General features: G+C 46.4%; 93 protein-coding genes, 4 tRNA genes and 3 pseudogenes (2 of these 100 cut by a window edge). 53 read left to right on the forward strand and 47 right to left on the reverse strand.

Annotated features, from left to right (window positions below):
- Window positions 1-1,563 carry the 5' portion of a bifunctional phosphoribosylaminoimidazolecarboxamide formyltransferase/IMP cyclohydrolase gene (gene purH / locus KT99_RS01015; RefSeq protein ID WP_005496071.1) on the reverse strand. 60 nt of this gene lie to the left of the window's left edge, so only the first 1,563 of its 1,623 coding nucleotides appear in the window; the start codon lies at window positions 1,561-1,563; its stop codon lies beyond the left edge, outside the window.
- Between the two features lie 311 nt (window positions 1,564-1,874).
- Between purH and zntR the strand changes: the two genes are divergently transcribed.
- Together zntR and KT99_RS01025 are read left to right on the forward strand one after the other, a co-directional pair.
- Window positions 1,875-2,354, forward strand: coding sequence for a Zn(2+)-responsive transcriptional regulator (gene zntR / locus KT99_RS01020; RefSeq protein WP_005496072.1), 480 nt, complete (start codon window positions 1,875-1,877; stop codon window positions 2,352-2,354).
- A 2-nt stretch (window positions 2,355-2,356) separates the two neighbouring features.
- Complete coding sequence (locus KT99_RS01025) at window positions 2,357-3,712, forward strand: SO_0444 family Cu/Zn efflux transporter (protein ID WP_005496075.1); 1,356 nt, start codon at window positions 2,357-2,359, stop codon at window positions 3,710-3,712.
- 80 nt (window positions 3,713-3,792) lie between these two features.
- On the opposite strand, the gene KT99_RS01030 is transcribed toward KT99_RS01025, so the two are convergent.
- From KT99_RS01030 to KT99_RS01040, 3 genes are all read right to left on the reverse strand, one after another.
- Entirely contained in the window at window positions 3,793-4,836 is a 1,044-nt protein-coding gene (locus KT99_RS01030) for a DUF4382 domain-containing protein (RefSeq protein ID WP_005496077.1), read from the reverse strand.
- A gap of 242 nt (window positions 4,837-5,078) precedes the next feature.
- The gene (locus tag KT99_RS01035) at window positions 5,079-5,804 is read right to left on the reverse strand and encodes a YebC/PmpR family DNA-binding transcriptional regulator (protein WP_005496078.1); all 726 of its coding nucleotides are present in this window, start codon (window positions 5,802-5,804) and stop codon (window positions 5,079-5,081) included.
- Between the two features lie 235 nt (window positions 5,805-6,039).
- Complete coding sequence (locus KT99_RS01040) at window positions 6,040-6,984, reverse strand: LysR family transcriptional regulator (protein ID WP_005496080.1); 945 nt, start codon at window positions 6,982-6,984, stop codon at window positions 6,040-6,042.
- A 97-nt stretch (window positions 6,985-7,081) separates the two neighbouring features.
- Between KT99_RS01040 and KT99_RS01045 the strand changes: the two genes are divergently transcribed.
- The 4 genes from KT99_RS01045 to KT99_RS01060 all read left to right on the forward strand — a co-directional run bounded on the left by KT99_RS01045 (window position 7,082) and on the right by KT99_RS01060 (window position 11,297).
- Entirely contained in the window at window positions 7,082-8,140 is a 1,059-nt protein-coding gene (locus KT99_RS01045; RefSeq protein WP_005496081.1) for an HlyD family secretion protein, read from the forward strand.
- Window positions 8,141-8,142: 2 nt separating this feature from the next.
- The gene (locus tag KT99_RS01050) at window positions 8,143-9,735 is read left to right on the forward strand and encodes a DHA2 family efflux MFS transporter permease subunit (protein WP_040571452.1); all 1,593 of its coding nucleotides are present in this window, start codon (window positions 8,143-8,145) and stop codon (window positions 9,733-9,735) included.
- Between the two features lie 63 nt (window positions 9,736-9,798).
- Window positions 9,799-10,257 (forward strand): GNAT family N-acetyltransferase, encoded by a 459-nt coding sequence (locus KT99_RS01055; RefSeq protein WP_040571453.1) that lies wholly within the window; start codon window positions 9,799-9,801, stop codon window positions 10,255-10,257.
- Window positions 10,258-10,388: 131 nt separating this feature from the next.
- Window positions 10,389-11,297 (forward strand): radical SAM protein, encoded by a 909-nt coding sequence (locus KT99_RS01060; RefSeq protein ID WP_005496093.1) that lies wholly within the window; start codon window positions 10,389-10,391, stop codon window positions 11,295-11,297.
- 9 nt (window positions 11,298-11,306) lie between these two features.
- Here KT99_RS01060 and KT99_RS22435 read toward each other — a convergent pair whose 3' ends face one another.
- Window positions 11,307-11,576: a hypothetical protein gene (locus tag KT99_RS22435; protein WP_005496095.1), complete on the reverse strand. Its 270-nt coding sequence runs from the start codon at window positions 11,574-11,576 to the stop codon at window positions 11,307-11,309.
- The gene (locus KT99_RS22145; RefSeq protein ID WP_050774294.1) at window positions 11,573-11,767 is read right to left on the reverse strand and encodes a hypothetical protein; all 195 of its coding nucleotides are present in this window, start codon (window positions 11,765-11,767) and stop codon (window positions 11,573-11,575) included. The genes KT99_RS22435 and KT99_RS22145 overlap by 4 nt, the downstream gene beginning before the upstream one ends.
- A gap of 684 nt (window positions 11,768-12,451) precedes the next feature.
- Here KT99_RS22145 and KT99_RS23355 point away from each other — a divergent pair.
- The 13 genes from KT99_RS23355 to cysE all read left to right on the forward strand — a co-directional run bounded on the left by KT99_RS23355 (window position 12,452) and on the right by cysE (window position 23,790).
- Window positions 12,452-12,688: a hypothetical protein gene (locus tag KT99_RS23355; protein ID WP_005496101.1), complete on the forward strand. Its 237-nt coding sequence runs from the start codon at window positions 12,452-12,454 to the stop codon at window positions 12,686-12,688.
- A 5-nt stretch (window positions 12,689-12,693) separates the two neighbouring features.
- Window positions 12,694-12,966, forward strand: a complete 273-nt coding sequence (locus KT99_RS23360; protein WP_332370238.1) for a hypothetical protein — start codon at window positions 12,694-12,696, stop codon at window positions 12,964-12,966.
- A gap of 228 nt (window positions 12,967-13,194) precedes the next feature.
- Window positions 13,195-13,956, forward strand: coding sequence for a uridine phosphorylase (gene udp, locus KT99_RS01080; protein WP_005496105.1), 762 nt, complete (start codon window positions 13,195-13,197; stop codon window positions 13,954-13,956).
- A 523-nt stretch (window positions 13,957-14,479) separates the two neighbouring features.
- Window positions 14,480-14,950, forward strand: coding sequence for an NfeD family protein (locus KT99_RS01085; protein WP_005496106.1), 471 nt, complete (start codon window positions 14,480-14,482; stop codon window positions 14,948-14,950).
- 48 nt (window positions 14,951-14,998) lie between these two features.
- Complete coding sequence (locus tag KT99_RS01090; protein ID WP_040571454.1) at window positions 14,999-15,946, forward strand: SPFH domain-containing protein; 948 nt, start codon at window positions 14,999-15,001, stop codon at window positions 15,944-15,946.
- On the forward strand, window positions 15,943-16,884 hold the full coding sequence (locus KT99_RS01095) for an SPFH domain-containing protein (RefSeq protein WP_005496117.1): 942 nt from the start codon (window positions 15,943-15,945) through the stop codon (window positions 16,882-16,884). Before KT99_RS01090 ends, KT99_RS01095 begins: the two co-directional genes overlap by 4 nt.
- A gap of 341 nt (window positions 16,885-17,225) precedes the next feature.
- Window positions 17,226-17,579 (forward strand): RidA family protein, encoded by a 354-nt coding sequence (locus tag KT99_RS01100; protein ID WP_005496119.1) that lies wholly within the window; start codon window positions 17,226-17,228, stop codon window positions 17,577-17,579.
- A 100-nt stretch (window positions 17,580-17,679) separates the two neighbouring features.
- A complete protein-coding gene (gene uvrD / locus KT99_RS01105; protein WP_005496121.1) occupies window positions 17,680-19,845 on the forward strand; it encodes a DNA helicase II in 2,166 nt (721 codons plus the stop codon).
- A 112-nt stretch (window positions 19,846-19,957) separates the two neighbouring features.
- Window positions 19,958-20,821 (forward strand): 4-hydroxybenzoate octaprenyltransferase, encoded by an 864-nt coding sequence (gene ubiA / locus KT99_RS01110; protein WP_040571466.1) that lies wholly within the window; start codon window positions 19,958-19,960, stop codon window positions 20,819-20,821.
- A 290-nt stretch (window positions 20,822-21,111) separates the two neighbouring features.
- Window positions 21,112-21,381: a hypothetical protein gene (locus tag KT99_RS19930; protein WP_050774295.1), complete on the forward strand. Its 270-nt coding sequence runs from the start codon at window positions 21,112-21,114 to the stop codon at window positions 21,379-21,381.
- 15 nt (window positions 21,382-21,396) lie between these two features.
- The gene (locus KT99_RS19935) at window positions 21,397-21,669 is read left to right on the forward strand and encodes a hypothetical protein (RefSeq protein WP_005496126.1); all 273 of its coding nucleotides are present in this window, start codon (window positions 21,397-21,399) and stop codon (window positions 21,667-21,669) included.
- A gap of 79 nt (window positions 21,670-21,748) precedes the next feature.
- Complete coding sequence (locus KT99_RS01120; protein ID WP_005496128.1) at window positions 21,749-22,855, forward strand: hypothetical protein; 1,107 nt, start codon at window positions 21,749-21,751, stop codon at window positions 22,853-22,855.
- Between the two features lie 164 nt (window positions 22,856-23,019).
- On the forward strand, window positions 23,020-23,790 hold the full coding sequence (gene cysE / locus KT99_RS23165; protein ID WP_005496129.1) for a serine O-acetyltransferase: 771 nt from the start codon (window positions 23,020-23,022) through the stop codon (window positions 23,788-23,790).
- Window positions 23,791-23,934: 144 nt separating this feature from the next.
- Here cysE and ilvY read toward each other — a convergent pair whose 3' ends face one another.
- On the reverse strand, window positions 23,935-24,807 hold the full coding sequence (gene ilvY, locus KT99_RS01130) for an HTH-type transcriptional activator IlvY (RefSeq protein ID WP_005496131.1): 873 nt from the start codon (window positions 24,805-24,807) through the stop codon (window positions 23,935-23,937).
- 188 nt (window positions 24,808-24,995) lie between these two features.
- Here ilvY and ilvC point away from each other — a divergent pair, with 188 nt between their 5' ends.
- The 6 genes from ilvC to ilvA all read left to right on the forward strand — a co-directional run bounded on the left by ilvC (window position 24,996) and on the right by ilvA (window position 33,746).
- Entirely contained in the window at window positions 24,996-26,477 is a 1,482-nt protein-coding gene (gene ilvC / locus KT99_RS01135) for a ketol-acid reductoisomerase (protein ID WP_005496133.1), read from the forward strand.
- 773 nt (window positions 26,478-27,250) lie between these two features.
- Entirely contained in the window at window positions 27,251-28,906 is a 1,656-nt protein-coding gene (gene ilvG / locus KT99_RS01140; RefSeq protein WP_005496134.1) for an acetolactate synthase 2 catalytic subunit, read from the forward strand.
- A 39-nt stretch (window positions 28,907-28,945) separates the two neighbouring features.
- Window positions 28,946-29,173 (forward strand): acetolactate synthase 2 small subunit, encoded by a 228-nt coding sequence (gene ilvM / locus KT99_RS01145; RefSeq protein WP_005496135.1) that lies wholly within the window; start codon window positions 28,946-28,948, stop codon window positions 29,171-29,173.
- 81 nt (window positions 29,174-29,254) lie between these two features.
- Window positions 29,255-30,178 (forward strand): branched-chain amino acid transaminase, encoded by a 924-nt coding sequence (locus KT99_RS01150; RefSeq protein ID WP_005496136.1) that lies wholly within the window; start codon window positions 29,255-29,257, stop codon window positions 30,176-30,178.
- Window positions 30,179-30,343: 165 nt separating this feature from the next.
- Window positions 30,344-32,194: a dihydroxy-acid dehydratase gene (ilvD, locus tag KT99_RS01155; protein WP_005496137.1), complete on the forward strand. Its 1,851-nt coding sequence runs from the start codon at window positions 30,344-30,346 to the stop codon at window positions 32,192-32,194.
- Window position 32,195: 1 nt separating this feature from the next.
- The gene (gene ilvA / locus KT99_RS01160) at window positions 32,196-33,746 is read left to right on the forward strand and encodes a threonine ammonia-lyase, biosynthetic (RefSeq protein ID WP_005496139.1); all 1,551 of its coding nucleotides are present in this window, start codon (window positions 32,196-32,198) and stop codon (window positions 33,744-33,746) included.
- A gap of 42 nt (window positions 33,747-33,788) precedes the next feature.
- Here the strand turns inward: ilvA and KT99_RS01165 are convergent, their stop codons facing one another.
- The 3 genes and pseudogenes from KT99_RS01165 to KT99_RS22455 all read right to left on the reverse strand — a co-directional run.
- Window positions 33,789-34,745 carry a hypothetical protein gene (locus KT99_RS01165; protein ID WP_005496140.1) on the reverse strand — a complete coding sequence of 319 codons (957 nt, stop codon included), beginning with the start codon at window positions 34,743-34,745 and terminating at the stop codon, window positions 33,789-33,791.
- A gap of 169 nt (window positions 34,746-34,914) precedes the next feature.
- Window positions 34,915-35,226 carry a hypothetical protein gene (locus tag KT99_RS01170; RefSeq protein ID WP_005496142.1) on the reverse strand — a complete coding sequence of 104 codons (312 nt, stop codon included), beginning with the start codon at window positions 35,224-35,226 and terminating at the stop codon, window positions 34,915-34,917.
- A 225-nt stretch (window positions 35,227-35,451) separates the two neighbouring features.
- A pseudogene (locus KT99_RS22455) lies at window positions 35,452-35,703 on the reverse strand (phosphatase PAP2 family protein); the annotation flags it as partial.
- An 81-nt stretch (window positions 35,704-35,784) separates the two neighbouring features.
- Between KT99_RS22455 and KT99_RS01175 the strand changes: the two are divergent.
- A complete protein-coding gene (locus KT99_RS01175; RefSeq protein WP_005496144.1) occupies window positions 35,785-36,621 on the forward strand; it encodes a DUF417 family protein in 837 nt (278 codons plus the stop codon).
- Window positions 36,622-36,697: 76 nt separating this feature from the next.
- Here the strand turns inward: KT99_RS01175 and ubiK are convergent, their stop codons facing one another.
- The 3 genes from ubiK to KT99_RS22465 all read right to left on the reverse strand — a co-directional run bounded on the left by ubiK (window position 36,698) and on the right by KT99_RS22465 (window position 37,532).
- On the reverse strand, window positions 36,698-36,958 hold the full coding sequence (ubiK, locus tag KT99_RS01180) for a ubiquinone biosynthesis accessory factor UbiK (protein WP_005496146.1): 261 nt from the start codon (window positions 36,956-36,958) through the stop codon (window positions 36,698-36,700).
- Window positions 36,959-37,105: 147 nt separating this feature from the next.
- Entirely contained in the window at window positions 37,106-37,318 is a 213-nt protein-coding gene (locus tag KT99_RS22460; RefSeq protein WP_005496147.1) for a hypothetical protein, read from the reverse strand.
- Window positions 37,299-37,532, reverse strand: a complete 234-nt coding sequence (locus tag KT99_RS22465; protein ID WP_005496149.1) for a hypothetical protein — start codon at window positions 37,530-37,532, stop codon at window positions 37,299-37,301. The genes KT99_RS22460 and KT99_RS22465 overlap by 20 nt, the downstream gene beginning before the upstream one ends.
- Window positions 37,533-37,681: 149 nt before the next feature.
- Here KT99_RS22465 and rep point away from each other — a divergent pair, with 149 nt between their 5' ends.
- Window positions 37,682-39,694 (forward strand): DNA helicase Rep, encoded by a 2,013-nt coding sequence (rep, locus tag KT99_RS01190; protein WP_005496152.1) that lies wholly within the window; start codon window positions 37,682-37,684, stop codon window positions 39,692-39,694.
- 70 nt (window positions 39,695-39,764) lie between these two features.
- On the opposite strand, the gene KT99_RS01195 is transcribed toward rep, so the two are convergent.
- Window positions 39,765-42,404, reverse strand: coding sequence for a sensor domain-containing phosphodiesterase (locus KT99_RS01195; RefSeq protein WP_005496154.1), 2,640 nt, complete (start codon window positions 42,402-42,404; stop codon window positions 39,765-39,767).
- A gap of 248 nt (window positions 42,405-42,652) precedes the next feature.
- Between KT99_RS01195 and KT99_RS01200 the strand changes: the two genes are divergently transcribed.
- The 4 genes from KT99_RS01200 (at window position 42,653) to KT99_RS01215 (ending at window position 43,410) form a co-directional block, all read left to right on the forward strand.
- Window positions 42,653-42,729: transfer RNA gene (locus KT99_RS01200), tRNA-Arg, on the forward strand.
- A 55-nt stretch (window positions 42,730-42,784) separates the two neighbouring features.
- Window positions 42,785-42,860 (forward strand) — tRNA-His (locus KT99_RS01205).
- Between the two features lie 53 nt (window positions 42,861-42,913).
- A tRNA-Pro gene (locus tag KT99_RS01210) sits at window positions 42,914-42,990 on the forward strand.
- A 343-nt stretch (window positions 42,991-43,333) separates the two neighbouring features.
- Window positions 43,334-43,410: transfer RNA gene (locus KT99_RS01215), tRNA-Pro, on the forward strand.
- Window positions 43,411-43,798: 388 nt separating this feature from the next.
- On the opposite strand, the gene KT99_RS01220 is transcribed toward KT99_RS01215, so the two are convergent.
- The 12 genes from KT99_RS01220 to hemC form a co-directional block, all read right to left on the reverse strand.
- Window positions 43,799-45,724, reverse strand: a complete 1,926-nt coding sequence (locus KT99_RS01220) for a bifunctional diguanylate cyclase/phosphodiesterase (RefSeq protein ID WP_005496156.1) — start codon at window positions 45,722-45,724, stop codon at window positions 43,799-43,801.
- An 8-nt stretch (window positions 45,725-45,732) separates the two neighbouring features.
- Window positions 45,733-46,440 (reverse strand): transglutaminase-like cysteine peptidase, encoded by a 708-nt coding sequence (locus tag KT99_RS01225; RefSeq protein WP_005496157.1) that lies wholly within the window; start codon window positions 46,438-46,440, stop codon window positions 45,733-45,735.
- An 18-nt stretch (window positions 46,441-46,458) separates the two neighbouring features.
- Window positions 46,459-47,058 carry an OmpA family protein gene (locus KT99_RS01230; RefSeq protein WP_005496159.1) on the reverse strand — a complete coding sequence of 200 codons (600 nt, stop codon included), beginning with the start codon at window positions 47,056-47,058 and terminating at the stop codon, window positions 46,459-46,461.
- Entirely contained in the window at window positions 47,058-48,467 is a 1,410-nt protein-coding gene (locus tag KT99_RS01235; RefSeq protein WP_005496161.1) for a TolC family outer membrane protein, read from the reverse strand. Before KT99_RS01235 ends, KT99_RS01230 begins: the two co-directional genes overlap by 1 nt.
- A 30-nt stretch (window positions 48,468-48,497) precedes the next feature.
- Complete coding sequence (locus KT99_RS01240) at window positions 48,498-49,880, reverse strand: HlyD family type I secretion periplasmic adaptor subunit (RefSeq protein WP_005496163.1); 1,383 nt, start codon at window positions 49,878-49,880, stop codon at window positions 48,498-48,500.
- Window positions 49,877-52,051 (reverse strand): type I secretion system permease/ATPase, encoded by a 2,175-nt coding sequence (locus tag KT99_RS01245; protein WP_005496165.1) that lies wholly within the window; start codon window positions 52,049-52,051, stop codon window positions 49,877-49,879. The genes KT99_RS01240 and KT99_RS01245 overlap by 4 nt, the downstream gene beginning before the upstream one ends.
- Before the next feature lie 107 nt (window positions 52,052-52,158).
- Window positions 52,159-57,651, reverse strand: coding sequence for a retention module-containing protein (locus KT99_RS01250; RefSeq protein WP_005496167.1), 5,493 nt, complete (start codon window positions 57,649-57,651; stop codon window positions 52,159-52,161).
- A 243-nt stretch (window positions 57,652-57,894) separates the two neighbouring features.
- A complete protein-coding gene (locus KT99_RS23170; RefSeq protein ID WP_005496168.1) occupies window positions 57,895-63,168 on the reverse strand; it encodes a retention module-containing protein in 5,274 nt (1,757 codons plus the stop codon).
- A 278-nt stretch (window positions 63,169-63,446) separates the two neighbouring features.
- On the reverse strand, window positions 63,447-64,616 hold the full coding sequence (locus tag KT99_RS01260; RefSeq protein ID WP_005496170.1) for a heme biosynthesis HemY N-terminal domain-containing protein: 1,170 nt from the start codon (window positions 64,614-64,616) through the stop codon (window positions 63,447-63,449).
- Complete coding sequence (locus tag KT99_RS01265; RefSeq protein ID WP_005496172.1) at window positions 64,613-65,785, reverse strand: uroporphyrinogen-III C-methyltransferase; 1,173 nt, start codon at window positions 65,783-65,785, stop codon at window positions 64,613-64,615. The genes KT99_RS01260 and KT99_RS01265 overlap by 4 nt, the downstream gene beginning before the upstream one ends.
- A gap of 65 nt (window positions 65,786-65,850) precedes the next feature.
- Complete coding sequence (locus KT99_RS01270) at window positions 65,851-66,579, reverse strand: uroporphyrinogen-III synthase (protein ID WP_005496174.1); 729 nt, start codon at window positions 66,577-66,579, stop codon at window positions 65,851-65,853.
- 44 nt (window positions 66,580-66,623) lie between these two features.
- On the reverse strand, window positions 66,624-67,553 hold the full coding sequence (hemC, locus tag KT99_RS01275) for a hydroxymethylbilane synthase (RefSeq protein ID WP_005496176.1): 930 nt from the start codon (window positions 67,551-67,553) through the stop codon (window positions 66,624-66,626).
- Window positions 67,554-67,755: 202 nt separating this feature from the next.
- Between hemC and KT99_RS01280 the strand changes: the two genes are divergently transcribed.
- Window positions 67,756-70,179 carry a class I adenylate cyclase gene (locus tag KT99_RS01280; protein WP_005496178.1) on the forward strand — a complete coding sequence of 808 codons (2,424 nt, stop codon included), beginning with the start codon at window positions 67,756-67,758 and terminating at the stop codon, window positions 70,177-70,179.
- Window positions 70,180-70,240: 61 nt separating this feature from the next.
- On the opposite strand, the gene cyaY is transcribed toward KT99_RS01280, so the two are convergent.
- Window positions 70,241-70,570, reverse strand: a complete 330-nt coding sequence (gene cyaY / locus KT99_RS01285) for an iron donor protein CyaY (RefSeq protein WP_040571455.1) — start codon at window positions 70,568-70,570, stop codon at window positions 70,241-70,243.
- Between the two features lie 853 nt (window positions 70,571-71,423).
- Between cyaY and lptM the strand changes: the two genes are divergently transcribed.
- From lptM to KT99_RS01310, 6 genes are all read left to right on the forward strand, one after another.
- Window positions 71,424-71,579, forward strand: coding sequence for an LPS translocon maturation chaperone LptM (gene lptM / locus KT99_RS22150; RefSeq protein WP_086017573.1), 156 nt, complete (start codon window positions 71,424-71,426; stop codon window positions 71,577-71,579).
- 4 nt (window positions 71,580-71,583) lie between these two features.
- A complete protein-coding gene (gene lysA, locus KT99_RS01290) occupies window positions 71,584-72,828 on the forward strand; it encodes a diaminopimelate decarboxylase (RefSeq protein WP_005496181.1) in 1,245 nt (414 codons plus the stop codon).
- A gap of 99 nt (window positions 72,829-72,927) precedes the next feature.
- Window positions 72,928-73,770: a diaminopimelate epimerase gene (gene dapF, locus KT99_RS01295; RefSeq protein WP_040571456.1), complete on the forward strand. Its 843-nt coding sequence runs from the start codon at window positions 72,928-72,930 to the stop codon at window positions 73,768-73,770.
- Window positions 73,767-74,405 carry a DUF484 family protein gene (locus tag KT99_RS01300; protein WP_005496183.1) on the forward strand — a complete coding sequence of 213 codons (639 nt, stop codon included), beginning with the start codon at window positions 73,767-73,769 and terminating at the stop codon, window positions 74,403-74,405. The genes dapF and KT99_RS01300 overlap by 4 nt, the downstream gene beginning before the upstream one ends.
- 72 nt (window positions 74,406-74,477) lie before the next feature.
- Window positions 74,478-75,404: a tyrosine recombinase XerC gene (gene xerC, locus KT99_RS01305; protein WP_005496184.1), complete on the forward strand. Its 927-nt coding sequence runs from the start codon at window positions 74,478-74,480 to the stop codon at window positions 75,402-75,404.
- Entirely contained in the window at window positions 75,404-76,126 is a 723-nt protein-coding gene (locus KT99_RS01310; RefSeq protein ID WP_005496185.1) for an HAD-IA family hydrolase, read from the forward strand. Before xerC ends, KT99_RS01310 begins: the two co-directional genes overlap by 1 nt.
- An 84-nt stretch (window positions 76,127-76,210) precedes the next feature.
- On the opposite strand, the gene ric is transcribed toward KT99_RS01310, so the two are convergent.
- The 4 genes from ric to prmA form a co-directional block, all read right to left on the reverse strand.
- Complete coding sequence (gene ric / locus KT99_RS01315; RefSeq protein ID WP_005496186.1) at window positions 76,211-76,927, reverse strand: iron-sulfur cluster repair di-iron protein; 717 nt, start codon at window positions 76,925-76,927, stop codon at window positions 76,211-76,213.
- Window positions 76,928-77,118: 191 nt separating this feature from the next.
- Complete coding sequence (gene fis / locus KT99_RS01320; RefSeq protein ID WP_005496187.1) at window positions 77,119-77,424, reverse strand: DNA-binding transcriptional regulator Fis; 306 nt, start codon at window positions 77,422-77,424, stop codon at window positions 77,119-77,121.
- An 18-nt stretch (window positions 77,425-77,442) separates the two neighbouring features.
- On the reverse strand, window positions 77,443-78,411 hold the full coding sequence (dusB, locus tag KT99_RS01325) for a tRNA dihydrouridine synthase DusB (protein ID WP_005496188.1): 969 nt from the start codon (window positions 78,409-78,411) through the stop codon (window positions 77,443-77,445).
- A gap of 149 nt (window positions 78,412-78,560) precedes the next feature.
- Window positions 78,561-79,442 carry a 50S ribosomal protein L11 methyltransferase gene (gene prmA, locus KT99_RS01330; protein ID WP_005496189.1) on the reverse strand — a complete coding sequence of 294 codons (882 nt, stop codon included), beginning with the start codon at window positions 79,440-79,442 and terminating at the stop codon, window positions 78,561-78,563.
- Window positions 79,443-79,848: 406 nt separating this feature from the next.
- Between prmA and KT99_RS01335 the strand changes: the two genes are divergently transcribed.
- From KT99_RS01335 to KT99_RS23175, 7 genes are all read left to right on the forward strand, one after another.
- Window positions 79,849-80,580, forward strand: coding sequence for a fumarate reductase cytochrome b subunit (locus KT99_RS01335; RefSeq protein WP_005496190.1), 732 nt, complete (start codon window positions 79,849-79,851; stop codon window positions 80,578-80,580).
- Window positions 80,581-80,722: 142 nt separating this feature from the next.
- Window positions 80,723-81,439, forward strand: coding sequence for a fumarate reductase cytochrome b subunit (locus KT99_RS01340; RefSeq protein WP_005496191.1), 717 nt, complete (start codon window positions 80,723-80,725; stop codon window positions 81,437-81,439).
- Window positions 81,440-81,690: 251 nt separating this feature from the next.
- Window positions 81,691-83,703: a fumarate reductase flavoprotein subunit gene (locus KT99_RS01345; RefSeq protein WP_005496192.1), complete on the forward strand. Its 2,013-nt coding sequence runs from the start codon at window positions 81,691-81,693 to the stop codon at window positions 83,701-83,703.
- The gene (locus tag KT99_RS01350; RefSeq protein ID WP_005496193.1) at window positions 83,700-84,443 is read left to right on the forward strand and encodes a fumarate reductase iron-sulfur subunit; all 744 of its coding nucleotides are present in this window, start codon (window positions 83,700-83,702) and stop codon (window positions 84,441-84,443) included. The genes KT99_RS01345 and KT99_RS01350 overlap by 4 nt, the downstream gene beginning before the upstream one ends.
- 853 nt (window positions 84,444-85,296) lie before the next feature.
- Window positions 85,297-86,163, forward strand: a complete 867-nt coding sequence (locus tag KT99_RS01355; protein WP_005496194.1) for a hypothetical protein — start codon at window positions 85,297-85,299, stop codon at window positions 86,161-86,163.
- A gap of 35 nt (window positions 86,164-86,198) precedes the next feature.
- A complete protein-coding gene (locus tag KT99_RS01360) occupies window positions 86,199-89,687 on the forward strand; it encodes a zinc-dependent metalloprotease (protein ID WP_005496195.1) in 3,489 nt (1,162 codons plus the stop codon).
- A gap of 167 nt (window positions 89,688-89,854) precedes the next feature.
- Window positions 89,855-89,977, forward strand: coding sequence for a hypothetical protein (locus KT99_RS23175; protein WP_269461395.1), 123 nt, complete (start codon window positions 89,855-89,857; stop codon window positions 89,975-89,977).
- 107 nt (window positions 89,978-90,084) lie between these two features.
- Here the strand turns inward: KT99_RS23175 and rho are convergent, their stop codons facing one another.
- Together rho and trxA are read right to left on the reverse strand one after the other, a co-directional pair.
- Complete coding sequence (gene rho, locus KT99_RS01365) at window positions 90,085-91,353, reverse strand: transcription termination factor Rho (protein ID WP_005496196.1); 1,269 nt, start codon at window positions 91,351-91,353, stop codon at window positions 90,085-90,087.
- Between the two features lie 306 nt (window positions 91,354-91,659).
- The gene (trxA, locus tag KT99_RS01370; protein WP_005496197.1) at window positions 91,660-91,986 is read right to left on the reverse strand and encodes a thioredoxin TrxA; all 327 of its coding nucleotides are present in this window, start codon (window positions 91,984-91,986) and stop codon (window positions 91,660-91,662) included.
- A gap of 175 nt (window positions 91,987-92,161) precedes the next feature.
- Here trxA and rhlB point away from each other — a divergent pair, with 175 nt between their 5' ends.
- Complete coding sequence (gene rhlB / locus KT99_RS01375) at window positions 92,162-93,478, forward strand: ATP-dependent RNA helicase RhlB (RefSeq protein ID WP_005496198.1); 1,317 nt, start codon at window positions 92,162-92,164, stop codon at window positions 93,476-93,478.
- A 16-nt stretch (window positions 93,479-93,494) separates the two neighbouring features.
- Window positions 93,495-94,406, forward strand: a complete 912-nt coding sequence (locus tag KT99_RS01380; RefSeq protein ID WP_005496199.1) for a Ppx/GppA phosphatase family protein — start codon at window positions 93,495-93,497, stop codon at window positions 94,404-94,406.
- Between the two features lie 210 nt (window positions 94,407-94,616).
- Here KT99_RS01380 and KT99_RS01385 read toward each other — a convergent pair.
- Window positions 94,617-95,501 (reverse strand): annotated as a pseudogene (locus KT99_RS01385) (IS1595 family transposase).
- Between the two features lie 327 nt (window positions 95,502-95,828).
- Here KT99_RS01385 and KT99_RS01390 point away from each other — a divergent pair.
- Together KT99_RS01390 and KT99_RS01395 are read left to right on the forward strand one after the other, a co-directional pair.
- Window positions 95,829-98,831: a TonB-dependent receptor gene (locus tag KT99_RS01390; protein ID WP_040571457.1), complete on the forward strand. Its 3,003-nt coding sequence runs from the start codon at window positions 95,829-95,831 to the stop codon at window positions 98,829-98,831.
- A gap of 474 nt (window positions 98,832-99,305) precedes the next feature.
- Window positions 99,306-101,582, forward strand: a complete 2,277-nt coding sequence (locus KT99_RS01395; RefSeq protein ID WP_005496204.1) for a TonB-dependent receptor plug domain-containing protein — start codon at window positions 99,306-99,308, stop codon at window positions 101,580-101,582.
- Window positions 101,583-102,047: 465 nt separating this feature from the next.
- Here KT99_RS01395 and KT99_RS01400 read toward each other — a convergent pair whose 3' ends face one another.
- From KT99_RS01400 to rraA, 13 genes are all read right to left on the reverse strand, one after another.
- A complete protein-coding gene (locus KT99_RS01400; RefSeq protein WP_005496206.1) occupies window positions 102,048-102,584 on the reverse strand; it encodes a thioredoxin family protein in 537 nt (178 codons plus the stop codon).
- A 295-nt stretch (window positions 102,585-102,879) separates the two neighbouring features.
- Complete coding sequence (gene hemB, locus KT99_RS01405; RefSeq protein WP_040571458.1) at window positions 102,880-103,896, reverse strand: porphobilinogen synthase; 1,017 nt, start codon at window positions 103,894-103,896, stop codon at window positions 102,880-102,882.
- A gap of 83 nt (window positions 103,897-103,979) precedes the next feature.
- On the reverse strand, window positions 103,980-105,845 hold the full coding sequence (locus tag KT99_RS01410; RefSeq protein ID WP_005496210.1) for a sensor domain-containing diguanylate cyclase: 1,866 nt from the start codon (window positions 105,843-105,845) through the stop codon (window positions 103,980-103,982).
- A complete protein-coding gene (locus KT99_RS01415) occupies window positions 105,832-106,671 on the reverse strand; it encodes a TatD family hydrolase (protein ID WP_005496217.1) in 840 nt (279 codons plus the stop codon). Before KT99_RS01415 ends, KT99_RS01410 begins: the two co-directional genes overlap by 14 nt.
- Window positions 106,671-107,228 (reverse strand): hypothetical protein, encoded by a 558-nt coding sequence (locus tag KT99_RS01420; protein WP_005496219.1) that lies wholly within the window; start codon window positions 107,226-107,228, stop codon window positions 106,671-106,673. The genes KT99_RS01415 and KT99_RS01420 overlap by 1 nt, the downstream gene beginning before the upstream one ends.
- Window positions 107,229-107,283: 55 nt before the next feature.
- Window positions 107,284-108,054 (reverse strand): twin-arginine translocase subunit TatC, encoded by a 771-nt coding sequence (tatC, locus tag KT99_RS01425; RefSeq protein WP_005496221.1) that lies wholly within the window; start codon window positions 108,052-108,054, stop codon window positions 107,284-107,286.
- Window positions 108,055-108,057: 3 nt separating this feature from the next.
- Complete coding sequence (gene tatB, locus KT99_RS01430) at window positions 108,058-108,465, reverse strand: Sec-independent protein translocase protein TatB (protein WP_005496222.1); 408 nt, start codon at window positions 108,463-108,465, stop codon at window positions 108,058-108,060.
- Window positions 108,466-108,471: 6 nt separating this feature from the next.
- The gene (gene tatA, locus KT99_RS01435) at window positions 108,472-108,711 is read right to left on the reverse strand and encodes a twin-arginine translocase TatA/TatE family subunit (RefSeq protein ID WP_005496224.1); all 240 of its coding nucleotides are present in this window, start codon (window positions 108,709-108,711) and stop codon (window positions 108,472-108,474) included.
- Window positions 108,712-108,772: 61 nt separating this feature from the next.
- A complete protein-coding gene (gene ubiB, locus KT99_RS01440; protein WP_005496226.1) occupies window positions 108,773-110,422 on the reverse strand; it encodes a ubiquinone biosynthesis regulatory protein kinase UbiB in 1,650 nt (549 codons plus the stop codon).
- A 3-nt stretch (window positions 110,423-110,425) separates the two neighbouring features.
- Window positions 110,426-111,055: a ubiquinone biosynthesis accessory factor UbiJ gene (locus KT99_RS01445; RefSeq protein ID WP_005496228.1), complete on the reverse strand. Its 630-nt coding sequence runs from the start codon at window positions 111,053-111,055 to the stop codon at window positions 110,426-110,428.
- Between the two features lie 76 nt (window positions 111,056-111,131).
- Window positions 111,132-111,887, reverse strand: coding sequence for a bifunctional demethylmenaquinone methyltransferase/2-methoxy-6-polyprenyl-1,4-benzoquinol methylase UbiE (gene ubiE, locus KT99_RS01450; RefSeq protein WP_005496230.1), 756 nt, complete (start codon window positions 111,885-111,887; stop codon window positions 111,132-111,134).
- Between the two features lie 365 nt (window positions 111,888-112,252).
- Window positions 112,253-113,296, reverse strand: a complete 1,044-nt coding sequence (locus KT99_RS01455; RefSeq protein WP_005496231.1) for a formimidoylglutamase — start codon at window positions 113,294-113,296, stop codon at window positions 112,253-112,255.
- 25 nt (window positions 113,297-113,321) lie between these two features.
- Complete coding sequence (rraA, locus tag KT99_RS01460) at window positions 113,322-113,807, reverse strand: ribonuclease E activity regulator RraA (RefSeq protein WP_005496233.1); 486 nt, start codon at window positions 113,805-113,807, stop codon at window positions 113,322-113,324.
- A gap of 333 nt (window positions 113,808-114,140) precedes the next feature.
- Here rraA and KT99_RS01465 point away from each other — a divergent pair, with 333 nt between their 5' ends.
- The 4 genes and pseudogenes from KT99_RS01465 to KT99_RS01475 form a co-directional block, all read left to right on the forward strand.
- The gene (locus KT99_RS01465) at window positions 114,141-114,386 is read left to right on the forward strand and encodes a YgjV family protein (RefSeq protein ID WP_005496235.1); all 246 of its coding nucleotides are present in this window, start codon (window positions 114,141-114,143) and stop codon (window positions 114,384-114,386) included.
- 114 nt (window positions 114,387-114,500) lie between these two features.
- Entirely contained in the window at window positions 114,501-114,725 is a 225-nt protein-coding gene (locus KT99_RS01470; RefSeq protein WP_005496238.1) for a hypothetical protein, read from the forward strand.
- Window positions 114,726-114,760: 35 nt separating this feature from the next.
- Window positions 114,761-114,844 (forward strand): hypothetical protein, encoded by an 84-nt coding sequence (locus KT99_RS22480; protein ID WP_232504225.1) that lies wholly within the window; start codon window positions 114,761-114,763, stop codon window positions 114,842-114,844.
- 24 nt (window positions 114,845-114,868) lie between these two features.
- Window positions 114,869-115,343: pseudogene (locus tag KT99_RS01475) on the forward strand (glycosyltransferase family protein); its annotated part runs 89 nt beyond the window's last position; the annotation flags it as partial.

Genomic DNA, 115,343 nt, shown 5'->3' on the forward strand with positions numbered 1-115,343 from the left:
GGCTATGATCTCTTCATCACGAATCGAACCACCTGGCTGTATGATACAGCTGATCCCCACTGCTGCGGCCGCATCTATACCGTCACGGAATGGGAAGAAGGCATCGGATGCCATCACTGAATCTTGCACTTCCAGTCCTTCATCTGCGGCCTTGATGCCGGCAACTTTTGCGCTGTAGACTCGGCTCATCTGGCCAGCGCCCACACCGATAGTCATGCTGTTCTTGGCATAAACGATGGCGTTAGACTTAACGAACTTAGCGACTTTCCAACAGAACATAAGATCTTTCATCTCGGCTGCTGTGGGTTGACGCTTACTGACAACCTTAAGATCATCGATTGTTACCATGCCCTGGTCGCGATCCTGTAGAAGCAGTCCGCCGTTGACGCGCTTGTAATCGAGACTCTTAGTCTTAGCGCCCCATTCGCCACATTCAAGTAGGCGAAGGTTTGCCTTAGTGGCAATGACATCGCGAGCGGCTTGGCTGACTTTTGGGGCGATGATCACTTCGACAAATTGACGCGCAACGATAGCGCTGGCGGTTTTCTCGTCGAGTTCACCATTGAAGGCGATGATGCCACCGAAGGCCGAAGTAGGATCGGTTTGGTAGGCACGCTTGTAGGCATCCAGCAGGTCACTACCGATAGCCACACCACATGGATTGGCGTGCTTGACGATGACACAGGCTGGCTCACTGAACTCTTTAACACACTCGAGAGCCGAATCCGTATCGGCGATGTTGTTGTAAGACAGCGCCTTGCCTTGCAGCTGAATCGCGCTGGCAACCGAAGCTTCCTCGCCCTGGCCGTTAAGAGAAGGGGTGTCAACATAGAAAGCGGCCGTTTGATGGCTGTTTTCGCCGTAACGTAGATCTTGTTTCTTGATGAGTTGAGTATTGAAAGTGCGTGGGAATTTGGAGCCTTCAGCACATAAAGTGTTCTCTGGGCTGTTAGCTGGATTATGAGCTGGGACCATAGTACCAAAGTAATTTGCGATCATGCCATCGTAAGCTGCAGTGTGCTCGAATGCGGCAATCGCTAAGTCGAAACGAGTCTCAAGGGTCGTGCAGCCTTCATTGTCATTCATCTCTTTGATCACGCGATCGTAATCTCGAGTGTTAACTATGATGGTGGTGTCTTTGTGGTTTTTAGCCGTAGAGCGAACCATGCTCGGGCCGCCGATATCGATATTCTCGATGGCATCAGCCAGAGTACAGCCTTCTTTGGCGACTGTTTCTGCGAAGGGGTACAAGTTAACCGCCACAAGATCGATAGGCTTGATGCCGTTCTGTTCCATGACAAGTTCGTCGATACCGCGGCGCGCCAAGATGCCACCGTGCACTTTAGGGTGCAAGGTTTTGACACGACCATCCATGATCTCCGGATGTCCGGTATGATCCGATACTTCAATGACAGGCACACCGTTGTCAGCCAAAAGGCGGGCTGTGCCACCAGTAGATAGCAGTTCTACGCCCTGAGCATGTAATGCTTTAGCAAACTCAAGGATTCCGGTTTTATCTGAAACGCTTAACAGCGCGCGACGAATGGGTCTGGCATTATTCATTTTGGGTACAGTGTCCAGTAGTTATATTTAAGGATCTTTCGGAAAACTCAGTGACGTCAAGGTATAAAACGCCTCACCACTTTCCAAAAGTCCCTCAATTCTAGCTGCTTTGATGAGCCCCTATTCGTGCACGCACATTTTAGCGTAAAATGGGGTCATAGGCTGTTTTTTTCTGCGCGATTTCACAATACGCATAGGAGAACAAGCACGGGTCATAAATAAGTTGCATAATAACCCTTGACCTTAGATTTAACTCTAAGGTTTATACTTGCCATAAAATTAGAGCAAATTGGGCCAAATGGAGCCGAAACATGTATCGAATTGGAGAGTTGGCGAAACAGTGTGAAGTGAAAACCGATACCTTAAGATTTTATGAAAAACATGGCCTGTTATCGCCATCTTCACGCACAGATTCCGGTTATAGGATCTATACGGAAAATGATGCAGAGCGACTGCGTTTTATTCTGCGGGCCAAGGCGGTGGGTTTTACCTTAGCCGAGATCAGCGAATTGCTCTCAATCGAGTTAGATAAATCGAATTGGGCGTGCGCCGATGTGAAGGGCATGGTGGACAGTAAACTCGCTCATGTCGAGGCTAAGATAGCCGAGCTTAAATTCTTTCAGGTATCGCTGCAGCGATTATCCAATGCCTGTTGTGGTGGCCCCGAGAGCGCCGAGCATTGCTCTATATTGGAAGCACTCGAGACCAATACAGATAATATTAAATGTGAGAATCATGACCATCACCATGATGATTCTCAGTACACAAAAAATTGCCAAAGAAAGGGCTAGGTATGTTGTTTGCGAATTTTATTGACCTCTTTTTAGATTCTGCTCCCTGGTTGCTGCTGGGGTTATTCTTGGCCGGTATGCTGAAGATGTTTGTGCCCATGGAGTGGATGCAGAAACAGCTTGGTGGTCATGGATTTAAGACCACGGTCAAGGCGGCTATTCTAGGTGCTCCCTTGCCCTTGTGTTCATGCGGAGTGATTCCGGCAGCCATCGGCCTGCGCCGCTCAGGCGCTTCAAAGGCCGCCACGACTTCCTTTCTAGTTTCAACCCCGGAAACTGGCATCGATTCTGTGGCGGTATCTTATGTGTTACTCGGCCCTTTCATGGCCATAGCAAGGCCCATAGCGGCTGTCGCAAGTGCGATTGTTGCCGGACTCTTAGTCGGCATGGATGAGGATCCGTTAACAGAAAAAGATGCGGGGAAAACAAATGCGACAAAGGTAAGTCCTGCTGCCTCATCTTGCTGTAGCAGTAAAAAAGAGCAGCTTGAGCCTAAGGCTGAGAGCGCCTGTTGCAGTTCTGCTTCTAAGGCTGGACTTAAGACAGAGTCGAAGGTGGCTCCCGTCGTGACTATGACGCCTATAGCCGCCGGTGAAAGTCTGTTGGCGACGCCTATGACAAGTCCAGCTTCGACAGCTACTGCAGACTCATGTTGTAGCAGTAAATCCCAAGCGCCAAAGAAAGAGTCTTCATGTTGCAGCTCAGCCAAGAGTGAGTCGGCTGCCAGTGATGATGACAGCTGCTGTGAGTCGACCAAGGACATAGCTGCCGAGCTTAGAGGGACACCTGTGATTAGCCGCATCGGTAAGGGCTTACATTTCGCAGCCACTGACCTAGTGCGAGATATCACCATCTGGTTGCTGATTGGCCTGTTTTTCGCCGCACTCGTGCAGACGTATGTGCCGGCGGATTTCATGGCGCAGTGGGGCGACGGTATCTTAGCCATGCTGGTGATGGTGGTTATCTCTGTGCCTATGTATATCTGTGCTACCGCATCTACGCCGATCGCCGCGGGACTGTTACTGGCGGGAGTATCACCCGGCGCCGTACTGGTTTTCATGTTAGCTGGACCGGCGACGAACATCGCCACACTCGGCGTGGTGGCCAAGGAGTTGGGTAAACGTGCGTTATTGGGTTACTTAGGGGGTGTGCTCGGGGTGGCTCTGGTTTCTGGCATCATAGTGAACTACCTGGTAGACACCTTCGGCTTCGTGGTCATGCCTCAAGTTGGCGAAGATCATCATCTGTTGCCCGACGTTATCGTCTATAGTTCAGGGATCTTACTCACCATTCTTATGGCGAAAGTCTTACTGGATAAACTGCCTAAGAATTGGTGGCGCAGAGATTGTTGCTCATAAAGCGGTACAGTCACTAGGCTGACATCAAGACAGCTACTAAGGCACTCGGATGAGTGCCTTGTATTTATTTGTGCCAGCGCTTAACTTGCAGGAACAAAAACCTCAGGAAAATGACGTTCTGTGGTCGTTCCTTCTGTGACTTCTAGTCCTTGTTCATCGACATGGATAAAGAAGGCATCAGTGACATCTTCTGGCGTGTTAGCCATCTCTGGGTCATCATTTTGCGCAACGCAGGTATAGCCTAAGCTGTAATCTCCGGCGACGACGAAACCAAATTCATATTCATGGCCTATTACTGCCTCTGATTCATCGGTTATCTCATTGACTCTAGCTGAAGAGATAGGCGCCACTTCAGTGAGTAGGTAAGGTACTTCATCCCCTCTAAAATCTGCCATATCGGCTAATGCGGTTGCCGTCGGGTAGAGATAAACTGCCGGGCTGAACTCATCGGGTAAACCAAGCTCAACGGCGGCAGATTCACAGCTCGCCATGGTTTCAGGGCTAATCTGACCCGTTATAGCCCCGACATCTGAGATGTTAACCAGCTGCACTGAAGTTGGTTTGAGTGTCCAGTAATCATGAGCGCCATGAGGGGCTTGCAGACCTTTGGCTAAGTTAAACTCGGCGACAAAGGTGTTAGTGCCTGCGGCAATGGTGAATGACTTATTAAAAAATAGTCGGCCAGTGTCTTCATCTTCTGCCCCAACGCCACCACAGTTACCATTGCTATTGGTCGTTAGGCCTTCAATTCCATTGGCTGTTTCTACATAAGAGCTTCCAGCGGCTCCCTCTTCATTTTTTTGCATGTAAATACACATCTGGTATTCACCCAAGGGTACTGATTCACCGCTTACCAGTGTAGCCACCTCAGCTCCTTGAACCGTCAGCAGATCCACATGTTTGAGCTCACCATTTTCTGAGACATCAAATGAGATAGAGCCTGCACTATTTTTTAACACGACTTGCTTAAAGGCAATATTGACGACTTCAGCATCGGCTGGATTGTCCGATACGCCCAGGTTAAATGTTCCTGTGGTGGGATCGGGTGTGCTGTTATCGCTGCCACCACAACCTGCTAGCAGGCCCGTCAGTGCTATAGCGAGTATTGTCTTGGTATGTTTCATATGTCACCTAATATTCTATGTTTGAATCGAAGAGCGCTGTTGTAATCTTGTTATTTAGCCCTCTAAGTATGATATTCCGTTAAATCATAGTTCTCCGAGGGAGATTAGGATAGGGATAGAGAGTGAAAAGTCTATTAAGAATGATGCTTAGGCGCGGAAGATGTAAAAGGTTTAATCTGGGATAAGAGGCTGGTTAATATGCCAAGGCGCCATAAGGGAAATAGCACCTTGGTTTGGCGGTTTTACTCAGGTAACTCAGCGTTGTGATAGACGTGCTGTACGTCGTCACAATCTTCCAGGGCCGCTAAGAACTTTTCAAATTGCTCAATCACTTCAGGATCTGTGATGTCAGTCAAAGTTTGCGGCACGAAGGTGATCTCTTCCACTTCGAAGTTAATATCTGGTGTCTCTTCGGTCAAAGCAGTCTTCACCTTAAAAAACTCTGTGTGCGGTGCAAAGACACTGACGATACCGTCTTCAACTTCAATATCGGTGACATCGACATCGGCCATCATCAGGGTTTCAAGTACGGCTTCTTCATCTTCACCCTTGAAGGCAAATACGGCTTGATGGTCAAACATGTGGCCAACCGTACCTGGTCCACCTAGTTTGGCATCGTTTTTAACGAAGGCTTGACGCACTTCGGTGAAGGTACGCTTACCATTGTCGGTTAAGCAGTCAACTATGACCATGGCGCCACCTGGGCTGAAACCTTCGTAACGGGCAGTGACATAATCTTCACCGCCGCCGCCTCTGGCCTTCTCGAGAGCGCGCTCGATCACATGAGCCGGAACCTGATCTTTCTTAGCCTTGGCGATCATTTGACGAAGTGGCAGGTTGCCGTCGGGGTCGAAGCCACCATTCTTAGCGCAAACGTAAATCTCTTTACCGTATTTTGAGTAAATTCTGGTTTTTTGGCCAGCAGTTTTAGCCATAGACTCTTTGCGGTTTTGGTATGCTCTTCCCATCTTGATCTATCTCATTATGCTTAAAAAATTGTCTGCAATGTTAGCAGCTTTAAAGCCTTTTTTGCAGGGGAGGAGTTTTTAATTTGAGACGCAGGCTCAGATTTAGAAAAATTAGTCGATCTAGTGATAAATAAAGTGCTTTACTCTCACTCTACATAAAACAATCTGAACCTAAATTAGAGCGTGTCAATCAAAGTGAATATGAACATTTATTGTTTTTAACTTCATCTGGTGTTCATCGAGTCAATGACTTTGGCATTGAGATGAAGTCCGGAGTTTCGAGCAGGATATTATTCGGGTTTTGACTCAGACTCTCATAGATGAACTCGATAAACACCCGATATTTTTTGGGTAGGTAGGCTCGTTGTGGAAAGCTCATGATGACCTTGGTTTGCGTCATGGGAAAGTCCTCCAGCAGAGGGATAAGTTGCTTATTATCTAAGGCCTGTTGGGCGATGATATTGGGCACGGTTGCTATGCCTAATCCCTCTATTGCTGCTTCTCTGGCTAGGGTGGCATTATTCACCGTCAATTGTGCTTCTGGGTCTAAGGTTACCCATTTATCTCCGTCAAACAGGGTCCAGCTGGCATCTATATGCGCGGACTTTAATTTAATGGCCTTATGTTGGTTGAGATCTTGCGGAGTCTGTGGGGTACCGTAACGAGTCAGATATTCCGGGCTCGCCATCAGAGTTTTAGTCGTGTTGAGTAGATCATAACTCTGCAGCCTGGTATCTGTTGTCGAGGTTATCTGAAACAGAATATCAACATCTTCCGCAATCATATCGACCTTGCGGTTGCTGAGTTCGGCCTCTATAGAAATGTCCGGGTAACGGCCAAGGAAGCGGGCAAAAACTTTCCCCAAAAATAGCTGCCCCAGCTCTATGGGACAGACAATTCTGAGCTTGCCCTTAATCACCTCTTGGCTGGCGCTGAGTTGAACTTCCGCTTGCTTGAGATCCGCCAGAATACGGTGAACCCGGTTGTAATAGGCCGAGCCTGCCTCGGTCAATTTGAGTTTTCTGGTGGTTCGAAATAAGAGCTGCACCCCGGCATCGGCCTCTAATTCGGCAATCTTACGGCTTACCGTCGCCTTGGTCAGGCCCAGGGCCTTAGCCGCCGCGGTAAAGCTTCCCTGTTCGACGACTTGATCAAACATCTGTACGCGATTGAGATCCATGATTGTTACACCTGTGAAACAGTGGGTAAGATTTTAACTATCTAATAAACATATGGAGACAGTAGTAGACTATGAAATACTAATCAAGGAGTCATATATGTCCAAGAGTAAATTATTCATGCTAGCGCCACTCTTCATCGCAGCCATTGCGGGTGGTGGCTATTACTGGTGGACTCAGGTGCGCTTCTTCGAATCCACAGATAACGCCTACGTGGAAGCTGATATCTCTAATATCAGCGTCAAGGTGCCCGGTTATGTGGTGATGACCGATATTACCGATAATCAACATGTGGAAGCTGGCCAGCTACTGGCTCAGCTCGAAGACAATCAATATGAGGCTAAGGTCACCCAGAAACAGGCGGAGTTGGATAGCACTAAAGCCGAACAGCAGACCTTAGTGGCTAAAGTTAGCCTGCAACAGGCACTGATTACTCAGGCTCAGGCCGGGGTGATCGCTGCCGAGTCGGATCGTCTGCGCGCACAGCAGCAACTGACTCGTTCGCAGAAGTTGAAGGTAAAGAATTATAGTTCTCAAGACGATGTCGATGAGAGGCAGGCCGGATTCGAATCTGCAGAGGCGCACTTGGATGAAGCCAAGGCTGCGTTGATCGCTAAACGCAGAGAGCTTGAGGTGTTTTACGCTCAACACGTACAGGCCGATGCCAATGTAGTGCAAGCCAGAGCCGGACTCGATCTCGCTAAGATACAGTTGGCAGATACCCAAGTGCGGGCGCCATTTTCGGGTGTGATAGGTAAGCGCGGGGCCATGAAGGGCCAGTATGTGCAGCCTGGTCAGGCCCTCTACAGCTTGGTGCCGGATGGGGCTGTTTGGATCACGGCTAATTTTAAAGAGACCCAGATCCAAAATATGCAGCCCGGTCAAACGGTGAAAATTAGTCTCGATGCGTTTCCCGACAAAACCTTTACAGGTGTTATCGATAGTCTGTCACCCGCATCCGGTGCCAAATTTAGTCTGTTGCCGGCGGAAAATGCCACGGGTAACTTCACTAAAATAGTGCAGCGCATTCCGGTGCGGATCCGTCTCGACCTCAGCGAAGTGGAGGCGAGGCTGGTTCCTGGTTTGAGCGCCGTGGTTAAAGTCGATACCCGCAGTGTTTCCCTCGCACACGCCCTCGCTGCTAATTCTGGCCACTAGTCATGAGCGCAACTGTAGAGTCAGTATCAGAGCCGTCATCCACTGTGACGGTCTCGCCTCAGGGCTATGAGAGAGGCAGTCGCCGAGCTTGGATTGCCGTGTTCGGTGGTCTTATCGGCGCCTTTATGGCGATTCTGGATATTCAGATAACCAACGCCTCCATGAAGGAGATACAGGGCAGTCTTGGTGCGACTTTAGAGGAGGGATCTTGGATCGCGACCGCCTATCTGGTGGCCGAGATGATCGCCATTCCTCTGTCTGGCTGGTTGAGCCAAGGCCTGTCGGTACGACGCTATCTGTTGTGGACCACAACCGCCTTTATCGGGGCATCGATACTCTGTTCCATGTCCTGGAACCTTGAATCTATGATCGCCTTTCGGGCCATGCAGGGCTTCTTCGGTGGTGCCTTGATCCCCTTAGCCTTCAGATTGATTTTAGAGTTTCTTCCCGACGATAAACGCGCCGTGGGCATGGCCTTGTTTGGCGTAACTGCCACCTTTGCTCCGTCTATCGGCCCGACACTGGGGGGCTGGTTGACCGAGCAGTTCAGCTGGCACTACCTCTTTTATATCAATGTTCCTCCTGGGCTTCTGGTGATGGCCATGCTCGCCTATGGTCTGGAGAAGAAGCCGGTTGTATGGGACAAGCTGAAAAATATGGATCTGTCTGGCATCATCACCATGGCACTGGGCATGGGTTGCTTGGAAGTGGTGCTCGAGGAGGGTAATCGTAAGCAGTGGTTCAGCTCGGATCTGATCCGCAACCTGAGTCTGGTTGCCGCCATCAATATCGCCTTGTTTATCTATATACAGCTAAAGAAGAAAGAACCTCTGGTCAATCTCAGGCTACTGAGGCACAGAGATTTTGCCCTCTCGACCTTAGCTTATTTTCTGTTGGGTATGGCGCTATTCGGTGCCATCTACCTAATCCCGCTCTATCTGTCACAGATCCATGACTATAGTCCGCTGGAGATAGGTGAAGTGATCATGTGGATGGGCTTTCCTCAACTGCTGGTATTGCCGTTTATTCCTAAGCTGATGGAGCGCTTCGATGGTCGCTACATGGCGGCATTTGGCTTCGCCATGTTTTCTCTGAGTTTCTATATGAACAGTCATATGACGGTGGATTATGCCGGTCATCAGATGATTGCCTCTCAAGTGGTGCGCGCCCTGGGTCAGCCATTTATTCTGGTGCCTATCGGTATCATAGCCACCATGCATATTAAGCCCCACGAAAATGCCTCGGCATCGACGGTACTCAATGTGATGCGAAATCTGGGAGGGGCCTGTGGTATTGCCCTAGTGGCGACCATGACAGATAATCTGTCTCGGGAGCATCTGGCCCATATTAAGGAGACATTACCGGCGGTGAGCTCTCTGGCTAATGACTATTTCACTCAAACCACCAATGTGCTTATACAGGCGGGATCTGATCCTGTGACGGCATCGGCTCAGGCCCATGCCATGTTGAGTCAGACCATGACGCAACAAGCCTATATTCAGGCCTATAATGATGTGTTCTACATGTTGGCGGCTCTGCTGTTGATTGCCGTGGTGTCAGTACTCTTGATCAGAAAACCGGGTAATAAGGCTTAGGTTGCATATTTGGATTCAACAGGCCTGTGATAGACTGATTTTTTACCTTGGCGGAGAATGGAAATGCAGTGGAGTGAATTGGCGTTTAATGCACTCTCAGTCGATGAGTTATATGAGCTGCTAAAGCTCAGAGTCGATATCTTCGTGGTGGAGCAAAACTGCCCCTATCCGGAGCTGGATGATAAAGATCGACACAGTGGAACACGGCATTTGCTGGGACGAAATCCTCTGGGTGAGATAGTGGCCTATGCGCGAGTATTAGCCCCGAGTGTGAGCTATCCTGAGGTGAGTATAGGCCGTGTCGTCGTTGCTGAGCAAGCTAGGGGCGCTGGTGTCGCCCATCAACTGATGCAAGAATCCATAAAGCTAGCTAAGCAATATTGGCCCAATGAGAATATCCAATTAGGCGGACAAGAATATCTGCAGAGTTTCTATCAGAAGCTAGGCTTCGAACCTGTGTCTGAGGTGTATCTGGAGGATGGGATCCCACATCTGGATATGCTCTATAAAACCGGTAAATAAAAAGAGCACTCCAGGGATAAGTGGAGCGCTCCTTTTTGGGTATGACCACAATAAATTGAACTGCATCATCGTATACTCATTTATAAGTAGTTAAAGGTCTTTCTTGAGAGCTAGTTCACAGATTATTAGGTATGAATTTATTAGAAGAGGTTAACTTGCTGAATTATATCGAGCCTGTGTTTCGTCCCCCATCTGAGTGGAAGTCACTTATCTTGCAGGTGACCAATGGTTGTAGCTGGAATAAGTGCAGCTTCTGCGACATGTACACGGCACCAGAGAAACGCTTTCGCGCCCAGAAACTGGATAAAGTGGCCGATGATATTAAGGCGGTGGCTCGTCGGGGAGTGAGTGTAAGCCGGGTTTTTCTGGCTGACGGCGATGCTATGAGTCTGCCTTTTTCCAGGTTAGAAGAGATCTGTTTGTTGATCAGGGAGCACTTGCCTCAGGTCAGCAGAATAAGCAGTTACTGCTTGCCGAGGAACTTGAAAAATAAGAGCCCAGAACAGTTGCTTAGATTGAGGGCGCTAGGCTTGTCCTTACTCTATATCGGCTGTGAGAGTGGTGATGATGAGGTGCTTAAGCGTATCGAGAAGGGGGAGACCTATGCGTCTTCCCTGGAGGCGCTGCATAAGATAAAGGCTGCCGGTATCAAGTCTTCTGTGATGATCCTCAATGGACTGGGTGGTGTCGACTTGTCTCACCAACATGCATTAAACTCGGCTCGCTTGATGAATGCGGTCCAGCCGGAATTCCTCTCGACTCTAGTCGTGACCTTGCCCTTGGGCACGCAGAGAATGGATAAAGCCTATGACGGCCTTTTTCAGCTGCCAGATCAGATGGGGTTGTTCAGGGAAATGCATACCCTGTTACAGAATTTGGAGCTGAATAAAACGATATTTCGTTCGGATCATGCATCGAATTATCTGGTGCTCAAAGGTGTACTGGGTAAGGATAAGGCCAGCCTGCTTGCCCGAGTCGAAGGTGCAATACACAGACCTCAGCAGACCATACTCAGACAGGAATGGCAGCGGGGTCTCTAGCAGCCTAAATTAGACTCGTGTATGCATTTCTGGGATTATGAATAATGGCTTTTCGGAAAGAAAAGCGCTATGTTTTCCCGCCAGTAGTCCGTTTCTGACTACCAGCATAGAGCTAGTGGAATAACTGGTTTTACGAGTCAGATTATTGGCCTGCACTAACTGATTAATCTGTGTCTCTGCGGCGCTCTTGGAAATGCTCTGCTCTTCGATCAATACTGTCAGACTCAGCAGTAGATTAAGATCGCCGCGTTGAATTATTTTTAGATCAGAGTGGTTCATTTAATGGCATCTTTATCGGTTAACTGTTCAATAATAATCGATGAATTAAGCTTTCTAAACCATTTCTGCAATTTACTATGGCGATGTTGCATGTTCCAGCACACTTTAAGTTCCAACTCGATAGGCTCCCCGAGCCAGATAAAGTTTTCTGTATTACGCCCTCTTAGCACGCTAGTTGCGAAATGGGGCACTAAGGTCGCCGTGTTGGGGGGCAGTCAAGGCTTGTATCATAGTACTCAAAGAGCACTATGATAGTTGATGGTCTTCAGCGCATTGATAACATGAGTCTGGTTATGTTCCTGATACAGGTATCTCAGCAGTTGAAATGGACTCTCATCGCTGACACTGTCATCTCGATGTCACTCTTCGCTATACCGAGCGGCACTCTTATCTAGTGTCACCACCTGCCAAGGCTATTGAGCAATAATCTGGCTCTTTATCGGTTTAGGCACATTGTCATAGAAGCCGACAATAAGATCTATGTGCCCTCGTCTGAGCATTTTAAATCCTTGGGTCTCCTGAGTGACATATTCAAGTTCGATGCCTGCGGTGTTAAGTGCCTTATATTATGGCTAAGTTGGTTTGGTACTTATGCTGATAATAGGTTTGTGTCGGCACCCAGTAGCGTATGCCTATTTCGATACCGATACTGTTGAAGCCATTGATGCCCACCAGGGCGCCGCTATCCTGATATACATTCGGACTAGCGGCTAAGATCTCTTGAGCCAGTGCCGTGCTGGGGTTCCAGTTGGTATCTGGTATAACTTGAGATTCAACGTGAAGGAGATCATGAATTGGTGCGACGCTTACGGTGATATCAGCAGGGGTTGGGTACTCTGTTGCCTTATATGACTTAATTCAGAAGCTAATAAATCATGAGAGCGCTTATTTTTGCCATCTGTACCCTGTTTGTCAGCTTTGCTCAGGCATCTTTTTATGCCGAGGGCGAGCTTATCTCCTCGTTCCAACTGCAAGATCAGTTTGAAAATGAAGTGGCAGTATCTGCTGCGACTAAGGTCCTGTTGTTTAGCCGCAGCATGAAAGGTGGCGATATCATCAAGGAGGCCTCGAACGACTCAAGGTCGAAAATCAACAAAGCTTTGAGAGCTTAGTGTATGTGGCGGATATCAGTGGTATGCCTTCATTGATTGCCAGATTCGTGGCTATTCCTCAGATGAAAGATCGGCCTTTTTCCATGGGGCTAGATAGGGAGGGAGATGTGACTAAGATGCTACCCGGTGAGGAAGATAAGGCGACATTGATTCGATTAGATAAACTTAAAATAATCGATGTGGTGATTATTGAGTCGAGTGAAGCCTTGCTCAATGAGTTGAAATTAGCTCTGTTTTTTAGCGATGAATATGATCTGCGTCAACTAGACTTAAATTAGTTAATTTGAACGAGTTGGCTTCGCAAGTGTGCCTATATTACTGAGTTTTATGGGCATCTAGGCTATTTAGACACGATAGACCAAGCAATCGTTTTTGTAACTGGATTACATCAAAGTATTTACTTGTTGCCAGAAAAAGTGTGATCGAGTTAACCTTATCTGCTTCGATACTAGGTTAAAGTCGAAATTAGTAGAAATTTATAATCAAAATTGAAAGGGGTTTTCACCATGTCTGATGTATTTCATTTAGGCTTGACCAAAAAAATGTTAGATGGAGCAAGCTTGGCGATAGTGCCAGGGGATCCTGAACGCGTAAAGCGCATTGCCGAATTGATGGAAGGGGCGACATTTCTAGCCAGCCATCGTGAATATACTAGTTACCTAGCATATATAGACGGTAAAGCAGTGGTTATCTGCTCAACGGGTATCGGTGGTCCATCGACATCTATTGCCGTTGAGGAGCTCGCTCAGTTGGGTGTGACGACTTTCTTACGCGTCGGCACTACGGGCGCAATTCAACCTCAAGTTAATGTTGGTGATGTGATAGTGACACAGGCATCGGTACGTTTGGATGGTGCAAGCTTGCACTTCGCTCCTATGGAGTACCCTGCCGTTGCTGACTTTGAATGTACTACCGCTATGGTAGCTGCGTGTCGCGAAGCTGGTCTTGAACCACATATCGGCATTACCGCATCCTCAGATACCTTCTATCCAGGTCAAGAGCGTTACGATACGGTTTCCGGTCGTGTGACACGTCAGTTCAAAGGCTCGATGCAAGAGTGGCAAGACTTGGGCGTGTTGAACTATGAGATGGAATCATCGACCCTATTCACCATGTGTGCTTCTCAAGGCTGGCGTGCCGCCTGTGTTGCGGGTGTTATCGTCAATCGTACTCAGCAGGAGATCCCTGATGAAGCTATGATGAAGAAAACTGAGGTCAGTGCCATCTCGATCGTTGTTGCGGCGGCGAAGAAATTACTGGCTGAATAAAATCAGTGAGAGCTTCCCTGCAATTAGCTCTAATTAGAGCTATATAGCGAGTAATACAGATATAAAGAAGGCGCCTCAGGCGCCTTCTTTATTAGTGATTAGAAATGGTATTTTTCGATCACAGAATAGTGGGGTTACTCTATGCCGTTAACACCACTAAATAAAGCCATTTCGTGTCCATCTCAAATCCTTTCTATATGTCTCTATGGCGTATTTTTTATCTATAATTTTAAGTATTTAAATTTACAGAAAATTTAATTTACTCATTTCTGCTAATCAGTTTTTATTCGAAGCATCTAAGGTAAAGTATCGTTAGTACTTGGTTGGACTGAAGCTGTCTCGTGCAGCCAGAGCTTAAGGGGATGAATAAAAACAATAATCAATAGTTAGGCTAATTCTTTTTAATCAAGCTATTGTGGCAACTGCAACCCAGTTTATGTTCATGTTCGACATATTATGTCGCGAAAGCTGTTAACTGCTGATATAGTGGTTTTTTATGGAAACCATGATTTCAGGGGGAAATATGGAGTTGTCTAATCCCATCATCATCTGGGCCTATCTGGGTGTTTTTTTGATGCTGGCAGAGATAATGATCCCGGGTGGCATTGTCATCTTACTCGGCGGTGCATGTTTAGTGGTTGCTGGAGCACTGGCTGTCGGGTTCGTCGATGGGATCGTGCAGGCGTTGACCCTGTGGTTTATTGCATCTATCGTCCTATTACTGAGCTTTAGACAAGTGACTCAGAAATTGGTCGGTGGAGATGTTCATGTGGCCAATACTGATGAGGAGTTGGAGCTCTATAACCAAATCGCTCTAGTTAAACAGGCAATAGGACCAGCGCAGAAGCAGGGGCGTATCGAGTTTCAAGGAACTGAATGGTCAGCGCTAGGTGATGGCAGTGAAATCGCAGCCGGAACTCGAGTGCGTATCATCTGCAGAGAGAATATAGGCTTTGTTGTCGAGCCTTATGAAGGGACAGAATACACCAAATAAGCCGTTATCAGTTAAAAGCCGATTAATTAATAAGTAAGGATGAAATCTATGTTTGTGTTTACCCTATTTGTACTGTTTATCTTTTTTCTGCTCTATAAGTTAATGTTAATTGTCCCGATGCGCGAAGTGAATGTTATCGAGCGTTTAGGAAAGTTTCGTGCCGTACTACAACCTGGTTTTCATTTCCTGATCCCCTTCTTCGACAGGGTCGCATATAAGCATGAGATCCGTGAGCAGGTCTTAGATGTGCCACCCCAGAACTGTATCTCGAAAGACAACACTCAGCTTGAGGTCGATGGTTTAGTCTATCTCAAGGTGATGGATGGCAAGCTTGCCAGTTACGGCATCGAAAACTACCGCCTTGCTGCGGTTAATCTAGCCCAGACAACCATGCGTTCTGAGATAGGTAAATTGAACTTGAGTCAGACGTTTTCAGAGCGAGATAGCCTTAACGAGTCCATCGTTCGTGAGATAGATAAGGCCTCCGCCACATGGGGGATCAAGGTACTTAGGTATGAGATAAAGAACATCACTCCCTCGAGACACGTTATTCACACTTTAGAGAAGCAGATGGAGGCAGAGCGAAGAAAGCGCGCCGAGATCACCTTAGCCAATGCCGAAAAAGCGGCGATGATCAACCTATCTGAAGGTGAGAGGCAGGAAGCTATCAATGTCTCCGAGGGTCAGAAGCAGAAGCGTATCAACGAGGCTAAGGGTACGGCGAGGGAGATCAGCATCGTCGCCAAGGCGAAAGCGGAAGGTATGGAGATGTTGTCGACGGCATTGGCCGTGAATGGCGGTAATGATGCAATGAATATGCAGTTAAAAGAACAGTTTATCGGGCAGCTGGGTAAGATTTTACAGGAGGCTGATATCTCAGTTGTGCCAGCCGAAATGGCTAAGTTGGAAGGTTTTTTTGAGGGGATGGAGCAGGTGACACATGCAATAAGCTCCTCTTCGGCAAAGACTAATACAGTGAAAGGAGCTTGCTCATGATTACAGGAATAAATACAGATTTTATCGTGTTGGGTATTTGGGGGCTTATCTTCGCCATCTTCGTCATCAAATTATTTCAATCTATTCGCCTAGTGCCAACGAAATCGGCCTTTATCGTCGAGCGTTTAGGCAAATATCATTCTACCTTGGACGCAGGCTTCCATGCCTTGATCCCCTTCGTCGATAAGGTGACTTATATCCATGAGCTAAAAGAGGAAACCATAGATGTACCACCACAGGAGTGTTTCTCAAGCGATGAGGTGAATGTTGAGGTCGATGGGGTGATCTATATCTCGGTGATAGATCCGGTTAAAGCCAGTTACGGAATCACAGATTATCGTTATGCGGCCATTCAATTAGCCCAGACGACGACGCGTTCTGTCATAGGTACTTTAGCCTTAGATCGTACCTTCGAAGAGCGTGATGTGATTAGCGCCAAGGTGGTCGAAGTATTAGACCAGGCGGGGGCTACATGGGGTATTAGAGTCCATCGTTATGAAATCAAAAATATCACTCCACCCGATACGGTAAAAAAAGCCATGGAGATGCAGGTGAATGCCGAGCGTGAACGCCGTGCCTTACTCGCCAAGAGCGAGGGTGATAAGCAGAGTAAGATCAATCGCTCAGAGGGTATCAAGGCTGAGATGATTAACCTTTCTGAAGGTGAGATGCAACGTCGCATCAATGAAGCAGAGGGTAAAGCTGAGGAGATATTAACTATTTCTCGCGCAACCGCCGAATCTATCGAACGTATAGCAGAAGTCATCTCCGCCCCAGGGGGGCAAAATGTGGTACGTATGCAACTCGGGGCTCAATACCTTAAGCAACTCGATGGCTTGAGTCATAGCGCTAGTAAAATAGTGCTACCTGGCAATATGATGGACTTCGATTATTGGATGGGCAGCATTGGCCTTAAGGAAGATAATCCCAAGGCCTAGTTAGCTGTTATAGCTGATGCTATTAATGGTTTGAACTCATATTAAAAAGACGTGCTCGACTCGAGTATGTCTTTTTTTTACTCATTGTTCCGTCCTGAGTGCATAATCACCATTGATGCTCATTGATGCTCATTGATGCTCATTGATGCTCATTGATGCTCATCGAGAGTTAGCGCGGCGCCTTCTATGGTGTGATGACGTAATGCATGCCCAAGATGGTCGATTAATTACTGATGAACCTTGCCGCTTCTCTGTCTCATTTTTAGCTATCAATGCTCGATACTTGAGGTTCTTATCGGTAAGATAGCCCTCTTTTTAACTCCCCTTATTAAGGCATTTCAATGACAATTGAACGTTTAGAAACGGCTACCCGCATGAGTCGTATCGTTAAGCATAATGGCACTATTTATCTCTGTGGTCAGGTATGTAAAGACGCCAATCAAGGCATCACTGAGCAGGCATCCAGCATGCTGGAAAAAGTTGATGCTCTGCTTGAACAGGCGGGAAGTGATAGAGAGCATATTCTTTCTGCGACAATTTATATCAAGGATATGCAGTACTTCGCCGAGATGAATGCGGTATGGGATGCCTGGGTTCCCGAGGGGCATGCACCGGCTCGTGCTTGTGTCGAGGCTAAGATGGCCCGCGATGTTTTATTAGTCGAGATATCAGTGGTGGCGGCAGAAAAGGTCTAAACAAGGTTTTAGACCCTAGAACCTTGATCCTAGGGCCTCGTTGCTAGGATCTCATCCCCTGCTCCTGTTATACTGCTTCCTCGATTTTTTGGAGGCAAGAATGGACGTATCTTCTTTACTAGACGGCCTGAATGATGAACAGCGATCAGTCGTAGGGGCACCCCAATCCAGCATGTTGGTATTGGCGGGGGCTGGCAGTGGCAAGACTCGGGTATTGACCCACAGAATTGCCTGGCTGATGCAGGTCGAACAGCAGAGTCCATATTCAATTTTAGCGGTAACCTTCACCAATAAAGCGGCGGCAGAGATGCGCGAGCGAGTGGAGAAGGTCAGTGGTAGCAATATGGGCCGCATGTGGATAGGGACCTTCCACGGTTTAGCTCATCGTCTGCTAAGAACCCATTATAAAGACGCTAACTTGCCACAGACGTTTCAGATCATCGACTCAGATGACCAGTTACGCCTAATCAAACGTATTCTTAAGAGCCTACATTTAGATGAGAAGCAATATCCACCTCGCCAAGCCCAGGGCTACATCAACGGCAAGAAAGATCAGGGATTAAGGCCAAAGCATATCGATGCGGCTGGTTTCCCAATAGAGCAGAATCTATTGCAGATCTATCAAGTTTATCAAGAGTCCTGCGATAGATCCGGTCTGGTCGACTTTGCCGAAATTCTATTACGTGCCCATGAGTTATGGCTCAACAAGCCCCATGTACTTAAACATTATCAAGACAGGTTTAAGAATATTTTGGTGGACGAGTTTCAGGATACCAACGCGATTCAGTATGCCTGGATCCGTGTGCTGGCGGGCGAAGGTGCCAATGTGATGATTGTCGGCGATGACGATCAGTCCATCTATGGTTGGCGCGGTGCTCAAGTCGAGAATTTACACAAGTTCCTGGTGGATTTCCCCAAGGCTACCACCATACGTCTGGAGCAAAACTATCGTTCCACCGGTCATATCCTTAAAGCCTCTAACGCATTGATCGCCAATAACCCAGATCGCTTGGGCAAGAAATTGTGGACCCAAGATAAAGACGGCGAGCCCATCTCAATATACTGTGCATTTAATGAGATGGATGAAGCGCGATTTATCGTGGGACGCATCAGTGATTGGCACGATATGGGCGGAGGCCTAAGTGGTTGCGCCATTCTGTATCGTTCTAACGCTCAGTCTCGAGTATTAGAAGAAGCCTTGCTCCACAAGGGCTTAGCCTATCGTATCTATGGTGGCCTGAGATTTTTCGAGCGCCAAGAGATCAAAGATGCCATGAGTTATCTGCGTCTCATCAATAATAAAGATGATGATGCGGCCTTCGAGCGAGTGGTCAATACTCCTGCTCGCGGGATTGGTGGGCGCACACTAGATATCTTACGTGCTACCGCAAGGCAGCAGCAATTAACCCTGTGGCAAACTTGCTTACGCGCCATCGAAGAGAAGCTGCTCAGTGGCCGTGCGGCTAATGCTGTACGTGGCTTCATGGACCTCATCGTAGAGATGCAGCAAGATACTCAAGAGATGACTCTGCATCGTACCACCGACCATATCATTGCCAAGTCAGGCCTCAAGGCCATGTATGAGGCAGAGAAAGGCGAAAAGGCGCGTTCTCGTGTGGAAAACCTCGATGAACTCGTGACTGCTGCGCGTACCTTTATCATGCCCGAAGAGATAGAAGATATGGGTGAGCTTAGTGCTTTCCTATCTCATGCGGCGCTAGAGGCCGGAGAGGGGCAGGCGGATGCATTTACCGATGCGGTGCAGCTGATGACATTGCATTCGGCTAAAGGCCTGGAGTTTCCAGTGGTGTTTATGTCGGGTGTCGAAGAGGGACTATTCCCCAGCCAGATGGCTATGGATGAGGGGGATAGACTCGATGAAGAGCGTCGTCTCTGTTATGTAGGCATGACCCGGGCCATGGAGAAGCTGTACATCACGCATGCCGAGACGCGTCGAATCTATGGCAGGGAAAATATCTCCAGACCATCACGCTTCATCAAAGAGATCCCAACTGAGCATGTGGTGGAGATCCGCCTTAAAACTCAGGTAAGCGCCCCCCGAAGAAGCACTAGTACCCTTACTCGTAGCATAGTGGTGAATGACTCGGGCTTTAAGGTTGGCCAAGGGGTGATGCACCATAAGTTCGGTGAAGGAAAGGTGACGAATACCGAGGGCAGTGGTTCCCAAGCCAGAGTACAAGTCAATTTCTATGATGTCGGCAGTAAGTGGCTGGTTGTTGCCTATGCTCGACTGGAGACTTGCTGATAAGCGGTATAATCCTTGAATGTGTCGGTCATAATGGCATTTATGATGCTTAACAAGGTTAGATTTAGAACGTTAAATTGAGCGTTTGAGCAGTATTGGGAGAGCCTGAATGATGAGTTTTTTAAAGGGAAAGTTAGACGTTTATATGCGTCTTTCCCGTATGGATCGCCCAATAGGGACCTTATTGCTGTTGTGGCCGTGTCTGATGGCGTTGATATTAGCCGCAGATGGCATGCCCGATCTTAAGGTGCTGGTGATCTTTATTTTAGGTGTGGTGGTGATGCGGGCTTGCGGTTGTATCATTAACGATTACGCCGATAGGGAGCTCGACTCCCACGTAGACAGGACTAAGTCCCGGCCCCTGGCCAGTGGCGAGATATCCAGCAAAGAAGCGCTGCTATTATTTGCGGTAATGGGGCTATTTGCCTTCGGCTTAGTCTTGATGCTCAATCCTCTGGTGGTCCAGCTATCTGTCGTTGGCATCATATTGACTGTCATATACCCCTTTACTAAGCGCTTTACCAACATGCCGCAGATGTTTCTCGGTGTGGTATGGAGTTGGTCAATTCCTATGGCATACGCGGCGCAAACTGGCAGTGTTCCTGCCGAAGCCTGGTGGTTATTCTTCGCCAACTGGTGCTGGACCGTAGCCTACGACACCATGTATGCCATGGTGGACAGAGAAGATGATTTGAAAGTTGGTATCAAGTCCACGGCTATCCTATTTGGTCAATATGATAGGCAGATCATTGGCTTGTTTCAGCTCGCCGCGCTCGCCTGTTTTATTACGGCGGGTTGGGCGGCAGACCGTGGCCTGGTATATGGTTTAGGTGTGATCACTTTTGTTGGTTTTAGCCTCTATCAACAGAAGCTTATTTTCGCCAGGGAGCGGGCTCCCTGTTTCAAGGCGTTTCTCAATAATAACTGGGCAGGTCTAGTCCTGTTTGTTGCCTTAGGTGTCGATTACCTTATCTAAACTTTTCAAGATATTGAGCCTTAGCTTTCTCCTGTTTTTCTGCTCCTTTCTCTATACTTAATCTAGTGTGACTGCAGTCATTTTTACGAATATGGTTGTATCATTCTTACATTCACTGGTATTAGATGGCTTAACTCTATTTTACCGTTGAAAGTAGACGCATATCTCGTTTGCAGTGATTCGTTTGGTATTTTACTACAATGTTAGGTTATTATTTGTTCTCTCTCTCATGGTTAGAGTGAGTTTTATAGAAAAAGTAAATGGAATTAGTTAGTTGTATGGAGGGAATCATGGCCTATTCAGGTACGGCTTTTGCAGCAGGAGAGTGGCTACTCTTCGAGTTTATTTTGGCTATCGGTGTCGCCGCACTTATCCTTTTTTGGTTGATCTTGACTCATTTTAAGCGCCAGGGATTTTTGTCCTGGGGTCTGGTGATTCTGGCGAGTGCCGGGATGGTGAGTCTATGTATACATAGTCGCTTGAATGCCTTACAGCTAGATAGATTGCTGTCTCAAGGGAAGAGCATAGAGATTATCCATGGTGAGTTTCATTATGGATAGTATCACTTTCCCTACATGGCGGAGCATGGCATAGATTATCGTGAGATCAGCCTGGATGGTAGAATCATAAAGCTCTATCAGTCTGGTTACCTGCCAAATACACATTGTTATCGTGATTTTTATAGTGGTAATAACTTCGATGATAATGTGAATCTGCGTCTCTATATTCATTGGTTCGAGCGTGAGTATCAATTTCAGCAACAGACTTACAAACTCAATGCACCTTGCATCATTAAAATTGAACGGCTCAAAGCCACTGCTAATATATCACTTGCCACCGCGAGCTAATGTATATTTTCGTTATAAACATGCCCTTAGAAATAGATATTGTGTAACATAGTGACAACATCTATTCGCTGGGGGATCTATGAGAATTAGCATAAAGTTCAGGCTGATTTTTCTTATCTGTGCCATCATCAGTTATACATTGGGTTTTCAGCTGCTTCCAGAAAACCTTGATGGGGCAAATAGCCATCTCTATGTATTGGTCTTCTCAATGCTGTACTTCTTCATACTGCCGATTATCTATTGGTATTGCATCATCGAGGTGGGTAAGCAGAAGCTGTGGAAGATGCTACTCATTTTTAGCTTGAGTAGCTTGATGGCAAGGTTTAGCTTTCCGGCTGAAATAGCCAGTTATTTCGAGTTTATCGCCTGGCTGCGTTACCCGATAATTGCCATATTATTGGCTATCGAGTTATATCTGATGGTGAGTATCATCAAGGCGTTGTGGCAGGCGCGTAACTTATCTGGTGATCCCAGAGTGCACATCTTGGATACTTTCCAAGAGGAAGACGATAAGAAACGTTCTTTGGCATTAGTCTTGGCGTCGGAGCCTGCGAGCTGGTACTACGCCATTCCTTATTTGTCACGAAATCACGTCAGCGGTATCACCAATTTAAAATTGCGTTCAGCTGCCAGATGGCATTGGTTGATGATGACTCTGGCAACCCTTGCCATGGCTGCCTTAGCTTATGTGATTATCTCTCCCTGGAGTGAGTTACTGGCCATTATCGTGTCGAGCATTACTGGCTATGGTGTGATCATGCTGGCTGCTAATTATAGGATCTCAAGTCATTTCTCTATCTATGGACATCGAGACAAGCTGGTTATCAACAATAGTATCTGGGGCTTTATATCGATAAAAGTTGAGGATATAGCAAGTGTGGCATTGGGCCGCTACCCAAGAAAGGATGACAAGGAAGGGCTGCATTTTGGCTATGGTGATAGCAGCAATATCAAGTTGAGCTTTATCAGGCCTCAGAGTTATTTTGGCGGCATGGGTCAACTCACCGAGCGAGTCGATGTTATCGATATGCATGTATCTGAGCCTCAAGTATTAGCCGATTATATCCAACAATATTCCGACAATATTTTTGCTAAAGATGGGCGGATGAGTCAGATCCAAGAGAGTGAACGCGCTTGTAAACCCGATGATTTCCAGGCTCAGGTTAACTCGGGTGTGGATCAATGACTAAGTGTGTGTTAACTGACTTCAGTTTGTTATGCCATATAGCGATTTACTCTTATAGCTTGATGTTTTCTTCATAGATTAGGTTAGACTTTACGCTGCTGCATTTTTTTATAGATATTTCATTTTTACATCTTCTTTGTTCATTATTTAAGAGTTTACGTCATATGCGTTATGAAGTTTGGGAACAGCTTAGGGTCGAAGCAGAAGACTTGGTTCGTAAGGAGCCCTTGCTTGCCAGTCATGTTTATTCATCGATTCTCAATCACGATTGTCTGGGTTCGGCGCTCAGCTTTATCGTGGCCAATAAACTCTCAGATGGAGTGGTATCGCCTTTTACTTTCCGTGAGCTGTTCGATAAAGCCTTCATCCATTGCGAGCAGATGCTAACCTATGTGGCCACAGACATTAAGGCGGTGAAGGAGCGCGATCCCGCGGTGGTGAGTTACCTGACCGTTATCTTGAACCTCAAGGGGTTCCAGGCTATTCAGGTGCATCGCCTGGCGAATTGTCTTTGGAGTCAGGGCCGCACCGAATTAGCGCAATTTATTCAGAGCCGTAACTCGGAAGTATTCGGTGTCGATATTCATCCGGCCTGTAAGATGGGCACTGGCATCATGTTTGACCACGCTACGGGGATTGTCATAGGTGAGACTGCGGTTATTGAAAATAATGTGTCTCTGCTTCAAGGAGTGACATTAGGTGGTACGGGAAATCAGCAGGGTGATCGTCATCCCAAGATCCGTGCAGGTGTGATGATCGGTGCCGGTGCTAAAGTATTGGGTAATATCGAGGTTGGCGAAGGTGCCAAGATCGGCGCAGGCTCTGTGGTATTGAGCGATGTGGCTTGCCACACTACAGTTGTAGGTGTGCCAGCAAAAGTCGTCGGTAAGCCCGAGTCTATATGCCCGGCAAAGACGATGGAACAAAACATATAACCTATTATTGAGCATCTGACCTTCGTTGGCGATCAGCTTATCGATATCTTCATAAAATTGATTGCGATTGGGCAGGCCGATTAATGGATCATGGTGAGCTTGGTCGTGCCTCTCTCTAATCGTCTGCTTTGTGTGTGATTTTAGTTATATCACTTTGAGAAAGGCCGCGACTATCGGGTCGTCTAATTTATTATTTCTGCAACAGCAACCTAGCTCGAAGGGTGGGATATCTATGGGGGTCGGGATGATCTGAATTCTATCTCGTACTGGACTGTTATTAATCACAATTTCAGGTGTGATACTCACCCCACATCCCAATGCCACCATAGAGGCTATTGCCTCTTGTCCCGAGACCTGAGCATAGATGTTGGGAATGAGGCCCAGCTGCTTAAACCAGTTGTCGATACGTCGTCTCCCCGGCCCATGTTCAGGCACGATAAAGGGCAGACGGTCCCAGGGAATATAAGACTCTGTTAATAATTCCTGAACCTGGCAGCGGTATGTTGGCGCTATGATGACCAGGGGAATGTCATCTATCTTGGCGAAGTGTAAGTTGTCGGGGAAAGGGTCTGGCAGGGCAGCGATGGCGATATCGACGCGGTTATTTTTCACTTCGCTCACTGCATTGGCGGCATCACCGGTCGTCAATGTTATTTCAACAAGGGGATGCTCGCGCCTGAAGCTATCGAGTAGCCCGGGAAGATGGCTATAGGCTGCAGTTACCGAGCAATAGAGGTTCAATCTGCCCCTGAGCAGATCTTGCTTAAGATCAAGCTTAGTCTTGAGCTTGCTCCAGTGATCTAAGGTCTGCTCGGCGAAGTGGCGATATTCGACGCCGGCGCTGGTCAGGGCAACACTGCGGTTATCTCGGAGGAAAAGCTTGGCACCCACCTCATCTTCCAGCCTCTGCATGACTCGACTCAGGGTAGAAGGACTGACATGCATGGCCTGAGCCGTTCGGGAAAAATGCAGACTTTCCGATAGGTGCAGGTAAAGTTTGATTGTTTTTATATCCATTTTTACCTATCAGCATGCAGGGGCGGAGCTAATCAGTGTTGCAAAAAATGCAATGTAGTATTCCGAATATATCATTTTAAGCAATTATAATCATGGGCTATAGTGAACTCAATTACCGCTCCTGCACATAAACAGTTAAGTGCTTCGAGCAACTTCCCTATATTTCAGACCAGAAGGTGGTACATCAGATGGCTAACTATTTTAACTCTCTGAACTTGCGTCAACAATTAGAACAGCTGGCTCAGTGCCGTTTTATGGATAGTAATGAGTTTAGCCAAGGCTGCGATTTCATTAAGGGTTGGAATATCGTCATCCTGGGTTGTGGTGCACAGGGGCTCAACCAAGGTTTGAATATGCGTGACTCAGGCTTGAATATCGCTTATGCACTTCGCGCCGAGGCGATCGAAGAGAAGCGTGCTTCATATCAAAAGGCCACCGGCAATGGTTTCCGCGTCGGCACTATCGAAGAGCTTATTCCCGATGCCGATCTTGTGCTTAACCTGACACCGGATAAGCAGCACACTAACGCCGTGACTAGTGTAATGCCACTAATGAAGCAAGGAGCCACACTTTCCTACTCTCACGGTTTTAATATCGTGGAAGAGGGCATGCAGGTTCGTGAAGATATTACCGTCATCATGGTTGCCCCTAAGTGTCCGGGTACCGAGGTACGTGAAGAGTATAAACGTGGTTTCGGCGTACCGACTCTGATTGCGGTTCACCCTGAGAATGATCCTAAGTCTCAAGGTTTTGATATCGCTAAGGCGTATGCCAGCGCAATTGGTGGCGACCGTGCGGGTGTGCTTCACTCATCATTTATTGCCGAAGTTAAGTCTGATCTTATGGGTGAACAGACCATTCTCTGTGGCATGCTACAAACTGGCGCCATCTTAGGTTACGAGAAGATGGTTAGCGATGGCGTAGAGCCAGGCTATGCGGCTAAACTTATTCAGCAAGGTTGGGAGACCACCACTGAAGCGCTAAAGCATGGTGGCATCACCAACATGATGGATCGCCTGTCTAACCCAGCCAAGATCAAGGCATTCGATATGGCTGAAGAACTTAAAGTCATGCTTGCACCTCTGTTCGAGAAGCACATGGATGACATCATAGCGGGTGAGTTCTCTCGCACCATGATGCTCGATTGGGCCAACGATGATGCAAACTTACTTAAATGGCGCGCCGCAACCGGTGAAACCGCCTTCGAAAATGCCCCCGTTAGCGATGAAGATATCGACGAGCAAACCTATTTCGATAAGGGTATCTTCCTTGTCGCCATGATCAAGGCCGGTGTCGAGCTTGCGTTCGATACTATGACGTCTGCAGGCATAGTCGCAGAGTCGGCTTATTATGAGTCGCTACATGAAACACCACTCATCGCTAACACCATTGCACGTAAGCGTCTCTACGAGATGAACGTGGTTATCTCAGATACCGCCGAGTATGGATGTTACCTGTTTAATCACGCCGCAGTGCCTATGTTGCGTGACTTCGTCAATGCCATGTCTCCTGAGTACTTAGGTCGCGGACTAAGCGATAGCAGTAATGGTGTCGATAACCAACGCCTGATCGAAGTCAATGCCGCCATTCGTGGTACTGGCGTGGAGAAGATTGGTGCCGAGCTACGTGGTCATATGACGGCTATGCAGCAAATCGTCGAAGAGAAGTAAAAGATAATTTCAACATTGAGGCTAGGCTAACCGAAAAATCAAAGGATCATTTTTGGCGTATCGTTTGAATAATGAAACTAAGTGTTTCTTCTCGGTAAAAGGTTTTTGTTGTGTTTTTTATTGGCTTTGTGGTATTGATTAATGGTCTCGCGATCTTAATCGAGAAAACACCGAATTCAAGCAAACTAATTAGGAAACAGTCAAAGCATGTTAAACTTGGCAGCCCTACTCATTATTGAGATTGTTACCGTGGTGATTATTAGATCACAGCGGGGGGCTCCCATGGCGCATCGATAAACCTGATTAGGTAAAGATTGCAACTAACCCCCCGCTCCGCAAGGACCGGGGGGTTTTTCGTTTAAAGCCCGACTAAGAAAGATGCAAAATGGCTTGATACCATTCCGAGTAAGTATCTGATCATTCAGCGGGAGTTCAAAGCACTGTAGGCAAGGCGAATGTTGGAAGCTAATAGTTATTCTATATCGAGAACATTCAACGTAGCATAAAGGGCTTTGAAACCCGCACTGCGTGAGGCTCTCAGTGTTTCCACTTCGTTGTTGCATTGACTTAAAAGGGAATAACCATTTCCTCATCAATGCGCCTTGAATTGAAAAAACTGAGAGTCTCTGAATTGACCAGATACTTATATGGAATGGTATTCCCCTACAAATACTGAACCGCTAAGGTTCGGCACAGAGTGAGAGATGCAGATGGAACAAGGGCAGACACAGCAAGGTAATTCTGAGGCAGGACAAGCGGATAGTGGGCAGATGATGCGCGGCGCCGATGCCGTGATCAAGGTGTTAGTCGACCATGGGGTGACGAATATTTTTGGTTATCCTGGCGGCGCCATCATGCCTATTTATGATGCGCTTTACGGTGCGCCAGTGGAACACCTTCTGAGTCGTCATGAGCAGGGAGCCGCATTTGCAGCCTTAGGTTATGCCCGCGCGACAGGCAAGACTGGAGTGTGTTTCGCGACATCGGGTCCGGGAGCGACCAATTTGGTGACCTCATTAGCCGATGCCTTGCTCGATTCGGTTCCTGTTGTCGCCATCACAGGCCAGGTATCTACCGCCGTGATTGGCACAGATGCCTTCCAGGAGATCGATGTTTTAGGTATGTCGCTGTCGTGCACTAAGCACAGTTTCATGGTGACCGAAATAGAGCAGCTAGTCCCCACCCTGTATAAGGCGTTCGAGATTGCGGCTTCGGGGCGTCCGGGTCCTGTGCTGGTGGATATTCCTAAAGATATCCAAATCGCTATGTTCGAGTACTCTACTCCCATTCAGGAGAAGTACCCTCAGCCTCAAGCTGATCCCAGCAAGCTCGATGATGCATTGATTCTGCTCAAGCAAGCCAATAAACCTATGCTCTATGTAGGAGGCGGCGTAGGTATGGCAAGAGCGGTTCCTCAATTGCGTGCATTTATCCAGGCAACGGGTGTGCCCTCGGTAGCAACCTTAAAAGGCCTGGGTACCATAGAAAAAGACACGTCGGGTTATCTGGGCATGTTAGGCATGCATGGCTCCAAGGCGGCCAATATTGCCGTCCAGGAGTGTGACCTGTTAATCGTGGTCGGCGCTCGTTTCGATGATCGGGTTACCGGTCGTTTAGCGTCCTTTGCCGAGCATGCCAAGGTGATTCATTTAGATATCGATGCGGCGGAGCTCGGTAAGCTACGCCTGCCGGAAGTGGCCATCGCCGGCGATCTACGTCAGGTGTTGCCCGCATTGACGACCGAGTTGGCTATTGCTCCCTGGTGCGAAGAGGTTGAGCAACTGAAAGCCGAGCATAAGTGGAAATACGATCGCCCCGGTGAGCTAATATTCGCCCCCGCCATGTTGAAGCGCTTAGCCGATAAATTGCCGGAAGATAGCGTGGTGACTTGCGATGTTGGCCAGCACCAGATGTGGGTGGCGCAGCATATGTGGTTCCGTAATCCTGAAGATCACCTGTCGAGCTCGGGTCTGGGTACTATGGGCTTCGGTCTTCCTGCCGGCATCGGCGCTAAGGTGTCCCGTCCCGATGCGACCGTAGTGGTCGTCTCCGGCGATGGCTCGTTTATGATGAATGTGCAGGAACTGACTACCATCAAACGCCGTAAGTTGGCGGTTAAAATCTTGCTGATAGACAACCAGAAACTGGGCATGGTGAAGCAGTGGCAGCAGCTCTTCTTCGAGGAGCGTTACAGCGAGACTGATCTTTCCGATAACCCAGACTTTGTCACCTTGGCATCGGCATTCGATATACCCGGCCGCACCATCACCACCACAGATCAAGTAGAAGAAGCGTTAGATCATTTAATTAGCTGCGAAGGCCCATATCTGCTGCATGTGAGAATTGATGATGCTCACAATGTTTGGCCTTTAGTCCCACCGGGGGCCAGTAACAGAGACATGATGGAAGAGATGGATAAACAGACTTAAAGCACAACGCAGGTATGAACCAGTGGATAGGGAGTAGAGATGAGTTATCAATTGAGCTTAACCTTAGTGCAGCAGCCTGAAGTGTTGGAGCGTGTATTGAGAGTGGTGCGCCATCGCGGCTTTAAAGTGACCAAGATGGAGATGCAGTTAGAAGGTGATCAAGGTGTTCGACTCGCTATGCATGTCGAGAGTGAGCGGGCCATCGAGCTGCTGACTAATCAGCTCGATAAGCTTTTCGATGTGATTGATTGCCGGGTACAGGCTTAAGGCTTCTAGATTAGCGATAATAGCAAAGTAAACAGTTAACGCCTGTTGCAGTGAATATTGACAGAGAGTGAGGAAATAGAGATGGCCACGAAGCGAGTAGAGTTTATATGGTTCAATGGTGAGATAATGCCTTGGGCTGATGCCAAGGTGCATGTGATGTCTCATGGTTTACATTATGGCTCTTCTGTCTTCGAAGGGATCCGTGTCTATGATACCCACCTAGGCCCGGCGGGATTCCGCCTTACCGATCATATTCAGCGTCTGTTCGATTCGGCTAAGATCTACCGTATGCCAATTCCCTATACACATGATGAGCTTATGTTGGCCTGTCGTGACAGCGTGCAGAAGAATGGTCTCAAGAGTGCCTACATTCGTCCTTTGGCTTTTTATGGTGATGTAGGCATGGGGATAACCCCACCTAAAGATGCCGTGTGTGATGTCATGGTTGCGGCCTTCCCCTGGGGCGCCTATCTAGGTGAAGACAGTCTGGAAGCTGGTGTTGATGTGGCTGTGAGCTCATGGAATCGTCTCGCACCCAATACCATACCTACCGGCGCTAAGGCCGGTGGTAACTACTTGTCATCGATTCAGATCTCCACCGAAGCCAAGCGTAACGGCTTCGATGAGGGCATAGCCCTAGATGTGAATGGTCTGGTCAGCGAAGGTGCTGGTGCTAACCTGTTCGTGGTCAAGAAAGGAAAAATCTATACACCGCCTTCGACGTCGGCCATCCTTATGGGCCTGACCCGAGATAGCATCATCATCCTGGCTCGAGAGAAAGGTTATGAAGTGGTCGAAGAGGCCATGTCTCGTGAGTTTCTCTATCTCGCCGATGAGATGTTTATGACTGGCACCGCGGCTGAAATAGTGCCTGTGCGTAGCGTCGACAGAATCGATGTCGGCGCCGGTAAGCGTGGCCCCATCACTCAGTCGCTACAGGAAAGCTTCTTCGGCCTGTTCAGCGGTGAGACCGAAGACAAGTGGGGTTGGTTAGAAGTGCTTTAAAAGAAGACCCTAGGTTTTAGAACCTAGGTCCTAGGAAAGACAAAGAATAAAGACACTTAAGATGCATTCATTCTTAGGTTTAAGAATTAACTAGAAAGGTAACAGCAGAGGGCTCCTAGGCACTAGGAACTAGCACCCAGAACCTTCTCAATAAGGACAATCGCAATGCCTAAATTACGTTCAGCTACCAGTACCGAAGGTCGTAACATGGCCGGAGCTCGCGCCCTATGGCGTGCCACCGGCGTCAAAGATAGTGATTTTGGTAAGCCAATTATTGCGATTTCCAACTCATTCACTCAATTTGTTCCCGGTCATGTGCACCTCAAAGATATGGGCTCGTTAGTGGCTGGCGCCATCGAAGCCGCGGGTGGTATCGCCAAAGAGTTTAATACCATCGCGGTAGATGACGGTATCGCCATGGGGCATGGCGGCATGCTCTATAGTCTGCCTTCTCGTGAACTTATTGCCGACAGCGTCGAGTATATGGTCAATGCTCACTGCGCCGATGCCTTGGTGTGTATCTCAAATTGTGACAAGATCACCCCAGGTATGCTGATGGCGGCTCTTCGCCTCAATATTCCGGTGATTTTCGTCTCCGGTGGCCCAATGGAAGCGGGTAAGACTAAGCTTTCGGGTAACATCATCAAGCTGGATCTGGTGGATGCCATGGTGGCGGGTGCGGACGATCGCATATCGGACGAAGACAGCGATAAGATTGAGCGCAGCGCCTGTCCTACCTGTGGTTCATGTTCCGGCATGTTTACCGCTAACTCGATGAATTGTTTGACCGAAGCCTTAGGTCTGTCTCTGCCGGGTAATGGCTCTATGTTGGCCACTCACGCCGACAGACGCGAGCTCTTCTTAGAGGCGGGTCGCCGCATCATGGACCTAGCCACCCGTTACTACAAGCATGACGATGAGTCTGCATTGCCACGTAATATCGCTAACTTTAATGCGTTCGAAAATGCCATGACCCTAGATATCGCCATGGGCGGATCTAGCAACACGGTATTGCACCTGTTAGCCTCGGCTCATGAGGCAAAAGTTGATTTCACCATGGCCGATATCGACAGGCTGTCCCGCCTGGTGCCTCATCTGTGTAAGATGGCGCCTGCGAGTCCCGAGTATCATATGGAAGACTTGCATCGCGCCGGTGGCGTGATGGGAATTCTAGGCGAGCTCGACCGAGCCGGTCTCATTCATAACGATGCCTACCATGTGGCAGGTACAAACTTGAAAGAGGTACTGGCCAAATGGGACATCGCCCAGAGTAAAGATGAGGCGGTACATAAGTTCTTCACGGCGGGACCTGCGGGCATCCCAACCACTCGAGCCTTCAGCCAAGATTGTCGCTGGGATAGTGTCGATGATGATCGTGAAGGCGGTTGTATCCGTAAGCGTGAATTTGCTTTTAGTCAGGAAGGCGGCCTAGCGGTGCTTTCCGGTAACATAGCCATCGATGGTTGTATCGTCAAAACTGCGGGCGTAGATGAAGATAATTATACTTTCGTCGGCTCGGCCCGTGTGTTCGAGAGTCAGGATGATGCCGTTGCCGCTATCTTGGGCGGTAAAGTGGTTGCCGGTGATGTGGTGGTCATTCGCTACGAAGGCCCTAAAGGTGGTCCGGGGATGCAGGAGATGCTTTATCCGACCAGTTACCTTAAGTCTCGGGGGCTGGGTAAGGCTTGTGCGCTTATCACAGATGGTCGTTTCTCTGGTGGTACTTCCGGTCTGTCTATCGGCCATGTTTCGCCAGAAGCGGCGGCTGGTGGCACCATAGCTCTGGTTGAGACCGGTGACAGAATCGAGATCGATATTCCGGCGCGCTCGATCAAACTCGCCATCAGCGACAGTGAATTAGCGGCTCGTCGCACTGCAATGGAAGGGCGTGGTAAGCAAGCCTGGAAACCTGTGGATCGTCAACGCTCCGTTTCTCTGGCACTCAAGGCCTATGCCTTGCTCGCGACCAGTGCCGATAAAGGCGCGGTGAGAGATGTCACCATGTTGGAGGATTAATATGTTGGCATTAGCCTCAAAATCTAAGTTAGATCTGGCCCACTATTATCTGCAGAAGATCTTATTGTCTTCTGTCTATGATGTGGCCAAAGTCACGCCACTCTCTAGTTTGAATAAGCTGTCGGCCCGCCTGGGCTGTCAGGTGTTCCTCAAGCGCGAAGATATGCAACCCGTGCACTCCTTCAAGCTGCGTGGTGCCTATAACAAGATATCCCAACTCACAGCCGATGAGTGTCACCGTGGTGTGGTGTGTGCCTCTGCGGGCAATCATGCTCAGGGTGTGGCCATGTCGGCTGCTGCGCTTGGTATCAGCGCGGTGATCGTGATGCCGGAAACGACTCCGGATATCAAGGTCGATGCGGTCAGGCGTCTCGGCGGTGAGGTGGTACTTCACGGTCAGGGGTTCGATCAGGCTAATACCTACGCTCAGGAACTTGCGGCTGCAGATGGTCGCGTCTACGTGGCGCCATTCGATGATGAGGCTGTGATTGCTGGGCAAGGCACCATAGCCCAGGAGATGCTGCAGCAACAGAGGGACTTAGAAATAGTCTTTGTTCCCGTGGGCGGTGGCGGCCTGATCGCCGGCATTGCCGCGTTTTATAAGGCTGTGATGCCTGAGGTTAAAATTATCGGCGTCGAGCCGGAAGATTCTGCCTGTTTAAAGGCGGCATTAGCGGCCGATGAGCGGGTTATTTTACCTCAGGTCGGCTTGTTTGCCGATGGCGTCGCGGTTAAACAGATTGGCGCCGAGCCATTCAGGCTTGCCCGGGAATATGTCGATGATGTGATCACCGTTAGCTCGGATGAGATCTGCGCCGCGGTGAAAGATATCTTCGAAGATACTCGCGCCATAGCCGAGCCAGCCGGAGCCCTGGCACTGGCGGGCTTGAAGAAGTATATGGGTGATGCGGGTAAAGGCGAGAAGGTGGCCGCCATTCTCAGTGGCGCTAATGTGAACTTTCATAGCCTGAGATATATCTCCGAGCGCTGTGAGCTTGGGGAGAAAAAAGAGGCCGTTTTGGCGGTTAAAGTCCCCGAACGTCCGGGTGTCTTCCTGCGCTTCTGTGAGTTGCTAGACAAGCGTGTGATGACTGAGTTTAATTATCGCTTCAGTAGTCGGGATAAGGCGGTAGTTTTCGCCGGGATCCGTCTAACCGAAGGCCAGAGCGAGCTGGATAAGATCATTGCAAGATTGGAGGATGATGGCTTCGAGGTGCAAGATCTCTCCCATGATGAGACGGCGAAATTACATGTGCGCTATATGGTGGGCGGCCATCCGCCGGAGAAGCTCGATGAGCGCCTGTTCAGCTTCGAGTTTCCCGAGCATCCCGGCGCCCTGTTTAAGTTTCTGACGACCCTGCAGAGTAAGTGGAATATCAGCCTGTTTCATTATCGCAACCATGGCGCCGCCTTCGGTCGCGTCTTGGCTGGCTTCGAGGTTCCCGAGTCCGATAACCTGGCATTTCAGCAGTTCTTAACCGAGCTGGGCTTCGTCTATCATGAAGAGACCCAGAGTCCGGCTTATAAGCTCTTCTTAGGTAACAGAGACTAAGAAAAACTGAGGGCGCATATGCGTCCTTTTTTATGTTATCTTTTAAACGCCGGTTTGAATTTGGCCATCAAGCATTAGTCTTGAGTCCACTTTATCCGTTTGTGTATCGAAGAAGGCGGGTGCATTTAGGCCTTGTAGTTGCTCAACAATGTTCATCTGACTGATAACAGCATCATGCTCGATGCCTTTTCCTAGTACATAATTCAGCTTGGCTAAAGCATACTCCATGGTTGAACCAAGATAAGCATCGTTAGATATATCGCTGTTTTGTTGCAACAGCTCGGCGACAACTTTGTCTTGCCCGTGAAAAGCCGCGACATCAATCAATAACAGCTTTTCTCTGCGATTACTCCCAGAGCCAAGTAGTTGGCTCACATCATCTAATTTTTTTATCGATCTAATTAATACTTTTTGAGGTATCCCTTCTTGTGTTATTAACCACGCGACATCGTCGATGCTTAACTCTGTTGTTGCTATAAGCTGTAATGCAGCTTTATCAGTCAAATTGGCAATGTTTTCTAAGGCTGGTGTGGGTACTCGTGTTGTTATCTTGAAATATTCAGGTAGGTCAGGAAGCGCATTGATTAACTTTTCCATAAGGCTTGCATTTTTAAGATCAAATTTTGAATGTTGTTTTAATTGTTTAGCGCGCCAGCTGGCGGCGAAATTCGAGTTTGAGAAGTGGTCAATTGCCGATGTGATGTCATCAATCGAGTATCCGTCATTGAGGTATTTACTCCAATCTTGGGAGCGACCAAAGTTATTCGATTTAGCATGGTTTTTTTCAATGAGCTGCTTGCACTGCTGATAACTGGTGATGGATAGGTTGGTAGCATGAGTATCCATCTCTTCTGATGCATTAACTGTGTTGGCCACAGTATCAATATCGATCACACTAGGCTGAGCCGGCATTTTTTGAGGGGTAGGCCATAAAAAATAAAATACAATAGCCACAATTATGGTGACCATTGTGATGAGCTGGGTACGTTTTTCTTTCACTTAGTTTCTTCCCTAAAGCTGAGTGAAATTAATTGAGGTATTATCTCTTGTTAGTCATTGATAAGAGAATGATAGCTGACCTGTATCAGCTATCATTATGAGTTTACAGACTTTAATAATCATGTGGAAATATTTTTACAGCTCATAATTACACTTGATATCCTTAGCCCTATAAAGCTAGGCCTATGGTCAATGAGAAGAATGTCTGTCCCAGAGCTCCGACGAGCACGTCGCCATCCCAGATTTGTGAGAAGCCGAATATCTCCGCTATTGGTGCTAGAGCGAAGCTGACAAACCAGCCGGATAATATGGTGTAGAAGGTGCAGATAAGGGTTGCGGTAACGATAGATATGAAGCCAATCAGGAGCGGCTTATCGGGCCCGTTGCTATGTTGCCCATGATGAAGCCTAGTCTTGAGCTGAAATGCTTGCTGTCTGTGGAACTCATGCTTATCTCTCACTTTTTGATGAGGGCGCATCATAGTCTTTTATTTTAGCGGGTCAATAGAGGTTTATATCAATAAGTTTATCATTTTTGATTGTATATTCTGCCAGTAGTTCAATACTTGGTGATTTCATTCGATTTTATTGGTTTTTGTGAAATAATATTACTGCGAATTTGTTTGTGCCGTGAGATACGCAAGAATATTGCGTATGCAACTTTAGATTTGCTTTTCTCTTCTGCGGCACTCGTCTGGTTGAAATCGACCAGATGGAAAGGAAAATCCTATCTCGTGTTGCCAATGTTGATCTAGCCAGACCGCATTAGGGCGGGCCTCGTTGAAGAAAGGCTTAAGGAAATGGTTGAGTCCGAGTGTGGTACACATACTCAGTGAGATAGCGAGAAACAGACTAAAAAATCTTGAACACTCCAGTCTCCGATAGCTAAGGAGTAATACTAATAGCACGGTCGCTACGCCATAGGGAGCCGTTCCGGTCGAAGTGATCCAAAATAGTGTTAGCTAGATAATTTATTCAGTTTAGATGAAATAGCGATTCCGATTTAAGGGTCTATTGCTGCATCTGAATTGGAGATTGAAATGTTTGAGATTAAATCTATACCTGCGTTAGCCGTTGCACGCGTGTTACTGGGGCTCTTCCTACTGACGACAGCAATGAATCGATTTACGGCCTTAGATGTCGGCTATTTTTCTAAACAACTCGCGGCCATAGACTTGCCTGATTTCCCTTGGCTATCGGCTTTGTTAGGCGTCATGCCGCTCATAGTGGTCGCTGCATTAATCTTTCCTAAGCATAAATTAAGTCATGCAGTCCTCTATCTCCATTCGCTAATGGCCTTGATACTTATGCTGATGTTATTCACCCATCCGGTTTGGCTCGATAGTCTGGGTGGTTTCCCGGCTATCGGTGCCGGACAGGGATTGATTAAGTATCTGGCCATCGTCGGCGTCTGTGCTTTTATTGCCTCTCATTACGCCGGTCATCAAAAGTTAAATCACTTCTCACTTAAGGTTATCTGGGCCGGAGTGGTATTGGTGATGTTGTGGATTGGCGGCATGAAGTTTACTCAGTTCGAAGCCGATGGTATCGAGAGGTTGATGGCAACGAGCCCATTCTTCAGCTGGATTTACGATCTTTTTAGTGTACTTCATGGCTCATACTTTATCGGAGTGGTTGAGTTGCTCGCGGTCTTTGGTCTTATTATCGGTGGTAAATATGCCTGGGACAGGACATTGGGCTTAGCGGTCGCGGCATTGACATTTCTGGCGACACAGACCTTACCCGCCTATGAGATGAGCCAAGGTGTTCCTCTATTGACCGGAAGTGGTCAGTTTATCGTGAAGGATCTGGTCTTGCTGGCAGGATGTATATTACTATTCGTCAATAATAAATCTGCAGCTAAACAGTTTAGATAAAAGCCAGGCAATAAAAAGAGCGCGTAAGCGCTCTTGATTTGTGTCATGTCTTATATCGATTGATATAAGGTTAAGCTTATTCGCTGTCACTCTGGTTGAGTCGCTTCTCTAGTGTGTTGACCTGCGCCTGTAGGGCTTCGAGCTTTTCACGGGTCTTGAGTAAAACATGCTGCTGCACTTCAAACTCTTCATGGGATACCACATCCAACTTCATCAATTGGTTTTGCAGGATCTGTTTACTCTTATCTTCAAATTCACCGGCGAATTGCTTTAGACCGCTAGGCAGGCTTTCGGCTAATTGCTTGGCAACTTCTTCAATTTTCTTTGGATTGAACATTATCTATGGTCCGCCGTTGGCTAATGATTTTAATACGAGTTCTTTTAATATTAGCTGGATTGTACCTGAGCATACCCGCTATTGGAAAATAAAAAGACCTGAATTCACTATTCAGGCCTTAGTGTTATAAAACTTAAAACTTAAAACTTAGACTTTCAGTGTATCGAGTGAATGAGTTGAACAGGTAATGGTTTGCCAGCATAAATTACAGACAAGCTCTAGCTCTGCCTTATCGTATTTTAATTGACCACGACGTATGCTGCGTCCGAGAGCAACGGCGGGCTCCAGAGAAATGGCATAGAGAGCCTTGTTTTTCAGGGAGTGAAACAGGCCTTGAGCCTTACCTTCTTCGAAGAACATATGTAGCAGCGCCAAAAGTTGTTTTTTCGAACGTCTGATGGGGATCTGAGTCTATGCCCTGCAGATGAATATACTGCTCGTAGCTGAGATTTGTCTGTGTGCGCTGACGACCAAAATCGACAATATTAAACCAGATGCGCTTGAATCTTTGCTCCAGCGTGCCTACACGGCTGTCTTTTAAGATATGGCTGGCGGCGACACCCGCTTCATTCACATATTCTATGTCAGGGGATTACCTAGCCTAATTCTCAATGTGTAAATAATTAAACTGGCGAAGAAATATAAATTGTCAGATTGAAACGTGAGAGTTTCTGGTATGATCGCCTGCTCAAAACCCCTTTTAATCTTGGTAAAAGTAACCCCATGAAGCTAAACCCCAGACAAGATGAAGCCGTACATTATGTATCCGGCCCCTGCCTAGTACTTGCGGGGGCGGGTAGTGGTAAGACTCGAGTGATCATCAACAAGATTGCTCATCTGGTACAAAACTGTGGTTACAAGGCTAAGACCATCGCGGCGGTGACCTTTACCAATAAGGCTGCACGTGAGATGAAGGAGCGTGTAGCGAAATCCATGGGGCGTAAAGAGGCACGCGGCTTATGGATCTCGACATTTCATACTCTGGGCTTGGAGATTATCAAGAGGGAGCATAAGGTCGTTGGCCTCAAAGCGGGTTTTTCCCTGTTCGATGATCAAGATACCTTGGCCCTGCTCAAAGACCTCACCGAAGATGAGCTCGATGGAGACAAGGATCTACTCAGATCCTTGATGTCGACGATTTCCAATTGGAAAGGCGACCTGGTGATCCCAACACAGGCGGTGAAGATAGCTAAGGATGAACAATCACAACTGTTTGCCGCTCTCTACGTAAGATATGCCCAGCATATGAAGGCCTACAATGCCCTGGATTTTGATGATCTGATTTTAATTCCGACACTCATACTCAGGCACAATGCAGAAGTGAGAACGCGCTGGCAGACCCGTATTCAATATCTGCTGGTGGATGAGTATCAAGATACCAATACCAGCCAATATGAGTTGGTGAAGCTTCTGGTGGGAGACAGAGCCCGTTTCACCGTGGTGGGCGACGATGATCAATCTATCTATTCATGGCGAGGGGCGAAGCCACAGAACCTAGTGTTATTGGGTAAAGACTTTCCCACTCTGCGTTTGATTAAGCTAGAGCAGAACTATCGCTCTAGCCAAAGGATCTTAAAAGCCGCCAATATTCTTATCGCTAATAACCCTCATGTATACGAGAAGACACTGTTTAGTGAGCTTCCCTATGGTGAGCCGCTACGGGTATTGATCGCCGCTAACGAGGAGCAGGAGGCGGAGCGGGTCATTGCCGAGATGATACGTCACAAGTTTATGGGCAAAACCCAATTTGGCGATTATGCGATTCTCTATCGGGGCAATCATCAATCTCGCCTGCTGGAGCGGGCGCTGATGACGAACCGCATCCCCTACAAACTCAGTGGTGGCACCTCATTCTTCGGCAGGGCAGAGATCAAAGATATCATGGCCTATCTCAGGCTAGTGGTTAACCCTGATGATGATAATGCCTTCCTGCGTGTGGTGAATCTGCCTAAACGTGGAATAGGCCCATCAACTCTGGAGCGTTTAGGCACGTTTGCCAATGAACGACAGATTTCTATGTTTGACGCCAGCTTCGATCCTGAGTTGAATCATCATCTGCCCTCAGCGGCCATGGCTTCTCTCTACAAGTTCGGCAAGTTTATTGTCGATACCGGTGAAACTGTGACTCGGGGGGAGCCCATCGAGGCCATCAAGCACCTGATCCGCAATATCAATTATGATGACTATCTCTACGAGACCAGTACCAGTTCCAAGGCGGCGGAGATGAGGATGAAAAACATCTCCGAGTTGTATCGCTGGGTCACTGAGATGCTCGAGGGAGATGAACTTGACGAAGGCATGACCTTACCTGAGGTGGTTACCCGATTAACCTTGCGTGACATGATGGAGCGTAACAGTGAGGATGAGAATGGTGATCAGGTTCAGTTGATGACGCTGCACGCCTCTAAAGGCCTGGAGTTCCCTTACGTGTTTATGGTGGGCACCGAAGAGAGAATATTACCCCACCAAAGCAGCATAGATGAGGGTAATGTCGATGAGGAACGTCGTCTGGCCTATGTTGGCATCACCCGAGCGCAACAACAGCTCTGGTTTGTAGTTTGTCGTGAACGTCGTCAGTTCGGTGAGACTCTTCGCTGTGAGCCGAGTCGTTTTTTGTTGGAACTCCCTCAGGATGATCTCATCTGGGAAAATCGTAAACAAGTGCAGAGCGAGAATCAGAGGCAGGCAACCAGCAAGTCTAATATCGCTAACTTGAGAGATATGTTTAAAAAATAGCCCTTAGATAAACGATATTATGCATTATGGCTGGAAATAAGATCGAGTTATTATGTTTAACGACATAGAGTTAAGCGCAAGCTAAATCCTTAGTGATAGAGTTCAGATGAATGACTTTGCCAAGGGCTTGCCCCTGACCTAGCTCGAAACCTATCTCCAGCAGTGTCTCTTTTTGCTGTATCGCACCAATTCCATCCACAAAAACCACCAATTCTAACGCCTGGGCGGTTAAGTAGTGGGCCTTTAATAGCTTAAGATGTTGCTCACTGTTGAGATGAGTGGTGTAACTAGGGTCAAGCTTTAAGCCTTGCAGTGGTAAGAAGGTTAAGCTGCTCAAGGCGCTATGGGCACTGCCATAACCTGTCAGCCCAAGATTAACCTTTAGCCTTTGCAGAATATCAAATGCATTGATATGGTTATCCGTATCTAAGATAAACCCTTTCTCATCGAAAAATAGCCACAGTTGCTCAGGGGGGAATATAAGTTCCTTAAGTTTATTTTTCAGCTGTCTGACGGTATGTTTATGCTTCAGGTGCTTGGCTGCAATGTTGAGATGTAAGGGAAGGTGGTCTAAGGATTGTTCGCGCAGCAGCTGATGATCTGAGTTGAGTTTTTCCAGTAAATAAATATCCAGTTCGGTGGTTAAGTTGCAATGTTCGGCAATGTTATTGAGCTGGACCTGCTTTACTTTACCTAGCAAAGGATGATTCCAATACAAACGTGGCTCTAAGGCTACCGTAGATAGATTTTTTAAATTTTGAATCGGCAGATAACTCAGGTGTAACTCTCGGTTCGATATCGCGTGTTTTAATTCAATTTCAAGTTCGACATCTTTGATTAGCTGTCGATGCGACTTATCATCGAAGATAACATAGCAACCTTTGCCCTTGGACTTGGCTTGATACATGGCTGCATCGGCGTCACGCAATAGGGACTCGGCCGTGTCTGATTTATGATTACAGCTAAATGCGATTCCTATACTGGCACCTGAGGTGAAACTTTGGTTGGCTAATTCATAGGGGCGTGATAATTCAGTGAAAATACGCTCTGCAACCTCTTTGGCATCATGGGTGCCCTTGATGCTGTCGAGTAAGATCACAAATTCATCTCCACCGATCCGCCCTAAGGTGTCATTATCGCGAATACACAGGCGTAGGCGCCTTGAGGTCTCAACCAGAAAACGATCACCTTGCTGATGACCTAAGGTGTCATTAATGAGCTTGAATCTGTCGAGATCGATAAATAGCAGACCGAAGCGATCTCGTCCATGTCGGCGAATATGTTTTACGGCTTGTGTCAGGCGCTCCATAAACATGCCGCGATTTGGTAGCCCTGTCAGGCTATCGTGACTCGCGTCATAAACAAGTTGTTCTTCCGCTTTACGTCTTTGGGCTACTTCTTTCTCTAAATCTTGATTTAACATAGCCAGAGCCCGGGTCCGAACGACGACTTTCTCTTCTAGTTGTTCGTAGCTGGACTTAAGCGATTCAGCGGAGAGTTTTTTCTCTATCGCGGTGGCTATGTGCTGAGAAACGAAAGTCAGCAGATCGAGATCTTTGTCTTGGTAACTCTGGGACATGCATAGGCTATAGATGGTTAAGGCGCCACGAACCTGCCCATGGATAAATAAGGGGATGCCAATCCACTGGTATACGTCTTGGGTATAGTCGAGTTCAGGCATCTTGGAATAGACAATCCCAGCGTTTATCAAGCCATCAAGATCGGCACGTTGAAGTAACAAAGGCCGACGGTTCTTGATGACGTACTCAGTTAGGCCATCAGATGAGGCCCTAGGTTGTGGGGCCGTAGAATTGTTTTGAGCCACATAAAAAGGAAAGTGTATACGAGTCAGCTTATCGTTGAGCAGGGCTATGTAGCAGTTACTCGCAGGCATTAGATGGCTGATCACTCGATGAATTTCCGAATAGAAGGAGTCGCTATCTAGGTTAGAGGTGGCAAGATCTGCAATCTCGAATAAAGATTTCTGCAGACGCTCGGCGCGACGTCTTTCAAACACTTCACTCTTGAGCTTGTCGTAAGCAAGGCTTAACTCTTTGGTTCTTTGCTCTATTGCCTGTTCCAACTGTTCCAGCTGTTCTCTATGTTCTAAACGCTCTAGCACACCTGAGATTTGATCACTGACAAAGTGAAGCAGTTCTATCTCCATTTCGGAAAAAGTGATATCGGGGGAATAACTCTGTACTACTAATACACCCAGAACCAGATTATTGACTTTAATCGGCACGCCTAACCAAAGGTGGCATGGTGCTCCTCTACTGACAACTTTTTTAGCGGCGAGAAGCTGCTCAAAGGTGGTGTTATCACAAAGAAGTGTGTCACCTGACTTGATCACGTATCCCGTGAGGCCGCTTAATAGGGTCTCGGAAATTTCATCTATAGAATAGATCTTGTTGGGATGCGGGTCTTTTTCGTCGAGGAAAAAAGGAATATTCAATTTGTTAGAGCTTGGGTCTAACAAGGCGACGAAAAAATTATCTGCTGGAAGAAGTAAATTTAGCGAGCGATGAACTTCTGAGAAAAACGCTCTAGGCGAGTCCACATGAGCGGCTAGGTTTGAGATCTCTAACAGTAGATTTTGGGTGAGTTCGGCTCGCTTGTATTTAACAGCCAGACTCTTTAAGCGAGTAATCCTTTTTTGTAAACGTTCAGCTTCACGGTGTGAATGTTGAACCAATTCTTCCCTAAACATGATTTCCGCCAATCGCTATTTATTATATGAGAGCTAGGATTTGGACTAAATTTGCACAATAGGTATTGATAGCACGAAAAAACAACAGTGCCAAGTCATTATTTTGACTGTTTGACAGTTTGAAAATCGTTCTAAATGGATTATTTTACTCAAGTTAGTCAAAATGTGAGCAAACAGACGAGAAAAATGATTTTAACTGTAGACGGCGAGGCAAATAATTTATATTATTTGCGCCGCTAACAAGGCAGGCACCCATAGCTCAGCTGGATAGAGCGCACCCCTCCGGAGGGTGAGGCCGAGGGTTCGAATCCTTCTGGGTGCACCAGATTGAACAGAACGCCAAGTTAGTGAAGAAAGTTGTTAGAAGTTGAAAGTCAGTGGTGATTGTAGCTCAGTTGGTAGAGCCCCGGATTGTGATTCCGGTTGTCGTGGGTTCGAGCCCCATCAGTCACCCCATTTCAATCCCTTATTTAGATTTTAGATAAGGCAGTTTTAAAGATACAAATTCTCGGTGATTAGCGCAGCTCGGTAGCGCATCTGGTTTGGGACCAGAGGGTCAGAGGTTCGAATCCTCTATCACCGACCACATTTAAAAGTATTGAATCTATGGTTCGGTATTTGAAGTTAAAAAGATTTACGGACTCTTAAGTAGAAGTGCGCAGCTCGGTAGCGCATCCCGATTTACTTTCGATAAAAGAGAGTAAAGTGGACCAGAGGGTCAGTGATTCGAATCCTGCTTTTTATAAAAGATAGGGCCGACCACATTCAGTTTCAATAAATAAAGATTTACGGACTCTTAATGAGTAGAAGTGCGCAGCCCGGTAGCGCATCCCGATTTGAAACAAGAGTGGACCAGAGGGTCAGAGGTTCGAATCCTGCTTTTTATAAAAGATAGGGCCGACCACACTAAGTTTCAATAAACAAGTTTACGGTGATTAGCGCAGCCCGGTAGCGCATCTGGTTTGGGACCAGAGGGTCAGAGGTTCGAATCCTCTATCACCGACCACTTTACGAAAAAACCTCGTCATTTGACGAGGTTTTTTTCGTTTAGGCCTAATAGTTAGTCAGAGGGTTCGAATCCTAACTCTTTATAAATACAGGCCGACCACTTTACTAGAAAGCCCTTCGAGAAATCGAAGGGCTTTTTTGTTATTTAAAATTGGCTAGAGGATTAGAATCCTCTCTTTTTATGACTGCATGGCCGACCACATTTAAAAGTATTGAATCTAGGTTCGGTATTTGAAGTTAAAGTTTAACTGTGATTAGCGCAGCCCGATTTCCTCTTTATAAAAGAGAGTAAGAGTGGACCAGAGGTTCGAATCCTACTTTGTATAAAAGAAAAGGCCCCAGAAGTTTTCTGAGGCCTTTTTAATGACTGGTAAGTATATATGGCGCTAGATTTCTTCAACTTCCACTGGGGGATGGATATAGCCCATGTAGGCACTAGTTTTTAGTGGTATGAAGCGTTCTAATTGCTGCTTCTCTTCTATACCTGTGACTATGACCTGAATATCTAACCCTCTAGCGACATTGATCAAGGCTCGACACAGTTCGCTACTATGTTCACTCTCGTCATAATAAGCGAAGGACTGGTCGAGTTTCACATAACTCGGTCTGAGGGTTTGTAAGTAGGCCATGGAACCAAATTGGCGACCGAAGTGATCGATACCGAAGCGGGCACCATTATCACGAATAATAGTGCATAGGGCTTCACAAGAGTCTGGATCGCTATATACGCCAGCTTCCGGAATGTCGAAACAGATCCGCTCAGAAAGGCTAGATGTGCGTAAAAAGCCATTTAACCATTCATGGAATTTGGGATTGCTTAAACTGTGGAAGGTTAAGTTAATGGCAATCGGTTCATAATTTCTTTCGAGTAACTTTTGGGTGGTTAGGGTTTCGATAAGGCATTTATCGAGCAGGGCACCCAGAGACAGCAGTTCTATATAGGGCATAAACTGGCCAGCATGTATGGTTTTATCGCCGATTTCCAACTGACAGTAGAGTTCTCTCTGGCTAATAGAATCACCATCATTGAGATGGACAGCTTGCCATTTAAATTTGAACTGTCGCTTATTAATCGCATTACTCAGATGTTCACGCCATTGTTCACGAGTAAATAGTTGCTTCTCGCTGGTTTCGAACCAGTGAAAAACCTTATCTTCTTTGATTGCTTTTTGCAGGGCGTTATCAGTTTGGGCTAAGATATCTGACACCGACATCTGCCCAATACGCTCGGCAATACCGATGGAGAAGTTTTCATTTGGCTTACAGCCAGCTTTAGACATCTCTTGATTTATGGTGCGAATTAATGTTTGCAGGTATTTACTGGTTTGCTCGTGCTCTGCGCTGGAAATTAAAAATGCAAATTCGTAAGCCGAGATTCTAGCGATAACTGAGGTGGTGATAACGTCTAAATGCTCTTTCATCTTCTGAGAAAGTAACTTTATAGTTTCGTCTCTGACCTGGTATCCGTATTTACTGTGCACTTCTTCTAACCAGTCAAATTTTGCCATCAATAAGGCACCACTCTTAGGCTCACTAAGCCAGCTGCTTAAGTGGCCCATCATATATTGACGGTTAGGTAAGCCAGAGACTTGATCGATCAGGTTTTTCTTTTTCAGCTCACAAACCTCTTCATCCAGAGAGTTAAAGATCTGTTTGAGTTGATCCGACATGCTATTAAAGGCGAGTACCACAGATTTCAGCTCCATGGTTTTGGGGACTTTCATGTCTGGGCCAAATTTACGCTGGGCGATATCTTTGGCATGCTCGGCGATCTCGTGCAAGGGTCTTAGGATCCAGGTGAGACCCACACGTGCACAGACTATGGCGATAAGGAAAAGAATAGAAAACATTATGATAGCGTTAGTTATGGTACCCCATAACTCGTGATAACCAAATCCCGGGTGGGCGGTTATCTCTAATCGGGCAAGTTGGATCCAGCCCGATGTAATCGTGCTCTCCTTCTTGATGGTTTCAAAAAAGTCCAGATCGATAAACCATTGTGGCACACCTTGAATATTGACTGGGTTTTCCCACACTTGCTGTTTTCCATCGACAAGCCAGGTGAGTTTAACTTGTTGGTAGTAACCACCCTCGAAGATAACATTAATCAAGGTTTCGGCGCCGACAATATCACCCGCTTCAAGATCCGGAATTAACATGATCCCTAAAGAGTTACTGGTATTGTTGAGATCTGACTCCATCTGTTTGGTCAGAAAGTTCTGTGTCTCTGTAAACTGTACATAGCCTAGACTTGCCACCACTAATAAAAATAGGCCAAACAGTAGTGAGTATATCTGTCGAAACAGTGTCATCTTTCTAGCTACTCCAATCTTAATTTGGGTTTTCTGAGTCTTTCGACACCCAATCTATACTTGAGATCGTTCCACTTCGCCAGTTTCTTAGATGAACCAGCAAGAACGCCTCGTCCTTTTTCTTTGTTTAGCCATAGCTGTCGACCATTAAAACTGTATACCGGCAGCAAGTCTTTTCTTTGAGTCGCAGGTTTTATTTTTCTATCTAAATTATCGAGTACCAAAGGAATCGAAGAGGGTTTCTCATAGTAAGCAAGCACCATGTGATATTGATTCACTGTGGTCGCTTTTACCATAGTAATCCTCAGTTTATCTTCAGGTATGCCTAGCTGAAGCAAGGTGAAATATTTTGCAATAGAGAAGTCCTCACAATCGCCGCCATTGACACCAATAAACTCCATAGGGGTAGACCAATAATTGCTATCACCCCAGAGCTTGATGTCATCAATAAAACGGAAAAGATTGAAAAAGTTATTCACCTTAGTGAGCTTCTCTCTTTCGCTGAGACCTTGAGCGTTATCGAGTACCTTAAACCAGGCCCTGGCCCTTTTTCCCGCTCGTTCACCATATCTCGACTCGAGAGTCGAGACTATGTGCTCTTTATTCAGTTTTTGCGTGGGGGAGGCATATAGGCACGAAGCCGCTAGAGCCAGTGCCACTATGATGAACCGGCAGACTTTCTTGCATGATAATTTACGACTAAGCCTGCCTTTCATGGTGTTCTGTTAAATTCCTTATTCCTTGCCTTCATCGACGGTATAGATATGCCATTTCATATCTGCCATTGTGTCTTCTCCAGTGACTTCGGCAATAACGCGTCTATTTCGAGTTTGGGCTCTATGGGTGCCACTTTCATCAACTGGACGATCGTAGCTATAACCTATCGCGATTAGCCTATCGGGGGCAATACTGAAACGTTCGGTCAATAGCGAGGTCACAGCATCGGCTCTATTTTGCGACAAGCTTAAGTTGTGCTGGTAAGATCCAGTCTTGCTACAGTGGCCTTCGATGGTGACTTTAGTATTTTTGAACTCGTTCATAAAACTCGCAATGACTTCAACTTGATCGTAATGCAGAGGAGCTATGTAGTAGGAGTCGTTGGCGAATAATATTTTCAGTTCAGAGCGCTGGTGAATGGGCTTTACCTTGCCACAACCATAGTTGTCAATAGTTGCCCCCATAACAGTATCGTTACAGCGTTCGCGGGCGACAATGACACCGTCTTGGTCCATATCGTTAAGATCGTGAATCTGTGTGGTATTGCCATCCATAGTCACTATGCTTGAGCATGCACTTAGCAGGGTGATGGCTAAAAGTGTGATGAAGGTTTTCATTAGTTTACTCCTCCTGCGTAACTACGTTCGCCTTGCCATACATCCGGGCGAGTGACTCGCAGAGACTCAAGTAGTCGACCCGTAGCATTTAAAATACGGTATTCAGATAGAATTTCGTCGTATTCGGCTTCAAGATAATCCTTACGTGCTTCGAATAGCTCGTTCTCGGTGTCGAGCAAATCGAGTAAGGTACGTTGGCCTAAATTGAATTGCTGGCTATACGCGACTTGAGTATCTTTGGCGGCGATCACATGCTCTTGAATATACATTTTCTGTGGCACTAATAACTCGTAAGCATTCCAGGCTAGGTTGACACCTTCGACGACTTGACGATAAGCACGCTCGCGGATCTCCTTGGCTTCACCTATCTTGTAGCTGGCTTCTTTTTCTCTGGCACGATCTTTACCGCCCGAGAAAAGGTTGTACTTTATTCTCACCATGGCGATGAGATCGTTGCTGTGTCCGCCAATGTTTGGTCGAAATTGGTTGAAGCCATCTTCACCATCCACATCATTATTCCAGTTACCATCAAGCTCTAATGATAATTTAGGATAGTAATTAGATCGGGCCGATTCACGTTCATTCTTGGCGGCATTGATGTCACTGGTGGCCGATTTCAATATAGGGTGATTATCTTGGGCCAATTTAACACTGGTAATAAGATCTTCCGGTATCATGTCATCATCGGGAACCGGCACAATCAGATCTTCAGGTTGCTTCTCTACCACTCGCACAAATTGTGCCCTGGCATCATAGAAGTTATTTTTTGCCGAGAGCACATTGGCATTAGCCCTAGCCCGACGCCCGGTGATCTGGGATAGGTCGGCAATTGAGCCTAAACCTGAGTCGGTCCTCTCTTTGATCTGTGCAAAAATCTCTTGATGACTGAGAAGGTTTTTCTCTGCCAGAGTGAGGATTTGCTCACTTTTTATATAGTTTACATAGACCTTAGCAACATTCAGTGCCATATCTTCTGCAGCTGCAAACAGTGCCCACTGCTCGGCGCTGGCTTCGAAGCTGTATCTGTCGACTTCGCTCGAGGTATAGAAACCATCGAACAGCATCTGCTTGATACTAAAACCGGCCTCGCCACGCTCTAGCTCGATAACACCTTCATTATCTACATCACCTTGGCCTGTTTTTCTTCTCGTCGACGGGCTATTGGTCTGTTCCCAGCCATAGCCACCGCTGATGTCTATCGTAGGCATATAACCGGCTATTGCCTGATTAACTTGCTCTTCACGGGCTTTGAAACGGTTGAAGGCGATACGAATTTCTGGGTTTGTATCTAGTGTGTGCGCGACAGCTTGTTCCAGTGTTTGGCTATATGCCGAGGCTGGTAATATCAGCGCACCAACGGCTAACGCCAGAGCGCTGCGTTTTAACTGCCGAATAGTACTGGTTTTCATGTTAACCCCTCTAGGTCGATTTTCTTGGGCTTAGCGTTCTCTGAGCGCCGTATCTTTTGCCCTTAAAATTGGATTAAGTATGTACTCTAGAACGGATCTTTTCCCAGTAATCACATCAACCGAAGTCAACATACCAGGTATAATCGGCATTTTAGTGCCATCGTCCTTAGTCAAACTTGATAAATCAGTCCTAACCCTTACAAGATAGAAACTGTTTCCCTCTTCGTCCTGTGTTGTGTCTGCACTAATATGCTCCACAACGCCATTTAATCCCCCATAACGGGTGAAGTCATAAGCGGTAACTTTGACTATGGCGGGCAAGCCAGGATGTAAAAATGCGATATCTTTCGGTAGTATTTTCGTTTCGATAAGCAACTGATCGTCCGATGGGACAATTTCTATTATATCGATGCCAGGTTGGACTACTCCACCTAATGTATTGATGTGAATTGTTTTTATTGTTCCATTCACTGGTGATTTTATCACTGCTTTATTTACTTTATCTCGTGCACCGACCTGTGCCTCGTTCATTCGAGAAAGCTTGGTCTGCAGTTCGTTGAGTTGGGTTCTGGCGTCAACCGCGAAATTTAATACGGCTTCGCGCCTTTTTAATATTGCTTCATCTTGAGAAGCCTTGAGTTTGGGTCTTAATAATCTAAGAGAAGCGAGCTCACCTCGAATGTCGTTGACGACACGCTCGACTTTTATCAACTCGATCTCAGGCACGATACCCTTATCGGCTAAGGGCTTGGTGAGTTCCAGTTCGCGGGAAACCAACTGATAACTTCTTGAAAGTGTATCTATCTTTGACGCTAACTCTTTAGACTCTTGTTGTTTCTGCTGTATCTGGCGGGCTAAAATTTCCAGTTGATTAATCAGGCTATCCAATCGGCCTGAATATTCATTAGACTGACGTTGAACTAAGGCGGGCTCCTGCTGGATTAACTCTCCGGGAAATTGCAATGGCCTTGGGGTTATCTTGACCTGCTCTCTCCAGTCGACAGACATGCTGGTGATAGTGATGCTGGCTAATTCGGACGATAAACGGACCACGTTGGCTTGTAGGCTATATACCTCTTGAGCTTGCTGATCATAGTCAGAACGAAAACGAGTGTCATCGATGCGCATTAACGCCTGACCTTTAGTGACCATCATGCCTTCTTTGACATACATCTCCTGCATGATGCCGCCATCCAAACTCTGAATCATCTGGATCTGTGAGGAGGGGATGACTTTTCCCATGCCTGTGGTGACCTGATCCAGCTCAGAAAAATAGGCCCAAACCAGAAAGCAAACAATCATGGCCGCGAGTGACCAAATGATCAATCTATGGATAGTCGGCGCGTCGGTCATCATGGCGCCGTATACGTCATCGACCATCTCTAAATCTTGTGTCGTCAGATGCTTAGTCATTTTTCGGCTCCTGAGAGTAAGCCTGTACTCAGTTTATCCAATACCTCGTCCTTGGGACCATCTGCGATGAGATGGCCTCGGTCCAGTACTATGATGCGATCCACCAGTTTAAGCAGATGCATTTTATGGGTGATAATTAGTAAGGTTCTGTCCCGACTGACATTCTGCATCGCACGAATGAATTGCTTCTCGGCTCTGGCATCTAAGCTGGCCGTGGGCTCATCCATTAACAGCACCGGAGGATCATTCAAGGTCGCCCTCGCTAACGCGACAGTCTGTCTCTGACCGCGGGAGAGGGATTGACCGCCTTCGCCAACTTGTTGATCTAGTCCTTCGGTCTCCAGATCGGTAAACAGGTTGATTCCGGACAGCTGTACCGCCCTAATGAGTTGATGTTCGGATACCTGTCTGGTGCCAAACAAGATGTTATCTCTTATGGTGCCATGGAATAGGGTGATATCCTGAGGCAAGTAGCCAAAGTTCCTGCGCAGGTCTGTAGGATGTATTTGAGCTGAATCTAGCCCGTCATACCTAAGACTTCCTTTTGTCGGCTGGTAGAGGCCTACAAGTATCTTAGCAAGGGTGCTCTTGCCTGATCCATTACGGCCTATGATGGCTATGCGCTCACCGGGCTTGATGTTCAGTGACATGGTGTGCAATATAGGCTTTTCAGACCCAGGATAGGAGAAGCTGATATGATCGGCATCTATTTGGCCTTCCAGTCGCTGGCGGCTGACAAGGTGTCCCTTGTTTTCAAACTCATCTTCCTGAGCCATGATCTCATTTAGCTGACGCAGAGCGCTGGCGGTGTGATTGCCTCGGGTCATCAAGCCCGCTAATTGGGCCAGCGGAGAAATAGCGCGGCTCGATAAGATAACCGCAGCTATGATGCCACCCATAGATATCGCATTATCTGCGACTCGATAGACACCCAAGATAACCACACACACCACTGAAATTTGTACGGTAAAATTGGCTAGGTTAGTCACAGAGGTCGATATTTTCTTCGATTTTAACTGCCAGTTTGCCGTATGACCTATCATCTGCTGCCAGCTCTTCTGCACCAGACCTTCGGCGCCACTGGATTTGATCGACTCCAGAGAAGCGAGAGATTCAATCAAATGACCATGTTTGAGGCTGGAGAATTTATTACTCTCTTCTATCGCCGCTTTCAGTTTGGGCTGCACGATTAAGGTATAACCGATAATGATGATGCCGCCTATTAGCGGGATAATCGCCAGATCACCAGCCACAACATAGATGATGAGCATAAAGAAGATAGCGAAGGGGAGATCCACCAGAGTCGTAATCGTCGCAGAGGTTAATATTTCCCGGATGCTATCAAATTCACCCAGTTGTTTCGCCATACCACCGACACTCGGTGCACGCTTCTCTAATGGAATACCGATGGCTTTAGCAAAGAGTCGTGAGGAGACGATGATATCGACCTTCTTACCTGCGACGTCAATAAGATAGGCCCTTAGTTGCCGCATGATAAGGTCAAACACATAGGCAATTCCTGCGCCTATGGCCAAGACCCACAGAGATGAAAATGCCAGGTTCGGTACCACTTTATCGTAGACATTCATGATAAAGAGGGGCGAAACCAGGGCGAATATATTAACCAATACCGAGGCTATTAACGCATCTCGATAGATAGGCGCAGAATCTTTAAGGGTTTGTAACAGCCAATGACTGCTAGTGTCATGCTGGTGAACATCGAAGCCCATATCGCCACGGTATTGCTGTTTAACCAGAAATAAGTAGCCGACGTAGATAGCTTCTAACTCTTCTATGGATAAGACCTGTTCACCACCCGTTTCTGGCAGCTGAATCACGGCTTTGTCGTTATCGAAATCTATCTCCCTGAGCAGACAGGCTTTCTTATCTTTAAGCAGCAAGATACAAGGTAAGAAGATAGGCGATACTTGATCCAGCCCCTTACGGGTTAATTTCGCCGTTAAGCCCGCACGGCCAGCCGCTTGGGGAACCAGATCCGGTGTGAGGACGCTAGAGGATAGGGGAAGCCCTGCCGCCAGCGATTCGCTGGAGCATGGGCTACCGAAATATTCGGTAAGCAGGACTAAACTGTCTAGCAAGGGATCGACAGAGACTCTTTGTGACGCAGAGACTGTCCATTGCTCAGTTTTCTGAGAAGCAGTTACAGACACCTAAACTTATCCTTAAGAATTATGCTAAGAATTTATTGCATTTATATTATGAAATTATTAATCATATTGGCCTATATTGCTATAGACCATTGGTAGATTTAATTTATTCAAGGGACTAGATGAATAACTTGGTCATAATCATGGCTAGGTGTTGAGTCAGAGATTTCAGCAAATATAGCAGATGTTGTACCTGCATCAGAGTCAGAGATAATCAAGGCTCCATCACCATTGCCCAGTAGCCCTTCGATAATGTCATTTTCATTATCACTATTGAATGCTGCTGATAGATCCACACCATCAAGAACAATTTGTTGCTCAAAAATACCATCTCCGTCAGCATCAATTTTTATGGTGGTTGTATGGGTTGCATCATCAACGGTGAACAGTAAGTACTGACCGAGGTTATCGGCATTTTTATCTTGTAGTAGGTCACTGAGATCAAGCTTATCTTCATTGAGGTTAAAGTCGGTGATATGATCGATACCGGTAGAGCCTGCTGACCATACAAAGGTATCGGCCCCAGCATCATCTGTGCTAGTACCGCCAGTGAGAGTGTCATCACCCAGGCCGCCAATAAGAATATCATCACCTAAACCACCGATAAGAATATCATTACCACCTTGGCCGAAGAGGATATCATTTCCCTGACCGCCGTAGAGAGTGTCATTGCCATCATCGGTGCGAGACACATCGAATACTCCAGGGTTAGCCGAGATAAACTCATGGACGTCTTGCACTGAGGTATCGGCGACAGCTTGATGCGTCTCTTGTGCCACATACTTATGTAGCGCGGCGTATCCTTGACCTTCGATATTATCGAACTTGACCAGGTCGCCGAAGATGATGTCATTACCGGCTACGGTATCGACGGTATCATCGCCTTGACTGAGTGCTTGTTCTGAACCAAGAATGATGTTAGCAAGATCTGTTGCATCGATATTTGCATGAGCCCGACCATTTGAGTCATATGGGAGTAGATCTGCTAAATCAATGCCTCTACCTATGCCGATAGCTTCAACTTCAGAAACCGTGTTGAGAACTGCAAATGCTGCAAGAGCTTGCGCTTCAGCATCTGTTCCATTGGCTATCAGGCTAACAATATAGTCTCCATTGGCATCCTCTTTTAAGACGCCACGTAAGCTGCTTTGCCACTCATTGCCATAATTGGACCAGTAGCGTACATTGCCGTACTCGTCAACGATCACTCTACCAGCATATACAAGTTCTTGCCCCGGAACGTAATCTGAAAGTAAGTCTGATAAGTTTTTATAATTCTGATTATCATATGAATAGTAAACCCAAACATCATCCGGTGAGGTGTCGACAACATAGCTGTTGGTCTTGCCATCGGTTATGAAGTAAGTAAGATTCGTGCCATCGTTTGACGCAGCCTCACCATTATTTAGCCATTCTGTGACTAGTTCAAATGCTGCCTCGTAGTTGGTTCTTCCGCCGCTATAGATAGTATCAAGAGCATCTTCTAAGTTAGAAATAGCATTGTCGTCAGCCAAATTAACTGAAACGGTAACCTTAGTTCCTGTATCGAAATCGACGAGTAGGATATTCACTACACCAGCATGAGAACCCGTAGCACTAGCCTTAAGGGTATTAAATATCTCTAGTAACTGATCTTTGGCTGTATCTACATTAGTGCTGCCCATGCTGCCGGATGAATCGAGAATAAAGGCGATATTGTAGTTTTCACCTTCGATAACTTGGATGCCTGTGACATCACTAACGATAACGTCGTGATCGCTGGTGCCGGTAATATTATCATCACCAGAAGTGCCTGTGTCGTAGGAATAATTATCCAGTTCAACACTAAAGCTCCCTGTAGTTGTATCACCATCGCCATCTGTGGCGACGACATTAAAGTCAATCTGGCCATCAGCGGGATCTTGAATCTCTTGATACTGATAAAACTCCCACTGGCCGGTACTTGGGGTAAACTCAACGGTAAAGATAAGCTCACCAGTTGCCGTTTGACCCAGCAAAGTATTACCCGTTTGAGTGATTAAAATGGTATCACCATCGGCTGTAAGCAGGGCATTTTCGTCGGTGCCGGTAAAGGCCAATGAACCTATGTCGTCGGCTCCCCATTGGGTTGCTACAGTTCCCGTGGCATAGCCTATAGCTTGCGCATCAGTTGTTCCAAGGAACTCAATAGAGCTAATAGTAAAGTCACTATTATCTGTACTGTTATTGATGCCATTATCGGTAGCTCTTATCACTAGCGTATCGAAGCCACCCTCAAGCACTTCAAATACTTCAGCATAATCACCATCTGCGGCATTTGAGCTAAATGTTTGTGTTGCGATTAGCTGGCCATCGCGATAAAACTCGACTACGCCAACCTCAAGCTCACCACCAAACATATTTGCAAATATAATATTGACACCATAAGCAACAGTGCCGGCATCTAGGGTAATGATGATCTCTTCAGAAGCACCAGTACCATCGGCGAACTCATGGAAATCAACTTCATTATCGATGGGGTGGTACGGAGAACCGTCACTAATAACACCGATACCACTACCTGATTGGTTAATGCTAGCTCCAATCAAGGTTGAATCAGTCGAGGAAGTGAATCCAAGTGCTGTGATAGTAAAGCCATCAAAATCGAGTGAATCGCTATTACCACTTCCTGTCAGTGAAAACTCACCAATTAAGCTGTCTGGGATATCTATGCTTGTAACAACTTCAGCGACAGAATCTGTGATTTCGGGTGCATCATCTTCTATCGTGACGGTAAAGCTACCTTGAGTGCTACCACCGTTACCGTCGGAAACAGTAATACCAAAGCTGAGTGATAAATCATCTTCACTGCTGGTATCGAGATGATCGACAGGTGCGAGCAAGGTGACATCGTAAGTCCAATCACCAGATGTGCTATTTGCTGGAGCTGTGAGTACCACAGTCATCACAGCTAGGTATGAATTGTCCGTTTGTGAGCCTGTATAGCCAGTTAATGTATTTGTTGTTGCATCCCAAGACCATTGAACTGTCTCGCCTCCCGATGTTAACGCATCAGCAGGGTCTGCAGGAGCTGCTGGGCCAGACAAGGCAACAGTAAGCGCATCTCCATCGACATCTTCAATACTGATAGTGCCACTAGCAGTGACAAAATTAGTGTCATCTGAGTTACCAGTGTCATCTACGAGACCATCTGCTAGCCCTTCCTCTGAGACTCGAGCTCTGGTGGTGGAAGTGATACTTGGGGTGTCATTTTCAGGGGTGACGGTGATGGTGAGCGTCGAGGTGTCATCGGTACCTGAGCCATCGGTGAGGGTGTAGGTGATCACCGGCACGTTGCCGTTGTAGTTGGCGGCGGGAGTAAAGGTGTATACGCCAGTGCTGCTGAGGCTAAAGGTGCCCACGCCGCTGATGTCAATGTCACTGCCGTCGGCAGTATGCACCGTGTTGTCACCGGCGATGGTGAAGGTGGTCACCGTTAATGGGCCATCAACACTGCTGCCATCAATGACATTGCCAGTGATCTGGGCGCTATCTTCGGCAATGGTGCGACTCTCATTGTCATCGCTGAAGTCATCATTAACTGGGGTGACTGTCAGCGTCAGGGTCGAGGTGTCATCGGTACCTGAGCCATCGGTGAGGGTGTAGGTGATCACCGGCACGTTGCCGTTGTAGTTGGCGGCGGGAGTAAAGGTGTATACGCCAGTGCTGCTGAGGCTAAAGGTGCCCACGCCGCTGATGTCAATGTCACTGCCGTCGGCAGTATGCACCGTGTTGTCACCGGCGATGGTGAAGGTGGTCACCGTTAATGGGCCATCAACACTGCTGCCATCAATGACATTGCCAGTGATCTGGGCGCTATCTTCGGCAATGGTGCGACTCTCATTGTCATCGCTGAAGTCATCATTAACTGGGGTGACTGTCAGCGTCAGGGTCGAGGTGTCATCGGTACCTGAGCCATCGGTGAGGGTGTAGGTGATCACCGGCACGTTGCCGTTGTAGTTGGCGGCGGGAGTAAAGGTGTATACGCCAGTGCTGCTGAGGCTAAAGGTGCCCACGCCGCTGATGTCAATGTCACTGCCGTCGGCAGTATGCACCGTGTTGTCACCGGCGATGGTGAAGGTGGTCACCGTTAATGGGCCATCAACACTGCTGCCATCAATGACATTGCCAGTGATCTGGGCGCTATCTTCGGCAATGGTGCGACTCTCATTGTCATCGCTGAAGTCATCATTAACTGGGGTGACTGTCAGCGTCAGCGTCGAGGTGTCATCGGTACCTGAGCCATCGGTGAGGGTGTAGGTGATCACCGGCACGTTGCCGTTGTAGTTGGCGGCGGGAGTAAAGGTGTATACGCCAGTGCTGCTGAGGCTAAAGGTGCCCACGCCGCTGATGTCAATGTCACTGCCGTCGGCAGTATGCACCGTGTTGTCACCGGCGATGGTGAAGGTGGTCACCGTTAATGGGCCATCAACACTGCTGCCATCAATGACATTGCCAGTGATCTGGGCGCTATCTTCGGCAATGGTGCGACTCTCATTGTCATCGCTGAAGTCATTATTGATTGGGTCAACGGTGATGGTCAGAGTCGCAGTAGAGCCGGTATTCGTGGTGTAGGTGATGACAGGTACTGTGCCGTTCCAGTTGTCATTTGGCGTGAAGGTATAAGAGCCATCCGCATTGATGACCAGTTCGCCGCCTTCAAGTTCGACGGTCGTGCCTGCTGTGTAGGTTTCACCGTTCACTTTGAAGCTAATAACGGAGAGGTCGCTGTCGATGTCTGAATCGTTATCTAATACATTGCCTGTGGCTACGGTGTCTTCTGCAACGGTATTACTGTCGTTAGCTAGGATGCTTGGATCGTCTACAGGTGTTACTTCGATGGTTACAGTGGCTGTCCCGCCAGTATTAGTGGTGTAGGTAATATCTGGAACCGTGCCGTTCCAATTGTCGTTTGGTGTAAATGTAAAGGTGCCGTCTTCGTTGATGACTAACGTACCACCTTCAAGTTCTGCTTCTGTTCCTGCGGTGAAAGTGTCGCCATCAACGGAAAATGTATCGATTGTGAGTTCAGTATCACTATCAAAGTCATTGTCTAACAGATTGCCTGTGGCGACACCATCTTCTTCGATGGTGTAACTATCATTGCTAATGATGCTAGGCGAGTCATTGCTTCTGATGCCTTCGTTATTGAATACTGAGAAGTTCGATTGGGGGGCGGCGGCAGTATTGAAGCCAGAATCTGCTTGGGTTTCATCTCCGTTACGTCCCAGAGAGACGAAGTCTCCTCCTTCATTACCATTGGTGCCAGCACCTGCCGCAGTTTCTGGCCCTTCAGTTGGATCTTCACCAGCTAAAATTTGGTCTTGAATAGCTTGTATTTCATTAATAGCAGATAAGTCTATATCTGATAAAGAGGTTACTTCACTTGCTGAAGCTTGATTGGAGTAGCTAGTGCCATCTTCATACACGATCTCTAACTCTGCACTTTCTTCTATAAATAATGCAGCGCCAACAGGAAGTTGTTCACCTTGTGCAAGGAGTCGTTTATCACCGTTTATTTCTACAGTGATATCCCCATTTGCAATCAAAACCTGTCCATGTTGTGTGGTGATTAAAGATTTCATACTTAGCTCCAAGCAAATAACGTTAACAGTGCAGCTCTGGTAAACCCTTTACCTAATGTCAGCAGCGTATTGATACAATCTGAGCGGAAAGGTTAACGCATGTAAATACCGGCGTCAATTTGTTGGCGTATTTATATCTGGAAGTTGGTAAGTCGATAGTTTTATTGCCTAGGCCTGGCCTACAGTAAAGATAAAACCGCTAAATGTAGCGGTTTTGTGAATCGATTTTATTTTGATTTGGGTTTATGGGATCGTGTCAATAATTAGTGCACTGTCTGTGAGGAGATTGTTAATTACTTGAATGTCTGTGAAGTTATTAGCATTGGTTAAGTCGACCCCGTTGATCACTATGGTAAGAGTAATGCCTCCAGCACCTAGGCCATCAGAATCGACATAAATCTCGGTGTTTCCGTTCACGAAATTAAAGTCTAAATAATCAGCTAAACTAACGGCGTTGCTATCTTCACCCACTAATATATCTGCTAGGTTTAAAACATCGATCGTAGGGTCGAAGTTATAAACAGTATCTGTGCTACCATCATCTGAACCTATTTCCCAAATGAAAGTGTCTTCATCTGTATCTACACCACCATCAAGAGAATCAGATCCCTGGCCCCCAATAAGGATGTCGCTACCCATTCCACCATCTAATGAATCGTCTCCCAGGCCTGAAGCTAAGTAATCTGCACTGGCTCCGCCCACGAGGGCATCGACTCCAGTCGTTCCAGTTACAAAGTTATATGCACCAGGATCAATATCAGGATCTAGAATTATTGTGAAGTGACCATCATTATCGACAGTGAAAGGTATAGCATCACCATCTCCGTCAGTTGCGTTATAAGCAAACTCAATATGCAGCGGGAACTCCGCTAAACTTGTTGTAGAAGAGAGGGCTAAAACTTGAAAATCCTCTCCACTAATATAGGTTATTTCAATTGATAAGATGGTTAATGAATTTGGAGCTAGTTCTTCTATGGTTAATGTGGGGCTAATACTGGTATTAACCAGTTTGGTGGAGCCATCTGAGTACCTGACAAGGTAGGTAATCGTGCTTGAGCCTGAATGGTTTCCATTATTGTTAGTACCTAAACTGATCGCTGCTAAGGTAGTGCCTTGGGTTATTCCATCGCCATAGGTAAATTTGATGGCTTCACCTGCATGGATAGAAGTTTGTGGACCAACACCTATGCCATGACTGTTTGAATTGATGTTTGATTCTGTTGTGACGTTATTTACCGTAATTGTTCCGGAAATAACAGTAATTGGCATGTTTGCTTGCCCTTCATTGGTATAAATGGTGCCATCAAAATCAACGTAATATGAGCCACTGTTATTTGCAGGGGCACTAGCTAAATCGTAATCAATGAGAACTTCTGAGTCTAGTTCATCAAGCAGAGTAAATAGGTAGTCAATACTACCGTCGGCGGAAGTTACTGCCGATAAAGTAAATATCTCAGTCCCATCAGCTGTCGCTATTAACGTATTGCCATTCATTGAGTAACTTAAATCAAATCCATTGTGTTTGAGACCCGCGGTAAGTACGCTAAAATCAACAGAGCCAAAACCATCGGCACCAGGAGCAAATAAATCGTCCGAGTACATCTGACCTACAGTGTGAGAGATGCTAGGTGTAGCGAGTTCATTTACTTCATCAATAGGCGAGTCATCTTCTATGGATATAACTAAGTTAGTATTAATATCCCCATGGCCATCGTTGATCGTTGCACCAAAGCTCAATGCAATAATATCTTCTACATCATTAATACTGTGGTCTAAAGATTCATATAAAGTCACTGAGTAGTCGAAGCTGAATTGTGATGCGCCGGCTGTTACAGATGATAATACAATCGTCATGACAAGAGTTGAACCTACCATTCCAGTGAGTGTTTTTGAGCCACTGTCCCACGTCCAGATCACCAATTCCCCGCCGGAATTTACGTTACTTAAGGGTCCGCTGAGTGATACGGTAAAGGCTAATTCATCAGCAGCATCAACATCAGTAAAGGTTACGCTACCCATTGCAACGGTAAAATCTGTGGTATCGGTGGGAACACCTATATTGTCTATCAAACCATTGGTTAAGCCTTCTTCAGACACTGAAATAGTAGTCGCACTGACTATTTCTGGCAGGTCATTGGTGCCGGTAATGGTGAGGTTAACGGTCTTGGTGTCACTGCCGCCATCATTATCGGTGACGCTGACCTCGAAGCTCAAGGTGATGGTTTCGCCCAGGGCGAGGAACTGCACCACAGAGTTGAGTATGCTGTAATCCCAACTGTCACTGTCAACGCTAAAACCATCGATGAGTCCCTGTATTTCGCCGGCGGTGAGTGCATTGGTTAAGCTGCCGCCACTCCAGCTAATATTGTTGTTATAGACTTCACTGACACTGTGGGTGTTATTGATATCCACATCGGTGAAGCTGAGTGCGCCGCTGTCGCTGAGGTTCGGGTCGGTAGCATCTTCGGTGACGCCGCCAGTCATGTCGACGGTCAAGACCGGATCGTCATTGGTGCCGGTAATGGTGAGGTTAACGGTCTTGGTGTCGGTGCCGCCGTCATTATCGGTGACGGTGACCTCGAAGCTCAAGGTGATGGTTTCGCCCAGGGCGAGGAACTGCACCACAGAGTTGAGTATGCTGTAATCCCAACTGTCATTGTCTACCGTGAAGCCATCGATGAGTCCCTGTATTTCGCCGGCGGTGAGTGCGTTGGTTAAGCTGCCGTCACTCCAGCTAATATCGCCGTTGTAGACTTCACTGACACTGTGGGTGTTATTGATGTCCACATCGGTGAAGCTGAGTGCACCGCTGTCGCTGAGGTTCGGGTCGGTAGCATCTTCGCTGACGCCGCCAGTCATGTCGACGGTCAAGACCGGATCGTCATTGGTGCCGGTAATGGTGATTGTGACGAGTTGCGTATCGGTTGCGCCGAACTCATCGATGACGGTAACGAGGAAGTTCTCAACAACCTGTTCCCCTTCGGCAAGGCTGTCGGCCGCACTATTGTCTAAGGTGTAGGTCCACTCGCCTGTATTTGGGTCTATGACAAAACTACCTAGAGCTGAGGTATTGTCACCACTCCAGGTTAGGCTTGCGCCGTCATCTACATCTGCCGCTGTTAAAGTACCAGTAGTGGAAGCTGTCTGTGGATCGTCTACTTCAGTAATGGTTCCCGAAGCGTCCCCGAGTGATGAAGTGATGACAGGACTATCGTTAGTACCAAATATGGTGATGGTCACCAGTTGAGTATCGGTGCCACCAAATTCATCGGTAACTGTGACCCAGAATTCTTCTTGAATTGATTGGCCCTCAGCTAAACTGTCGGCGGCATCGTTGTCTAAGTTATAGATCCACGCGCCAGTATCCGGATCTATAGAGAAGCTACCTAAGCTGCCAGTTGCATCGCCACTCCAAGTGAGTACTGCGCCGTTGTCGACATCGGTCGCTTCGAGCATGCCTGTTGCTGTTGGGCTTCCTGAAACGACTGTACCATCATCGAGATTACCCGCTTCTATCACAGTGCCTGTATCGTAGCCGCCACCTTCTTGCTCTTCTGGGGGGCTAATGATTGGATTGTCGTTGGTGCCGGTAATGGTGATGGTGACGAGTTGCGTATCGGTTGCGCCGAACTCATCGATGACGGTAACGAGGAAGTTCTCAACAACCTGTTCCCCTTCGGCAAGCCTGTCAGACGCACTATTGCCTAAAGTGTAAGTCCACTCGCCAGTGCTTGGGTCGATGACAAAGCTACCGTAGCTAGAGATGTCGTTACCAGACCAGCTAAGTACTGCACCATTATCGACATCTGTAGCTGTTAAAGTTCCAGTTGCAATGGATGTTTGAGGATCATCTACTTCCGTTACCGCACCCGTGGCATTTTCAATGCCCGAGGTTATTGTTGGCGCATCGTTTGTACCATTAACGGTGATAGTGATAATCTGGGTTTGAGTTGCGCCAAAGTCGTCTGTTACTGTTACGGTAAATAGATCGGTAACGACTTCTCCTTCAGATAAGCTATCTGCCAATACGTTATCTAAGGTATAGGTCCATTCGCCAGTTATAGGGTCAATGACTAAACTACCATAGATTCCATTAGCGTCTCCGCTCCAGATTAAAACTGAACCATTATCGACATCGGTGGCTGCTAAGCTGCCTGTCGCAATAACGATGCCGGGAACGAGTGTACCGTCATCCTCGTTACCCGCTTCGATGACTAAACCTTGGTCACCTGGGAGGATTGGACCATCTGGACCATCTGGGTCAATAATTACGATAACTGGGTTATCGTTGGTACCTGTGATTGTGATGGACAGGGTGACCAGTACACTATCGCCATCGGTATCCGTAAGCTGATAAGTAAATATTTCAGTAACTTGCTCTCCTTCAGCTAATGCTTGTATGTGATCTAATGAGTTATCTAATTGATAGGTATAACTACCGTCTGCGGAGATTTGTAATAGACCAAAGCTACCTGAAATCCCTGTAGTGTCCGACACTGCTATAGTGGCCCCGTCAGAGTTCGAAACTTGTGACACGATTGCCGAGTCGGCTCCTTGGGTATCGTTAAGTAAAACATTGCCAGTAATAGACACGTTCCCGTCTTCTGCGACGCTGTTACTATCATCTGCTCCGCTTGGACTATCGTCGATAATGTTAACTGTGATTGTTGATAAAGTGGTGTTACCGGCAAGATCGGTCACTAAGATTGTAAATGTTTGTGAGAAAGTATCGGATGTAGCATTGTCTACACTATTGATAAGAGTGAAATTATAATCCAGCATACCGGTATCTGGATCTAAGCTAGTTATCACTAATATGCCGTTATCTGTTGCTATGGTTAATGGACCTAAAAATATGCCTCCAACAACAATATTTATGCCATGAATTGTTAGGCTCCCTATTCCTGCTGGTATATCAAATTTCAGACTATTTGACTGAGTTAAAGCGGTTACTAACGGGCTTGATCCTTGCAAAAGGTTGGCTTCCAGTAGAGTCACGCTGCTTGCATCTAGTGTTGGAAGACTTGGGATCTCGGCGGTTAAAATCAAGGGGTCTTCTGTTGGGGCGGGAGCTAAGTCAAAACCTGTAGTGTCATATCCGGCTCCTGCTAATGTCTCATCACCGGTTCTACCTAAGGTTACATAGTCTGAGCTAGCTTGATTTCCTCCACTGCCAGCGGCGGTTTCAGGGAGCGCAGCGGTAGGATCTTTACCCGATAAAATTTGGGCTTGTAAGGCGGCAATTTCAGCATCTGCTGCAACGGGTGCTGTAGAAAATTCAGTAACCGCTCCTAAGGCGCTTTCTGGTATGGGGTCGGCAAAGCTTGTTTCAGTAATTATGCTGCCATCTGCCATCTGTAAGATGAACTGAGAATTTGGTGGAAAAATAAGCTGTTCGCCATCCCTAATAAGATCGCCTATAGTCACATCTTTGATGTTACCTTGCTCATCCTTGGCCTTTAATTGACCCACAAGCTTGGTGACAACCGCGTCTTGCCCTGCTATTGAAACACCCATAATCATATCCCTGAGCTAGTTCTTTTTTTGCGAGGAATCCAAATTGAATTGTTCAAGCATTACTTCGCTGCCCGAACATAATTAGTTTGGCTCTAATTTACAATGAGTCAAATTAGTGGGAATCCCCTGTAACTGGCATGGTTATTGGGTTTCGATGGGATAAACTTGAAAAGTAGCGTCTATTCAGCTGTTTGGAATGGATGAAGGTCGTTGCATAAAAAATCTAAATAAAGAAACCACCTAAGAGGCGGTTTCTTTATTTCACAATCGTATAACGGTTAACCTGTGACGGCGGCTTGTCGGTAGCTTTGAATGGCCCCATTTTGTTCGCCAAGGTGCTCATGGGTCTCGCCAAGAGCCAGCCAGTTGGCTTTGTTTGGTCGCTGATGACACACTTTTTTCCAGTATGTCATGGCTTGACGATAATTTTTATTTTGCGAATGCAGCTTAGCCAGTAATATTTGGAAGCTGAGTTCTTCAGCGTACTTTTTCTCCAGTGCAAATATCTGTCTTCTCTCTTCGACATCGGCGGGGGAAAGAATTTTAGCAAGCGCTACCGAGATATCCGAACAAAGGCCGCTCTTTATCTGTTTCATTAAGATTTTCTTAGCTTCTGTTTTACGGTTGAATTTATGTAAACCTAAACAATAGCTGGCTAAGTATTGTGGCTCTTTCCTTTCGGCTCGGCTTAACCAATGCCATACTTTTTCTAATTCTTGTTCGCTGTTGGATTGGGCCTGAATAAGCAGAGCATTATTAGTGAGAATGGTGAGGTGTTGATAATCTGCCTCGCTAAGCACCTGGCGCTTCTTAATGATGGGCAGCAGTAACTTTAATGCATGCCAGTCGGCTTGAGCTTGATATAACTCCAAGGCCAACTTTAATACCGGTTGTTTACTCTTACTCGTGGGGGAGAGTTTATCTAGCTCTATTCTGGCTTTGTCTAGCTCTCCTTGTTGGAGTAAGTAGCGGGTGCGGCTAGTGCTTACGGCCTTGATAGCCAATGGCTCCTGTTCCGCTTGTTGCAGGTATTTGTCTCGTGACTCGGCATTGTTCTGATGATGAGCAGCTCTTGCTGCGGCGAGCAAATTAAGGGTTGGCAGCTCACCTTTCTCGGCACCTTTAATCATGGCTTTCTCGGCTGTGGACCAATCCTCTTCCGCTAATGCGAGCGCCCCCACTAAGGTGTATTTCCTTGCGGCTTTTTTACGCCATTTTTCGGGGAGCAGGCGGCTGCTAAGCAGCAGATTCAGTATGAAAATAATCGCCCACTCAGTTAGCTGCAGTAAACCGTAAAAAACGATAAGCGCGATAACCGCAAAAAGGACACCTGTTTCAACTTCGTAATCCCATATGGTGAAATACAGGTAACCATTCATGCCTTCAAAAAAAGGACTGATACAGAGGCCGAACAAAACAATTCCCAGATAGATTAATACGCGTGTCATAGGGAAGCCTCTGTCACCATCAAGTTACCGTAGGTAGTCAGCTGTTGGAGCATAGGAGTCGATTGAAAGTGGTTAATACTTGGGGTCTGAATTTCTAAGGTAGTTAATGCATCGAGTGCGGCCAGTGCTTCTTCAGTTTGAGCCTTGCTAAGATCGAAGTATTGATAGATCCACTTCCTTGCAAGGGTCAAAGATTGTCGGTAATTCACCTGATCTTGTCGGTATAGAGCAAACTGAGATTGAAGTAGCTTATTTCTGATGTTTTCAACTAGGTACCACTGCTGATCCGGTGTGAGTATGGGGGTGATATCTGTGGATCTTTTACGAATGACCACAAAATCGTCCATAAACGCCTTCCAGGATTTAGTCAGGTTTTCTTGCCAATCATCTATCGACTCTGTCATCTCAGGATTGGTTGGGCGATTAGCCGCATTGGTCACATCGACTCTATTTAATGGCAGCTGGTGTAGATGCTCTATCATGTTATCCAGAGTCAGCACTGTCCCGGTAATGTCTGTGCTCTTGATAGCTGATACCGCTGCTATGTCTGTTGCTAGCGCTTTTCTCAATGGTGTTAGCGAGGGATCTTTCATCGATTCAATGCGGTCATCTGCGGCCTTGAGTAAACTCGCCGATGTGCTGGGATCTTTTTCCAGCCAAAGCTTATTACCCGCCATTCTGACCAAATATTTTGCTTCCTCTGCCATCCAGTGATTGGGGTTACGCTGAGCCAGTTGGGCTACTCTTTCACTCAGTTGCAGCTGATTGCTTGTTAGTTTATCTATGCCAGAGTTTGTGCTGCTGGCGAGTTGTTGTTGTTTTATTTCGAGTCTCGAAATTTGCTTGGCCGGTTCATTAAAGGCTTGTCTCAACTCAATGGATAGCGCCTGAGTTCTGTTTTTTTGAGCAGCAAGCTCCTGATAGAGATAATATCCGCCGCCGCAAGTGGCAAAGGTTAGCAGCAAGATAAAAATCAGATTGAACAAAAACCCCCAAGAGACACCGGAACGCTTGGCGTGAGTGGCAGAAGTGGATGATTGACTATGTGAGGGTATGTCGGCACTCTTAGCTACTATGTTGACTGCCATCGCGGCATTATTAGCATCTGCTTCAGAGTTTAACTCTGTATGTGCGTCTACCGCATTATCATCTAATTTTTTCTTGTCCATTAAACAGTCCCTTAAAAGCGATACAGCTACAAAAATGACGAGTTTGGCCTGTTAACCGATGAGTTTTACAGGCCTAAGGCTACAAGTATGGCCTTACAGTTAGCCGCTTTTGCATTGGTAACTTGCCGAAATCCATTGGCAATAGCCTGCTCCTGTACTCGTGAGCTCGGGACTATAATATGACATGCACGCAGCCAAGCAAATAACTCTTTTGGTACAAGTTTGATTAGGTTATCGAGACTTTCGCCACTGGTGATGACGATCGTGTCGATTTTGGCTTGCTGCCAGGCCTGTGCGTTGCTTGCTGATGTTAATGTCGGACTGGTCCTGCGATAAACTTCCCAATAGCTCACATCGGCGCCTCTATGGGTTAATTCATTCGCCAGAGTTTCTCTTCCACCGACCCCTCGAACTATGATTATCTTCTTTTTAGACAGAGATTGGAGCTGGGGGAGTGTGAGTAATCCTTCGGTCTGTTGACAATCTTGCGGGGCTTCTTGGGCTGAGATACCCAATTGCGCAAGCGCGTTTAGGGTCGCTTCACCGACAGCGTAAAATTGTGTCTCTAGGGGCCAGACTTTCTCTATGGCTTGAGCGGCAAATTTTACCGCATTGGTGCTGATAAATATGATGATGTCTGCATGCTGAAATAAAGCCATGCCGTGACTTTGTTGCTGGGTCGGAGTCGCTTCTACCTGAAGTAAAGGCGTGACAAGATGTGCGACGCCTCTGGCTAGAAGCGCCTCAACCATTAACTGATTTCGCCCTTGTGGACGGGTCAGTAATATCTTCATCTTGAGTCAGCGGTCATAGATAGCTATTCACTGAAAAGCATCAATTACTTGATATAAACGGCATCAAGAATCTCTTTTGCGCCTTTGCCCAGTAGCTCTTCGGCAAGTGCGATACCTATGGCCTTAGCATCAGTTTTTGGGCCAACACATGTGCCGGTGATTATCTTGCTGCCATCGGGGTTACCCACTAAGCCGCGTAGTGTCAGAGTATCACCTTGGATTTCGGCGAATGCGCCGATCGGCACCTGACATCCACCTTCCAGATGAGTATTCATCGCGCGTTCTGCCGTCACTCGAAAACGAGTCTCTGCATGTTCAAGTGGTGCTAGTAGGGCTTTTACACGCTCATTATCAGTACGACACTCGATACCTACGGCGCCTTGGCCGTTAGCGGGTAAAGAATCTTCGGTTGAGATAAAGCTAGTGATACGCTCCTCAAGCTTTAGACGTTTAAGGCCTGCGGCGGCGAGTATGATGGCATCATAATTTCCGGCATCTAGCTTACCTAATCGTGTGCCTACGTTGCCACGGAGATCGATTATTTTCAGATCGGGTCGCATGCCTCTGATCTGGCACTGGCGTCGCAAGCTCGAGGTGCCGACAACGGCTCCCTGGGGCAGGTCGCCGATAGACTTGTAATCGTTTGAGACGAATGCATCGCGTGGATCTTCGCGCTCACAGATGACTTCGAGCCCTAGGCCGTCGGGGAAATCCACAGGTACATCTTTTATCGAGTGAACGGCAATGTCGGCTCTGTCTTCGAGTATGGCGACTTCAAGCTCTTTAACAAACAAGCCTTTACCACCTACTTTTGCCAATGGAGTATCTAAGATTATGTCACCTTTAGTACTCATAGGAAGAAGTTCAACGGTCAAACCTGGATGAAACTTTTCCAGTTCTGCTTTTACAAATTCGGCTTGCCAGAGTGCAAGGGGGCTTTTACGTGTTGCGATTCGAATGACGTTTTGAGACATGCTCGATGTTCCATACAGAGGCCTTAGATGCAGTTAATGCTAACATTGCTCAGGAATAGATGTAACAAATGGGGTTTGATTCTTTGACCTCTGCCCAAAACGACTTTAGTTAAAAGTGTGATCCTGGTCTCGTTTGTTCCTTGTGGCGGTTAAAACTGTTAGCATTACAGCTGTTTCTCACCCTGCCTTGGCGTGACTCTTATTGAACAATGAACAGAATCACATTATTGAAACCGCAGACCGATTAAATCGTGTCAGGCAGGCGCGTGCTCTCGCATTATTGTCTCCGCTGAAAAGAGATCTCCTTCGTCTTATCCCTGTGTTATTACATTACCACCGAGCCGGGTATCCCGGTTATAACGGCCCTATGACACCATCTGGTGTTTTTGAGTATGCGCCAAGTGAGCAAGAGCTATTAGCTTGTGACACCTTAGGTTTAGTTAGACCTATGGTGCATCTCGTTAAGCAGGCTGCTATCGAGGGGGTGTATAGCATGGGGAGCATGTCGAGTTTCGGGCAAAATCCCAAGAGTGATATCGATGTCTGGCTAGTTCATGATCGGCTTCTCAGTAAGGAAAAGTGCCGACTACTCGAAGAAAAATCAGGCTTATTGACAACTTGGTTTGCTCAGTATGGACTCGAGGTTAATTTCTACCTGGTTCATCCCGAACAGTTTTCTGGAGGTTCTGCAGATAAAGCAGAACCTCTGCGAGGCATAGGTAACGAGCATAGCGGTAGTGCTCAGCACTGGTTATTACTGGAAGAGTTTTATCGTAGTCAGATTTGCTTGGCTGGCAAGAAGGTGGCCTGGTGGCCTAATGCCCAGGACTCGCAGCAGTTATTGTTTTTGGGGGATGTGAGCCAAATCCCGGCATGTGAATACTTTGGTGCTTCACTTTGGCAGCTTTACAAGGGGCTGGATAAACCCCATAAGGCGCTGTTGAAGGTTTTGCTGCTGGAATCCTATGCTGCCCAGTACCCGAATACCAAGTTTATCAGTGAAAAAGTGTGGCAACATACAATAGAGGGTGATTTTTCATCTGCCAACGATAGTTATTTCTTGCTCTATGAGTCGATAGAAAACTATTTGATCGCACAAGATGATCCCCGTCGTTTAGAGATAGCCCGGCGTTGTTTTTATTTGAAGTGCGGTGTCCGACTAAGTGAGCCGGAGCAAGCGCAAGACTGGCGCTATCACAAACTCAATAATCTGGTCGAAAGTTGGCACTGGTCCAAGAGTTTACTAGAGACCTTAGATAACTGTGAGCGTTGGCATTGTGGACAACTGCAGTGGTTTAATGAACAGTTGAATGAGCTGATGTTAGGTTGTTATCAAACATTGCTGCAATTTGCATCGACCCATAAACTCAGTGAGAGTTTGAAATTATCTGAGCTGGGTCTGCTGACTCGAAAACTTCATACGTATTTCAGTAGTGATACCGAGCAGCTCATCGGCTTGAATCGGCTTTGGAGTGATTCAATTTCAGAGCAAGAGCTGACGATTGTCTACAGCCATAACCTGCAAGAGTATTGTTTATATTGCTGCCCTCCAAAACGGAGATCTTTCATCGGACAAAGAGCCGTTTACCACTCTAAGAGTCGAGCTAAGTTACTCGCCTGGGCGGTAATGAATGGGGTGAGTGAAAAAATGACCCGCTGGTATGAACTGGCAAATGGTGAGCGAAAATCCGTGGGTTTAACCAAGGCATCTCAGTGTTTAATTGAGGTTTTTAAACCTCTGGCTAAGAAAGTGTCTAAGATGGATCTCTATCAACCTTGGCGATATCGTAAGTTAGTGTTTATGCTCAATTTTGATAGCGATTCGACGGCGCAGTGGCCGGGGCAAGAGGTCATGCTTGATTACCTCAATGCCAATATCTTTTCACTGGGGCGTGGCGAACAAAATATGTTGGAGTCAATCGATCTTCTCTGTCTTAATTCATGGGGAGAGTGGTACTGTCATCATTACCAGGGTGAGCTTGCCATATTAGAGGTGTTGGCCTTCATTACTCCAGGCATTCGTCGTTCAGCCGATGACTTAAAGGTCGAGGTGGTGAGTGGTTCTGCCAGGTTACAAGCTCAGCTTGAGCTGACGGTGAAAAATCTGGTTCATCGCGCGGCGCGCTTAAGCTGGACAGTGTCCTCCTCTGCAACATTAGTCTATCCACTCAAGGTGGCTAAGGTACAGTATGGTCTGTTCTTTAATAGTAAAGGCATGGTGTATCAGGATCTTAAAGATGCTAAAGCTTTTTATCAGCAGCTAACCAAGAGCATGTTGATCGAACTGCCCAGACCGAACTTAGGTAATGAGCCTTTTACTATGGCCCCCGCTGTGATCCAAGACTTTGCCGCCAGGGGCGCGATTCAGTATTTTTTACGTCAGAGTGATGATGATTTGGATATATTTGTTTTAAATGAAAAAAATGAGTTAAATCACTATATCCAAAAAGGAACTAGTGTCGATGAATTGGTGAGTGAGGTGAGCCATTTTCATGCGTTCGAAGAACCAGATATCTCAACCCAACGTTTCAATTTGCCGCAGTTTTTTCATCTGATGAGAGTGGCGGGGCGATTACAGGTGATCCCTTTTGGGCTGTCAGTGGAAGAAGCCGATATGGACTTTTAAGCGGATATAATAAAGGGAGCTTAAGGTTCCCTTTATTCATTTTCGTCAGCTATGCAGACGGCTATAGAGATAGATTTACGCCGCCTTGTTTGAGAATAGACTCGATGACGAAGGGCATGAATTCGGTACCATTGCGCTCATCGATCCATTTTTCTTCGATGAAAGAGAAATGATAACCACCAAATTTCGTCGCCAGCCAGATCTGATGCAGAGGTTCTTGCTTGTTTATTACGATTTTAGAGCCATCTTCAAACTCTAGCTGCAATACATTGCCTGATGCATCGATATCTATGTCGGCATCCTGTTCGTCGATAGCAAGTTCGATAGCGTTATCTATCGCTTGAAACATCTCATCGGCAAGTTGATGAAATTGTGTGTCTGTCATTGCCATCTGTTTTCGTCCTTCAATGGGGGGAATTTGAATGTTTACATAGTAACAACCGTGCTGGGTATGCTCCATTACTTTTTACAAAAATCATCTTATACCATTCCGAGTAAGTATCTGATCATTCCGCGGGAGTTCAAAGCACTGTAGGCTAGGTCTATATTTGCTCCTCGGTAACTGCTCCTGCGTTACTCTACCTCCTATATCCCTATAGTCGTGCAATATAGACATTCACCACATCCATGTGGCTTGCGAATATTTGAAGCTAATAGTTATTCTCGGCAACAAGCTCCTGCGTTGCTCTCGATAATTGCTCCTGCATTATTCTACCTTCACCCGTCCATGGGCTCGTACCTCCTGCATCTGACCTCCATGGTCTTAAGCGTTCCATACGCTTTCAAGACATTTCCCATATCCCTATGGGTCAGGGAAATGTCTTATTTTGTATGGAACAAAATAGACCATGCAGTCGTATATCGAAAACATTCAACGTAGCATAAAGGGCTTTGCCCTTTGCTTTAAACATCAGCCGTACTACGTGAGGCTCTCAGTGTTTCCACTTCTGCGTTACATTGACTTAAAAGGGAATAACCATTTCCTCATCAATGTGCCTTGAATTGAAAAAGCTGAGAGTCTCTGAACTGACCAGATACTTATATGGAATGGTATTAGTGCTTACTCATAGCAAATAAATTTCAGTTTAGTATGTATTAGGCTTATATGTGCTTGACGTAGAAAGCCGAACTCTGCAACATCAGTAGATGAGTAAGAGTCTTAGAGCATATGTGTTCTGCGACTTGAAGCGAGTAAAACAGATAAGTTTAAAGAGTACCCATAGCCTAATTAGATGGAAAGATTGATGTTGAGAAAAATGAGACTGTGTTCACTGATGTTGTTTGCCAGCCTTTTTGTTACCGCTTGCGGACAAACAGGGGCGTTATATAAATCGCCAGACAAAAAAGATAACCAGAAACAAGAACAGCAGCAAGCAAAGAAACAAAGTAATAAGGAATAAACTATTGGATCATTTTCTCTATAAAAATAATGAGTTACTGGCTGAAGATTGCTCTGTGGCCGAGTTGGCTCGTACCCATGGCACTCCTCTGTACATCTATTCTCGTGCCACGTTAGAGCGTCACTGGCACGCATTTGACCGTGCGGTTGCCGATCATCCCCATCTTATTTGTTATGCGGTAAAAGCGAATTCAAATATCGCCGTCCTGAACGTGCTCGCGCGTTTGGGCAGTGGCTTCGACATCGTTTCCGGTGGTGAGTTACTGCGAGTGATAGAAGCCGGTGGCGAGCCCGCTAAAGTGGTATTTTCAGGCGTAGGCAAGACTGCCGCAGAAATGGAGATGGCACTTAATCTGGATATTCTTTGTTTTAACGTCGAATCGGCAGCCGAGCTTGAGCAGTTAAATATTGTTGCTGGCCGTATAGGTAAGATTGCACCGGTTTCCCTGCGCATTAACCCGGATGTCGATGCCGGCACACACCCATACATATCTACGGGCCTTAAAGATAACAAGTTCGGTATCGCTATGGAGCAAGCCGAGGCTATTTTCGCTCGCGCCGCCGCATTACCGAATCTAGAAATTAAAGGTGTCGACTGTCATATCGGCTCCCAGCTAACCGAGATCCAACCTTTCCTCGATGCCATGGATCGCATGCTCGCTTTAATCGATCGACTCGCTGAGCAGGGCATTCATATTGAACACTTCGATGTGGGTGGTGGCTTAGGTGTGTCTTATGGTGATGAGACGCCGCCTCAGCCTGATGTCTATGCCGCAGCCTTACTCGAACGATTAGGCTCCCGAAAGCTAAAGCTTATCTTCGAGCCTGGTCGTGCTATTGCTGCCAATGCGGGCATCTTTGTGACTCAAGTGCTCTATCTTAAAAGCAATGATGATAAACATTTTGCCCTAGTTGATGGTGCGATGAATGATCTTATTCGTCCTGCACTGTACAGTGCCTGGCAAAATATTATTCCTGTTAAGCCGCGCGATGGTAAAACCTTAAATTACGATATCGTGGGTCCTATATGCGAAACTGGTGATTTTTTAGGCAAGGACAGAGAGTTGAATTTAGCCGCGGGGGATTATCTAGCTGTGTGCTCATCGGGCGCTTATGGCTTTACCATGTCATCTAACTACAATTCACGCCCTAGATCCGCCGAGGTGATGGTCGATGGGGAGCAGGCTTTTGTTATTCGAGAGAGAGAAAAATTGACTCAGCTATGGCAAGGTGAGCAACTCCTGCCGTAAACTGTGTATATTAATTGATGATGTTTCTGTTTCCTTCTTTGATAAAAGAATAAAGGCTTTATTGAATTACGGAACCGGGCTATTTAAAGGAGACCTAACTTGATCCATTTCACTAAGATGCATGGTTTAGGCAATGATTTTATGGTGGTTGATGGCGTAACACAGAATGTGTTTTTCTCGCCCGAGCAGATCAAACGCCTTGCCGATCGAAATTTTGGTATAGGTTTCGATCAGTTGCTTCTGGTAGAGCCTCCTTATGATCCCGATCTTGATTTCCACTATCGTATTTTTAATGCCGATGGCGGCGAGGTTGAGCAGTGTGGTAATGGTGCACGCTGTTTCGCTCGCTTTGTGCGTAACAAGGGATTGACCAACAAACAAAAAATTAAAGTCAGCACCTCCAACGGCAAACTTACCCTGCGCCTAGAGCAAGACGGCAATGTCACCGTGAATATGGGCATTCCGGTACTCGAGCCAAGCAAGATCCCCTTTAATGCCAAGCGGCCTGAAAAAACATATTTGTTACAGACCGACACTGCAGAATCTAAGATGCAGACCTTTCTCTGTGGCGCCGTTTCAATGGGTAATCCTCACTGTGTTTTGGATGTCGAAGATATTCAGGCTGCAGATGTCGAGGGGATTGGCGCATTATTGACTCAACATGAGCGCTTCCCCAAGGGAGTGAATGTCGGTTTTATGCAGGTGATCAACTCGGGTCATATTAAACTAAGAGTATATGAACGCGGCGCGGCAGAGACGCTTGCCTGTGGTACGGGTGCATGTGCTGCGGTCGTCGTGGGTCAGTTACAAGGTAAGCTAGATAAGCGTGTACGTGTCGATCTACCGGGTGGTACCTTGACCATTAATTGGGATGGAGAGGGTAAACCTTTATGGATGACTGGGCCTGCCGAACACGTATATGACGGACAGATACAAACATGACTGAAATAATTAATGTGAAAAAACAACTGCCTTTCGATGAGATACTGATTCGAGAATACTTGCTGGATAACCCTGATTTTTTCACTCGTTATCCTGAGCTGCTGTTGGCAATGCGAATTCCACATGCGCAGCGTGGTACCGTGTCCTTGGTTGAGCGCCAACAAGAGATACTGCGCAGCCGGGTACGGCAGTTAGAGGAGGAGATCACATCCCTGATGGGGATGGCTACCCGTAATGAGATGATCTACATGTTCAATAGCAAGCTGTCACTTAAACTGCTTGAATGTGAAGATCTCGGTGAACTGAGGCAAGAGTTATCCGAAGGTTTAAAAACACAATTTCAGTTTAGCCATGTTCGATTAATCACGGTACATGACATAGATAGCGAGTTGTCGCGTATCTGGAGTAAGCGCCTGAGCCAAGGTTATTATTTTGGTCGACTCACTACAGCAGAATCGAAACGTTTATTTGGCTGCGAAGTTGGCTCTGTGGCCTTATCTAGATTATCGGATCGATGTGGTCAGGTTATTTTTGCCATCGCGAGTCAAAATGCGATGCATTTTCATTCGGAAATGGATAATCTTTTTCTGGATCAACTTAAGCAACTTATAGATCATCTATTGCCTAAGCTTTAACTGTACTCAGAGTATCTTGCCTAGAGTCTGTAAGTAGCATAACGACAAGGCTCGTGGCAACCAAGGAATTAGATGAATGCTAACTGGTTTAAACGGTTTGAGAGTTACTGTCGCTCCGAGCGACAGCTTTCGGCACATACAGTACGAAATTACCTATACGAGTTGCATCGAGTCTCCGCTAAACTCGAAGAAAATGCCTGCTTATCTTTCTTGTGGTCAGAGGTCAGCCATGAACAAATTCAGCACGTCTTGGGGCAATTACACCGCCAGGGCCTGAGTCCTCGTTCTCTGTCATTAACACTTTCCGCGGTAAAGCAGTTTTGTGACTTCTTACTGGGTGAGGGGGTCATTAACGCCAATCCAGCTAAGAGTCTGAGTGCGCCTAAGCAAAATAAACCCCTGCCAAAAAATATGGATCTCGACTCTGTGACTCACCTATTAGAGATAGACGCCGACGATCTCTTGAGTGTGCGTGATAAAGCCATCATGGAGCTGTTTTACTCCTCCGGTCTAAGACTCGCCGAACTGGCGGCTCTCGATGTGCTTGCTATCCGCTTTGCCGAACGGCAAGTTAAGGTGTTAGGTAAAGGAAGCAAGGAAAGGATTGTTCCTGTAGGTCGATGTGCGATCCAAGCTATCCAGGCTTGGTTAGCGTTGAGAGAGAGTATTCTTTGCCAAGATGAGGCATTATTCGTCACAGCCAAGGGAAAACGATTAGCCCATAGAAGCATACAAGCCAGATTAGCTAAGTGGGGACAAGAGCAGGCCTTGAATATGCGGGTGCATCCGCATAAGCTACGTCACTCTTTCGCGACTCATATGTTGGAGTCGAGCGCCGACCTGCGTGCGGTGCAGGAGTTGCTTGGTCATGCCAATCTCTCGACGACTCAGATATACACAAGTTTAGACTTCCAACATCTGGCAAAAGTGTACGACGGGGCTCATCCAAGGGCCAGTAGAGCCAAGAAGCTCAATAGCACGAAAAGGGAGGAAAGCTGATGGCGCAGATATATCTCAGGCCTAGAGCCTATCAAGCGATTAGCTTCGACCTCGATGACACCTTATATGATAATGGTCCTGTGATCGGGGCTGCTGAAGCTTCACTGCTACAATTTTTACATCAGAATTATAGCGAGACTCGTCGTTGGCAAAGGGATGACTGGATAAAGCTCAAAACAAGTATTATCCACAATCAGCCTGAGCTTGGCCATGATACGACTGCCGCAAGATTGAGCATGTTGGAACAAGGCCTGCTTATGCTGGGTTATTCCCGAGAGCGTGCCAAATCCGGTGCCATGGCCGGTTTGAATTGCTTCTTACACAAGCGCTCTGATTTTACCGTTGCAAGACCTGTAGTAAACTTGCTTCGAGACTTGAGTGTTAAATATCCATTAATCGGCATCACCAACGGCAATGTCGATGCCGATAGAATCGGTCTGGGTGATGTGCTGGATTTTGTACTTCATCCTGGCGCAGGCACACGTATGAAGCCTTACCCGGATATGTTCTATAACGCCTGTCGTCGACTCGATATTCCACTACCTAGTTTACTGCACGTCGGAGATAGTCATGCAGCCGATGTTATGGGAGCCAGGATGGCAGGCTGTCAGTCTGCTTGGCTCAATCCAAGCTTCGGCCGAGATAAACCACACAGATTCGGTCAGCTGTTACCCCATGTAGAAATCCAAGACATACATGAGTTACAAGGATTAATTGGGTAAATTATCCATCATCACGAAAAAGGCCAGCACTGTTACAGTGCTGGCCTTTTTACTGTCTATTTTTAGTTTATGTCGTCTGATTTATTATGCAGACTGCGCCAGAGCCTTGGGGAACAATATATTGTTTTCCAGATGAATATGCTGTTTCAAGTCAGCCTCAAACTCCGCCAGAGTGGCATAGCAGACACGCCAGGTGGTACAAGCATGCTCAGGTGGTTGGAAGTGATTAGTGAGCTCATGGAGCTTTTCGAACATCTGTATAGCCTCATCATGCTCATGTTCCATGGCGTTGATAGGATTGCCAATATGACCGAAGCAGGCGTCAACGGTTTCTCCGGCGGCCATGGCCCTGATTGCGGGGAATAAAATCTTCTCCTCCTTCATCAAGTGAGGCACCAGATCTGCGATTAATGCCTGAACCAAGCCGGCAAAAGGTTTTATCTCCGGATGATTTTCGCCATGGGCGCGTACCATCTTCTGGCTGTATTCGAGCAGGAGTGGGGCTTTCTCTCTCACGTAGGTATGATGGGTATCTTCGATATAGTCGATCAGTTTATCGATGGCTAGTTGATTGAGTGTATCTTCCTTAGGGCCCGAAGTATCTATGGCGACCAGCGCGGCTTCTACCTCGGCTAAGTCTGCAGCAGATTTGTTACAGGCCGAGGCGAGTGAACGTCCGCCACCGCAACAGAAATCGATATCGAATTGACTGAATACATGCGCGGCGCGAAAATCATCGGCTACCAATTTTCCGACGCGTTGCTGGGATAGTTTAAGATCCGATTGAGAAATTGTGCTCATACCTGCTCCAAAGCTGTAAATTATATATACCTTTAGTGAGGATGTTATTTGGCACTCAGCTTATGGACAAGTAAAACTTGACTAATTTAGTCAGGAATAGACCTTTTTATGATGTAGATTAAACTTAGGTGAAAAATTAGCCATAAAAAACCAGCCGAAGCTGGTTTTTTTATTTAGTAAGGAAAGAACGACTAGTTCATGCCGTACTTTTTCAATTTTTTGCGCAGAGTACCACGGTTGATACCCAGCATGTTCGCAGCGCGAGTCTGGTTACCACGAGTGTGCTGCATGATGATATCTAGCAGAGGAGCTTCAACTTCGCTCAACACCATTTCATATACTTCTTCAGCTTCTTGTCCGTCCATCTGAGCGAAAAAGTTTGTTACAGCGCGCTTTACAGCGTCACGTAGTAACTGAGGCTTAATAGTACCGTTAGCTGTTTCGATTTTGCCAACTGTAAGCTGATGAGTTTCTGTGTTAGTAGTCTGATCAAACATTCGTATTCTGCTCTTTAATTAATTCTGTGCAATTTCATCAAAATAGCGTTCCACCATGGAACATTGTTTTTCAACAGTTTCCAGCCGATTAAACTCGGCACGGAATGGACGCTGTTCTTCCTGGTCCAAATACCATCCAACATGCTTTCTAGCAAAACGGATGCCCTTATACTCACCATACAGTTCATATAAGTTTTCAAGATGTTCCAGCATCACAAGGCGCTTTTCATCCATCTCAACAGGCGCTAGCTTGTTACCCGTATCCAGGTAATGTTGGATTTCTCGGAAAATCCAAGGCCGTCCTTGGGCACCTCGTCCTATCATGAGAGCATCGGCACCCGTATGGTCAAGCACGTAGCGTGCCTTCTCTGGGGTGACAATATCTCCATTCGCAATAACTGGGATCGAGATATTCTGTTTAATAGCCTTAATCGTGTCGTATTCGGCGTCGCCTTTATACATGCACTGTCTAGTTCGGCCGTGAACGGCTAATGAGGCAATACCACAATCTTCGGCTATCTGGGCGATTTGAACACCATTCCTGTGCTCTGGGGCCCAACCGGTTCGAATCTTCAGTGTCACTGGTACATCGACTGCGGCTACCACGGCCTGTAAAATTGCTTTTACCTGCTCTGGGTTTTGCAGCAGAGCTGAACCCGCTAGCTTCTTATTCACTTTCTTAGCAGGACAACCCATATTGATATCGATGATCTGTGCTCCCTGTTGTACGTTGACAACAGCGGCATTGGCCATCAATTCAGGATCGGCGCCTGCGATTTGCACGGAGCGTATCCCGTTTTCACCAGCATGACTCATGCGCTTGCGGCTCTTATCTGTGTCCCAAACATCGGGATTAGATGAAAGCATCTCTGAAACCGCCATGGCAGCGCCATAACGAACACAAAGATTTCTAAAGGGTTGGTCTGTGACACCTGCCATTGGTGCCACGATCAGCTGATTTTTCAGTTGATAGGGTCCAATCTGCATTCTCATCATACCTACGCTTCAAAGGGGCGCCATAGTACGTCTTTTTTGAGTCGGTGAAAAGGTCAATAAATGACCTGAGTGAAACTTTTCTTCTTGACTTTTGCAAGCTGAGAATAGTTAGGCGGAACAAGGTGTACCTCCCTTTACAGCTATTTACGTATCCCTGTCAAGCGGCTCCAATCTTCTTTGTGAACTGGCGCATCCATATCGAACCATTGTGTGTAAAATTCGGCAACTTCATCGGCTTGTTCTTTTAACAGCCCCGATAGGGCTAATTGACCACCGGATTTTACTTTTTCAGCAATTAATGGGGCTAATTCACGTAGTGGTCCCGCAAGAATGTTGGCAACTAAGATATCGGCCTTAAGATCCTGCGGTTGCTCTTCCGGAAGGTAGAGACTGAGTCGATCTTGTACATCATTGCGCTCGGCATTGGCTTTAGATGCTTCGATTGCCTGATAATCAATGTCGATTCCAGTGACTTTTTTAGCACCTAATTTTAGCGCCGCGACGGCTAAGATGCCTGAGCCGCAACCGAAGTCGATGACTTCTTTATCGGTTAACTCCAGTCCATCTAACCATTCGAGACATAAAGCGGTAGTCGGGTGAGTACCGGTACCGAATGCTAAGCCGGGATCTAATATCACGTTAACCGCTTGCGGATCTGGGATTTCACGCCAACTAGGGCAGATCCACAGTCGCTTGCCGAATTGAATCGGGTGGAAGTTATCCATCCATTCGCGTTCCCAATCTTTGTCTTCGACCTGTTCGATCTTATAACGAAAATCGGTACCTAAATAAGGCAATGATTTTAGTTGCTCAACAAGGATGGCAAGATCTCTATCGGCTTCGAATAACGCAGTCAGTACGGTGTTATTCCAAAGTGGTGTTTCACCCAAGGTTGGTTCGTAAATAGGGGTATCTTTACCATCTTCGAAGGTAATAGACAGTGAACCTTCTTCCATCAGCAGATCGCTTAATGCATCTGCGTGTTGGCTATCGGTATCAATTTTCAGTTGGATCCAAGGCATGGAATCGTCTCGTTACTTGTAAAATTGCGACTATTGTATACCCAAGCCTGCATGTATTGCGAGTTTCAAAGCAATGTATGGCCTGAGTTAGACTAGGTAAACATACAAACCGATCACCAGTGATTAATCTAGGTGTTTATGGGTGAAAATAAGTTGTGCTATTACTTATCTTGCTGAAATAAATATAAATATATCATCGATTATCTCGTTTGAATGCTGTTATTAACCAATTGAATTAAATTGGTTAATTGGTCTTACCTCTGCCGGCTAACTTAGCCATTGTTTGTGACAGGCTTCAAATACTCAGACTTAATCTAGTGAGTTAAATCACGAAATGTATAGGGCACATCTTCCATCAATGATCTTCCTGCTAGAGTGTAAATCCCGACAATAGGCAGATAAGAATATGACAGTGAGAACTCTATTACCCGCATCCGCTACCCCAGATATCGGCGGACATCCTTGGTCTGCGAAAGCCGATAAAATTCAAAGTGCCACAGGTATCTTGTTGGGCTGTTTCTTATTAGCACACCTACACTTCGAATCGAGTATTTTGCTCGGTAAACAAGCGTTTTATCAGGTGGTGCAAATACTGGAAGGCGGCATGTTCAGCGAAACAGGCCATGGTTTTCCTATTGTGACTCAAATCTTTTCAATGTTAATTTTGCTGGTTGTGATCCTACATGCGGCGGTCGCGCTGCGTCGTTTCCCGGTGCAAATTGGCCAGTGGCGAGCACTTCGCAGGCACATGAATGTCATCAAGCATAAAGATAGTCATGCCTGGTTCTGGCAACTTGTTACCGGCTTTATTTTGTTTTTCTTAGCACCAGTACACATATTTACCATGATCACTAATCCTGAAATTGGTCCTCACCTGTCTGCGGAACGTGTTTATCACGCCAATGCCTGGTTGCTCTATGCCTTGCTGCTTCCAGCTGTGGTTATCCATGCCATGATAGGTTTGTACCGTGTTGCAGTGAAGTGGGGGATAACCGCTAACCGATCAGGTTTAAGAAAGCTGGCTAAAGTCATGATTATTTACCTTATTACTATCGGTGTATTTAGCTTAGTTTCATATATTTACATAGGTCACGGTTTATCTTTGCCTATTGAGCCTTATGTTCCAACTGGCCATTAGTCATGATTAGATAAGGATATCCTTGATTATTTAGAGCTGAATTGATCTACCTCACTAACATTGAGTGATTTGTGGGCGACATTATCATTATCCTTTATAAGGTTTTTAGATCATGTAGCAAGTCAACACTCAGTGAGGACATATGACTATTAATGATTCTGCAATCGCAGAAAGTACGACAAATACAATAACGACAACAAGTACAAAGATTAAGGCGCGAGGAAGACGCTGGATTGCCTGGCTTGATATCAGTCAGAGTCTCTCTGGTGTGATTTTAGCGCTGTTCTTATGGACGCATTTAGTCTTGGTTTCATCAATCTTACTCGGTGGCGATGCGATGAGCTGGGTTGCCGGCTTGATGGAGCTGAGTTTTCTGAGCAGCGACGGCCATGGCTATCCTTGGATAGTTTCGCTTATTGCCATGGGGATAGGCACGTTAGCTTTCATTCATGCCTTGGTAGCAATGCAAAAATTACCATTGAGTCTAAAGCAGCAGCTAGCACTTAGAAAGCAGATGAGCGCCATCAAGCATGGTGATACTCAGCTTTGGGTTACCGGTGTCATTATCTTTGTTTTACTGCCAGTGCACCTTTGGCTTATCGGCTCGGCGCCAGAAACCATAGGCCCTTCGGGTTCGGCGAGCAGGATCTGGAATGATGGGGTGTGGCTGTTATATCTGCCGCTGTTGTTGAGTGTTGAATTACATGCCGCAATTGGCATTTACCGGGTGGCGATAAAATGGGGCGCGGCCAGAGACTTAAATACCCGCGCCCGTATGAAAAAGATAAAAAATATCATAAGTGTCGTCTTCGTTTTGATTGGATTAGCGTCGCTATTGGCTTTCCTTCCATATGCATAACGGGTGAGTTGTAGGACCGGCTTTAGCCGGGAGGGAATCAATTCATTGAACATCGGGGCTAAAGCCCCTCCTACAGGAAAGATTGGGGCCTAGCCCTTCGAATAGGCGCAGCCGTCCGCGTAGCGACAGACCAAAGGTCACCATCTTAGCTTTAACCTTCAGCTGTTATTACTTTGAACTTACGGCTTAAAGCTTAGAACTTAGAACTTAGAACTAAAAAACCAGAACCCTAGGCTTTAAAAGGAGCAAGTGTGAAACTGATATATACCGATTCTTTAGTGGTTGGAGCCGGATTGGCTGGCTTACGAGTTGCCATCGCCTCCAAGGAACGCGGACTCGATACACTAGTGCTTTCTCTTACTCCTGCCAAGCGGTCACATTCCGCTGCGGCGCAAGGGGGCATGCAAGCGAGTCTGGGCAATACCGTGAAAGGAATGGGTGATGATGAAGATATTCATTTTCAGGATACGGTAAAGGGTTCCGACTGGGGTTGCGATCAAGATGTCGCACGTATGTTTGCTCACTGTGCCCCAAAGGCTGTAAGAGAGCTGGCAAACTGGGGCGTCCCCTGGACTCGGGTGACAGAAGGTCCAAGACAAATCGTGGTGAATGCCGAAAAGGTCACCATAGAAGAGGCTAAAGAAGCCCATGGTTTGATCAACGCCCGTGATTTCGGTGGCACTAAGAAGTGGCGCACCTGTTATACCGCAGATGGTACCGGACATTCCTTGCTTTATGCGGTCGATAACAAGGCTATCTCTATGGATATTCCTGTCCATGAACGCGTCGAAGCCTTGGCAATCATTCATGATGGTAAGCGTTGTCAAGGTGTGGTAGCGCGCTGCCTGATAACCGGAGAGCTAAGGGCTTATATCGGCAAGTCGACCACGATTGCTACTGGCGGTTATGGTAGGATTTATGAAGTATCGACCAATGCCATTATTTGCGAAGGTATCGGTCAGGCGCTCGCCCTAGAAACTGGCGTTGCCAAGCTGGGCAATATGGAAGCGGTGCAGTTTCATCCGACTGCCATCGTGCCTGTGGGCATTCTGACGACCGAAGGCTGTCGCGGTGACGGTGGCTTGCTAAGAGATAAAGACGGCCATAGATTCATGCCGGATTACGAGCCGGAGAAGAAAGAACTGGCTTCCCGTGATGTGGTTTCTCGTCGTATGACAGAACATATGCGTAAGGGCAAGGGGGTTGATAGTCCCTATGGCCCGCATTTGTGGCTCGATATTACCTTGCTTGGTCGTAAACATATTGAAACTAATTTGCGTGAAGTGAAAGAGATCTGTGAGAACTTCCTGGGGATTGACCCTGCTAAGGAGTGGATCCCGGTTCGTCCCACTCAACATTATTCTATGGGGGGGATCCGCACCGATAAAACGGGTCAAAATCCGCAACTGAAAGGCTTGTTTAGTGTCGGTGAAGCTGCGTGCTGGGACATGCATGGCTTCAATCGACTCGGTGGTAACTCGCTGGCGGAAACCGTGGTCGGTGGCATGATTATCGGTAAATATGTTGCCGATTTCTGTGAAGAAAACACCTTAGAGATAGACACAGGACTTGCCGAATCATTTATCGATAAGGTGCGCAGCGAAATTGACGATTTAGTGGAGGGTGAAGGTACAGAGAGTCCGTTTGTGATAAGAAAAGAGATGCAAAGGATCATGATGGATTATGTGGGTATTTTCCGCAATGGTATCGAACTCGATAAAGCGGTTTCTGAGCTGCAAGGGCTACTGAAACGCTCGCGTGATATTGGCCTTAAATGTAACAAGCGCCATGCAAATCCTGAATTGGTCGCAGCGCTACGTGTTAAGCGCATGATTAAAGTCGCACTCACAGTGGCATGCGGCGCGGCCGCACGTACAGAAAGCCGTGGTGCCCACGCTCGAGAAGACTTCCCCCAAAGAAACGATAAAGACTGGTTGAATAGAACGCTTTCGAGCTGGCCTGATGAGAATGCCCTCTCTCCAGAGCTGAGTTATGAGCCGCTGGATGTGATGAAGATGGAGCTGCCGCCTGGGTATCGAGGTTACGGTATCGACAATGCTATCGCTCATCCTGATACAGAGAAGCGGGAGCAGGAGATCGCCAATATCATCAGTGAGCTTGGAGAAGATGCCGACCGACATCAGCGGCAAAATGCAATTATGCCCTTCGAAGTCCCCGAGGCTCTGCAGCCTAAAAATGAACGTTTAAGTGATAAGCTGACCGAAAGCGGTGAGCCTGCGGCAGTGAGGAAAATAGCCAAATGAACCTAATAGAGACTAAAGGGCGTAGCTTAACCTTCAATATCTTCAGATATGACCCACAAGAGGCGGGTGATAAGCCTAAGATGGTGAAGTATCAAATTGAAGAAACGCCGGGCATGACAGTATTTATCGCGTTGAACATGCTACGTGAGCATCAAGATACCTCTCTGCAGTTCGATTTTGTCTGCCGTGCGGGCATTTGTGGTAGTTGCGCCATGGTGATAAATGGCTTGCCAACGCTGGCATGCCGAACGCTGACCAAGAATTACCCCAAAGGGGAAATAACCTTGATGCCACTACCTGGCTTTGAGCTGATAGGCGATCTCTCGGTGAACACCGGCAAGTTTATGCGTGAACTGGCTGAGCGACTCAAGCTATGGTTACACCCAATGAGTGAAGATGCCGACGTTCATAGACTCGAGACACCTATGTCTCCGCAAGAGGCGGCTAAACTCTATGAGTTGGATCGCTGCGTCGAATGTGGTGTCTGTGTATCGGCTTGTGCCACTAAACAGATGCGAGAGTCCTTTGTCGGCGCTGTGGGCATGATGAAGCTGGCCAGATTCGAGCTCGATAGCCGAGATAGTCGCACTACAGAAGATTTTTATCATGTCATAGGTAACCAGGATGGTGTGTTTGGCTGCATGACCCTACTCGGTTGTCAGGATAATTGTCCCAAGGACTTACCCCATATGCAGCAGATCGCGTATTTGCGCCGTAAGATGGCAATGGCTCAGTTTTAGCTTTCTGCATACCCTGTCTAGCCCCAATGCCTGCTTGAAGCAGGCATTCTTTTTTGTTCGGGTTGCCGACTGCGGTAGCATTACCACCACAGAGGTTAGGGAAGCAACTTGAAACCAGTTTGTTTATTCGAAGTACGCCGAGCTCGAGGCTCACTGTTTCGTCTAACTTAAAGTTTCATTCTGTCGTTAGCAATTATTTATTAATTGGACTGGCTGATTTTTATCCGCGTAACGACATAGAGTTAGATTCCTTTATATTCAATATTCCCCAGAGTGATTTGTTAATAATTTACTTAAATTCTGATTTACGGTGTTAATGATTGGTTGCGCCTCTGTGTTGTTGATTTTTATTTGTGATATTGTTCAAGATTATTAAATTATTTGGCAATAAATCTATCTTATTACTATTGATTATTCTCAGTTTAAGAGTCTATTATTAAATAAGTGTATCAATTCGTATCCTCCTTTATTAATTCGTTATCAGCGAAATTGAATGTGTGTAAATTATTTTTAAATTGATTGATTGTTATGCTTAGAATAATATTTATTGTCTGCGTTAGTTAATAAGGTGATGCTTATGTTTAATTTGACCTTATTATTCCGAGATAAACTTCCCTTTTAAATTAGCATGTTGTCATGTATTGATAGAGCTTGCATGTGGCTTTTTCTCAGAGTGGATTTGGTCTTACTGTTGGCGGGTGAAATATGTAAGTTCAACTCTTCTATTGAGTGGTTAACTGGTTAAGTGTTTTGCCAATATATTGTCAGCATTCTTATTGTGACGCTTGAACTGTTATTTTGTTTTTATGTGAAATAACGAAAAGAAAATTGATGATTAACTTAGGTTGAAAACATGGAACCAACGAAAAAAAAGTGCCTTGCGTCGAACGATTACCAAAATAAATTTGGCATAACTGCTTGTCTGGGATTATTGATATTTATTTGCTCATCTATCGTGCCTGCTCATGCCGTGATTGAATATGATATTAAGCCTGATAAAGAAGTCAGTAGATGGTCAGGTTATGTTAGTGCGGGTTATACGCGAAACGTCTATGGTGCCGAAAGTTACCATGCTTATGAGGCTTTTAACATAGATGGCAGGGTGAGTTATCGGACTGACTGGGGCAATTTGATGTTGACCCTTGGTGGGGAGCAGGAAACGCTTCATGGTAAGGAGTCGAGCTTCTATGATCCCTTTCTCGAGTACCGCACACCAATTTATCACTTATCCGCTACCGTAACCATTAAAGGTAGTGCAGGTGTCTATCTGCCTGCCAGTCGATATTCTAAGCGGGATAACTTGCAATATGCACCACGTGTTGGGGCCTACGTTTTCTGGAGCCCGCTTGAAAAGCTGCAATTCTATGTGTCCCCCCGTTATCGTTACAACGCCTATCAGTACAAGACTGCCGGTGAGCGGGTGTTGATCGAGCATCAATTCGATACTCTGGTCGATGCATTCTGGATGATCGACTCGAACCTTTATCTTGAAATGAATGGTCGTTATCGGATATCGAAAAATTATTACGGTAGACGCATGGATGACAGCTTTACGTTCGCCCAAGAGCTAGGGTGGCAGTTTAATGAAGACTGGGTCCTGGCACTGGGACACAACAACAGCGGTGGTTTTTATCACCCTGAAATCGGCTCTTCCAAGGGGTTCGATATCTACAATAAGAAGAGCTCAACTTTTTATCTGTCGGTTACAAAATATCTATAAAAATGCATTTATAAAAACATATCTATGAGGTTTTAATGAAGAAGTCAATGCTAGGCCTTGCCATCACTAGTGCTATCGCACTCAGTGGTTGTGGTGCCGGAGAGGAGCCCTATAAGGAGCTTCCCAAGGATGAGAAACAGCTCACTACGGCTGCTATCGATAAGGCGAGTGAGCGTCAGTATCTGTATATTCGTAGCGTGGGCAAGGCACCGCGTTACGCTGCAGCTATTCGCGGTTTCTCCCAGGGCGATCCCAAACTCGTGACTCTACGCAGGACTGAGAATGGTATTCAGGTGCGACAAATCGATCGTGATGCCATCGGCTTGGGTCATGATAGTCGTTATAGTGATGATTATAACCAGGCTCCAGTATTAACCATACCTGGTAAGTATATCGACTATAGATGTACCGAAGACAAGTGGCGTGAGTGTATCAATGTCGAACAAGAAAATACCGACGCCGATCTGAAGTGGCAGGACAAAAAATACTTTGTGCCTGATTTCGCCCAGGCGAAGATCGCCGAAATGAGCTATACCGATCTGGTCACCTTTGGCCAATGTGTGACCGAGACCGAAGCTCCGCGTCTGGTTAATTCAGGTGATTGGAAAGGCTACGAGATTGATCTTGCCAAGGGCGTGATCAACTTCGAGATTGAACACACCTATCAGGCTGACTCAAGTTGCCTCTATGATTTTTATCGCGGTAGCTTCGATAACTTGTCTTTCACCACTACAGAGTATATCTCGATTGTGGCGATCGATGAGCTGGCGAGCCAAGATTACCAGACAATACCTTACAGCGAAGATGAGAACGGCAGCTACGGTTTCTTCAGAACGACTCACTCCTATCGTGATGCGACCGATAGCTCGGGTGTAGATGGTTATGTTCGCAGCTATTTGAACCGTTTCAATCCGGCCAAGGAGTCGATTACATATTACCTGAGTAATAACTTCTTCCTGCCGCAGAATAAGCCATATCTGGATGCAGCCAATCAAACCATCACGGCGCTGAATATCGAGAATAAGCTGTTTAATACCGGCTTCCCCGAGCTCAAGCTTGAGCAGGCGCTCGACAAACGTCATGGTGACTTGCGTTACAGCAACATCACCCTGTTCGATGAGCCCCTGGACAATGGTCTGGCGGGTTACGGCCCTTCTGCGGCTAACCCGCTTACCGGTGAGATTGTCAGCGGCCGGGTAAACCAATACAGCTCTAACCTGAAGCAAGGTTCGGTACGCTACTACCGCCAGGTGCGTCTCGATTATAACCGTGGCAAGCTAGATGCGGCTTCGGCGACCGAGCTGACCGGTGTGCCTTACGGCGATATTGATACTGGCATAGTCACAGAGCCTAAAGTAACCATACCGGCGACGGATGACGGCATGTTGGCCAGGTCGGTCGAACATCTGGCTTCACTCGCCCCGGTTTCACCATTTAAATCCATGGATAACAGCTTCGATGGGCTTGCCAGCTTAGATGCCGATACTCAGGCCTTCTGGTCAGAGAACTCCATGATGCATGTGGACACAGTCTTTGCCGAAGGTGGTAAGAATCGTGAACTGCCACGGGGTATCAAGGGCCATAGAATTGACTGGACCAATGCTCAGATGTGGGTCGATGGCGATGTTGGCGGTAAGCTGATTGCCTTCGAGAAGATGCCTGTCTCTTTGCAGGACACCTTGACGACTCAGCTGGCTGCCCAGGGGTTTGCCGGCACGCTGAGCCATGAGTTAGGCCATAACTTCGGTCTGCGTCATAACTTCGCCGGTAGCCGCGATACGGCTAACCTCTTCACTCAGGCCCAGCTGGATGAGTTGAGTACCGCCTTGACAGCCGCGGGTTATCCGACCCTGAACGCCAAGGCTGAATTTTCCAGCCAGATGGACTATAACGTCAACCGTTTCGCGACCTTGCTGCAGCCCTATGATTTGGCGGCACTGCGTTTCGGTTATGCCCGTGAGGTTGAGCTCAACCCGGCAGCAGACATGGTCGCCGAGGTTGCTCAGGCTAAACTTGATGGCACCTTGATCAAGCGTGATTTTGTGTCGCTCAAAGCAGGAGATGAGCAGCGTCGTCAGGAGCTGGCCGCAGGCATAGTCAACGGCGAGACCCAATTTGGTTCCCTCTACAGCGTGGCGCAGAACAATGATCTGCGTTATTACGCCTACTGCACCGACGGTCATGTGAGCCTGAACAGTAACTGTAACCGCAGCGATGCCGGCGAGACTCTGGATGAGATCACCGAGTTCTATATCGACAGATATCAGGACAGCTACGAGACCAGTAACCTGCGTCATAACCGTCAGACCCTGTTCGAAGATAATAGCCTGAGCTACACGGTGCGCCGTAAGCATCAGTTCGATGAAATTCGTCAGTTTATCGAAGATGTCACAGGTATCGAAGACAGAAATGGTTTAGCTGAAAACTCCATTGCTACTTGGTGTGAGAGCAATCCTAGCGCCTGGTATTGCAGCTACCAACGCTCGGTAGATATGTCTGCTGACTTCTTCCTTAACTTGGTCGGTGAGAATGATGCTACGGTCAATGTCACCTTTAATTGGGTTAAAGATGGTACGCCAGCTTTTACACAAAGCTATAATTTCGCCACATTGTTGGAGCAGTATCGCTCCAAGAGTGCTGATATGACTAACTCGTTAGCACTGGGTGAGGTGATCAGTAAGTTCTCTGACTCACCTGAAGCCTTGAAGGAGTTGATTCTCAAGTACGGCATCACGCCGGATTACCAGGATCAACTGACACCCGAAGTGGTGTTTTCAGGTCGCCTGCTTAACGGTATCAAGGCGCCGGCTTCCTCGCCTAACCACCCCTATGTCAACGAGCGTGACGTGTTGGGTGTTTGGCCCGACAAACTGTTAGCGGTCCGAGCCTTAGTGTCGCGCACCACAGCGCGTAGCACTACCGGCCGTGGACATAGAGCCTTGGTGGATATGCCTGCCGTTGAGCCTGTGTTTAAGGGCATGCTATGCAAGATGGTGATGGGTGACGGGACTGGCTATACCATGATCACCGAGCAATGCGATCTAGACGAAAAAATCACTCAATACCTGCCTGAGTTTACCGATTTTGCCGAGCAGAGTATCGAGCCATTGCCTAACTATGATCGCTCGGTATCGCGCTACTTTGGTTTCGACACCGTTAACGGTCAGCCAAAAGGCAGAAGCAACCTGTTAGAGATGATGTTGCGTCAGGTGGTATTAGCCTCCGTTGATAGCGATTATCAAGGTGAGCAGAAAGCCCGAGTATGGCGCGAGTATGTAGGAATTCACCTGGATGGTCCTTCAATAGATAAGCAGGCCGAGGTGACGCTGAATGGCCGTATCTATGTGGCAACGTCAGAGAATACGCTTGCCCTGGCATTGATAAATCGTATTGACGAGCTCGAGGCTGCAATAGAGCAGTTTAAAGACATTGATGTTGATAATGTTAAAACTGCCGTGGCTAAATTTAAAATACAGCTCGATAGAGATCGTCTGGTACTGACCTATCTGCCGGTACTGGACTAAACGCTAAGTTATACCGATTACTTTCGGATGAGGCTCACGCGCCGTGAGCTATCATAAAATAAGTGACTCAAAATGCCGTTGTGGAGATGATCCTCAGTGGCATTTTTTTGGTTGGAGCTATGTGAGTTTGCATGTTATCACAGTGGCTAAATGGATTTACTCGGATAATGCTATTAGATACAAAGCTGCTTATTCGAAGTATCAGCAGCCAGTGGCTCACCTATGCCGGAGAACGTGATCTGAGCCACTGCCGCGGAGCCCAGGTAGAATCTGTGCTGGATCAGGTCTGAAGGATATGATGTGAATGAAACAAGCTCATAAAAAAAGCCGCAACGAGTGCGGCTTTGTTATAGCGAGTGCTAATCACTATGTTTCACAAGGAATAGAGGCAAAGGCTTTAGGCTTTACTACCGCCTCTCATTGCGTTGAAGAATTCTTCGTTCGTCTTGGTTAAGGCTAACTTGTCGATAAGGAATTCCATGCCTGAGACTTCATCCATAGGATGAAGGATCTTACGCAAGATCCACATCTTCTGCAGCTCATCAGGCGTCGTGAGCTTCTCTTCACGACGAGTACCAGAGCGGTTGAAATCGATAGCTGGGAAGACACGCTTCTCGGCTGCTTTACGGGATAGGTGTAACTCTTGGTTGCCAGTACCTTTAAACTCTTCGTAGATAACTTCATCCATCTTAGAGCCAGTATCGACCAGGGCGGTTGCAATAATAGTTAAGCTACCGCCATGTTCGATATTACGTGCCGCACCGAAGAAGCGCTTAGGACGGTGTAGTGCATTTGCATCGATACCACCGGTAAGAACTTTACCCGACGATGGAATCACTGTGTTGTATGCACGAGCAAGACGAGTGATCGAATCCAACAGTATGACCACGTCTTTCTTATGCTCAACCAGACGTTTAGCTTTTTCGATAACCATCTCGGCTACCTGTACGTGACGGCTGGCTGGCTCATCGAAGGTTGAAGCTATGACTTCACCTTTAACCATGCGCTGCATCTCGGTAACTTCTTCCGGACGCTCATCGATAAGCAGCACCATCAATACCACATCCGGGTTATTGTGGGTGATGCTTTGAGCCATGTTCTGTAGCAGTAATGTCTTACCAGCCTTTGGCGGCGCAACAATCAGGCCACGTTGACCCTTACCGATAGGTGAACATAGATCGAGAATTCTTGAAGTAATATCTTCGGTCGAACCATTACCACGTTCCATACGCAGGCGCTCTTCGGCATGCAGTGGGGTAAGGTTTTCGAATAAGATTTTGTTGCGGGAGTTTTCAGGTTTATCATAGTTGACTTCAGATACCTTTAGCAGCGCAAAATAACGCTCGCCCTCTTTTGGTGGCCTGATCTTGCCGAAGATAGTATCACCGGTTCGCATGCTGAAGCGACGGATCTGACTCGGAGACACATAAATGTCATCTGGGCCAGCAAGGTAAGAAGCATCTCCGCTACGAAGGAAACCAAATCCATCCTGCAGAATTTCGAGTACACCACCACCGAAGATATCTTCACCGCTTTTGGCGTGGGCTTTTAGGATTGAAAATATGATGTCCTGCTTACGAGCACGGGCGGTATTTTCAACTTTCATCTCTTGCGCTAGCTTTACTAAGTCTGAAATCGACGTGTCTTTTAATTCTGATAAATTCATCTTGGAGGGTCTTTTTATGCGAGGTAATGCTATTTTTGATCAAGCGATCATAGAGTGTGTAAGTACAATGTGAATGTTGAACGAATAGCTAGATGTGGGTTAATAGAAAGAGTCTGGTTATTAAAGTAGCACTATAGCGACTGTGCGTCTAGGGTTTTAGTATAACCTGACACAATTTAACAAATAACCTGTGTCAGGTATCACTATATTCCCAGTATCTGCAGTAATTTCACGCTTATCGTATGATTTTTAGGATAAACAGCATGCAGCTGGGCTGTCTATATTTTGGTTATAGGTTTTACGCAATTATAGTTGAGCGTCGATAAACTCTTTTAATTGAGTCTTAGACAGTGCGCCAACTTTAGTGCCTGCCAATTCGCCGTTCTTAAAAATAAGTAGAGTCGGGATACCACGAACACCATACTTAGCTGGAATCACGCTGTTTTGATCGACATTGAGTTTAGCGATAGTCACTTTACCTGCATAGTCTTCGGCAACGTCATCTAAGAACGGCGCAATCATTTTACAAGGGCCACACCACTCAGCCCAAAAATCAACAACTACGGGGAGTGCTGATTTTATTACGTCATTTTCGAAGCTGTCGTCACTTAAATGTACTATCTTGTCGCTCATGATGTTCTCCAGTTAGGGTGCCATCGCTGGTTTGTTAATGGCTTAACCTGTATATTGGGTCTGAAAAATAACTTTTCAAGGCGATTTTAATAACCTTTAAAGGTACTTTTTATAATTAGTCGCTATTTCAAACGATTGAGTTTCTTATTGCAACCCCAACTGGTATGCTGCCGCTATGAGCGAAACACATTTATCTAATCAGAAGTTTGCCGACTTTTCCCTTCATGAAGGGATAAAAACAGCACTTAACGAGAGCGGCTTTGAATTTTGTACGCCTATTCAAGCAGCATCATTACCGATCCTTTTGCAGAAAAAAGATATCGCGGGTCAAGCACAGACCGGAACAGGAAAGACTTTGGCTTTCCTTGTGGCGACTTTTGAACATCTGCTATCTAGTCCTATTCCTGAAGGTCGTCAGCTAAATCAGCCGCGCGCTATGATCATGGCGCCGACTCGTGAGCTGGCTATCCAAATCGCTAGAGATGCGACGCTATTGGCAAAACATACCGGTTTGAAAGTCGGTATTGTCTATGGTGGTGAAAGCTATGAAGTTCAGCGTAAGGTACTAGATAAAGGTATCGATATACTTATCGGTACCACGGGACGTATTATCGATTACGTTCGTCAGGGCATCATAAATCTGAGTGCAATTCAAGTTGTAGTGCTCGATGAAGCCGATCGTATGTTCGATCTTGGCTTTATTAAAGATATACGCTTCCTATTTAGACGTATGCCAGATGCCAAGTTGCGTCTGAACATGCTGTTCTCTGCGACCCTTTCTATGAAGGTGCAGGAGCTGGCTTATGATCATATGAATGAGCCAGAGAAAGTTGTTATCGCGCCGAACGAAAAAACCTCCAAGAACATCAAGGAAGAGATTTTTTATCCATCTATGGATGAGAAAATGCGCCTGCTATTGTCACTTATTGAGGAAGACTGGCCAGAGAAGGCGATTATTTTCTCTAATACCAAGCACAGCTGTGAAAATGTCTGGTCTTGGTTATCGGGTGATGGTCATCGTGTCGGTCTGCTAACCGGTGATGTGCCACAGAAGAAGCGCATTCGTATTCTTGAGCAGTTCACCACGGGTGAGCTGGATTTCTTAGTCGCTACCGATGTCGCGGCTCGTGGTCTGCATATCTCTGATGTATCACATGTATACAACTATGATCTTCCCGATGACTGCGAAGATTATGTGCATCGTATTGGTCGTACCGGCCGTGTGGGTAAGAAAGGTGTGTCCATTAGTTTCGCCTGTGAAGAATACGCCATGAACCTGCCAGCGATTGAGGAGTTTATTGCTCACTCGATTCCAGTGTCTAACTATGATAATACTGCGCTACTGGAAGATATTCCGGCACCGATCAGAGTTCATAGAAAGCACAATAGTCGTCCTCAAGGACGTGGTGGTTCGGGTCGTTCGAGTGGCAGTCGAAGTGGTAATCGTAACAGCGCACCTCGCCGTCACGATAAGACCCGTAGACATTCATAAAAACTCGTATTAGAAGATGATAGCACCTCGCTATGCCGCTATTACCTTAGGTTCTAATAGTTTTAATATGCTGGTCGCCGAAACAGTGGTAGGCCAGCCAAAAATTATTGCCAAGTACAAGCGTAAAGTGCGTCTCGCCGAAGGGATTCAGGACAATGGCTCCCTGAGTGAAGAGGTGTTATTGCGTGGACTGGACTGCTTGTCCATGTTTGCCGAGATGCTCGAGAAAGAGGGCGTCAATAGCGAGAATATCGCGGTTATTGCGACTGCGACTCTGCGTAATATTGCCAACTCCGATGATTTTTGTCACCGAGCCTTATCTATTTTAGGTCATCCCATTGAAATTATTACCGGCATGCGTGAAGCCGAGTTGATCTATCAAGGCATGGTGGCCACGACTCGTGGCGAGGGTCGCCGCCTTGTTATCGATATTGGCGGCGCGAGTACCGAGTTTATTATCGGTGATGGTGATAAAGTGTTATTGAAAAACAGTCTAGCTATGGGCTGTGTCACCTTCAACGAGCACTTCTTTAATTCAATGCCACTGCAAGAGCTAGATTTCGAAGATGCTAAATCCCAGGTTAAAAATATACTGGGTGCGCATTTAACCGAACTAAAAACTTTAGGCTGGCACTGTGTCGTCGGTGCGTCCGGCAGTGTGCAATCTGTTGTCGAGCTTTTGAGCCATAGAAATCAATCTACTAGCATTACTCCCGATGTGCTTTACAAGCTAAAACAAGAAGTACTGGCGCAGTCAGATCTGTCGATGACTGAGATTGCTGGTTTAAATCATGAGAGAGCGCCAACCTTCGCCGCAGGGATCTCTATTTTGCTTGCCTTATTTGAACTACTTAATATAGATAAACTAAACCTCTCTGGCGGTGCATTGCGTGAAGGCGTGCTGCAAACCTTAGCTAATCGACTCTAGATAAAACCTTGCTAGGGTATCTTGCCTAATTTACCTTTCTTCCTGATTGATTGATTGATTCTGCTTATCTGTCAGGCTGTATATCTGTCGTGCCACACTTCCTTTGTTCTATTGATATCGATTGGTATGACTCCCATTCTTTTTAAACAAAACAGAAACAAATTAGTTAAAAAACCATAGCGGATATAAAAACATGCTTATGTACCTCACTCAGTACGAATGTACAGGCGCATGAATTATTGCCAGATTTAACCGCCTATTAGGGATTTCTTTTTCCATTTTTCTTCGGTTAAACCGATAACAGAACTCACTAAGGTATTCGTGAAGGTATTTTCCCGAAACTCCATGAAATGTGCCGAGTAAAAAGGCTTTTAAGTTACCTATTGCAATATGAACCCAAGGCAACCATTCATCGACCAACTCACTCGGTGTAACCCTAGCTTCATGCTGTTGAGTGTTATCTATGATATTCAAAGCGGCTAGTCCGTCAGTATGAACTTCTTGCTGTGCATTTAAGTGCCTAGCAACAAAATCGTTAACGGCTTCACGACAAATACTGTCGACGGCCTGCATAGCGATAAATCCCGCGCGTTTCACTTTGCTTTCAACAGCAATTAACACAGGCGTTTACCCTGCGGCTCCACGTCCGCGTTTACCTTTTCTCTTTCCCCCAACGAAGGCATCATCAATTTCAATGAGACCTGAAAGCCTATATAGACTGTCTCTATGACCCATTGCCGTTCTCAACTTACTCAATATTAAGCGTGCCGTTCGCCAATTAACCTCAATGAGTTTACTGAGCCTCAATGCTGAAATGCTGCCTTTATCTGAGCCGAGAAAGTAGATGGCCCAAAACCACTTCGCTAAGGGAATACGGCTACCATGGAATACAGTATCTGCGGTGACAGATGTTTGTTTATGACACTGACTACATTCATAGACATCACGAGTAGTGAGCTGATAACTATGCTCACAACTGCACCTAGGACAAATAAAACCAGTAGGCCATCTGATGTGCTTTAGGTGGTTTAAACAATCAATTTCAGAACCAAACTGGCGTTGCCATTCAAAAAAACCAGCTTCAGGCGTTTTCATCGTCAATCTCACTTCTAGTCGTGATTTATACAATAAGAATAGACTGAAACTGACTCATATGCAGAGGCATGTATAAAAAAGCGTACTTCCCACCAAGTTGTTATATTTATTAACAATTATCCTCTTCTAAAACTCTAACAAGCTAGATCTATCACTGAAATTGATCTTCAAATGACCTTAGTCTTGGGGTTTTTGTGTATATTACAGATTGTATAAAGCATGTAATTAATGTTATTGTTTTGTTGCGCTTGGTTCGTTTTGTACTCAAATCAACTAATAATATTTTGCTAAGCGCGTACTCAGAGAAGGTTTAAGGGAGAATAAATTATGTCTGGAAGTAACGCGTTTAAGCGATTTACACCAAGAAAAACACTGGCAGCAATCGCTGTAGGTTCAGTATTAATGATGTCGGCACCGGCTGCCATGGCTGCCGATACCAGTATTGTTAAGGGCCACATCGTTAATAGTGACGGTGCAAAGGTTTCAAATGCTACTATCACTTTGAAGCATAAGACTAAAGGTCTTGTGTATACCGTAGAAACTAACGCAAAGGGTGATTACTTCTTACGTAATGTCCCGGTTGGTGAATATGACGTCAGCATCACTAAAGATGGTTTTGTTAAGACTCAAGAGTCAGGTGTCAGGGTTCGTATTGGTCAGCCAGTAATTCTAGATGGACAAATAACTGCTGTCGGTCTTGATAACGTCGAACGTATAGCTGTCACAGGCAGTATGATCCGCCGTGTCGATATGGGCTCTTCCACATCCGGTGTGACGTTCAGCCAAGATGAGCTCAATACCATGCCTGTCGATTCAGGTTTTGAAAATATAGCCTTACTTGCTCCAGGTACGTCAGCTCCAGGTGGTGACAGTTTTAACGGGGCTTCAAGTTTCGGCGGCGCGTCATCTGCAGAGAATGCGTATTATTTGAATGGTCTGAATATTACTAATATCAGAACTGGTCTTGGTTCCCTTAGCTTACCTTGGGAGGCTATTGCTCAAACTCAGGTCAAAACAGGGGCTATCACTCCTGAATTTGGTAGTGCCATTGGTGGTGTTATTAATGCCGTATCTAAGTCTGGTGATAACGAATTTCATTTTGGTGTTGAAGGTCGATGGGATCCAGCATCATTAAGATCGTCACATGATTCTATCTATCAAGCAGATGGAACTATAGATACTAATACTCAGCAAACGACTGAAGATTTCAAGCAGGCCAGAATTTGGGCGAGTGGTGCAATCATAGAAGATAAACTGTTTTACTATGGCTTGTATGAGCCTAGTCAAAATGATTTTGAGTGGGCCTCTCAAACGGTTTATAAGGAAAAAGATCGAGAGTCTAATCGCTGGTTTGTTAAGCTTGATTGGTATATGACAGAAGATCATTCTTTTGGTTTTATGGCGATGAATAACAAGCGTACATGGACCACAACCACTTACGCCTATGATTGGGAAACCAATCAAATTGGAGAGCAACAAGGCGTTGAGGCTCCAGGGGAAGATGGCGGTAAACTATATAGTTTGAATTATAATGGTTATCTAACTGATGACTTCTCAGTTTCTGCCGTGGTTGGTCGAGTTGAGGAAAATGTAGAAAACCGTGTTGCCTCATCAAACCCTGGTGTATGGGATGAGAGAAATGGTTCATTTGTTACTTTGAGCCAGCATACTAACTCCACAGTTGTTGAGCAGCATTACGTGCGTGATCAGGCTCGTATCGATTTCAACTGGGATCTTGAAGACCATGCCATCAGCTTTGGTGTCGACTATAGTAGCGTATCGGTTGATTATTCAGAGGACCAGAACGGTATTGGTGAAGCGCAAGGTTGGTGGACCATAGCAACTGCAGGTGCCAATGATATCTCTGGTGCCGCTGAAGGCGAAGACTATATTGAGCGCCGCCGTCGTTCGACATTTGCTAATAACGATTCAGAAGTGAGTTCATTCGCTTACTATATCAATGATTCGTGGCAGGCAACTGATAATCTTGTTATTAATGCTGGGGTTAGAGTCAACAGCTATAAAAATACTGTTTCAGATGGTCGAGCTTATGTGGATCTCGATAATCAGATAGCGCCTAGATTACAGGCTATTTATGATCTGCATGGCGATGGTACTTCTAAGATATTTGCCACATATGGTCGCTATTTTCAGCCTGTATCTGTCAACATGAATATCAAACAAGGTGGTTCTCAGCGAGAAGTATTCGATTATTATGAGCTGGATCAGCTCGATAGTGATGGTCACCCAATTATTACCGCCGATGGATCTCCAAGCCGCGGTGTCAATATTCGTGATACACGTGTAAGACAGCAAGGCATTACTGAACCTGGTTTAATCGCTTCATCTTCACTCGACTCAATGTTTTCTGATGAATTTACTCTTGGTTATCAGCAAGAAGTATTTGAGACAATGTCTGCTGGTGTAAGAGTTATCTGGCGTGATCTTGGTCGCGGCATCGAAGATACCGATGTTGGGCCGATACTCAGTAAGAAACTCGCAGAGCTTGGTATCGAAGATAATGTAGGCCAAGGTTCTTATTATGTTCTGCATAATCCAGGTGATGCAGTTAACCTGAGTTATGATTTTGATGGTGATGGTCAAGTCGATAACATTACTCTTTCGCCAGAAGAGATGGCGTTAGATTCGATGCAGCGTCATTATCTGGCACTGGAATTAACACTCGACGGTAGTATCACTGATGACTTCCGTATTAACTCTTCTTACACCTTGTCTAATAACTGGGGTAATACCGAAGGGCTAGTTAAAACAGATAATGATCAGGCAGATCCGGGTTGGACTACTTCATATGATTATGGCGATCTGATGGACCATGCTTATGGTGACCTGCCAAACGATCACACACATGTGTTTAAGTTTAATGGTAGCTACGATATTACCGAAGAGTTTATATTGGGTTTCGTCACTAGTATCAGCTCTGGTCGTCCACAAAACAAATTCTCGGTTCACCCTGAAGGTGTAGATAGCTGTGCACCGGGTAATCCATGGGATGCTTGTATCAGTCGTTATTATGGTCATGCGAGTCACTATGATGAAGATGGTAACCCATCTTCACGCGGTACTGCTGGTACCTTACCTTGGGTAGCCAAAATCGACTTATCGTTAATGTACAGAACCGAACTGTTTGATGGTGATTTTAGTGTTAAAGGCACTGTTTATAATGTGTTGAATTCTGATACTGCTACCAACATTAATGAAGAGCGTACGGCTTATGGCGAAGATGGTTTGATGCTAAATCCAAACTATGGAATGACAACTGGACGCCAAGAAGAAAGATACTTCTCTCTTGTCGCTCGTTATCAATTCTAAGGACATCAAATAATAAAAAAAGGCCGCATTCGCGGCCTTTTTTATTATCACAATTGTTAAATGTTTCCCTTCATTTTAGTCTTTATTTCATTTAGACATATTTAGATACTTTTATACCTATTGCATTTCTAGTTACTGTTAGCCACTTACAGGTGATTTATTTAGCGCTAGCTGGTGGTAAAAGGTTAGGCTATTTTTGTTCAGCAAAGCCAATAATTCACTGCTTTAAAGTGATTAACCCTTCCGCCATTAGTCACTTCTTATCAGAATATCCCAAGTTTTAGTGAGCTGCATAAATACTCTAAAACTCTGCATTAATCCAATTGTTGTGTGGGGGTGGTATATTGCATACAAAATACATTGTGTGATGCAGATGTTGTCGCTATGTTTTGTTGTTGTTTTCTTTTTGGTTTCTACCATCAAAGTTGACTGAGCATAGGACCTATAAAAAATATATTCTTGGGAGATGGAAGTATGAGATTTAATAAAGTCGCTAAGCTAGTCAGCTTGGCCTGTGGTGGAGTCGTCGCACTTTCAGTACCCGTCAATGCAGCAGAAAATGATGAAGATACTGTAGAGCGTATCGAAGTTACCGGTTCACGCATCAAACGTGTCGATATGGAAGGTGCGAGCCCGGTAACCACCATTACCGCCGAAGATATGGCCAATGCAGGTTTCTCAACTGTAGGTGATGCTTTGCGCGCTTCAACATTGAACTCATTTGGTTCTTACGGTGGAACATCAAACAACAGCTGGTCTTCTCAGGCGACTATTGCGTTAAAAGGTGCGGATCCTAGTCACACACTTATCTTGCTTGATGGTAAGCGTATGGCTAAGTCTCCAGTCTTAGGCGGCGGTGCAACTAACATCAACACTATTCCAACGGACGCTGTTGAGCGTATCGAAATTCTATCTGACGGTGCCTCAGCTATTTACGGTACTGATGTGATAGCGGGTGTTATCAACATCATCTTGAAGAAAGATTTTGAAGGTATCGAAGTAAAAGTACGCGCCGAAGAGCCGGATGCCGAGGGTGGTGGCGATAACCATTCAGCCTCGTTCACCGGTGGCCTAAGCTCAGATAAAGGCAACTTGATGTTCACTATTGAGCATTTTAAGAAGTCAGGAATTACCTTTGCTGAACGTCCATATACCGCTGCACATGTGAAAAATGGACAAGATCCAAGTGATTACAGAAGTTGGATAGGCTTGAGTCAAACAGGTCGTACACTTGATATGGGACCAAATGGTGGCTGGGAATACCAGACTCCGTTTACCAATTCTGATTTAAACTGTGCCGATGTTTATGGCAGTAATTTCACTGGATCCTTGAGTGACAGAGCTTATCCTGGCGAGACATCTTGTGCCTACGACTACACAAAAGCTGCCTATAATGATGTCGACCAAGAACGTACATCAACGCTAATAAATTACACATATAGCCTCAGTGACGATATTGAGTTAACAGCACGCGCCTACTGGGCATCGAATAAAACCACTGATGTTTCTGCGCCAATTCCGGGCTATATCCAATTTCCGCAGGCTATGCCAGCTTATACCACTGCTGAAGGGCTAGACTTACGTGCAGTACCAGAAGGCGGCGCTATGCTTTATCGTTTCGATACCGCTGGTAACCGTGTTCGAGAAAGTACCGATAACATCTATGACTTCCTCATTGGCCTCGATGGCACAACTGATAGCTTCGACTGGAATGCGTCAGTGTCATACAACAAGTATGACGTCTTTAAGTGGGGAACTGGCTATCAATTGATTGGTGCAACGACCGATCTCGTTGGTGCCTGGGATGATGATACTAATTCGTTTGAAGGTTGGGATCCACGCGATCCAAACTCAGAAATGCCTGGTGGCGCAACCGCAAACTCAGATGCACGCCTAACCAGTAGTGCATTAGAGATTGATGGTGGCTTAAGCTTCGAATTGTTCGAACTCGCTGGTGGCTCAACAGGCTTGTATGTTGGTGCATCTTACCGTGAAGAGAAACTCGACTCACAAGTTGATGCTCTCGATGAAGCGGGTTTAATTGCCGGTGGTAGTGGTGAGCGTGATGTGAAAGCAATATTTATGGAGATGGCTTTCCCTGTTCTGGATAACCTAGAGCTAAATATTGCGGCTCGTTATGATGAGTACTCTGACTTTGGCGGCACGTTTAACCCACAAGTATCAGTGCGTTATAATGTGCTAGAGCCCTTGTTAATTCGTGCATCATGGGGAGCTGGCTTCAGAGCACCAACCTTGGAAGATTTGAATCAATCTACCAGTGTTGGCTATAACAATGTGACTAACTATCTTAAGTGTTATGAAGATGGAATGGGCATCGATGGTTGTGATATTGTAGATAATATACCCGTTTCTATCGGTCGTAATGAAAATTTAGGCCCTGAAGAATCTGAAAGCTATAACTTAGGTATGGTTTGGGATATTACCGATAACTTCAACATGTCAGTGGATTACTGGTCACTTGAAACTGAAGGGCTAATTGGTTCACTGAATAATAGTGAGATCACGCGAACTCAAGCTGAACTTTGGGCTGCTGATGCCGCTGGGCAACCTCGTCCCGATGTCAGTGCTATCTATCCAGGCACATCAATTAGCCAGAATGGTGCGGGTAAGTTGACCAGGATGGATAACGTGCTACAGAATATTGGCCTGAGTGAGCGCCAAGGTGTTGATACTAAATTTGCGTCAACCTTTGAAACTGAAGTGGGTGACTTTAAGCTAGGTCTTGCCTGATCTCATTACATTAAGTATACAGATTCAAGTCCAGAAGGTGGCGTACAAACCATTTCTCGTAACTGGAGTGGTACCGAAGATTACCCGGATGATCGCGTAAACTTTACCGCTAACTACTTAGTGGGCGATCATAGCTTGTTCTATCAAGCTGACTATGTCGATCATCAATCTACAACAGATACGCACGATAATGGTTCTAGCTATCAGATTGATTCGATCGTATACCACACTGTAAGTTATTCATACACTATGCCGTGGAACAATACGATTTCGGCGGGTATTAATAACCTGACTGATGAAGACCCAAGATTTGATGCTAGCGGTGATTATGAGAGCAGTATTTATGACATTATCGGTCGTTCTTACTGGGTGTCTTTCACTCAAGCTTTCTAAATTTGTGAAGCTAAAAAACAGATCTAAAAAAGGCACTTATAGAGTGCCTTTTTTTATCTGTTACTGGGTTGACTAGTTCAATATTTTTGCTAAATCGATCTCTAATGAGACTTCAGGACGTTCTACTATGCGGCCAATCTCTTCGCCTTTTTGCATCACGATGAAAGTAGGGATACGGCTAAACTCATATTGGGCGGCTAAGCCTTCAGGATCGGTTTTCTGGCGATCAACACCAATATAGGTCACCTTGATATTTGGGTTGTTAACTTCTTCCATGATGCGGATGAAACGCGGTGTCTCACGGTGACAATCAGGACACCAGGTGCCGATGATCACAATGATCTCGGTAAGCTCTTTGAGAGACTTGAGCGGAGTTATCGCCGCGGTATCTACCTGATATTCTTTATAGCCTGCAGTAAAGTCATCGAGTTCGGTGACTAAGGCTTGTGCTTGTACTAATCCGGTTAATATCACTTCTTGTTTCTCCTCGCTACAGGTAGCGATAAAGCCATCTTGCTCATCTTCGAATGCACAGCCAGTGTTTGCCAGAGTTTGGCAGCTAAAAAAGAGGGCTGTAGTGGCAAGTAATGCCTTGACGTTATTGTTCATAATAATACCTCAGGCTCGGGGGAATGACAGGTGCTGCTTGGGTGGATCTACGAACATATTTAAGCATTTAGCGCTAGTGAGGAAAAGCGTAAGGTTAGGTAAATCTTGGTTGGATCACAGAGAAATGTTGAATTTAGTTGTGTATGTCACAATTTTTATAAAGACGCTCATTGGTTGCAGATAAACTGGAAGTAGTGCGAGCCGAGTGAGGTAATACCAATTACCAAAGCTTTATCGTCGACACATAAAAAAGCCGCAATAAATGCGGCTAAAATATACTAACATTGAGACTAAATTACTTAATTTGATCTTCTTTTAACCACTGAGCCGCGCGCTTAGCAAAGTAAGTCAGTACGCCGTTGGCTCCGGCACGTTTGAAGCAAAGGAGTGACTCCATCACTATGGCTTTCTCGGCTAGCCAACCATTCTCAATGGCAGCCATGTGCATGGCATATTCACCACTGACTTGATAGGCGAAGGTAGGCACGGCCAATTCACGTTTTACCCGAGTGACTATGTCAAGGTAAGGCATGCCTGGTTTGACCATGACCATGTCGGCACCTTCCTGAATATCCAGTGCGACTTCATGAAGCGCCTCATCACTATTGGCTGGATCCATCTGGTAGCTATGCTTGTTGCCACTCTTGAGGTTACCGGCAGAGCCGACAGCGTCGCGGAAAGGGCCATAGTAGTTAGAAGAGTACTTAGCAGAGTAGGCCATGATCTGCGTGTTAACGTGACCCGCCGCTTCTAATGCTTGGCGTATGGCACCGATACGACCATCCATCATGTCCGACGGCGCGACAATATCGGCTCCGGCTTCGGCATGGGACAGGGCTTGCTTGACTAAGATCTCAGTGGTGATGTCGTTAACAATATAGCCGTCTTCATCTATGATGCCGTCTTGGCCATGGGTGGTAAATGGATCCAGTGCCACATCTGTCATCACGCCTAGTTCGGGAAAGGCTTCTTTGAGCGCACGTACGGCGCGCTGTACTAATGCGTCGGCATTGTAAGCTTCTTCCGCTAACAGTGTCTTCTTCTCTGCAGGTGTAACCGGGAAGAGGGCGATTAATGGAATACCTAATTCGACTAGCTCTGCCGCTTCTTTAAGCAAGAGGTCTATGGAATAACGCTCGATACCTGGCATAGAGGCGATAGTCTCGGTGCGATTATTTCCTTCGAGCACAAACATGGGGTAGATTAAATCATTTACCGAGAGCGTATTTTCGGCCATCAAGCGGCGGCTGAAATCATGTTTACGCATGCGGCGCATTCTGCGCTGAGGAAAAGCACTGGTAATTATATTCACTTTCGACTCCTAACTAATACTCAGATAATCTTCTGTGTGGAATAGCCACTAATGGGTTTTCTGAGTGTTGCTGATTATATGACTTAAAGAGATTCGGTATAAACCATGACTCGGTTTCTTCCCTCGTTCTTAGCGCGATAGAGGGCCTTGTCGGCTTGATCGAGTAGCTGAGTTGGATCTTGCTCCGTGTCGATGATTTCGGCACTGACACCGATACTTATCGTCAGTGATATTGAGCTTTCTTTCCAACGTATGGACAGTTCAGAAATCGTTTGCCTGATCAGCTCAGCGACCTGCATAGCTCCCTCTTCGCCTGTATTGGGCAGTATGATAGCAAACTCTTCTCCGCCAAAACGTGATACCAGATCTCCCGGCCGCTTTAATTGCTCTTTGAGTATTTGCGCGATTAACCTGAGAGTCTGATCCCCTGCAAGGTGGCCATAATTATCATTGATGGACTTGAAGTTATCTATGTCTAACATCAATAGCGCCATAGGTGTTTGCTGTCTTCGGCTGAGGCGTCCCTCTGCGAGTAGACGTTTATCGAATGCCGCTCGATTCTTAACGCCGGTCAGGCCATCTATGGTGGCCTTCTCGGTGAGCTTCTGGTTGGCCTCGTTGAGTTCGCGTAGGGCAACCTCCAGCTCGAGCGTTCTCTCCTGCACCATCTGCTCAAGATTCTCATTGCTCTGGGCTTCGATTCTCAGGGCATGTACCCGAGTCTCACGGGAACGTTGCGCCTGAATCACGGCTTCTTGCTGGGTCTTTAACTTAGCTATGCGCTCATCGTTGTATCTGATGGCCAGTACAGCAGCCATAAAGATAATTTCGAATAACAGTCCCAACATGAGAGGAGTTAAATAGGAGACAGGTAGCTCGATTAAACCTAGATACATGGCACTGGTGACAAACGAGCCAATTAACATGCCGCTCCAGGCTAAGGTGTACAGTTTTGCGAGTTTGTGGCCTTTAAACGCTTGAATAATGGCCATGACCATCAAGAGAGTGGTCACAATCAATACGGTAATGATATTGATATACAGGCTTAAAGAGTAATTTAAAAAGGGAGTGACTAACGCCAGAATGACGGCAAAAGCTGCGCCATATCGACAAAGCCTGAGCATACCCAGGTTATGGTACTTAAGCTGTAATACTTTCTCGGTAAACAGCAGGACAAAAAATATCGCCGAGGGTATGAGGAATGGGATCATGTATTTCTGTAGCAAGGGCCATTGTGGCCAGAGAAATCTAAATGCAAAGCCGTGCAGGGTCGCGACTAATAGGGTCACGGACAATACGTATCCTGAATAATAACTATAACTAAATGAACGTGAGCTTATGGCGATAAACAGACTAAATAATCCGATCGCGGTGAGGGCGCCTAGCTGAAAACCGTTAGTCAGTGAGCTGGACTCGATATTTTTAGCAAATGTTTTTGGTGATGACAGACTCAGGGGCAGAGACGCACTGCCTTCGGTCTCTATCTTTAAATAAAACGTATGTAAGTCACCAGGTTCAAGCTGGAATGGGTAGATAAAGTGGTTATTTATTATGGGCCTTTGGCTAAATGGCAGACTCTCACCCATGATGACCCGATCGTTCATCTCACCGTTCACCATATGGTAGAGATGAATGAGATCGATATGGGGATTGGCTAACGACAGTATGCGGTCTATCGGTATTTTTTTAGCGTTATAAATGCTGAACTTAACCCAAAAGGCTTCTACACCTATCCGATTGTTATAGGCTGGGGTTAAACGTTGCCACGACCTTGAGTGCAGATCCTTAACTGAGTCTATACTATCAGCCTTTTTTGCCGGCGTGTAATACAGCCAATGTGCCAGTTCCAGGGCCCCATTATCATCGCCAACGGCGAGTATGGTTTCAGCGCGAGACTGAGCACAGAAGATGAGGGTGAAGCAGATGAAAATAATGCTAAGATGCTTCATGGGGTTCACCTCTCTCTATGCTGAAATCTTCTCGTTTCTTAAGAGCAAAGAAGTCGACACTATTTTCATAGACTCGTTGGGCAAACTCCTGGTGATTTTGGCCTCTGAGATCGGCGATATATGCCGAGATATAGGGCAGGTATTGTGGCTTATTTTTACTCGACTTAGGCTTAGGCCGCATGCTGCGGGGCAGCAAGTATGGGCTATCGGTCTCGATGAGAATTCGATTGTCGGGAATGTCTGTGACTAATTCGGCGAGTTCCTGACCTCGGCGTTCATCGCACACCCAACCAGTGATCCCCAGATGAAGATCTAACTCCAGATAGGCTTGCATACTCTGTCTGTTGCCAGTGAAGCAGTGTAGTAAGGCTGCGGGCAGAGAGGGCCGATACTCTTTTAAAATCGCCAAAAAGTCTTCATGAGCATCGCGCTCATGCATAAGAACCGGCATTTGTAGCTCAATGGCGAGTGCGAGCTGTGCTTCGAAGGCTTTTCTCTGCATGGGTCTGGGGGAAAAGTCACGATTGTAGTCTAAGCCACACTCGCCGATGGCGACCACTTGGGGGAACGCGGTGAGTCGTTTGATTTGTTCAGCACTATCGGCTTGCCATTCGCTGGCATGATGTGGGTGTATACCAGCGGTGCAGAAGAGCTGTTGAGGGTATTGCTGGCAACGCTTTATCGCTTGCTCGCTCTCATCGAGATCGCTACCGATAACAATCAGCGGCGATACCCCTTGGGCCGCCGCATCTTGAATAATTTTATCAATATTTTTTTCAAGTGCGCTGCCAATGAGATTGACAGCGATATCTATATATTTAGACATTACTTGAGGCGTTTAACTCTGATAGTAGAGTTACGCTCATCTGTGCCTAAGATGAAAGAGCCCAGTGCCGCTTTTTCAATAAACACATTTTGACCCTCTTTAACCTTATAGCGGCGGCTGTCACTCTGTTTCCAGACCTGACCATTGCTAAAGCTGATTTTAAGGGCGCCATAGGCATCTTTAGAGATAGAAACTATCTCCATATAGATTTTAGTTATTTCTTTCTGGGCTTCTTCTTTGGTTTGCTTAAGGTTTCTTTTGCCAAACTCATCTTCGATATTAGCGGGAAGCGTGGTAGGAATAGCCGTTACAGATTGGGCCTGAGATGCTGGGGCCACACTCGTTGCTGTAATCGCTGTCGTGGCTGCTGCAGTACTCGTCGATGTGATACTGGTGACTTTTGGCGCACTTTTTACGCTTGCAGCGACCTGGTCATAACAGATCAAGCGATCTAACTTATCCGCCTTGGCACTACAGGACAGCAGGTCTTGTTCGAGGCCTGCTGTAGCTTGTGTCGATACGAGTATCGCGACTGCGGTAATCCAACTTATGCGCATTAATATGTTCCCTTATGATATTTGAGCGCGCCATGTTTAACTAATTGGCTAGTGCTTATTTAGTTTCCTGGCCAGGTTCATCCTGTTTTTCTTGCTCATCGTCTTCTTCATCTTCCTTTTTACTGTAGAAACGCGCAGCAATCAATCCCACTTCAAATAATATCAGCATAGGCACGGCCAACATAGTCTGAGAAATGATGTCTGGTGGCGTCAGTAGCATGCCAAAAACGAAGGCGCCGACAACAATATAAGGCCGCTTAGACTTGAGCTCATCTGGCGTGGTAACACCGGCCCAACAGAGTAAGACCACAGCGATGGGGATCTCGAAGGCTAAACCGAAGGCAAAGAAAAGTTTAAGTACGAAGCTCAGATAACTGCTGATATCCGTCGCAACCTGAACGCCTTCAGGTGCAGCACCGGCAAAAAAACCAAATACCACAGGAAAAACAAAATAATATGAGAAGGCTATTCCAAGGTAAAACAGCAGTGTGCTACTGGTGAGCAGGGGCATCATCAAGCGTTTCTCATGCTTATATAGACCTGGTGCAATAAACGACCAGATTTGATATAAAACATAAGGAATGGCGATGAAGAAAGATAACACCAGAGTCAGCTTAAAGGGCGCAAAGAATGGCGCCGCCACATCGGTTGCAATCATGCTACTGGATTCAGGCAGTGCCTGCATCAGAGGTATTGCCATGAAGTGGTAAATATCATTTGACCAATAGGCCAGACAGGAAAAAATGAAGAGCACGCTGCCGATTGCGTGAAGCAGGCGGGTGCGTAGCTCGAGTAGATGGCTGATAAGAGGCTGCTGTTGCGACATGGACTACCCGTTAGGTTTTTCAGTATTTGAGCTAGTTGAGCTAGTCTCAGTTGTGCTGGCCGTCGAAGGTGTAGGTTCTGCGACCACATTGGCGCTAGCCGAAGGTGTATCTTCTACCTTATAGGGACGATTAACTGATTGAGCTGCGTCTTTTAATTGATCGATGGACTCCTGTAACTCAGGAGAAAGATTCTTTAAACCCAGGTTTTCAGCCTTTTTTAGGTCTGAGTGCAGTTGCTCAATTTTAAGCTCCTGCTCGAGTTCATCTTTTACCGAGTTCGCCATGCTTTTCATGGCGCGGATCCAACCTGTAATTGAGCGGATTGCTAGCGGTAATCTTTCAGGGCCGAGTACGATAAGCCCTAAAATACCGATCAACAATAGCTCCATAAAGCCTATACCGTCGAACATAAGAAATTACGCCTGTTCTTTGTCCTTAGACTCCGACTTCTTTTCAGGAGCCGCTGCAGAAGTTTTCGCTAGGTCTGAGCTATTCTCTTCGATTGCCTTCTTGTCATCTTCGCTAGACATGGCGCTCTTAAATCCTTTGATCGCGCCGCCTAAGTCTCCACCAAGTGAACGTAATTTCTTGGTTCCAAATAATAAAATCACGATCACGGCGATGATCAGAAGTTGCCAAATACCCATGTTACCCATGACGATTACCTCGTAAAAATGTGCATAGTTCTATTATGAACTTATCGTTAATTAGTGCTAGCTAAAATTTGTGATTCTTTGGTCGGGATCGCCAACCGAGCAACCATAATAAGGTGCCCATGGTAAAACAGATGTAAGAGGCCCATAGTGTAGCGTTTTGATTAAACAAAATAGTGCCGCAGATCACTAAAATTGCGGATGTTAGCAAAAGATAGTTACTTTTATGGGCCTTTTGTTGCTGTTTAAGGTAGCGATCCAGCATCTTGTTCTGTGATTTAACAAAATTTTTGCCCACCTTGAGGTTGTCGTACACCAATTCTGGGAGCTCTGGGAGTTTATCGACCCAGTATGGCATCTCTTGCTTGATCTTCTTCGCCATCGCCTTGGGACCGACTTGTTCCGACATCCAATTTTCGAGGAAAGGTTTGGCGGTTTGCCAAAGGTCCAGCTGAGGATAGAGCTGACGTCCTAATCCTTCGATATAGAGCAGTGTCTTTTCCAGTAGCACCAGCTGAGGCTGAACCACCATATCGAAGCGTCTCGCAGTGCGAAATAGCTCAAGCAGTACATGACCAAAAGAGATCTCATCTAATGGCTTGTTGAACATGGGCTCACACACCACTTTGACGGCCTGCTCGAACGCGCCGATATCTGTATCGGGGGAGACCCAACCAGACTCGATATAGAGTTGGGCAATTCTGCGGTAGTCGCGATTGAAGAAGGCGAGGAAGTTTTCCGCCAGATAGCGTTTATCTTCATCGGTCAAGGTGCCCATGATGCCGCAATCTAATCCGATATAGTAAGGGTCGTCTGGATGCTCGCGGCTGACAAATATATTGCCTGGGTGCATATCGGCGTGGAAGAAATTATCTCTGAATACCTGAGTGAAAAATAGCTCTACACCACGCTCGGCCAATTTTTTTAGGTTAGTGCCTTGGGCCTTCAATGCCGCCATATCCGAGACTGGGATACCATCGACTCGCTCCATCACGATTAAGCGTCTAAAACAGAGATCTTCATACATGTAGGGAATGTATAAGGACCCTGAGTCGAGGAAGTTGTTTCTGAGCCTGATGGCATTGAGGGCTTCTAACTTGAGATTCAGCTCTCCCTCTATGGTTGTGCGGTAGTCTTCAATCACTTCGGCTGGGCGCAAACGGTTACCCTGGCCCAGCAATGCCTCGAGACACTTGGCGGTCTGTGACATGAGGAGAATATCGGCTTGGATCTGGGCTTCTACATTTGGGCGTAGGACCTTAAGCACCACAGCCTTGCCGTTGGATTTTAGCGTCGCCGTGTGAACCTGTGAAATAGAAGCCGATGCCAATGGAATGTCATCGAAATCTTCGAAGTAAGTATCGATTGTGTTGCCTAGCTCAGTTTCGATCATCTCTCTGGCGATGGCTGAGTCGAAGGGGGGCACTCTGTCTTGCAACATGGCAAGTTCTTCGGCCCACTCGTCACTGAGTAGATCGCGTCTGGTCGAAAGCATCTGGCCAAGCTTGATATAAACAGGCCCCAGTTCTTGCATGGCGAGCTTTAAGCGCTCACCGCCTATCTTGTCTTTGTGCTGGTTTCTAATCCAGAACAGACCACAACGCAGGAGTCTGAAATACCAGGGAGTCATTTTGGCAGGAATTAACTCATCGAGCCCATAGTGAAGGGATATCTTGATAACTTGATAAGCTCGTCTGATACTTTTTAGCGTCATGTCTTAACGTTCGCCTTGTTTAGGAGAGTGACTTTGTAGGTGTTTGATTCGTTGTTCTATGGCGTCAACATCTGCCACCAGATCATCGATTCTATCACTGAAATGAATAAATTCGATTTTATGGGGGGCTAACTTATATTCTTCGGTGGTTAATTGACCTATATGGGAGCGACTCTTGTGAAATACGTTAGCGAGATTGGATTTGATTTGCTTAATCCCTCTCATTAAAAAATGGGTTGGAGCATCGCCAATATAGCGGGATATAGGCTCGGCGAAATCGAATTCCACCTGATGCATATAATGACTGAAGGTCTGCAGCAGGCTGAGATCGCCTTCGATACTGAGCTTGTCTTGCTTTATCAGCTCGGTGAGGTTAGCCCCTTCGGTTAATTGATATAAGGTGGTTATATCGGCATTGACCTTAGTGGTGATTTTACCTTCATATTTGCTTAACACCTGAATTTCACTGGCAAAAACCAGATAGATTGGCCAGCTGAGCTGGCTCAATTGAATACAAAGGACCTTACCATGTAGCGTACGCAATTTGGCATACTCTTCGGGAGACTGAGCGAGGACTTGCTTGAAAGCTGTCTCAAGCCCGGCGCTGAGTAGCAATGCCATTTCACGTTTCATAAGTTATCCAATGACTGAATTCAGGCTCGTATTCGGACTGTTTTTGTTGAGTCTAATGGCTCATCAAATGCGAGAATTAAAACTTGTAGCCTTTATGGAGAGCAACTATGCCGTCTGTCATGTTGGTGTAGTCTACCTGCTCAAAACCAGCTTCGACCATCATACCTTTTAAGGTTTCTTGATCTGGGTGCATACGAATAGATTCAGCCAGATATGCATAACTGTCGGCATCTTGGGTAATGAGCGCGCCCATTTTTGGCATTATTTTGAAGCTGTAAAGATCATAAATCTTGCGCATTATGTCATGTTTTGGCTTGGAAAATTCAAGAATTAATAGCTTTCCACCAGGCTTAAGTACGCGCAGCATTGAGCGGATAGCCGCATCTTTGTCGGTGACATTCCTCAAGCCAAAGGCGATGGTGATAATATCGAAATGATTATCTGGGAATGGCAGGGCTTCGGCATTGGCCTGAACATAGTTAACGTTGCCAACAATGCCCTTATTTCTGAGTTTTTCACGACCGACCTTGAGCATAGAATCGTTGATGTCGGCAAGAGTCACCTGACCTCTGTCACCCACTAGGTGAGAGAATTTCGCGGTCAAGTCGCCTGTACCACCGGCAAGATCTAACACCTTCATGCCCGGTCGTGCACCTGAGCTTTCGATGGTAAAACGTTTCCATATGCGGTGAATACCGAAAGACATGACATCATTCATGATGTCATATTTGGCTGCAACAGAATGAAATACGCCAGCGACCATATCGGCCTTCTGATCCGCCTCAACTGTTTTATAACCGAAATGGGTACTTTTTTCTGCGCCCTGTGACATCTGGTTGTTCCTATCTATGCAATTGTTATCAGCGAGTGTAAGCCATTCATTCACGTCGCAGAATGTCCCATCTAGCACATTGTGATCGATGTTAGTTATCTGAACTCGGAATTGTTGAAAATGCGCGTTGGCGCAGGCTTTCGTAAATTTGACTGCGCATTACATCATAATATTAGCCAATGGTGAATAGTAGCGGGTAAAAATAGGCATCTTTGACTCATTTGAAGGATGCGCAGGCGCTTACATACTATCTCCACAAGACGTTAGCCAATGGTGAATAGTATGAGAGAAATAGCCTAGAACCTAGAACCTAGAATATAGTTCCTAGGCACTAGTACCTAGGAACGAGGAACGAGGTCCTAGATCTAACCTATCTGTTGCGACTGCATTCTTCCTTGGATATACGCATACATTAGCTCGCTGATACTCTGGCCAGTTTCGCGATAACCGGCCGCTATGCCTGCAACATGACAGCTAGGTGCAGCTTCCGCTAAGTGCAGATAGGCACAGGGGGTATTCCTGGCTATGGTGCTCACATAATGTAGGGCGTCCAGCAGTGGAATTCCCGCAGCCGTCGAGGCACTACTGGGCATATTAATGATGGCATCGAGATCCAGCTCCAGAGCTACTGGTAGTTGGCTGTCGTTGAGGCGCGTGACTATCTCATCTAATGCCGACTTCAAGGTGATTTCTCGGCGTACCCAGATCGCTTGCAAGGTATGCCAGTGGCCACCGAAAGTGCTGAGCTGCTCCAGTGTTTCTTCACTATTTTTGAGTTCATGCATACCAAGTACATGGTAGTAACCCAATGCACCACTGGCCGCCGCATAGCTAAAACCATTGCCGCTATGGCGACCTTCACGTGGGCGAAAATCGGAATGGGGATCTAAGTTTACCGCCGCAACTTTCTTGTTATGGGTGTTTTTCACCGACATCAATAAGCCATAAGCATTGTTATGGCCGCCGCCGATAACGATAGGCTCAAGGCCTGCCGCAATTATCTGGCTGGCTACCGAGATCACTCTTTCATCAAGCAGCTCAACATTTGTTCTCAGTGAATCCGCATCGGCACCTTCGGCCAGTTGCAGATCGTCTGTCTGTATCTGGCCCAGAACCAGGCACTCGTTGCCACTGAAGAAGCGATTAGATTGTAGGTTGAGAAATTGTGCCATGGCCGATTCGAAGGCATCGGTTGCGCCGCCGCGGCCTAGGTTGGCGCGTGGACCTATGTCTTCGCCTATGCCTATGATGGCGAAACGCACGCCATTGGCTTTAGCGTTATCGAGTGTGTCGCTGAAAGGGTTTGCGCTATCGCAAAAGTGAACCGTCTGGGCAAGTTTGGTTTCACCGTCACGAATTGCAACGAGTTGTCGACACACTTGTGTTGTAAAAGGAATGAGATATTGCATGTCTGCTTAGTTCTTATTGTGATGCTTAATCGATATCTAAAGGCTCTGGCGACAGTATGATACCTGTGTTGTCGGCGTAGACATGATCTAGGGGTAAGAAAGTGACACCACCGAAGTTTACCGGGATCTCCAGTTCTCCTACTGAATGGCCATCTGCAGCGACCGGAATAGAGGCCAGTGCCTGAATGCCAAGATCGAGATCTTCCAGCGCATCGACATCTCTCACCGAGCCATAGATGATGATGCCTTCCCATTTATTCTCTACCGCGATCTGGGCAATAGAGGAATCGAGCAGTGCGCGTCTTAAAGAGCCGCCACCATCTACAAGTAGAACCCTACCTTCACCATCTTGTTGAAGCGCTTCAGCGATAAGGCCGTTGTCTTCGAAACATTTAATCGTGCTGATTGAGCCACCAAATGAGTTACAACCACCATAGTTACTGAACATGGGCTCGACAACATCGACGACATCGATGTAAGTGTCACAAAGTTCTGAGGTGTTGTATTCCATAGTCATACTCCTGTAGATCGATATTGTGCTGAGTGGTGCACAATTTGACGAGATAAGGCCAGTATATAAGGGATTATTAAAAAGAAAAGTGTTATCAATCACGCAATTGTTGATATATGCGTCTATTTACAGCTTTGTTGTAAAGTTTCTTTGTCTGCGCAATAAACCAGCTGAGAACGTGATATAGGTCGTTAAATGACGTATTTTTATTACATGTATGGCGTAAGTTTGTTAGCATATGCTTAGATTAGATTAACTTAACTTTAACTTGCTTTAGGGGCACGGACCCCCCAATTCGCTTATGGATGGCAGAAGGCCTTAAAAGGTACCTTCATGGAAGCTTCAACGATTGAAATTATTGGTTATTTTGCGTCAGTAATGGTAGCTATTTCATTGATGATGAAAGATATCATCTGGCTTAGATGTTTAAACTTTGCCGGTTGTTCCCTGTTCGTTGTCTACGGGATCTATATTTCGGCTTGGCCAGTGGCTGGTATGAATGCATTTGTTGCCTGTATCAACATCTACCACCTGATAAAAATCTATCGTGCAAAACCACAGCAACTAGCTACAGCATAAGAATATGCTAACAGGCATTTTCGAGTGTCATAAAAACTTAGACTAGTTGTCATCTCGCCGTCATGGCACCTTTTTAGGCTCTAAATCAGTATACCGCTGATGAGGAGCCTTTTTATGTTTGGCACTATTGCAAAATTAGACAAACAAGCATTTCAATACATCTTTGCGCTTAGCGAGCACAGAGAGTGGCTTCTGCTCGCCAGAAAAATATCAAAAATCGAAGATGGCCCATTCTACTGCATATTTTCACTGACCTTACTGGTGAGCCACGCCAGAGGAGGGGAGCTGTTTAGTCTGGCTTTAGCCGCGTTTATTCTCGAACTGCCACTTTCATTTTGAAGAACGCTATCGGGCTGTCACGTATTGCGCTTGGGGTGCACTATCCCTTGGATATTGTGGCTGGTGCGGTACTGGGCTCAAGTTCTGTTGCGGCTATTTTGTACATAGGTGGGTATTAACTTGCGTCATTTCATGGAGACAATATGAGAATACTTTATGGCGTCCAGGGAACGGGTAATGGCCATTTGAGTCGTGCACGGGTGATGGCTAAGTCTCTGCAAAAATATGGAGTGGATGTCGACTTCTTCTTTTCCGGACGTGCTCCTGAGCAGTTTTTCGATATGCAGTGCTTTGGCGAATACCAGGTTGAGACTGGGCTGACATTCGCGACCAATAATGGTCGGGTGAGTATGGCAAGAACCGCATGGAAAAATTCAGTGCCTTCTCTGTTGCATGAGACTAACTCATTAGACTTGAGTCGCTACGATCTGGTGTTAAATGACTTTGAACCTGTTTCAGCTTGGGCCGCGAAGCGTCAAGGAGTCACTTCGATTAGTGTGAGTCACCAAGCGGCGCTTAAATATGCAGTGCCTAAGGTGGGAGAGAGCTGGTTTAACGAGAAGCTATTGAATTACTTTGCCCCTGTAGATATCGCATTGGGTTGTCACTGGCATCATT

It is taken from the genome of Shewanella benthica KT99 (assembly GCF_000172075.1).
In the GTDB taxonomy this organism is placed as follows: Bacteria; Pseudomonadota; Gammaproteobacteria; order Enterobacterales; family Shewanellaceae; genus Shewanella; species Shewanella benthica_A.

Excerpts from the sequence above, each read along its gene's own strand:
- zntR (WP_005496072.1), top strand. The coding sequence starts at position 1,875 with ATGTATCGAATTGGAGAGTTGGCGAAACAGTGTGAAGTGAAAACCGAT.
- KT99_RS01025 (WP_005496075.1), top strand. The coding sequence starts at position 2,357 with ATGTTGTTTGCGAATTTTATTGACCTCTTTTTAGATTCTGCTCCCTGG.
- KT99_RS01030 (WP_005496077.1), bottom strand. The coding sequence starts at position 4,836 with ATGAAACATACCAAGACAATACTCGCTATAGCACTGACGGGCCTGCTA.
- KT99_RS01035 (WP_005496078.1), bottom strand. The coding sequence starts at position 5,804 with ATGGGAAGAGCATACCAAAACCGCAAAGAGTCTATGGCTAAAACTGCT.
- KT99_RS01040 (WP_005496080.1), bottom strand. The coding sequence starts at position 6,984 with ATGGATCTCAATCGCGTACAGATGTTTGATCAAGTCGTCGAACAGGGA.
- KT99_RS01045 (WP_005496081.1), top strand. The coding sequence starts at position 7,082 with ATGTCCAAGAGTAAATTATTCATGCTAGCGCCACTCTTCATCGCAGCC.
- KT99_RS01050 (WP_040571452.1), top strand. The coding sequence starts at position 8,143 with ATGAGCGCAACTGTAGAGTCAGTATCAGAGCCGTCATCCACTGTGACG.
- KT99_RS01055 (WP_040571453.1), top strand. The coding sequence starts at position 9,799 with ATGCAGTGGAGTGAATTGGCGTTTAATGCACTCTCAGTCGATGAGTTA.
- KT99_RS01060 (WP_005496093.1), top strand. The coding sequence starts at position 10,389 with ATGAATTTATTAGAAGAGGTTAACTTGCTGAATTATATCGAGCCTGTG.
- KT99_RS22435 (WP_005496095.1), bottom strand. The coding sequence starts at position 11,576 with ATGAACCACTCTGATCTAAAAATAATTCAACGCGGCGATCTTAATCTA.
- KT99_RS23355 (WP_005496101.1), top strand. The coding sequence starts at position 12,452 with ATGAGAGCGCTTATTTTTGCCATCTGTACCCTGTTTGTCAGCTTTGCT.
- udp (WP_005496105.1), top strand. The coding sequence starts at position 13,195 with ATGTCTGATGTATTTCATTTAGGCTTGACCAAAAAAATGTTAGATGGA.
- KT99_RS01085 (WP_005496106.1), top strand. The coding sequence starts at position 14,480 with ATGGAGTTGTCTAATCCCATCATCATCTGGGCCTATCTGGGTGTTTTT.
- KT99_RS01090 (WP_040571454.1), top strand. The coding sequence starts at position 14,999 with ATGTTTGTGTTTACCCTATTTGTACTGTTTATCTTTTTTCTGCTCTAT.
- KT99_RS01095 (WP_005496117.1), top strand. The coding sequence starts at position 15,943 with ATGATTACAGGAATAAATACAGATTTTATCGTGTTGGGTATTTGGGGG.
- KT99_RS01100 (WP_005496119.1), top strand. The coding sequence starts at position 17,226 with ATGACAATTGAACGTTTAGAAACGGCTACCCGCATGAGTCGTATCGTT.
- uvrD (WP_005496121.1), top strand. The coding sequence starts at position 17,680 with ATGGACGTATCTTCTTTACTAGACGGCCTGAATGATGAACAGCGATCA.
- ubiA (WP_040571466.1), top strand. The coding sequence starts at position 19,958 with ATGAGTTTTTTAAAGGGAAAGTTAGACGTTTATATGCGTCTTTCCCGT.
- KT99_RS19930 (WP_050774295.1), top strand. The coding sequence starts at position 21,112 with ATGGCCTATTCAGGTACGGCTTTTGCAGCAGGAGAGTGGCTACTCTTC.
- KT99_RS19935 (WP_005496126.1), top strand. The coding sequence starts at position 21,397 with ATGGCGGAGCATGGCATAGATTATCGTGAGATCAGCCTGGATGGTAGA.
- KT99_RS01120 (WP_005496128.1), top strand. The coding sequence starts at position 21,749 with ATGAGAATTAGCATAAAGTTCAGGCTGATTTTTCTTATCTGTGCCATC.
- cysE (WP_005496129.1), top strand. The coding sequence starts at position 23,020 with ATGCGTTATGAAGTTTGGGAACAGCTTAGGGTCGAAGCAGAAGACTTG.
- ilvY (WP_005496131.1), bottom strand. The coding sequence starts at position 24,807 with ATGGATATAAAAACAATCAAACTTTACCTGCACCTATCGGAAAGTCTG.
- ilvC (WP_005496133.1), top strand. The coding sequence starts at position 24,996 with ATGGCTAACTATTTTAACTCTCTGAACTTGCGTCAACAATTAGAACAG.
- ilvG (WP_005496134.1), top strand. The coding sequence starts at position 27,251 with ATGCGCGGCGCCGATGCCGTGATCAAGGTGTTAGTCGACCATGGGGTG.
- ilvM (WP_005496135.1), top strand. The coding sequence starts at position 28,946 with ATGAGTTATCAATTGAGCTTAACCTTAGTGCAGCAGCCTGAAGTGTTG.
- KT99_RS01150 (WP_005496136.1), top strand. The coding sequence starts at position 29,255 with ATGGCCACGAAGCGAGTAGAGTTTATATGGTTCAATGGTGAGATAATG.
- ilvD (WP_005496137.1), top strand. The coding sequence starts at position 30,344 with ATGCCTAAATTACGTTCAGCTACCAGTACCGAAGGTCGTAACATGGCC.
- ilvA (WP_005496139.1), top strand. The coding sequence starts at position 32,196 with ATGTTGGCATTAGCCTCAAAATCTAAGTTAGATCTGGCCCACTATTAT.
- KT99_RS01170 (WP_005496142.1), bottom strand. The coding sequence starts at position 35,226 with ATGATGCGCCCTCATCAAAAAGTGAGAGATAAGCATGAGTTCCACAGA.
- KT99_RS01175 (WP_005496144.1), top strand. The coding sequence starts at position 35,785 with ATGTTTGAGATTAAATCTATACCTGCGTTAGCCGTTGCACGCGTGTTA.
- ubiK (WP_005496146.1), bottom strand. The coding sequence starts at position 36,958 with ATGTTCAATCCAAAGAAAATTGAAGAAGTTGCCAAGCAATTAGCCGAA.
- KT99_RS22460 (WP_005496147.1), bottom strand. The coding sequence starts at position 37,318 with ATGTTCTTCGAAGAAGGTAAGGCTCAAGGCCTGTTTCACTCCCTGAAA.
- rep (WP_005496152.1), top strand. The coding sequence starts at position 37,682 with ATGAAGCTAAACCCCAGACAAGATGAAGCCGTACATTATGTATCCGGC.
- KT99_RS01195 (WP_005496154.1), bottom strand. The coding sequence starts at position 42,404 with ATGTTTAGGGAAGAATTGGTTCAACATTCACACCGTGAAGCTGAACGT.
- KT99_RS01220 (WP_005496156.1), bottom strand. The coding sequence starts at position 45,724 with ATGACACTGTTTCGACAGATATACTCACTACTGTTTGGCCTATTTTTA.
- KT99_RS01225 (WP_005496157.1), bottom strand. The coding sequence starts at position 46,440 with ATGAAAGGCAGGCTTAGTCGTAAATTATCATGCAAGAAAGTCTGCCGG.
- KT99_RS01230 (WP_005496159.1), bottom strand. The coding sequence starts at position 47,058 with ATGAAAACCTTCATCACACTTTTAGCCATCACCCTGCTAAGTGCATGC.
- KT99_RS01235 (WP_005496161.1), bottom strand. The coding sequence starts at position 48,467 with ATGAAAACCAGTACTATTCGGCAGTTAAAACGCAGCGCTCTGGCGTTA.
- KT99_RS01240 (WP_005496163.1), bottom strand. The coding sequence starts at position 49,880 with ATGACTAAGCATCTGACGACACAAGATTTAGAGATGGTCGATGACGTA.
- KT99_RS01250 (WP_005496167.1), bottom strand. The coding sequence starts at position 57,651 with ATGAAATCTTTAATCACCACACAACATGGACAGGTTTTGATTGCAAAT.
- KT99_RS23170 (WP_005496168.1), bottom strand. The coding sequence starts at position 63,168 with ATGGGTGTTTCAATAGCAGGGCAAGACGCGGTTGTCACCAAGCTTGTG.
- KT99_RS01260 (WP_005496170.1), bottom strand. The coding sequence starts at position 64,616 with ATGACACGCGTATTAATCTATCTGGGAATTGTTTTGTTCGGCCTCTGT.
- KT99_RS01265 (WP_005496172.1), bottom strand. The coding sequence starts at position 65,785 with ATGGACAAGAAAAAATTAGATGATAATGCGGTAGACGCACATACAGAG.
- KT99_RS01270 (WP_005496174.1), bottom strand. The coding sequence starts at position 66,579 with ATGAAGATATTACTGACCCGTCCACAAGGGCGAAATCAGTTAATGGTT.
- hemC (WP_005496176.1), bottom strand. The coding sequence starts at position 67,553 with ATGTCTCAAAACGTCATTCGAATCGCAACACGTAAAAGCCCCCTTGCA.
- cyaY (WP_040571455.1), bottom strand. The coding sequence starts at position 70,570 with ATGGCAATGACAGACACACAATTTCATCAACTTGCCGATGAGATGTTT.
- lptM (WP_086017573.1), top strand. The coding sequence starts at position 71,424 with ATGTTGAGAAAAATGAGACTGTGTTCACTGATGTTGTTTGCCAGCCTT.
- KT99_RS01300 (WP_005496183.1), top strand. The coding sequence starts at position 73,767 with ATGACTGAAATAATTAATGTGAAAAAACAACTGCCTTTCGATGAGATA.
- xerC (WP_005496184.1), top strand. The coding sequence starts at position 74,478 with ATGAATGCTAACTGGTTTAAACGGTTTGAGAGTTACTGTCGCTCCGAG.
- KT99_RS01310 (WP_005496185.1), top strand. The coding sequence starts at position 75,404 with ATGGCGCAGATATATCTCAGGCCTAGAGCCTATCAAGCGATTAGCTTC.
- ric (WP_005496186.1), bottom strand. The coding sequence starts at position 76,927 with ATGAGCACAATTTCTCAATCGGATCTTAAACTATCCCAGCAACGCGTC.
- fis (WP_005496187.1), bottom strand. The coding sequence starts at position 77,424 with ATGTTTGATCAGACTACTAACACAGAAACTCATCAGCTTACAGTTGGC.
- dusB (WP_005496188.1), bottom strand. The coding sequence starts at position 78,411 with ATGCAGATTGGACCCTATCAACTGAAAAATCAGCTGATCGTGGCACCA.
- prmA (WP_005496189.1), bottom strand. The coding sequence starts at position 79,442 with ATGCCTTGGATCCAACTGAAAATTGATACCGATAGCCAACACGCAGAT.
- KT99_RS01335 (WP_005496190.1), top strand. The coding sequence starts at position 79,849 with ATGACAGTGAGAACTCTATTACCCGCATCCGCTACCCCAGATATCGGC.
- KT99_RS01340 (WP_005496191.1), top strand. The coding sequence starts at position 80,723 with ATGACTATTAATGATTCTGCAATCGCAGAAAGTACGACAAATACAATA.
- KT99_RS01350 (WP_005496193.1), top strand. The coding sequence starts at position 83,700 with ATGAACCTAATAGAGACTAAAGGGCGTAGCTTAACCTTCAATATCTTC.
- KT99_RS01355 (WP_005496194.1), top strand. The coding sequence starts at position 85,297 with ATGGAACCAACGAAAAAAAAGTGCCTTGCGTCGAACGATTACCAAAAT.
- KT99_RS01360 (WP_005496195.1), top strand. The coding sequence starts at position 86,199 with ATGAAGAAGTCAATGCTAGGCCTTGCCATCACTAGTGCTATCGCACTC.
- KT99_RS23175 (WP_269461395.1), top strand. The coding sequence starts at position 89,855 with ATGCTATTAGATACAAAGCTGCTTATTCGAAGTATCAGCAGCCAGTGG.
- rho (WP_005496196.1), bottom strand. The coding sequence starts at position 91,353 with ATGAATTTATCAGAATTAAAAGACACGTCGATTTCAGACTTAGTAAAG.
- trxA (WP_005496197.1), bottom strand. The coding sequence starts at position 91,986 with ATGAGCGACAAGATAGTACATTTAAGTGACGACAGCTTCGAAAATGAC.
- rhlB (WP_005496198.1), top strand. The coding sequence starts at position 92,162 with ATGAGCGAAACACATTTATCTAATCAGAAGTTTGCCGACTTTTCCCTT.
- KT99_RS01380 (WP_005496199.1), top strand. The coding sequence starts at position 93,495 with ATGATAGCACCTCGCTATGCCGCTATTACCTTAGGTTCTAATAGTTTT.
- KT99_RS01390 (WP_040571457.1), top strand. The coding sequence starts at position 95,829 with ATGTCTGGAAGTAACGCGTTTAAGCGATTTACACCAAGAAAAACACTG.
- KT99_RS01395 (WP_005496204.1), top strand. The coding sequence starts at position 99,306 with ATGAGATTTAATAAAGTCGCTAAGCTAGTCAGCTTGGCCTGTGGTGGA.
- KT99_RS01400 (WP_005496206.1), bottom strand. The coding sequence starts at position 102,584 with ATGAACAATAACGTCAAGGCATTACTTGCCACTACAGCCCTCTTTTTT.
- KT99_RS01410 (WP_005496210.1), bottom strand. The coding sequence starts at position 105,845 with ATGAAGCATCTTAGCATTATTTTCATCTGCTTCACCCTCATCTTCTGT.
- KT99_RS01415 (WP_005496217.1), bottom strand. The coding sequence starts at position 106,671 with ATGTCTAAATATATAGATATCGCTGTCAATCTCATTGGCAGCGCACTT.
- KT99_RS01420 (WP_005496219.1), bottom strand. The coding sequence starts at position 107,228 with ATGCGCATAAGTTGGATTACCGCAGTCGCGATACTCGTATCGACACAA.
- tatC (WP_005496221.1), bottom strand. The coding sequence starts at position 108,054 with ATGTCGCAACAGCAGCCTCTTATCAGCCATCTACTCGAGCTACGCACC.
- tatB (WP_005496222.1), bottom strand. The coding sequence starts at position 108,465 with ATGTTCGACGGTATAGGCTTTATGGAGCTATTGTTGATCGGTATTTTA.
- tatA (WP_005496224.1), bottom strand. The coding sequence starts at position 108,711 with ATGGGTAACATGGGTATTTGGCAACTTCTGATCATCGCCGTGATCGTG.
- ubiB (WP_005496226.1), bottom strand. The coding sequence starts at position 110,422 with ATGACGCTAAAAAGTATCAGACGAGCTTATCAAGTTATCAAGATATCC.
- KT99_RS01445 (WP_005496228.1), bottom strand. The coding sequence starts at position 111,055 with ATGAAACGTGAAATGGCATTGCTACTCAGCGCCGGGCTTGAGACAGCT.
- ubiE (WP_005496230.1), bottom strand. The coding sequence starts at position 111,887 with ATGTCACAGGGCGCAGAAAAAAGTACCCATTTCGGTTATAAAACAGTT.
- KT99_RS01455 (WP_005496231.1), bottom strand. The coding sequence starts at position 113,296 with ATGCAATATCTCATTCCTTTTACAACACAAGTGTGTCGACAACTCGTT.
- rraA (WP_005496233.1), bottom strand. The coding sequence starts at position 113,807 with ATGGAATACAACACCTCAGAACTTTGTGACACTTACATCGATGTCGTC.
- KT99_RS01465 (WP_005496235.1), top strand. The coding sequence starts at position 114,141 with ATGGAAGCTTCAACGATTGAAATTATTGGTTATTTTGCGTCAGTAATG.
- KT99_RS01470 (WP_005496238.1), top strand. The coding sequence starts at position 114,501 with ATGTTTGGCACTATTGCAAAATTAGACAAACAAGCATTTCAATACATC.